This is a genomic window from Wolbachia endosymbiont (group A) of Udea olivalis, from assembly GCF_964028365.1.
Taxonomy (GTDB): Bacteria; Pseudomonadota; Alphaproteobacteria; order Rickettsiales; family Anaplasmataceae; genus Wolbachia; species Wolbachia pipientis.
Genome location: NZ_OZ034773.1, coordinates 865,069 through 980,411, shown reverse-complemented (window position 1 = coordinate 980,411; position 115,343 = coordinate 865,069). Strand labels below are relative to the sequence as shown.

Here is a 115,343-nt window from a genome sequence, read left to right as displayed (position 1 = left end):
TAGAACAGGGCTTGGCTTAAGTGACTGTAAAAAAGCATTAGAAGAATGTGATGGTGACATTAAGAAAGCCGTTGATAAGTTACGTACAATAGGTCTTGCTAAAGCTGACAAAAAATCTGATAGAGTAGCTTCAGATGGACTCGTTGTTATGTGTTTGACTGAAAATTATGGTGCATTGGTTGAACTCAATTGCGAAACAGATTTTGTTGCAAGGAATGAGAAATTTATAGAGTTAGTTTCAAATTTAGCATCAATTGCTCATCAAGAACGCTGTACTAGCGTTGATGAGTTAAAAAATGCCAAGTATGAAAGCATTGGCACAGTGCAGGAAGCTATTATGAATGGTACGTCAGTTCTTGGTGAGAAGCTAGAGTTAAGCAAGCTTTGTTACTTAGAAGCTAAGGATGGAGTTATTGCTGGCTACGTACATGGTGATGTGTGTGGCTTAGGTAAGATTGGTGCTTTAATTGCATTGCAATCATCTGGTGATAAGGCGAAGCTACAAGAGATTGGGAAACAAATAGCTATGCATGTAGTTGCTATGAAGCCTGAAGCTTTGTCTATAGATGATTTAGATCAAATGAAGTTGAAAAATGAACGTTCTATAATTGAAGAGCAAGTGAGGGGCTTAAATAAACCTGAAGAAGTAGCAAAAAAAATAGTAGATGGACGAATGGCTAAGTACTATGAAGAAGTTGTTTTACTAGAACAAAAGTTCATAAAGGATGATAAAATGAAAGTTTCTGATTTTATAAAGTCAAGCGAGGTGAGTGCTATTAAATTATCTAATTACAAGTTACTTGTTTTGGGTGGTGCAAACTAAATGGTAAAAAATGTTTCCCTCAACAAATGAAAAAAGCGAAATAAAATATTCCAGAGTGTTATTTAAAATCTCTGGTGAAGCTTTAATGGGGTCACAGTCTTTTGGCTATGATATGGGAATAATAAGCCAATTATGCAAAGATATAGCTGATATTAACAGGCTTGGAGTTCAGGTATGTATTGTTGTTGGTGGTGGTAATATCTTTCGTGGCACATCTGCGTCTTTAAGTGGCTGTGAAAGAGCAAGTAGTGATTATATTGGAATGCTTGCAACTATAATCAATGCTTTAATTTTACAAAACTTTTTAGAAAAAAATTTAATAGCTTCTAGGGTATTATCTGCAATACCCATGGCCACTGTATGTGAACCTTACATAAGAAGGAAAGCTATTCGTCATTTAGAAAAAGGTAGAGTGGTAATTTTTGCAGCAGGCACAGGCAACCCATTTTTTACTACAGATACAGCTGCAGCCTTACGTGCTGTTGAAATGAATTGTGATGTTATTCTAAAGGGTACGCAAGTAAATGGTGTATACTCCGCTGATCCGAAAAAAAATGAGGATGCTGTAATGTATGATAGGCTTTCTTACACGGATTTATTGACTCGTGATTTAAAAGTTATGGATGCATCAGCAATTTCACTTGCTCGTGAGAATTCTATTCCAATTATAGTTTTTTCTTTGAAGGGAGAAAAAATAGTCAATATTATTAAGGGTCAAGGTACTTATACTATAGTTTCAGATTGTAAACATTAGGTAATTTATGTTAAATGAAATAAAAGCTAAAACAAAAGAAAGAATGCTAAAAACTATTCAGTCCTTTCATGATGATATTAAAGGCGTACGCACTGGTAGAGCTAGCGCATCGTTGCTTGATGGTATAGTTGTAAATATCTATGGTGGACATCAAAAGTTAAATCAGGTTGCAGGTGTTTCGGTTATAGATAACAAAACTCTATCAATTAAAATTTGGGATATTAATGTTGTCGGTGAAGTGAAAAATGCTATATTAAATGCCAACTTGAATTTAAATCCTGTTGTTGAGGGCAATACCATACGTATAGCTCTTCCGGACTTAACACAAGAAACCCGTGAAAAATTAGTGAAATTATTGCATCAGTTTGCTGAAAATGCACGGATTGCCATTAGAAATATACGTAGAGATATTATGGAAGAAACAGAAAAAATGAAGGAAAATAAAGAAATCTCAGAAGATGATTTTCATGGTGCTAAAAAGGAAATACAAAATATTACTGATAATAATATAAAAAAAATTGATGGTGAATTGTCCATCAAAGAAAAGGATATACTGAATCACTAAATGATATGGAGAAAGCTTACATAGCAAATGATGTCATTCCAGTGCTTGACACTGGAATCCAGTCTTTACTATACAACTATCTGATGCACTTGTTTGAAATCAAATTTCCTGGATCCCAGTGTCGGAGCACTGGGATGACACCAATTTTGCATTCAAGTATCAACTATTGGTGTCACTACAGTAACTCTCTTCCTGTCATGCAAGTAGCTGACACCTTCCAGGTGTCCATTGAAATCCAAAAAATTTCACTCAAGTCAAAATTAGGTTAAATTTAAATGTTGAATCAAGAATCTTTACCGAAACATTTAGCAATTATTATGGATGGTAATGGTAGATGGGCGAACAATCAAGGAAAGGTAAAAATTGATGGTTATAAAAAGGGCAGTGAAGTTGCATACGATATTGCCAAGTATTGTACGGACCTAACCATACCCTACTTAACTTTGTATGCATTCTCTATGGAGAATTGGCTTAGACCCAAAAACGAAACTGACTGTCTATTTGATTTATTTTACTCCGTTTTAACTAATGAAGATAAAGTCAATTTCATTTGCAACTGTAACATTAAGTTGAATTTTATTGGCAATTTAAGTCTGTTATCCAGTAAAATATTGGATCAAATTAAAAAAGCAGAAGAAATGACACATAAGAACGATGGTTTATTACTCACTGTGGCAGTCAGTTACGGAGCAAAGCAAGAAATTACACAAGCTATAAGCAATATTATAAAAGAAAATATTGCTTATGTATCAGAAGAGGAATTTGAAAAATTTCTGTATACTAAAGATTTGCCAAAATTGGATTTATTAATTCGCACTGGCGGCGAAAAAAGGTTAAGCAACTTTTTATTATGGCAAGCAGCTTATGCTGAATTGTATTTTTGTGATACTTTATGGCCTGATTTTTCTTGTCAAGATTTGAGTAAAGCATTAGAAGATTATACAAAAAGAGAGAAAAAATATGGTAGATAATAATTTTATAATTAGAATGTTGTCCTCAATAGTAATATTATTCATATTTTCCTTTGCTACATATTTCAGTGATTTATCGTTTTACCTATTGATTTTTTCAATAGCAGTTTTATCTTCTTTTGAATGGTATAATCTAACCCAAGGAAATAAAATTTTATACGTTTTTGCATTATTATTGATTGCACTACCAAGCGCCTCATTAATATATTTATATAATCTACCACAGGGAAAATACGCATTAGTATGGTTCGTCTTAACCATTTGGGGAATTGACGTTACTGCCTACCTATTTGGTAAGAATTTTGGTGGAGCTAAAATTTGCCCAATTCTTAGCCCTGGAAAAACTTGGACAGGACTTCTTGGTGCGATTTTAGCTGGAGTAGTGTGCACAATTTTTGGATCAATATTTTTTGGTCTATTTTCAATTTTTTATTCTCCAATCATTGGCCTTGCAATTGCTATTCTAGCGCAACTTGGCGATTTCACTGAGTCGCTTGTTAAAAGAGCTTACGGTGTTAAAGATAGTGGAAATATGATACCTGGCCATGGGGGAGTGCTCGACCGTATGGACAGTTTCATTTTTACTGCCCCTCTTATTGCTATTTACATAAGCTAAGTCTGCAGAAGTGCCATTAGAGTTCATCCCTAGTCAGCTCCCCAACCGCTTCTACAGTGCAGTCATGGACAAACGTCTTTTCACAATAAGGGCAGGCTATTTCCTCTTCTTCTCCCATATCTAAATATATTAATGGATGGCCAGAACCCTCATCATTCTCATCACCATGACAACAAACTTTTCTATTATTAACCCTCACTTTTGACATGCTGCTCCTTTAGCTTATAACATTTTATATATTGAATATACCCATTCAGAAATAAAAAACAACAAGCACTATTCTCCATTTTTTATCCTATTCAGGTTAATCAATTCGTTTTGAACGCCTTTTGATACAAATTTGCTAACATCTTCTCCTAATCTTGCTATTTCCTTTACAAAACTTGATGAGATAAATTGAGTATCTTCAGAAGCAGGAAGAAATATGGTTTCGATTTCAGGAAGAAGTTTATAATTTACCCAGCTCATTTGAAACTCGTAATCAAAATCCGATACTGCTCTTAATCCCCTAATAATAACAGAAGCATTCTGCTCTTTGGCAAACTTCACTAGCAACCCATTAAAAGATATAACATCTGCATCAATTCCTAGTCCTTTGATTTCATTTTCAGCCATGCTTGTGCGTAGCTTTGTGTCAAAGGCAGTATGCTTATTAACGTTTTCTGCAACTCCTATTATTAATTTATCGACTAGTTTACACGCTCTTTTGATTATGTCAATATGCCCAAAAGTTATAGGGTCAAATGTGCCAGGGTAGATTCCTATTTTGTCATTAATGTTCATCCTTTATTTTTATAAACTACTTTAAAAACTTTTGATAGACATAATAACATTTTTTATCTAAAAATAAAAGTATACAGTTGGCCTGATAGCTCAGTTGGTAGAGCAAAGGACTGAAAATCCTTGTGTCGCTGGTTCGATTCCTGCTCAGGCCACCTTCTCTTTCTTGGCAAACTTGCCTTTTTGTTATAAAATACTCTATATCGTAATATAAATATTAGGGAGGCAAGTCATAGTATATAAATATTATAATAAACTATTTAATATCTTATTAATTATAGTTCTATTATTAAGCAATATTACTTATGCTGGCGTTAGTGAAAAACCGGCATCTCAACATGTAACCAGAAAAGAAGAACCAGTGTCAACTGTCTTGACGGCAGAAAATACAGTAAATAATGACGTAGTTGTTGGTTTGTTGAAAACGGAAGAAGCACATGAACTTGGGCTATCTCAAAATATCTATGAGATGTTTAATAACTTTGGGGTTAAGACTGTACTGATTGATTATAATAAGATAATTAGCCTTAAAAAAATTCAGACAGAGTCACTTAATCTCGCAAAACAAGATGAAACATTGGCAAAGAAGCTAACATTAGACCGAATAAAAGTTGAAGTTGCAAAGTTTGTTAAAGAGCACAAAATAAATAGAATATTTATTCCGGATAATTTACACTCAGCACCCACTCCTTGTCGCCAGCTTGTTACTGAAGCAATTGTAAAAATAGTGGATGATAACCCTGTAATTCATTTGCTTGGCATATGTGAAGGCATAATGAATGCAAAGGGAATTGAAGTAGTGAGTGTTGTGAGTGATGAAGAGAAACGAAGATCTCATTTAAAATCAGCACCTAATCCACAGAAAGAGGATGTACCTCTCCAGCAGATAAAGATCGTTCCAAATAGTCGTTTAGCAGAAGTAGTAGCCAAATTCCTAATACCTAATGAAAATGGCTGGTTTTCAACATATTTTCCAGATGCTCATTCAGGAGCAGTAAGTAATACACCAGAAAATAGAAGAAAATTGGAGTCACTTGGATATAAAGTTGCAGCATTTTCCAGTGAGGGGGTAATAGAGGCTATTGAAGATAAGCATGGTAATGTTCACTTTCAAAGTCATCCAGAAGCCCTTGTTGTGAAGTCAGATAAAAACCTCTATTTATCAAATCACAAGGAACGTCAAGTGTCTACACTAGTTGCTATAGCGATTATGAATGATTTTCTTTATCGTGCTTAATGGCTATAGCTTTAGGCTTACCGACGATTTGATAAACGATAGATTTGTCATGTATCCGTTCAGGCAATGGCGTCAACTTAAGGAAAAATATCAGCGATAGTGTATAAAATTTCTCTCCAAATTTTTTATCATTAAATTATCCAAAGAGTGCAAGGGACAGCACTTTTGTTTCTGTTTTATTTCAACAAAGAAGTCTAAAATGTGTCCTTTTTAGGTGAAATATGCAAAAAGGAAAAAACCTTATTCTACAAATTAAAAATATAATATACTCGAAAACTTTTCAGAAAATCCATTGTGTTGAGTTTTACACGAACAAGAAAACTTCCTTTTTCGACAGTATTTTCTATGATTTTAAAGTTAGTTAAAAAAAGTTTGGGAATAGAATGTGAACTTATGGAGCCATTGACATGTGACCTTACCCAGAAAAAGTGGAGAGAAAGTTTGGAATGTTTTTCACAAAGAGAATGATGAATCAAAATGCTCAGGAATGCAATAGTTAATAGTGACGTTGTTTGTTATAAAAAATTTCTATGTATTCAAATATTGCAGTTCTAGTTTGTTGAGCAGAGTGTTGTGAAGTATCAATAAGTATTTCTCTTTTCAATGAGCTAAAGAAGCTTTCCACAACAGAATTGTTGTAACAACAACCTTTATGACTCATCTATGTTTTTTATGGATAAGAGATATTGATAACCTTGCGAAGTATATTGTGAACCTTGATCACTATGTAATAGTAGATTTTTGGCAGGTTTACGCTTGTTAACGTCCATTAATAAAGAGTCCATAACCAATTGTTTATTTATTGAACTGCTCATTAACTACCATGCGTGAATATAGATCGATTATTGTTGCCAAATATAGTCATCCTTCTTTGGTTTTTATATAAGTAATCCCATACTTTATTTGGTTGATCGACAATAAAGTTTTGGTCTAATATATTGGGAGCTACTGTCCGTTTGTTGTTTCTTAATTTTAAATTTTCTTCTCAATATAGCCTGAATACCATTTTTCTGCATAATACTTTGCACTGTTTTTAAGTTGCAACTTTTACCCAAAGCCTTTAATTCAGCATGAATTTTAGGAGCTCCATATCTACATTTAGAAGCTTGATATATTTTTTGAATATCTGCTAATAACTCTTTATTTGCTGATTCTCTACTGCTTATTTTCCTTGTAGTCCACTTATAGTAGCCACTAGCAGAAAACCCTACATAATTCCTGCACTTTATAGTGTTTACTATGCTCTTTTATGAAAAAATATTTTACTCTTTTTGACTGGCCAGGGCTTTTTTTAAAATGTCTCTTTCTCTTGTTACTTTTGCTAACTCTTTCTGTAAATCAAATCTCTCTTTGTCATAAGGTGCTACATCTGGAAATGCATTTGCCGCTGACTTTTTTTCGTTATATTTCTTCATCCATTTTCCTAATACACTATCCCTTATTCCTAGATCTCTTGCTACTTTTGCAACTGGTTGACCTACCTTTCTTTGTTCATTTGCCAGCTTAACAGCTTCCAATTTGAATTCTGCCGTATATTCTCTTGCCATTTCTAATCCTCCAAAATTTTATTTTACCCAAAAAAACTCTTTTCTTTCTCTCCACTTTTTCTGGGTAAGGTCAGTATGGGAAAAGGTGAAAGATGTACTAAAAAACCCAGAGATGATAAAAAAGGAATACCAACGTAGAGTATTAGAAAATAAAAATGATGAATCATCAGAGAAAAAGTTTGCAAGAAGAGAAAATCAAATAAAAGAAGGTATCGAAAAATTAATGGAAGATTATTATAGTCAAGAAAATGCAGGAGAGAAAGGATATATAAGCGAGGAAGAATTTAAACAGACAATGAGAAAAATGAAAGAACGCTTACAAGGGATAGAAGAAGAGAAAAAAAAGGTAGTTGATCAGAAGGCAGTAGAAAAAGGAATAAGTCTTATTATAAATAGCATAAAGAATTTTTATTCTAGTGTAAAATCGAACCTGGAACAGCTAGATTGGCAAACTAAGCGCGGCATTATTAAAGCATTAATAGGACAAATTAACATTGGTTGTGATCAGGTAGAAGTAGGATTTCAGATCGAAGAACCAGCACAGGATGGGGGAATTCTTAATTTGTATCATTGTACTACACATCATAATAAGGGGGTTGGCGAAGGGTGTCAAGCAAGTTTTTTCGTTTCTATAAATCTGGATTTCAGCGTTATGCGCTGGAATGACAACGTGAGGTAAATTTTTCAACATCCCAAAATTACAGAATTCAGTCTGTTTAATTAAGTGTGAACTGTTACACGAAAATTTTGTAAACAGATTAATATACCCTGTTTTTGCTATTCATCTAAAAATGGAACCATAGAGTACGTTGAGGAGCGTAAGCAAATTTTAATGCAAAAATTACTATCAAAAAATAGATTATGCAAGAGGTCTAATTATTCTGCCGCAATTTTGCTCTATCACACTTGCCACATTTAATATTCCAGCTTCATCATAATAATTTCCAATCACTTGCAAGGCAAGTGGTAAACCCTCATTGGAGAGCCCAACAGGAACAGAAATAGCAGGCAATCCTGCCAGACTTGCCGGCACAGTAAACACATCATTGATGCACATAATTAGCGGATCTGGCTTTTCATTTAAGCCAAAAGCTTCTGTTGGAGCAGATGGCACAAGTATGTAATCTATTTTTTCAAACGCTTTTATAAAATCATTTCTGATTAATGCCCTAATGCACTGCGCTTTTTCGTAATATTCATTATGATGACCTGAAGAAAGCGCATAAGCGCCAATTAAAATTCTTCTTTTCACCTCTTTACCGAAACCTTCTGCTCTTGTTAGTGAATACATTTCTTCAAGGGTATCAGCATCAACCCTGAACCCATAACGCACACCGTCATAACGAGCAAGATTGGATGAAGTTTCAGCAGAACAAATTAAATAATAGACTGGTATTGCATATTTAGTATGTGGCAGAGTAACGTCAACAACTTCAGCGCCATTTTCTTTTAAATAGGAAGCAACTTTCTCCCAATTATGGACTATTTCCTCTGAAATTCCATCCATCCTATATTCTTTTGGTATACCAATACGCTTACCCTTAACATCACCATTTATAAAGCTGGAAAATTTAGGTGCTGGCTTTCTACTTGATATTGAATCTTTTGTATCATAGCCACAGATTGCTTCCAGCATTAATGCTGAATCAGAGACAGAACGAGTAATGACTCCTGCTTGATCTAGAGAACTCGCAAATGCAATCATACCAAAACGCGAGCATCTTCCATAAGTTGGCTTTATTCCAACTACTCCACAGTAAGCTGCTGGTTGGCGTACAGATCCACCGGTGTCACTCCCTAGTGCTCCAGCGCATAAAAATCCAGCCACCGATGCTGCAGATCCACCAGATGATCCACCAGGAACAACTTTTTCCCCATCACTTTTTCTAATCCACACATTTTCGACAGGGCCAAAATAGCTGTTTGTGTTCGCAGAACCCATAGCAAATTCATCCATATTAAGCTTACCGAGCATGGCTGCTCCACTTTTTAAAAGCAAGTCAGACACCGTAGATTCGTAAGTCGGAACGAAATTTTCCAGCATTTTTGAGCATGCTGTTGTTTTTATTCCTTTTGTACAGAATAGATCTTTGATGCCAACTGGTACACCCATGAGCGGCGAGATTAAATCATCCTTTTGCCTAGAGAAATATTCATCTGCAGCTTTAGCAGCTTTCATTGCTATCTCTGGGGTTTTTGTTATAAATGCATTTAATTTCTCATTTTCAACCGCACTGATGTGCGCCTCTACGAGTTCAACGGCAGAAAAACTCTTTTTTTTGAGCCCGTCATGCATTTGTGTAATACTTAACTTTCTTAGTTCATTCATCAATATTTAATTTTTAGCAAGACGTTAATTATAACATGGCACGATAAAAAATCCATACATTTATAGTTACAGCTAGAAATGTAGCTAAGGTAACTTAGATTCACCGACAATCGTCATCCCGCTACTTGTTAGCGGCTAAGAGATACCGCAGCGGTATGACGTAGAAGCTATACTTTTATACTCACCAACTCAGTATCCAATCCGGATTGTATCTTAAAAAGGTCAAAAGACTATAATAAGCAAAGGAGTGATACTGTGTCTGAGTGAAAATCGTTGAGATCCCAGTGTCTGCTGCTTGCATAGCATTTATTTACAAAAAAATAGTCATGCAAGAGACTTTGCTTGGATATTTGATATAATTTAGGTCTATTAAAGCAAAAAATACTAACATGAATGAAGTGATAACATTTGGTTGTCGTCTAAATTTTTACGAGAGCGAGTTAATCAAAGAAGCATTAAAAAAAGCAAAGAGAGAAAATGTTGTTGTGGTGCATAGCTGTGCAGTGACAAACGAAGCAGAACGTCAGGTAAAGCAAAAGATACGTAAGATTTACAAAAATGATCCAAATAAAGAAATTATCGTAGTTGGTTGTGCTGTTCAGTTGGATCCAGAAGTTTACAGTAGCATTCCTGGTGTAAGTAAAGTGCTCGGTAATCAAGATAAGCTAAAAGCTGAAAATTACTTACTAAATGACGATAAAATCTTGGTCAGTGATAACCAAGTAGAACCTGTTCTAATTAATGGATTTGAAGATAAGTCAAGGGCATTTATTGAAATTCAAAATGGTTGTAATCATAGCTGCACATTTTGTTCAATTACTGAGGCAAGAGGGAATAATCGATCTGTGCCAATAAACAGTATTATAGAGCAAATCAGGATCTTTGTAGAAAATGGATATCAAGAAGTAGTGTTTACAGGGGTTGATATTACTGACTTTGGTACAGATTTGTTGGGTAAGCCATCACTTGGTTCAATGATTAGGAGAGTTTTAAAGGATATACCAGAGTTGAAGAGGCTAAGACTTTCCTCTATCGATGTTGCTGAAGTTGACGACGAATTAATGGATTTAATAGCTAATGAGTCAAGACTTATGCCTCATTTACATTTGAGTCTACAATCTGGTAATAATTTAATACTAAAGAGAATGAAGCGTCGTCACAACAGAGAGCAAGTGATAGAATTTTATCATAAAATGAAGAGCTTGAGACCTAATATAGCATTTGGCGCTGATATTATTGCTGGATTTCCAACAGAAACTGATGAAATGTTTCAGGATACGGTTGATCTACTAAAAAAAATAAATGTAGTTTACCTACATGCTTTTCCATATTCAGAGCGGAAAAATACACCTGCTGCACGGATGCCGCAAATACCAGAAAATGTACGTAAAGAACGGGTAAAGCACCTAAGAGAGGTGAATAAGGAAATGATGAGCAGTTTTTATCAATCTTTGCTCAGCACCGAGCAAAGCGTTCTGGTTGAGCAAAATCATATCGGTAGAACAGAAAATTTTGCATTAGTAAAGCTTGAACCAAAAGCTCAAGCCAAGAGTATTGTGAAAGTTAATGTTAAAGGAGTGGAAAATAATTATCTAATCGGAAGTATCTTACCTTAATTTTTTGTACATTAAAGAAATATATGATATAGTAGTTATACTATAAATGATAATTATGGGTTCATTTGTGATAACTAAAATATCTATTGCTTTATTTTTAATTTTCATTCCATGTGTCTATTTTTTTATTACTTATATTAGTAATAGTACACACATTGAGCAAGTACAACCCTTAAAATTAGAAACAGACAATGATGAAAGTGTGATACGTTCTGAGGAGGTTACTGCAAAAGAAATACCAATAAAATATCAAGAACTTGAAAGTAGTCCACCTTCTGTTTTCCAAGTAGCTGATCAGAAAAATATGTGGTCACGTATTGCAGATCAAGCTGAGCCTACAAAAGAAAAATCAAAAAAACTTGATTTTTATGTTAGCGCTAACGGTGGTAAGGTATACCATGATAATTCAGAAATATTTGTAAAGGGTATAAAGGCAATAGGGGAGAGAGTCCTAACTTTAGTTGAAAGTCATTATGGTTTTATAATAAAAAATATAGTGGCAGATGAAATTAAAAGTATACAGCAATTTGATGGTAAAATTGATTTCCAGTGGTTTAGCAGCATGTCTTTAGGTTACTATGCTGGAGAAAATGGTAAAATTGATTTTGAAGCCGCGTATTCTATAGCCAATATTGAAGATAGTAATTCTCCTCCGGTATTTGATAAATCAGCAAGTATATTTGCGTTTTTGTTAAACTTCTATTATAATCCCAGCGTTCAGGATACACAATTTGCTCCGTACATCGGTCTTGGTATAGGACCAACAGTTTTTAGATTAAAAAGGATTAATGGGTCACCCCAAAATTCAATGCCACTGAATGTTCCTTGGTTTGCTTATCAAATAAAACTTGGTGTTGATTATTCAATAATCCCAGAAATCAAAACCTTTCTCGGCTATCGTTACTTTAGCGTTCCGATACCTGTTGCAGATGACATATCTACTCACAATATTGAAGTTGGTTTGATATTTAATTTTTAGTGATAATTTAATATATATATAAATTCTTATCTTTTCTATCTAACAAACCAAATGTTGGTACGATTGTTGCTTTTAAAAAAATGACAGTTTCTACTGTTCTAATATTATTCGCTAGCCTTTTTGATTTCTGATGCAATAAGCTTTGCTTATCTTCTCTATGTTCTATAAGCCCGCCGATTACCATAATTTCACCGCTCTTAATTTTTAACATAGAGTTCATTTCTCTGATTTCAACAATTGGAATGTCGCTATTTAATTTCATTTTACTCTGCTGTGCGACGTACTCTATATCTGGATCTTTAGTGTAGCCGTTAATTCTTGATAAAGTTGGATGTATATCCATGAATATTTCACTAGTATCAATGTTAATGCTTGGGTGGATTATTAGCACAACACCTATTGGGACGCTATTCATCTTGGTAATTAAGGTCTGATTAGAGTTTCTAGTATCTTTTTGTATATCGGAGGTAAAATAAATATGGTTTTTAGTAAATGAAATCATCGCTTGCTGATTATTTATAGCATGTACTCTGGGGCTTGAAATTACAGTTGAAGTGCCAAATTTGTCTAAATTTTTTACTAAATCTCCTAGATCATTTGCACCAAAGTTCATTGCTAGGTTAATAATGGAGTTATCTTGATTTATTATAGACTTAGTTCCATCTTGTAAGTCATTTAAGTTCATACCAGAAAGGTATTTGTCATCTAGCACAACTTCAACTATTTTTGCCTCTATCATTACTTGAGAAGACGCTAACTTCTTAACCTTATTAATATATTCTTCAACAGCTTTGTGGATATCTTTTCTAGCATTCAAAATAATAACACCAGCTTCTCTGTTGGATGAAAGGAATTCGCCATCATCCACCCCGTTAACATCCATTATTGCATTCAAGCCTTTTTCTAATGAATTCCATAAGTCACTACTGTATTGAGACTTCATAACATTGTTATAGTCCCTATCAACGTTACTTCCATCACTGTTAGTAATATTGTTATTAATGACGAAACTGCTTTGAGCAGAATGTTGAATATTGATGAAGTCTACGTAATAATTTTGTGCGTATGGCAAGTCCTGCTCAATTCTAATTACACCATTACTTGTTGAGTAACGCAGTTTGGCGCTATTTGCTATACTCTGAATTACTTCGTTTATATCCTTATCTTTTAGCTTTAAAATAATATTACCTGATATTTTTGGGTCCATATCCAAGTTAACGTCAGAAAGTTTTCCTATCTCAATCAGCAAATCCTTTACTGATACTTCTTCACTAACATTAATAGAAATAAGCTGATTACTGATTGTGAGATCGGGAAACTCTATTGGTAAAGGCATAATTTCTGGTATTGCCGGTTCATTAATCTCCAAAGAGGTGTTATATTGTTGCAACGGATAATCGTGCTTATAATTGTCTATGTTAATAGGATATTGCTTGGTAGGTAGATGTGTGCAAGAAATAATGAAGAGGAGTATTAAGCATTTAAAAATAGCCATTAGAACAGCATATAGATCTATACTAATAGATTTCTATAAAAATATTAAAAATGTATTTAATTTCGTTTTCATCGAGCAGATAATTGTCATATATTAGCTTTGGCTATGTATTTTTTGTATACTCTTCTTGTACTTAAATGTAGACCAGCATAGCCTTAGTTTTTTTATATATTTTACTTCTTTCTCTATATTTAATAATAGGCTTGAAAATAAATGGTAAGCCTATAATTGTTAGGCTTAGAGCTAGGGTTGAAAGTATACAACAGGCTTTGTGTTTACTATGTAGCTCTTTCAGGTAAAGCATCAAAAATCTGCAAAATTTTTTGTAATTTTCTTCGATGTTTTTTTTGCTATGAGCCTTGCTAATGAACATATCTATTGCGGTATGACCGTTATTACACTTAATGTTAAGGTCTGCACCTTTTTCTATTAATAGCTGAGCTATATCAAAATAATCCTTTTGAACAGCAAGATGTAGAGGTGCAAAACCTTGTTGCTCACAAATGTTCATATTGGCTCTAACTTCCAATAACATTTTCACAATTTTTGTATGGCCTTTTTTAACTGCCAGTAGCAAGGGAGTTCTGTTACATTTAGTAACAGCATTAATGTTTACCTTAAGCCTCAATAAGAGCTTAACTGTTTTAGTGTTACCATTATGGCTAGCTTTATGCAGCCTGGCGTTGCCATTAAAATCTTGATCATTTGCATCTATTCCTTTTGATACAAGAAATGTTACCATTTTTCTATTATTATGCTCAATAGCGCAATCTAATGCATCAAAACCATGATTGTTTTTTGTGCAAAAAAACTCTTTAAGTTTAATTTTATCGTTACTTGCTTGCTGTTTTTTTGCAATAAGCTTTACTATTTGCATTTTGTTGTTATACGCTGCTAGGAAAAGCGTAGTGTTATTTTCTGCATCTTTGGCTTCTATATTTGCACCTTTCTTTATCAGATATTCTATAATTTCTGCTCTGCTGTCATAATGTGCGGTGCATTGATAAATGGTTAAAAACAAAGGAGTACGAAAATTGTTATCTTCACATTCGAGATTTGCTCCGCTATCAATTAAAATTTGGACGCTTTTTTTAGAACCGTATAGTGAAGCTATATGAAGAGGAGTATAGCCCTCTTTGACATCTTTTTCATTAATTTTTGCGCCTTTTGTTATCAAAAAATCTATTAATTCCGTGTCATCTTGTAGTGCAGCAAGGTGCAGTGGAGTAAATCCATTTTTATCCTTGGAATTAATTGTCAGTTGATTAACAAAAAGTTTAGCAACTTTCTTGTGTCCATGCATAATGGCATAATGCAGTGGATTTCTATTTTCGTTGTCTACGACATTGAAATCAGCTTCGTGCTCTAGTAATGACTTTACTCCAACTAAATCACCTTCTTTTGTGAACTTGTGCAAGAGAGTGATTCCACTTGCATCTTTTGAGTTAATATCAAATCCATTTTCTACTAATTGGTTTATATCTTCCTCACGCGCCATATCACTTAAATCTCTAATTAAACTCTTTTCGCGTTAATAATACTCCTACTTGATTAAGTTTAAATGAATCTGTGAGAAATGGCTAGTGCATTCTTGCATAACAAACTTTTGGCAGCGCATTGGATGAAACGAAAAACTTACTTGACAAACTCCGCCAGCCCTCTTATCATGAAACTGAAGCTATTTATTTATCTTCGCAATCTCTGCAGTGGATTAATGACAAAAAACTTAATGTATTTGGCGTAAATCATGCTTAATTTTTTGCACTATGTGCACCTCATGTCTTTATAAAACTTTTAGGTTTCTACCTATACAAGCCGAAACGCGCTTATAAAGTGTTTAAGACAGTAAAAGACGTCAAATAGACAAGGGAGAATTTGAATACTAGCTACCCTAGGGTTTCTTTGCCTTTTTTTTTATTTGGTAAATTTCTTAATATTTATAGCTAAACGACAACTGTCATTCCTGTAAAGGTCAAGTATCCCGCTACTTGTTAGCGGCTGAGATACCGCGAATGAATCGCGGTATGACGGTTAGCGGCGGCATGACGTAGGATTGCTGTCATTTCGCTACTTGTTAGCGGCTGAGATACCGCGAATAAATCGCGGTATGACGGTTAGCGGTGGCGTGACGATAAGCTCGTCATTCCGCTACGTGTTAGCGGCTAAGAGATATCGCGGTGGTATAGCTATAAATTGTTGATATCTTTTTTATATCACATTTTTAACTTACAATAGTTAGCCAGCGTTTCTGACATTAACCAAATTTTTCAAATTCTGCACTCACCACTACCTATAACTCACTTTCACGCAATATTGATCGTTCTTAAAAAGCAATCTAACATTTTTTATTCCTTGATTGCGAAGCTTTGATGCAGCTGATTTAGCAGCCTGAGCACTTTTAAAAAATGCAACATATCCCTTACTTTCTGCACTGTCTTGTTTTGGGTGACGTTTCTGTATTTCTTTTTCATACTGCTTTCTGTAATGAGGAGTATTTTGTATCAATTGTTCTGACATCTTTCTTAGGTATTGGACTTTTACTTTTGCAAGCCCAGATTTATGAAATCCTAAGACTTGAGCTGCTTTTTCTGATAAGTCTATTATTCTACCTTCAATAAATGGTCCTCTATCGTTAACCCTTGTAACAAGCTTTCTTCCATTTTCTAAATTAGTGACAAGAACAAAGCAGGGTAGGGGCAAAGTCTTATGCGCTGCAGAGATCAAGTGACGGTTAAACACTTCACCATTTGCTGTAAGCGTGCCATGATCTTCTATTCCATACCACGACGCTGTCCCTATCTCTTCATAGTGTTTACAGTTTTTTGGATAATAAGTTATACCATTTATTGTGTAGCTGCTGCCAATTTTGTAATGACCTGCAGTGCAATTAAACCTGTTGCTAAAACTGCAACTACTCATCAAAACGAATATTAGACATAGGAAGGCTAGGTTTTTTATCATTGTATTCGGTAAGAGGGTTCGATACTATGAGGATTTTAAATTATACTATAATAAATTTAGTAATGAGTAAACATCTACTGCTAAATATTAACAAAACTCAAGAAGGAATAATACATATTATTGGTATAGGTGGAATCGGAATGAGTGCCATTGCTGAAATTCTTCACAATTCCAATTACAAAGTTCAAGGCAGTGATGCGCAGTCAAACAACAATGTAGATAGATTACAAAAGCTGGGTATAGAAGTTTACATTGGTCACAATGCTGATAATATAAGCCAAGCTCAAATAGTTGTATATTCTTCTGCGATAGAATCTGATAATGTGGAGTTAATTGCGGCAAAAAATAACAATAAAATCGTTTTGCATAGATCAAACATGCTTGCTGAACTTTTAAGAGATAAATATGTGATAGCGGTTTCAGGTTCAAGCGGAAAGACAACAACAACCGCTATGATTGCTTCCATTTTTGATCATTCTAGCATTGATGCGACTGTAACTGTAGGAGGGATATTAAATTCCTATAAGAGCAACTTCAAACTTGGAGGGAGTGACACTTTTCTGATCGAGGCTGATGAGTCTGATGGAACTATGCTAAAAATCCCTGCAAAGATTGCTGTCATAACAAGTATCAACAATGACCACATAGATTATTACGGCACATTTGATAATATCAAAAATGCATTTTCCCAATTCGTGAATAATGCAGGTTCTGCAGTTTTACCTGATTCTGTAGACATCGATTATGATGCGGGTAATTCTATAACGTTTGGGTTTGAGAATGGTAGCATAAGAGCCAGCAACATTAAACAGCATGCTAACAGCATAGAATTTGATGTGTTGAACAACTGGATTCCAGCATTACGTGCTGGAATGACAAAAGGAAAGTGTACAGAGATGTCATCCCAGTGCGTGACACTGGGATCCAGCCCTTTAAAAAACATAGTACTATCAAATGCAATTGGAATTCACAAAGTAAGCAACGCCCTAGCTGCAATATCAGTTGCGATAAAGCTCGGAATTAGCGATGCAGAGATTAAAAAAGGCCTTTTGGAATTTCAAGGAGTAGCAAGAAGATTCTCTTTGATTGCCGATATTAAAGGTGTTAAGTTAATTGAGGATTATGCCCATCATCCAAATGAAATATATGCAACTTTAACGGCTGCACGTTCGATTACTAAAGGAAAAGTAATAGGAATTATCGAACCACTTCGTTTTGCCCGCATTCGTAATTTTTTTGATGAATTCATACGAATTTTCATGATGTTTGATTATGTCATCCTCACTCCTGTTCATCCCCCAGAAGACAATCCTATTCCTGGTTGTGGGATTGATGATATACAAAAAGCTTTAATCAGTAATGGATTTAATAACACAAAAATTATGAATGATGCTTTGCTCATTTCACATTTTATTAGTGATTCGACAAGTCCAAGTGATATAGTATTATTTATTGGTGCTGGTAGTAATATAGCTAAGCTAGCAAAAGAAACTGCAGCACTTATTGCGGAAGTTAAGGTTTAATGTAATGAATAAGATAATCAATAACGTATTTGCAAGAGAAATTTTAGATAGCAGGGGTTACCCCACTATTGAGGTAGAAATTGAGCTCTGTGATGGCGCAATAGGCAGGGCATCTGTACCTTCTGGAGCTTCAACTGGTAAATTAGAAGCCTTGGAACTCAGGGACCAAGATGAGAAAAGGTATTGTGGTAAGGGAGTGCTGAAAGCTGTTCAAGCTGTAAATGGGATAATAGCAGATGAAATCATTGGAATGAATGCAGCGGACCAAAATGCAATTGATAAAGCATTAATTGAACTGGATGGAACAAAAAACAAATCAAAACTTGGAGCAAATGCAACTTTGGGTGTGTCTCTTGCAGTTGCAAAAGCAGCAGCAAACAGTTTCAAAATGCCGCTATATAGATATTTGGGAGGAAAGCAGACGAGTGTTATGCCGGTTCCACTCATTAACATAATTAATGGTGGAGTACATGCAGACAATAAGCTCGATTTCCAAGAATTCATGATTCTTCCGGTCGGTGCTGAGACTTTCAGCGAAGCGATTAGAATATCTGCGGAGGTATTCCACAACTTACGTAGCATTCTTAAGAAAAAAGGTTATAGCATAAATGTAGGGGATGAAGGTGGTTTTGCACCAAATATTGAAAGTACTGAAGAAGCACTTGATTTGATCATATACGCTATAGAATCAGCAGGTTATTCAGCGCAAAGTGATTTTGCACTAGGCCTTGATGTTGCTTCATCTACTTTTTATGAAGATGGAATTTACGAATTTGAAAGTAAGGGGCTTACTTCAGAAGAGTTAACCGAATATTATTGTAACCTTGTGGAAAGATATCCAATAATTTCTATAGAAGATGCAATGAGTGAAGACGACTATGAAGGCTGGAAATTGCTTACTGCAAAACTAGGGAATAAAATTCAATTGGTCGGGGATGATTTATTTGTTACAAATTGTGAACTAATACGTAAAGGAATAGAGGAAAAAATGGCAAATGCTGTACTGATCAAGCCAAATCAAATAGGGACGTTAACAGAAACGTTTAATGCAATTGAAATGGCAAAATCAAATGGCTATAAAGCTGTTGTTTCTCATCGCTCAGGTGAAACAGAAGACACAACAATATCTCATATAGCAGTTGCGTCAAATTGCGGGCAAATAAAAACCGGGTCGCTATCGCGTTCTGATAGACTCGCGAAGTATAATGAGCTAATGAGAATAGAAAGCACGTTAGGAAAGGATGCTAAATATTGTCGTGGGTTAGCATGGGTTTTATAGACGAAGTAAAATTGTGTTTAAAAGCCGGTGACGGTGGTGATGGCTGTGCAAGTTTTCGTCGAGAAAAGTTCGTTGAATTTGGTGGTCCAAATGGTGGTAATGGAGGAAAGGGTGGAAACATAGTTTTCATCAGCGACGCTAATCTCAACACTTTGCTTCATTTTCGTTATAGAAGACACATTAAAGCAGATAGTGGAAAAAATGGTGCAGGCAGGGATAGATCTGGCACAGCAGGGAAAGACGTTATACTTAAAGTTCCAGTCGGTGCACAAATAATTGATGAAGAAAGTGAAGAGATAATAGTAGACCTTGACAAGCCTGGTATGGAATTTCAAGTAGCACAGGGTGGAAAAGGTGGACTTGGAAATACTAATTTTAAATCTTCTACTAATAAGGCACCAAGACATTTTACTTACGGTCAGCCTGGCGAAGAAAAACATGTATTATTAAAACTAAAAGTTTTATCAGATGTTGGAATTATTGGCATGCCAAACGCAGGTAAATCAAAATTTTTGACTCGCTGCTCAAATTCCGATACAAAAGTAGGCGATTATCCATTTACCACCGTAAGACCTCATTTAGGCATGGTAAAAGTGGATGATAGCGAAGTTGTAATAGCAGATATTCCTGGAATAATTACTGATGCTCACCTTGGAGTTGGGCTCGGGCATAAATTTTTAAAGCACATAGAAAGGTGTCAAATTTTACTTCATTTAATCGATGTAACTCACGATGACGTTGTTTCGGCTTATAGTTGTATCCATAATGAATTGGAACTTTACAATAGTGATCTTGTTGAAAAAGAAGAGATTGTAGTATTAAACAAATGCGACTTATTGAGGGAAGCAGAAATTCTGGAAAAGAAGAATCACCTAGCTAATTATCTCAATAAAGAAGTGCTGTGCTTATCAATTAATGGTGATTTACAGCCTATTTTAAGATTATTAAGTGAAAAATTGAAAAAGAGTAATTCTAAGGAAATCGATGTATATGATCCTTTTAAGATGTGAATTTCATTTATTTTATCATATAACTAGAATATATTTGTACGAACATTTGTTTTTGTTAAACACAACAAATCCCAGTGTCAGCTACTTGCATCTACCACACAACTGTACGAACATTGCAATTTGCAGGCAATTTGCGTGGCAGATGGTGTCATCCCAGTGCCCAGACACTGGGATCCAGCCTTTTCATAATCATCAAAACGTTGTATTTTAACATAAAACGGCTACTTTTATGCTTACCAACTTAATAAAATTTCTGGATCCAAGTGTCAAGCACTGTGATGACATCATAGGGGCGCTGGGATGACACCCTCCTGCTAGACAATGTTCGTACAGTTGTACATCTACCATGCAAGTTACCTGAAAATTGCAATGTTCGTACACTTGACTACTTGGATCTAGTATGATTTAATTAACCAAGAAGTAGGCATGAAAAAATTATGTAGTGAACCAGTTTGCATAACACCAGGAGGAAAATATGGATAGAAAGACGAGAATAGAATCAGACAGCTTAGGGGAAGTAAAAGTACCAAGTGAACATTACTGGGGAGCGCAGACTCAGCGTTCTTTAGAAAATTTTAAGATTGGCACAGAAAAAATGCCAGAGCCTCTGATTAAAGCATTAGCAATAGTAAAACTTGCAGCAGCACATGTTAACATGAAGCAGGGTAGCATAGATAATAAGGTAGGGGACGCAATCTGCGCAGCCGCAAAGGAAGTAATAGATGGCAAATTTAATAATGAATTTCCGCTTGTTGTTTGGCAAACCGGATCCGGAACGCAGACTAATATGAATATGAATGAAGTGATCAGCAATCGCGCAATAGAGATTTTAGGTGGTAATTTGGGTAGTAAATCTCCGATACATCCAAATGATCATGTGAATTATGGTCAGTCGTCAAATGACACCTTTCCAACAGCAATGCATATAGCAGCAGCAGACCAGATAAACCGCTTGCTTATTCCAAATCTTGAAAAATTGCATAAGGTGCTGGATAATAAGGTTCAGGAATTTAAAGATATAATAAAAGTAGGACGTACTCATCTGCAAGATGCAACGCCCCTAACACTAGGACAGGAGTTTTCTGGCTATGCAGCCCAGATTAAAAAGGGGATAGAGAGAGTAAAATCAACTTTAAGTGATATATATGAGCTTGCACAAGGTGGCACTGCGGTTGGCACGGGACTCAATACTAAAAAGGGTTTTGCTGAAGATTTTGCAAAGCAAGTTGCAGGAATTACTAACCTTCCATTTACTTCAGCAGGCAATAAATTTGAAGCGCTAGCAGCAAATGATGCTTTAGTTGAGCTCAGTGGAACACTCAATACAGTAGCAGTCAGTTTAATGAAAATTGCAAATGATATAAGGCTGCTTGGTTCTGGTCCAAGATGCGGAATTGGGGAAATAATGTTACCGGAAAATGAGCCTGGTTCTTCAATTATGCCAGGTAAAGTGAATCCAACTCAGTGTGAAGCGGTGACTATGGTATGCACTCAAGTTATGGGAAATCATGTTGCTGTAACCATTAGTGGTTCAAACGGTCATTTTGAATTGAATGTGTTTAAGCCAGTGATAATTTACAATGTTTTGCAGTCTATAAGACTTTTAGCTGACGCAAGTTTAAATTTTACAGAAAAATGTGTAGTTGGTATTAAAGCAAATGAAGAGAGGATAAAAGATTTACTGAATCAGTCGTTGATGTTGGTCACTATATTAAATACGCATATAGGGTATGACAATGCAGCAAAAATAGCGAAGCTTGCTTATAAAGAAAATATCACTCTAAAAGAAGCAGCAGCAAAACTTCAACTGCTCACTGAGGAAGAGTTTGAAAGGATAGTGAAACCAGAAGAAATGGTAAATTATTTGTAATCGCTCACACTTAATTCTTCAATCTCACTAATAGAAAGGCCAGTAAACTTGACAATAGTGTTAACATCAACATTATTATCTTGCTTTGTCTACCTTATTTTGCCGCTCCCCTGAACGGATACGGTTTAAGACATAAGATCCTTTTTCATAGCTATACTACGTTATCCAGCGTCTGGGCACTGGTTTCTTGGTACTTATTCCGCAATAATTTTTTTTTCCTTCAATAAACTTTGCAGTTCGCCTTTTTCGTACATCTCGCGAGTGATGTCGCAACCACCAATAAACTCTTCCTTTATATATAATTGTGGAATTGTTGGCCAATCAGAAAACTTTTTTATAGATTCACGTATTTCATCATTCTCCAACACGTTAATATACTTAAACTTCACGTTCAATTTTTTTAGGATTGACACGACGAGTCCAGAGAATCCGCATTGAGGAAAATCAGAAGTGCCTTTCATATACAATACCACATCATTTTCTGTTATATCTTTTTTTATTTGTTCAAAATTGCTCATAAATTCACCTTATTTTAAAGTATTAGTTTCCAGTTGCAAGGCGTGTATAGACTGACCTTCCAGAGCTTTATATACCATTTTATGCTGTTCTATTTTTGTCTTTCCAAGAAAACACTTGGAGTTTATTTTTAAATGATAATGGTCATCATCTCCAGCAAGATCATGAATTTTTATATCAGCGTCGGGGAACGATTGTTTGATGATCCTCTCTAATTCGTGAATTGCAATAGTCATTGATTTGCTTTAAATTACAATACTTTCATTATAAATCTAAAACGATTGAGCGCAATAAAAAGTTGCTATCATAAAAAATAGAAGCATACTATAATAATGGAATGACAAGTTATGCAGGGAGGCTTTGTGGTGGGCGAAAGATTTAAATTCACATATCTTTGGTTTTGCTAACTTTTTCATTTAGGTGCTTATCTTACGATGATAAAATAAATAACTTAGAGAATGTTTACATCAAAGCTAACTATTTTGGAGCATTCTTCAATGCAATAGGTTCTCTAGAAGGAAAAGAAGATGCAGGTGACAATATAACAGAGGGGGTTTTTAGTTTTAATAAGAAGGAGCGAATTGAAGCTGGATACAGTCCTAAATATGTTCCAGGGTTTGCCGGTAGTGCTGCAATAGGGTATTTATTCAAAAATATGAGAGTTGAGTTTGAAGGCTTATATTCTCAGACTAACTTATATGATGAAGATTATTCAGATAAGAAAAAAGCAAGATATATTGAACTTCGTCGTCACAATGATGCGTCTACTGGAGCGGAATGCAATTCACCTTGGAGAAGTGGAAAGGTTGATATTCACATTCAAGAAAATTGTAGTGTTGAAGCAGAGTTCAGAGCTGCATTTAAGATGAAAAATGAAGGTTTTAATAACTTAGCTGGAATGGTCAATGTATATCGTGATTTTAATATAGCAAAAATGCCATTCACCCCATATGTTGGTATTGGTGCAGGTGTAACTAGGGTTAAATTTCTAGGAAAAACCAGATATGCCTTGGCTTACCAAGCAAAACTTGGTATCAATCACCAACTTACAGCACAAACTCAAGCATTTGCTGGTTTACGCTATTTTGGTATCCTTGATAACCAATTTAAAGATATTGTACCAGGAATAAAGATACTAGCTGGTGAAGGATATATTCCTGCCGGTGGAGGAAGTAAAGTTGATGAAACTGCACGTGTTGAATCAACAACTGCAACCATTACCAATAGGTTTGGCATATATGGCTTAGAGTTTGGGTTGGTTTATCACTTTTAACTTTATCCAATAAATTACATATGTGAAGATAGTAAATTCAGCGTGCTGAGAACATTAGAAAGACGAGATTTTAATTGATTTTCATATTTACTCCAATCTTGTATTGCCTTTCTTGCAACACCTGAATCAACTGCGGCTTTTGCAACAGCAGGAGCTACTATAGAAATTAATCTTGGGTCAAATGGAGTAGGTATTATATATTCACGTCCATAGCCCATTTTACGACCGCCATAGACTGCAGATATCTCACCTGGTACTGGCTCACGGGCAAGCTTTGCTATTGCATCTGCAGCTGCAATTTTCATTTCATCATTTATTGTTGTTGCATGTACATCAAGTGCCCCTCTAAATATATAAGGAAAACCCATTACGTTGTTGACTTGGTTGTTGTAATCTGACCTACCAGTTGCAATTATTGCATCTGGCCTCACAGATTTTGCAAACTCAGGCCTTACTTCTGGATCGGGATTGGCAAGAGCAAAAATAATCGGGTCTTTGCCCATACTCTTTAACATCTCTTCATTTAACACATCTTTTGCAGATAGTCCGATGAATACATCAGCGCCTTTTACTGTATCAAGTAGAGAACGTTCGGAAGTATCAATTGCATATTTTTCCTTCCACTCATTCATGTCCTCGTTTCTACCTTTGTATATTACTCCTTGCTTATCACACAGCACTATATTTTTAGCGCCCATGGACTTTAGTATTTCTAAACATGCAATACCGGCTGCTCCAGCACCATTCATAATGATCTTAACGTCCTCTAATTTCTTTTCGACAATATCAAGAGCATTTTCTATACCAGCTGCAACAACCACTGCAGTTCCATGCTGGTCATCATGGAACACTGGAATATCCATCAGTTCATTCAGACGTTTCTCTATTATAAAACAATCGGGAGATCTTATATCCTCTAAATTTATCCCCCCCCAACTTGGCCCAAGGTACCTTACTGCATTGATAAAATCTTCTATATTTTCTGTACCAACTTCTATATCAACTGCATCAATATCAGCAAAACGCTTAAATAAAACAGCTTTGCCTTCCATGACAGGTTTTGCAGCAAGAGGACCGATATTACCAAGTCCAAGCACTGCAGTGCCATTTGAAATGACAGCAACACAGTTGCTTTTTGCCGTATAATCATAAATAACCTCAGGATTTTTAGCTATTTCAAGGCACGGAGCTGCAACGCCAGGGGAATAAGCAAGTGACAAATCATACTGGGTAGATAAAGGTTTTGTTGGCATGATTGAAATTTTACCAGGCTTACCACCTCTACTGTGATAATTAAGTGCCTCTTGTTTTGTGGTACTATCTAAATCATCGTTCATCATTACATCCTTATATTTTAAGCTTATATTTTTTAAGTATATGGAGTTTTTATAAATGTTCAATTGTAAACTATTAGCTTGTGAACTCTGGTGTACTTCTGTATAAGTTTACCTACTACGTAGAATGGTATTACATGCTTAAGAAAAACGTGCCTAATTTGCTTACAATTTCTCGTGCGCTTGCAGTACCAGCAATAATATTAAGTTTTTATATAGAAAATAAATATGCAGGCCTGATAACAATATCAATCTTTGTGTTTGCGTGCATTACGGATTTTTTTGATGGTTACTTGGCGCGTGCGTGGAAAGTCCAATCAAAATTTGGCAAGCTATTTGATCCAATTGCTGATAAATTAATAGTGGTTTCAACGATAATTATGCTAGTTTATAAGCAGAAGATAAATGATTTTACAATAGTACCATCGATTATCATCATCTGTAGGGAGATATTAGTCTCGGGTTTGCGGGAGTTTTTGATAGCTACAAATGTTAGTCTACCTGTAAGCAAAGCTGGCAAAATTAAAACATTTTTGCAGATGGTTGCTGTAGTAGCGCTAATAATGAACGATTATTATATGATTCAATATACAGGTGCGATTTGTTTATGGGTTGCAGCTATTATAACTATGTGGTCAGGCTATAATTATATCCTAGCCGGCATCAAACAGATTGGTTAAATCTCCTAGGAAATAGTTAATAGACAAGAGTAGTTAATATCTTAGTGATATTGACTCAGAAAGCAAAAAGGTGTATAATTGTATTAACTTACAACTAATTAGGTTAATATTATGAAAATACCTAGTGGCAAATTTTCTTCTACCAAAAAGGTTCCAGGAAAGAATAAGAAAAAAAGAGATTTTGAACCATTAGAAGAGTTTTTTTGGGATTTTTGGCCAACAGTTGATAAAGAAGTCAAAAGAGAAAGGCTAGAACAAGAACTATTAGCACTAAAAAAAAGAGAGCTATATAGACAATGTGTATCATTGGTAACAATGGTTCCATTTGCATTATTTATGGCTATTGAACTGGAAAAAATATGTAGCGATCAGGTATTACTTGGCGTGATAAGTGGCGCGCTAAGCCACACTATATTACCTTTTACAGTCTTATCTCTTATTTGTACGCTATATTTAATTTACAATAATAGGAAGATAGCACAAAAAGAACGAGAGTTGGAGATTATTGAAAATGGAGAGGAAGTAAAGGAAAAAGAGCACAATATTTCTGATATAGGTCAGTGTTTGATCTATATTGAGGCTATAACAACTGCACTGGTTATTGTAGGTATGATAATGGGTGAAACATCTTCACTTGAAGCAGCAGAGGATGTAATTTTATTTCTTGCCAATGCAATTGCTTTTCTTGCAACTCTTGTTTCTTATATTGATAAGCATGAAAAAAATAAGAAAAAGGAAACAGAAAAGTCTGATCTTGATGAGAAATCTAGCAAGAAAACTAGCAATATATCTGTAGCCGGATTGGCGCTTGCTGGTTCTTCTATATTTTTAATAAGAAGGATAATGTTAATGGCATTAGCATCGTCCTTAAATCCTGCTGTTGGACCTACTTTAGGCTTGATAGGTATTGCAATTTTTATGGCTGTACAGATCTTAACTATACATTCCTACAGCAAGACGCTGAAAGATCCAAAAGTGGAAGGACGAGGTGAATCAAGAAATGCAGGTAGTTCTGACCGTAGTTATAAAGAAGAAGGGCCGGCTATTGCCTAAGAAATTTATTTATTTAAGTAATATTTAGGTCTATACTTTATTTTGATCGAAAAAAATCTTATGTATAAGACTTTAATCACGTGCTTTATTTTCCTAATTTGCTCCTTTACACAATCGTATGCGGATGATCTTGAAAAAACTGAAACTGAACTATATGAAGAAGCAGTTGAACTTTTTGACCAGAAAAAATATAAACAAGCTATTAGGGCATTTCACAAGATAGAGGATTTGTATCCTTTGTCTTATTGGGCAATGAAAGCGAAATTATTATCTGGAGTTTCTCACTATAATATGGGTAACTATAGCAGTGCTGCAAGTGATATGGCTGATTATATATATGTTTATTCAAATGGTGAAGATTTACCATATGTATACTACTTAAGAGTATTATCTTATTACATGCAAATTAATAAAGTGCAACTTGGACAGCAAACTGCATATAAAACTTTAGAGCTGGCTACAGAATACATTAATCTCTTTCCAGGCAGCGAATATGTAGACGAGATAAAGGAAAAAACAAAGCTAATCACAGAGCATATATCAACAAAAGAGTATTCTATCGGTAAATTTTACCTGAGGCGTGGTGAATATTTAGCAGCAATTAAGCGTTTCCAGAATATGGCAAGCTATAAGGATTCTAAATATTTTTCTAAATCTATTAACTATTTAATAGCAGTCCATTCAGCTATTGGCCTTGACTTAGAAGCTGAGCAGTATGAAAGTATGTTATTAGCAGAAAACCTACAAGATGCCAAGCCGGAGGCTTGAAAATTTGCTTTAGCTTTTTCTATGCTTTGATATATAATTTAGATTTTTAACTATTTGAATATGGCTGGTCATTCACAATTTTCAAATATAAAACATCGGAAAGGCGCTCAGGATGCAAAGCGCTCTCAAAAATTTACGAAGCTGATTAGAGAAATAACAGTTGCTGCAAAGCAAGGGCTACCCGATCACGAACTCAACCCACGCCTTCGTTCTGCTATATTTGCTGCGCGCAAGGAAAATTTGCCAAAAGATAAAATAGAAACAGCAATAAAAAATGCAACTGGTAACGTTGCTGGAGAAAATTATGAGGAAATCCAATATGAAGGTCATGGGCCTTCTGGCACTGCACTCATTGTCCATGCCTTGACTAATAACCGCAACCGTACTGCTTCTGAGGTACGTTATATCTTTTCTCGTAAAGGTGGAAATTTAGGAGAAACAGGAAGTGTTAGTTACCTTTTCGATCATGTAGGCTTAATCGTCTATAAAGCAGAGGGTGTGAATTTTGACGATTTATTCAGTCATGGAATCGAATTAGAAGTATTGAATATTGAGGAAAATGACAAAGAAGGATTACACGTTATAACTTGTGAAATAAAAGATTTTGGTAAAGTACGCGATGCCTTTTATGCAAAATTCGGAGAACCAGAACTTGCTCGTCTTTCATGGCAGCCAAAAGATCTGATTGAAATTAGCGATAAAGAGTTGATTGATAAATTATCTGCATTGGTTGAAGAGCTGGAAGATAATGATGATGTACAGTATGTGGAAGGTAATTTTACTTTTGTTGATAAGCTATGAGGCTGGTAATATTTGTATTGCTTTGTATTTTACCAGCATATGCTACTGAAACATCAACAGATCTTGCACAGCCATTCCAGCATGGAATCAGAAAAAAAAAAGCTACTTTGACGACAGAAAGTGATAGAAAGTTGTTATTCATATCCAGTACCATAAAATCTTCCTTTTTTGCCACGGAAGGGTTGGCGCCAAATACAGTGGTGAAATTGATCAACATATATAAAGATTTTGGTGTTGATTTTAAAAAAGACATTGTGCCAGAGAGTAAATTGGAGGTTCTTTTTGAGAGATTGCCTAATAATCAGAAGACTGAAGAAAAAATTTTATATGCTTCACTGACAATAAACAAAAAAGCTATTAGTTTATATCATTATAAATCACAAGACGGCAAAGAAAGGTATTTTAATAAAGAAGGAATAAGCTTAAAAAATGGCGAAATTTTTGCAAATCCTTTAAATGGAGATTATCGCATATCCTCAAAATTTGGCAATAGAAAGCATCCTGTTCGCGGTAAAATTGCTTTTCACAAAGGAGTGGATTATGCAGCTAAACTTGGCACTCCCATATACGCTGCTGCAGAGGGTGTGATAGAATATATAGGAAAGAATGGTGGCTATGGAAATTACATCAAAATAAAACACAAAAATGAGTATTCAACCTGTTACGCGCATATAAGTAGATTTAGTGGCGATATAAAGTTAGGCTCTAAAGTAAAGCAGGGGCAGGTCATCGCCTATGTTGGTAGCACTGGTGTTGCAACAGGACCTCATTTACATTACGAAGTTATATATAACGGCAAACACATCGATCCGCTTACGATAGCGCATAAAACTGAAGTAAAATTGCCTGATCATGAATTAAGAGAGTTTAAACTATTTGTAAATAAGATAAATAAAACGATCAACAGAGAGGGTTCAAGTGAAAAAGAAGTTTAAAGACAATATGGATAAGAATACGATAAACGATAGAAATTTAAGTCAACTCCGGTTTTTTCCTGTACTAATAGCGCTAGGATTAATTTTATCGCTGCTTTTTTTGGCATATGACAGCACAATTGCACTTGGAGTTGCTGCCGTTTCAATTTTGACTTTTCTTCAAGGATTTTTTATTAATGACCCTAATGAAGCAAGAGTGATAGAGTTTTTTGGTCATTATATTGGAACTTATTTTAAGTCTGGAATATGTGTAACGCTTCCCTTTTCAAGCAAATATATAGTTTCCCTAAAATTTCAAAATATCAACACAGAAAAAATAAAAGTGAATGATGCCAATGGAAGTCCAATAGAGATTTCAGCAGTGATTGTTTGGAGAGTGAACAGCCCGGCGAAGGCGTATTATAATGTTAACAACTATCACGAATTTGTTTTTGTACAAAGTGACTCACTAATAAGAGAATTAGCAAGCAATTATCCGTATGATAGCGAAAGCGATGAGGAGTCTTTACGTAAAAATTCTGATAAAATTTCAGATGAATTGCGGTCAATGTTACAACAAAGATTAGATATTGCAGGAATTGAGATTACAGAAGCAAGAATATCGCATTTGGCGTATTCGTCCGAGATTGCACAAGCAATGTTAAGGCGTCAACAAGCACATGCTATCACTTCGGCAAGAAGGCATATAGTGCAAAATGCAATAGGAATTGTCGAGGAAGTAATAGCTCATTTTGAAAAAAACAAAAGCTTACAATTAGATGGCAAGCAAAAGGTTCAATTGATAAATAATTTGTTGGTTGCCCTAATCTCTGAGCAAGATGCACAACCGAAGATTAGTTTAGATAATAATTAGCATAGGAGCCGATTGGGTTTCATAAATGCAAGTCACTATTAATTTCTTGATTAATAGACTAAATGATGTTATAAATTACACGCATTAGGGGTGCTCTAGAAAAGCTGAGAGTACATAAAGTACAACCCTTTGAACCTGATATTGTTAAAGCAAGCGTAGGAAAATGTATGTATATAAATATTGAAGAATGCTTCGGCTTCATTGCGTTAATTGCATCTCTAATTGGATTATCACCTCAAGTATATAAAGCATATATCACTAAAGTTACTCGTGATGTATCGATGTTAATGTTAGTAAACTATCTTATTTGTTCATTGTCTTGGATTGGCTATGGTCTTTACCAGAGCTCAATTTTTGTGGTGCTTAGCAATATTGCTGGATTAGTGATTAGCATAATATCAATTATTCAAAAATGTTACTACGATGCAAAACCTGCACCATGATCATGTGCTGCACTGCAGTACACAACAACAATATCGTTCTATTGTAGTGCTAAATGGAAAAATACCGAGCTCATCGTTTTTTAAACGAGATATACCTATTATTGCTGTAGATGGAGGAGCAAACAAGCTTCTATCAATTGGCGTAAAACCTGATCTTGTAGTAGGAGATTTGGATAGCGTAAATCTGGATTTACGTGCTAATTTGAATACGATATATCTACCTGATCAAGATTATTGCGACTTTTCTAAAGCAATGGCTCACTTAAAAACAGTAAAGTTATTGCCATCAATAGTAACGGGTATTACTGGAGGAGCAATTGATCACATACTACAGAATATTAACATTTTTCTAAGTACGGGCAGTATCTTTTACACACCTTCACCTCCCATGGTAGGTTACACTTTACAAAAAGGTATTACCCATTTTTTTTCTTTGCCAAAAAATACTAAAATATCTTTACTTGGTATACCGAGAGCTCAAATATCAACTAAAGGATTAAAATGGGAACTGCACCTTAGTAATCTTGCTTTTCCGGGAAAAAATTCTTGCTTTAATCGAAGTTTAGGCAATAAGGTATCCGTAGAAGTACACAGTGGTATATGTCTAGCAATGATTTATTTAGAGACATTAGATGATGCTGCAAGACATCATGTGCGTCAAGTTAAGAAGTAAATAGACTTCTTGCATAACCCAAACTAAGTAGAAAAAAGGTATCATCCAAGTAGCTGACACTGGTTCCTTTATGACGTGTCATTCCAGTTTCAGCTACTTGAATGACAGCAGTCCTACGTCATACCGCCGCGGTATCTCTTAGCCGCTAACAAGCAGCGGGATGACGAATTGCTTAACCGTCATACCGCCGCGGTATCTCATCCGCTAACACGTAGTGGGATACTTGATCTTTACAGGGATGACGGTTGTCAGGCTAGCCTGTCATCCCAGTGCCCAGACACTGGGATGGCTTTGTTGCATCGCTCAAGTGAAAAGAACTGGCAGTTACTGACAAAATTCATTATAAATAGCCATTTAACTGTTGAAGAAAAAATATGCCACAAAAAATGAGAGTCAGTAACTGCCATGAATATAACAAATTTCTCCAAGAAAGAGGAAGCATTTTTTGTTATATCAATGACGCCATAGAAAATTGGTACGAGAATTGTCCAAAAATGCAGGGCGGCAACTATATTTATAGTGATAAAGTTGTGATTTTGGTGCATATAATCGTCAGTTTCTTTAGAATTGGTTTAAGACAAACAGTCGGGTTTATAAAAGGGTATTTGCAACAAATAGGAAGAGATTTGGCAGTTATCAGCTATTCACAAGCATCAAGAAGGTTTAAGAAACTTAATATTAAGATAAATGATTGCAGAAAATAATATGGAAGATATCGAAATTGCTATAGACAGTACAGGAATTAGTATATACAACAACACTCCTGGTCACAGCAAGGAAAATAGCACTGACAGAAAATATCGTGGCTATGAGCAAACGAGAAAATTGCACGTAATGTTGAATATAAACAACAAAAAAGCCATAGCTGTAAAATACAGTAACGGTGTCTACTCTGATCACTATGGAGCTTGTGATTTGCTAAAAGAAGTTGATTTTCAGCATGCCATAAAAGCACTATATGCAGATAGAGCATGTGATAGGCACAAGTTTTATAAGTTGTGTAACGAATATGATATAAAGACAAAAATTCCACCAATAAACAATGCGGCAGAACATCCAGAAATAGATTATATGTCTGACAGGAATGCTGCTATTAGGTTAATAAAATTATACGGTGAAGATGGCATGAAAGAATGGAAAAAAGAAGTAAATTATGGGAAAAGATCTTATATTGAAGGGTTTTTCTCAAGATTAAAGCAAATATTCGGATTTAGTTTGAGGAATAAATCTGAGATAAATCGAGAAAAAGAACTGCTAATCAAATGCTATTTGCTTAATAAATTCACTGATATTGGTATGGCTAAATTTGAGATAGTTACATGAATTTACCATAAATCACCATCTCATAAAGTGTGATGCAACAAAGCCCACTGGGATCCAGGAATTTTATTAAGTTGGTAAGCATAAAAGTGTTATGTAAAATACAACGTTCTTGATGGGATTGCGTGAAAGGCTGGATCCCAGTGTCAAGCACTGGAATGACATCATAGGAGCACTGGGATGACACCCTACTTAACCGTCATACCGCGATTTATTCGCGGTATCTCAAAGCATAGATCCCGCTAACACGTAGCGGGATGACGATTGTCGTTTAGCTATAAACATTAAGAAATTTACCAAACGAAAAAAAAGGCAAAAGAAGCCCTGAGGTTATTATCCGCTTTAAAATATTGGCGTTTTTTATGTTTTAAACGCTTGACAAGCGAGATTCAGCCGCTTTTAATTGCAACTAACCTACGCTGCAAATGTTTAAGAAATTTACTAAGCAGAAAAAAAGACAAAGAATCCCCGAGTTAGCTAGTCTTTTACTATCTCTGTCGAGTATTGGCATTTTTTGATGTCTTGTAACGCTTTATAAGCGCGTTCAGCTTATTTAGATAAAAATCTAGATGTAGATGAAGTTTTGTAAAGACATACAGTATCTATATACTGCAAAAAATTGAACATAAGACGCCGATACATTAAGTAATCCTTACCTTTTAATCTGCAGATTGGCGAAAGCAAATACAATAGCTTCAGTTTCATGATAGGGGGGCTGGCGGAGTTTGTCAAGGAAGTTTTTGTTTCTACTGAATGACAGTTGTGGCTTGGGAGGTAGTGCAAGAAGTCTATTGTATTACTGAATCATTAATAATTCAGTAATAGTGCCTGCTATGTAGCTAAAATTTTCCTTTAACTTAAGCTATATGTAGCTAAAATAACTTGGGTTTACCGACGATTTGACAAACGACAAATTCGTCATCCCGCTACTTGTTAGCGGGATCTAGAGATGCCGCGGCGGTATGACCCTGACTTGCATTAGCTATGTATAATAAAGGGAATCTATGACAAAAGAATCATTGGTAAAAACTGATATAGTGAAAGTTGAAGACAAAAAGGCGGTAAGAAGCTTTTTTAAAATACTAGGTGGAGTGGCAGATGCTGTAAGATCGTGGATTGGTAACATCAGTCCTGATTTAAGCAACAGTCGCGATATCGATAGTTTAGTCTTGAAGATGAACGAGTGCTTAAATCCAAAGGGAGGGGAGGTTTCAGCACGTAAAAACGCTGTATCTCTTGGTAACTTGTACTTAAGCTTATCAGAGAAAGGTAAAATAAAATTTCTACAAACCCTGGCAGAAAAATTTAATCCGAATAAAGCGGAAATAGATGAGAAAATTAGAGAGTATAAGAAAAACCAAGATCCCGAGTTAAACTATAAATTTGAACAGGATTTAATAAAAATTCTTGAATCACCGCGTTCTAAAATATTAAAGCAATTTATTTCTTTACCAGAAGGCCTTAAGTTTATTGTTGATATGCGTTCTGATGTGCTTAAGCTAAAGAACCAATATAGAAGCTTGAATCCACTAGAGAGCGAATTAAAAAATATACTCTATACTTGGGTTGATGTTGATCTACTCGATCTTCGTCAAATCACCTGGGATTCACCTGCATCATTGCTAGAAAAACTTATAAAATATGAAGCTGTGCATAAAATTTCCTCTTGGGGCGACCTAAAAAACAGACTAGACTCTGATCGTCTCTGTTTTGCTTTTTTTCATTACAAGATACCAAACGAACCTCTAATTTTTGTAGAGGTTGCATTGGTGGATAAGATTGCAGATAGCATTCAACACCTTTTAGATGAGTCAGTACCTTCAAATGATCCGAGTAATGCGAGCACTGCTATATTCTATTCAATATCAAATACTCAAGCAGGGTTATCTGGAATCAGCCTTGGTAATTTTTTGATCAAAAGGGTTGTAGAAAAGCTATCACAGGAGTTTAAAAGTATAAAAACATATGCAACTCTTTCTCCAATACCTGGCTTTACGAAATGGCTAAAAAACAATCTAAACCAAGATGTCACTTTATTGGGCAAACTAAATATAAAACAATCTAGTGCAGAAATTTTAGAAAGTGCAGAGCAATTAAAAACTAATGTTGAATGTACAAATGAAACTAAACAATACATGCTTAAACTATGTGCATATTATTTACTAAAAGTGAATAATAGTAATGGAAATACTTATGACCCGGTGGCGCATTTTCATTTAAGCAATGGCGCATCAATAAAACAATTAAACTGGATGGCGGATACTTCTGAAAAGGGTATTAGTCAGTCAGCCGGGATGATGGTAAATTATCTATATGAGTTGCCTAAAATAGATAATAATCATGAAAACTATATGGTTAATAAAGTGATTTCCTGCTCGAAAAAAGTGTCGTCTATGTTGAAGGAGTAAATAGTCTCTTAATAAAGGATTGCCCTCACAACACTTAAAATGTAAAATAGTTTCACTAATTAAGTATAGTGGGCCATAAATGAACAACATAAGGAATTTCGCAATAATAGCGCATATAGACCATGGTAAGTCAACGCTTGCTGACCGTTTAATAGAGGAATGTAACGGCCTTGAAGCAAGAGAAATGACCAATCAAATACTCGATTCAATGGATATAGAACGCGAACGTGGGATTACAATTAAGGCACAGACGGTAAAACTCAATTATACGGCAAACGACGGTAATCAATATTGCCTAAATCTCATGGACACCCCAGGTCACGTTGACTTTTCTTACGAGGTAAGTCGAAGCTTAGCCGCATGTGAAGGTTCACTTTTAGTGGTAGATAGTAGCCAGGGCGTTGAAGCACAAACCCTTGCAAATGTATATAAAGCTATTGACAACAACCATGAAATAATAGTTGTGCTCAATAAAGTTGATCTTCCTGCTGCAGATCCAGAAAAGGTAAAACTCCAGGTTGAGGAAGTAATTGGCATTGACGCAAGTGAGTCAGTTTTAATATCAGCAAAAACTGGACTTGGAATAAAAGATGTACTGGAAGCAATAGTAGCAAAACTTCCAGCTCCTCAAGGTGATGTCAATGCTCCATTGCAAGCAATTTTAGTTGATAGTTGGTATGACACTTACTTAGGAGTAGTAATTTTAGTGCGAGTTAAAAATGGAGTGCTAAAAAAAGGCATGAAAATTGTTATGATGTCTAATAATGCTACATATCAGATAGATAATATCGGTATTTTCACCCCTAAAAAAGTGATGACGGGTGAACTTTCAGCGGGTGAAGTTGGTTTTATAACTGCTTCAATGAAGGAAGTAGCAGACTGCAAGGTAGGGGACACTATCACTGAGGAAAAGAGACCTTGTAGTAAAGCACTTCCTGGATTTAAAGAAGTGCATCCTGTGGTATTTTGTAGCATTTTTCCTCATAAAACGGATGATTTTAAATATCTAAGAGAAGCTCTAGAAAAGTTACATTTAAATGATGCAAGTTTTACCTTCGAAGCTGAAACTTCAAATGCACTAGGCTATGGATTTCGTTGTGGTTTTTTGGGAATGTTGCATCTTGAAGTTATTCAAGAAAGGCTCGAGAGAGAATTTGATTTAGACCTAACAGCAACTGCACCGAGTGTTATATATAGGGTTACAACACGAAGTGGTGAAGTTTTGAATATTCATAACCCAAGTGATATGCCAGATCCAACGAAAATTGAAATTGTGGAAGAGCCGTGGATTACTGCAACAATAATGGTCCCTGACCAATACTTGGGAGAGATTCTATCTCTATGTGAAGAAAGGAGGGGAGAACAGGAGGATTTATCTTACATTGGTAACACAACAACAGCATTGTTAAGATATAAATTACCACTATCTGAAGTTGTTTTTGACTTTTATGATCGATTAAAATCAATTTCCAAAGGATATGCAAGTTTGGATTGGGAAATTTCCAGCTATCTGGTAAGCAAAATAGATAAATTAAGCTTTTTAATTAATGGAGAGCCCGTAGATGCACTGGCTTGTATCGTTCACAAAAGTAGGGCAGAAAAAAGGGGGCGTGAAATATGTGCACGCTTGAAGGATCTAATACCACGTCAGCAATATAAAATCGCGATTCAAGCGGCAGTGGGCGGAAAAATTATTGCCAGAGAAACGATTAACCCATACAGAAAAGATGTAACAGCTAAACTCTATGGTGGAGATGTAACGCGAAGAATGAAACTACTTGAAAAGCAAAAGAAGGGTAAAAAAAGGTTACATTCTATAGGGAACGTAAATATTCCACAGAATGCTTTTATTCAAGCCTTGAAGATAAGTGATTGATCTTAAAAGACTTCTTGTATAGTTTTTGGCAACAACCGTTAGAAACGAAAAAACTTACTTGACAAACTCCGCCAGCCCCCTTATCATGAAACTGAAGCTATTTATTTATCTTCTCTGTACAGATTAAATGACAAAAAAACTCACGTATCTGGCGTCTCATGTTTAATTTTTTGCACTATGTGCACCTTATGTCTTTATCAAACTTCTACCTACATAAGCTGAAACGCGCTTATAAAGCGTTTAAAACATAAAAAAACGCCAACTTAAAAAATGGATAGTGAATAACTAGCTACCCTAGGGTTTCTTTTGCCTTTTTTTCTGTTTAGTAAATTTCTTAATGTTTCTAATTTAGATTAGTTGCGGTTTAAAAGCAACTAAATCGCGGTTATTAAGCATTTAGAATAAAAAAACGCCATACTTGAAAGTATAATGTAAGTAATTAGCCAACCACGGGGCTTCTTTTGCCTTTTTTTTTATTTGGTAAATTTCTTAATGTTTATGGCTAAACGACAACCGTCATCCCGCTGCTTGTTAGCGGCTAAGAGATACCGCGAATGAATCGCGGTATGACGTGGGAAACCTTTCTTGGGTTAGCTATAGAGTTGACTTTTTTATTATGGTATGTGATAATTGCAGTGTTATTAAGTTTAGTGGTAAAATGATAATGGATATAGCCTATTTAGCAGCACTTATATCAGCAGCTATAATAAAAATAGCAGCAGTAATACTTTGTGCTATAATGTGTATAAGCGTTTTCTTTATATTATTTAAGGGAATTAAAGAACACTTAGATTCAAAAGGATTTCTATCTCTTCTGAAAACAGTAGGTGTAATTTCTATAATACTATCAATTATATCTCTCCCACTTATTATATTAAGCCTTACTACTCCGTCACCTCTGGTAGTAGGTATAGTAGGTGGTATCGTTGGTGCTATTTCCATAATACCATTAATAGTAGCTTACATTTTGCTTTCAATAACATCGAAAGGATTGTCTCAACAGCCTGAAAATTATCAGCACTTGTTCTTAACTTCTCTTTTACTGTTTATTGGAAACATCATAGCTGGAGCTTTTATCGCTGTAAGTGGTGTTTTTCCAATATGTAAAGTAGATTCCTTATCATCTTTATCAGCAGCACTAGAGTCCTTACCTGCAGTAGGAATACATGCACTAGCACTTACGATTGCAACTGCAATTGGAGTAGTTATTGTAATCGATCTCGCTAAGCAAGCTAAGGAGTACATATCAGGTAAAATAATGCAAGCAGAAAAAGAATCTGTGACTGATACACATAAAGAACCAGACTCTAAAGTGGATGAAGCAAAAGAAGGAAATGTTAAAAATGAGCGGAAAGTACCTCTTTTGCCCTAAATATAAAGATGTCATCCCAGTGCTCCTTTTTTTGTCATCCAAGTAGCTGACACTGGGATCCAGGTTGCTCACAAGCAAACTAGCATAGAAAGTGGTTACAACGTTTTCGATGAGATTGCAGAAAGGCTGGATCCCAGTGGGCTTTGTTGCATCGCTACTTATGAAAGGCTAACTATAATTAGGATTATAAGCAACTTATTGAAAATCTTGTTTTTTTGCAATCAATCTGATCAAATTTAAGAATAGTAATTTGTTATTTATATTAATAAATTTAATTCTATTGAAAATAGCTAAAGCATTGAAATTCTTGAATTTTAGCCGGATTAGTGAGTGGTAGTGAAATTTCTTTTACTCAAATTTAGGTATTCACTGACCGTTCTTGTTATAAATACCAGAATAATAAGCTACTGATATTCTCCACCTTTTTTATCTTTAATCCATCATAGCTAGCGATGCAACAAAGCCATCCCAGTGTCAAGCACTGGGATGACAGGGGAGTTGGATGACACCGTCTTGGATGGAAATCAGTGTCAGCTACTTTCATGACAAAAAGAGGGCACTTGGATGACAGGAGAAGGAAGCATTGCCCTCCTGGTAGCACAATGTTCGTGCAGTTGTGTGTCAACTACTTTTGTGGCACCGTTTGTTATTCAATCTTTATGCTAGTTTTACTAAAAATTATACTATTTTAGATATAATTACAATATCTAAGTTTAAGGTATAGAGATGAATCCTACAATCAAGAGAATTTTCAATATTTTTCTTATAGTATTATTTATTTCTTTTTCTCATGTTGGGAGTGCTGCCGCTGACACTAATACTGATACAACTGCTCAAGTAATATGTAACATTATTGGCTACGTTTGGGGAATAGGCGGACCGCTTATGACCGTAGTGATAATAGGTGCAGCTTTGCTTGCGATATTTGGTAGAATGCCATGGCCAGCTCTTTTTGCACTCGGTATATTTTGTGCTGTATTTTTCGGTGCTAAAACTATCGTCATAAAAGTAATGGGTGGTATAGGCGGCACTGGAAATACTTCTTTGATGGACCAATGCGGAACAGGAGACACAAAAAAGAACTATTTTTTTCTAAAACAGACCTGATGCACGGCTTCAACTATATCTTCCACTTGCGGTAATGCTTTTTTTTCTAGATTTGCAGCGTAAGGTAAGGGGATGTCCTTGCCAGTTACACGTACAACTGGAGCATCAAGGTAGTCAAATCCTTGTTCCATAATAACGGCTGACAGCTCTGCTCCTATTCCTGCAAATGGCCATCCTTCTTCTACACTAACTAACCTATTAGTCTTCTGAATAGAGTTAATAACAGTTTGAGTGTCAAGTGGTCTTAAGGTTCTGAGGTCAATAACTTCAGCTTCTATACCTTCACTCGAAAGTAAATCTGCTGCATTTAAGGCATCCATTAATTTTAATGAAAAAGCAGTGATAGTTACATCCTTTCCTTCCCGTATAACAGCAGCTTTGCCTATCTCAAGTAGATAATCTTTGTTTGATAGCTCAGAGTCAGAAACTTCATGCTCATGTCCATAAGCTATTTCGTTTTCTAGAAATATTACCGGATTAGGGTCACGAATTGCAGCTTTAAGCAGACCTCTGCAATCTGAGGCAAAATAGGGTGCTATTACTTTTAACCCCGGTATATGCGAATACCAAGCTGCAAAGCATTGAGAATGTTGTGCAGCAACTCTTGCTGCAGCGCCATTTGGTCCACGAAATACTATAGGGCATCCAAGTTGTCCGCCTGACATATAATTTGTTTTTGCTGCGGAATTCACAATTTGGTCAATAGCTTGCATAGAAAAATTAAAAGTCATAAACTCGACTATTGGCTTTAATCCAGCAAATGCCGCTCCAACAGCAAGGCCAGCAAATCCATGTTCGGTAATAGGCGTATCAACTACTCTGTTTTCTCCAAACTCTTTCAGTAATCCTTTCGTTACTTTATAAGCACCATCATACTCTGCAACTTCTTCACCCATGATAAGCACATCAGAGTCGTTTTGCATTTCTTCTCTAATTGCTGTGCATAAAGCTTCTCTTACACTTAAGGTTGCCATTTATAAACTTTTATAGACTTTAACTAAAGTAACTATATCAGAATTACTGGGGGTAAGTAAAGTGTACAAATTAAGTTTTACAAACATCATGACCAACTCATTCCAAAAAAAAATCTTCTCACGCTTGCTGGTTTTGGTTGCTAAAAATGATTGTATTGCTTGTGTTTTTAATAATATATACTGCTAAGTTAATAATAATTCACTTGGGAATAACAGAAAAATACATGATAATTTTATATTTCAAATAGAATAAAATCCTTTTTATTGATACTGTCTTTTTTTGTAAAAAACATTCCTAACTTTTCCACCACTTTTTCTGGCTAAGGTCAGTATAACTTTTGCTTGAAATAACTGTTTATATGGTGCAATTTACAGCTTTTAGTTGCTAAAATTATAACTCTTAATTTAATAATTTTAATCCAATAAGCTTTCAGGTTAATAAAATTAAATTATTTGAGTAAATGCAATACCATGTCTTTATTTGTGGGTAATAATAAGAATAACGAAGGTTGGCTCAGCTACACTTCTATAATTTCAATTTTTATGTTTACCGTATAAAAGAAGTTTCTTCTATCTGTGTCTTCGCGTTTGAAACTAACTTTATTCTATCTCTTTCTTGTTCTGGACTTAACCTGTGAAGCGCGTAACTGAAATCTTCCTCACTCACTATAAGCCGTCTTTGCGCACCAGCGCTAATTTTTGCTTCATTCACTAATTGCTCTAACTCAGCCCCAGAATAGCCTTCAGTCTTGTCTGCAATGTCTTGGAGGCTTAGCTTTTCATCAGTTTTTGTACCTCGCATATAAAGTGCCAATATCTTTTGTCTCACCTCTATGTTTGGATTAGGGACATAAACCTTCTGACCTAAACGTCCAGGTCTAATAAGTGCTGGATCTATACCACCGATAAGGTTAGTTGCACCAATTACTATTATATCTTTTCTGCTCTTAAATCCATCTATTTCAGTTAACAACTGTGTTAAACTCTCTCGACAATGGTAAGCTGAGTTATTAGCGGTACTTCTTTTTTGAGCAACTGCATCTATTTCATCTATAAAGACTATACAAGGAGAATATTTTTTTGCTATTTTAAAAAGCTCGCGTACAGCATGTGCACCATGACCAATATATACTCCAATAAGTTCAGGACCTGAGATGCTTATGAAATTCATATTTGATTCACCTGCAATTGCACGAGCGATAAGTGTTTTACCATTTCCAGGAGGGCCATATAATATGTAACCTCTTAGTGAATTAATACTTTTATTTCCAAACAGCTTGCGCATTTCTTCTGTCATTTGGTCACAGCAAATCATCTGCAACCGTTGTTTTAAGGAGTCATCAATTATAGCATCAGCAAATGTTATTCTTTTATCATCTGAATTAGCTAATTCTATCGATATAGGCAGCTCTACTTCCTTTAGTTTGCTGAATACTTGATCATATACAAACCAAACAATAAAAAGGGGAACGACAAGTAACACACAAGGCATAGCTTCACTAACATAATGTGCAGCTAACTCATACCCTTTACTAAGCAACATTGTATGCATATAGGCAAACAAAAAAGCGATAGAGACAATAGTTGCCACGCATAGTAAACAGATTGAAATTCTTTTTAGTAATTCTGAAATTTCAATTTTTTTCATCTTAATACCTTATACCAATTTTAAACTAAGAATAATTTTATCTAGCTTACCTATTTTAGCTTGATTAGAGCGTTCAGAAAAATTATCAAGTACGTACTTTAATTTATTAAATACTAAAAACAATATATCACCATATTGTCACATACATCTTTAAAGTTTACCAAATTCATTTTCAAAAAACAAGATTTTATTATTAACCAGAATTCTGGATTAGATTTTAGGTAAATTATTGAAAGTCTTGAATTTTACTAAATTAGTAACTAGTCTTAAAATGCTTACTGCTTTATCGTAAATGCTAAAACAATAAGCTATTGATATTCTTGTTTTTTTTAATCTCCAATCCAGAATTCGGGTTAAAAACGCTAACTTGTATCTTCAAGAAGTAAGACATAATAGCTCTAAAATGTCTTGCAAGGAAAGGTAAAGCTGAACGCTAACTTATGCCAGAAAAATACCGTATTGTTTGCCTTTTTGAGTAGTATCATCTTATTTTTCCTGTAAATTTTGTTTATAACGCCTAAGATTTACGATATTTTAATCCCGGTAGAATATCTTATAAAATCAGATTATATGTTATACCTATGGAAATAGATAACTTTCAGCAATATTACAACCAAGAAGAAATGAAGACAGTAACATTAGCTCAAATTTATAAAGACTTGGTAATAAAGATATTCGATATAGCCACAAGCAAAATGTAAGCTACTATTAATGGTATTATGGAAATAGCACCAACGATACCACCTACTATACCTACTACCAGAGGTGACGGAGTAGTAAGGCTTAATATAATAAGTGGGAGAGATATAATTGATAGTATTATATAAATTACACCTACTGTTTTCAGAAGAGATAGAAATCCTTTTGAATCTAAGTGTTCTTTTTCCCTTAAATAATATAAAGAAAATGCTTATACACATTATAGCACAAAGTATTACTGCTGCTATTTTTATTATAGCTGCTGCTATAAGTGCTGCTAAATAAGCTATATTCATTGCAATTATCACACACCATAATAAAAAAGTCAACTCCATATGTTTAGGTTGTAAAATCCCAAAAAGCAGCCAGAATAGAATAAGCAAACATTTACGAATTGAATTTAGTGCAAACAAGGGTGTTGATATCAACCATACTCTGCAGAATCGCAATATGGTATGACTACATGCTTTTTATTGATTTGATTAACATAATCAGCAGAGAGTTTTGTTTTGCAAAAGATGTCTACAGTAACATACTGCAATTATTTGGAATTGTAGGGCTAGGTGCAATTGTAAGGCCACTTGGTGCATTCATATTTGGTCACGTTGGTGACAGGTATGGAAGGAGGATAGCATTAATAATTACTATCTTGCTAATATCGATACCATCAAGTCTCATTGCATTTATTCCAAGTCACAATCAAGTAGGTATAATTTCTACTATATTGCTTCTTGCAATCCATATAACACAAGGAATTGCACTTGGTGGTGAACAAGGAAGTTCTGTTTATCTTATAGAGCATTTATCCAGTAGGAAAGAGAACTTAGGGATGTATTTTGGAATGATGGGTTTTGGTCGCTCCATTGGCGTCTTGCTTTCTGCGGTGATAGTGATTATCTGCAAAAAAACTACTGATTTTTGTACCTTGGGTTGGAGATTGCCATTTATTTTCTCAGCTATTTTAGGATTAATTAGCGCGTATAGCATATACACATTGGGAGAAACTCCAGCATATGAAAAAAATCGAAAACAAAGAAATTTACCTGATTTGCCAATAATAGAGCTTATAAAACGCCACAAGAGAGCTCTTATACTTGCTATTTTAATATCTGTACCTGTTAATGTTGCTGTTGGATTTACCATATTTCTTCGAACTCTCGCAAAGGAAATAGCATCAGTGGATGTTTATGTAACAACATATATCAACGAAATTGTATTGATTATAACCAGTGTATTAATGCCGATATCTTCAATAGCGTTTGGAATGTTGGCTGATAAAGTTGGAAAAGAGCGCACTGCAATCTTATTTATAGCAATTACAATGGCACTGTGTTGTCCTGCGTTATCTATTGCATATTACTATAAAAATTATCTTGTGATTGCGTTGAGCGTAATGGTTCTCTCTATAATAGAAAGGGGTATAGTTCCCATAGGAATAGTTGCATCTGAACTCTTTCCTACCAATGTTAGATTTAGTGGTGTGAGCTTATCACGCAATATCTCTTATGCGTTACATGGAGGATTTACTCCTATGGTTTGTATTTGGTTGACTGTAACATTTCCTCAAACAAACCTTGCTGCTGGGCTTTATATAGTCTTCTGCTTGTTGATCAGTGTGGTAGCAATATTGCAAATAAAACCGCAAGATAAGAAATTTGATTGGTCTTAGTTTTCTCCTATGTGATTTGATAGACCGGGAAAGGGTTTCATCTAAGTAGCTGACACCCTGACAACCGTCATCCCGCTGCTTGTTAGCGGGATCTAGAGATACCGTGACGGTATGACGTAGGACTGCTGTCATTCCAGTCTGGAATCCAGAGAAAAGGATGATGTCATCCCAGTGTCCCTGTAATGTCATTCCAGTGCTTGACACTGGAATCCAGCCTTTATTATGCAGCCACTTGGTTAAAATTAAGTCTTCTGGATCCCAGTGTCTGGGAACTGGGATGACAAAGGAGGGCAGTGTCAGCTACTCGGATGACACCCTGCTGGTGGACAATGTTTGTATAGTTGTGCGTCACGCGCTGGAATGACGAATTACTTAACCGCCATACCGTCACGGTATCTCCTAGCATAGATCCCGCTAACACGTAGCGGGATGACGATTTTGTATCGGAAAACAAGTAGCATGACGATTTATCAAATGTTCCTTAGTTTCTCAAAAAAATCCTTTAACAAAAAAGAGCATTCTGTTTCTAATATCCCACCATAAACTTCAGGTATATGGCTGCAAAATTGAAATATCTTAGCACCATTTTCAATTCCTCCACCTTTTGGATTATAAGCTCCAAAGTACAATCGTTTAATTCTGGCAAAGGAAATGGCTTGAGCACACATCGGACATGGTTCTAATGTTACGTACATATCAGCATCACAAAGCGTGGGAGTTGAAAATGCTTGTCTGATCGCTAACATCTCTGCATGTGCAGTTGGATCGCTGGATATATTGTGTGCAGAAGAAATGATATTGTCTCCACTCACTATTACAGCACCTATGGGCACCTCATCATTTTTTTGAGCGAGTTTGGCTTGCTCTATGGCAAGCTCCATATATTGATACTTAAACACTAGGCACTTATTTCTTATCAATTGCTGCTTTAACGAACGACACGAAAAGAGGATGAGGAGAAAACGGCTTTGATTGAAATTCTGGATGAAACTGCACACCAATAAACCACGGATGACTCTCTAACTCCACTGCCTCTATGCACGTTCCATCTTCTGATATGCCACTGCATAACAGCCCATTTTTTTCTAAGTCATCTTTATAATCTGAATTGATTATGTACCTATGCCTGTGTCTTTCTGAAATAGTAGTGTTACTATATGCATCCATCATTTTAGAGTTTGCATTTATATTACATTTGTATGCCCCAAGTCTCATGGTTCCACCAAGATCGTCATCTTGATCGCCAGCTAACTTAACGATTGGATGTTTACAGTTACGAAATTCTTCAGAGTGTGCATCTTCAAGCTTAACAACATTACGAGCAAATTCAATAATTGCAAGCTGCATACCAAGGCAAATTCCGAAAAATGGGATATTATTTGTACGGGCATAATTTATTGCTAATATTTTACCCTCTACTCCGTCATCACCAAACCCCCCTGGAACAAGGATTGCATGAGAATTCTGTAACTTCTCCCCTATAAGCTTTTCATTTATAGGTTTTTCTTCCTTCTCTCTTGAGTTAACCCAATTTATCTTTACTTTGACTTTATTACTAATCGCACCATGATTTAATGCTTCAACCAGTGATTTGTATGCATCAGGGAATTCGGTGTATTTTCCCACTATAGATACAGTAACTTCCTGTGTTGGGTGCCTTATGGAATGCACTATTTGATCCCATTCAGTCAAGCTTGGTTTTGGCTTACTTAAATGAAAGTGCTCCAAAATTTGCGTATCAAGCCCACATTGGCTATACAACACCGGTAACTCATATATATGACTCACATCAGGGGCAGGTATCACATTGGATAAAGAAACATTGCAAAGCTTAGCTATTTTCTCTCTTTGATTATCGAAAATTTCTTTCTCACTGCGGCATAATATAATATCTGGTTGTAACCCCGCGGAATTTAACTCTCGAACTGAATGCTGCGTTGGTTTTGTCTTTAATTCTTGCGCTGCGGTAAGATATGGTATTAAAGTTAAGTGAATCAGGATAACTCTTTGTTTTCCTAATGTGTAGTTAACTTGGCGTATAGCCTCCAAAAATGGTTGGCTTTCAATGTCACCTACAGTTCCGCCTATTTCACATATTACAAAATCTAAACCTTCCGTACCATTAAAAATGAACGATTTGATCAAATCTGTTACATGAGGAATGACTTGCACAGTTTTGCCCAGATAATCACCACGCCTCTCTTTCTTCAATAACTCATGATATATCTTACCAGTTGTTATATTGTCATCTTTTGTTGCTTTAATTCCAGTAAAACGCTCATAATGCCCAAGATCCAAATCAGTTTCAGCACCATCTTCGGTAACAAATACCTCTCCGTGCTGAGTTGGGTTCATTGTCCCAGGATCAATGTTGAGATACGGGTCAAGTTTTCTGATACGGATCTTAAAACCGTGAGCTTGAAGAAGCGCACCAACACTCGAAGCAACTAAGCCTTTACCAAGCGATGACACAACTCCACCTGTGACAAAGATAAATTTAGCTTCCTTCATTAATTTTCAAATGGAACAGAAGTAGATTCACTTTCTTGCTTTTTTTCTAATATAATTTTTTCTGCGATCGATTTTTTATGTACGTCTTTTGAACATAATCCTGACAATAGCAATGTGTTTATAATAAACAATCCAGCAACAATAGCCGTTATTCTGCTGAGCGGGTTTTCAGAAGATTTCACCGGAATCATCGAATTGACCCCCTGTTGTGTATTACTAAAACCACTTAACGAACTACTTCCAGGCGGCTGCAAGAGCACTAAAATTACTAACACAACAACCAATATTATTTGAAATATACTTAATACCGCTACTGACATTATAGATAGGGCTGAAAATAAAAATTTTAGCAGTACAAAGCACGTAAGTCAAGAACATCTGTCACCCAAATAACTTGAAATCTAAGTATGTATTTACTGCTTACCTTATTTTGATTAACATATGCATAAAACTTTGGGCTTAATATGTATCACATTTTAAAATACAAAAATTATGAACCAAAAATAGACGAAAGTGCTTTCATCGCAGGTGGTTCGCATATCATAGGCAAGGTTGAAATAGGAAGAGATGCAAGCATCTGGTTTAATTGTGTAATCAGAGGGGACGTTGGATCAATAAAAATAGGTAATGGAACAAATATTCAAGATGGAACGGTAATTCATGTGGATAGAAACCCAGGTGGTGACACAATTATTGGCAGCATGGTAACAGTGGGACATTTTTGTGTGTTGCACGCATGCACGGTGCATGATAAGGCGTTTATTGGTATGGGCTCTACCGTGATGGACCATGCAGTTGTGGAGCCTGAAGCTATGGTAGCTGCTGGCTCACTGGTAACACACGGAAAAGTGATAAAAAGTGGGGAAATATGGGCTGGCAGGCCAGCAAAATTCTTCAAAAAAATGTCGAATGAAGAAATTAAACATATTACACAATCAGCACAAAATTATATTATGCTAATGAATGAATATAAAAACTGAAGCTCGCGTCAAGTGTTTTACTTGACACGTACATTTCGGCTTAACCCTTGTTACTTCTTTTTCCCATTCTCATTTACTTCTTGTGCTTTTGCCCCATCTACTTGAGTACTAGGTAATACTGCATATGTAATACCACCGGCTACGAGTGCAGATGCTACTGCTATACCAATCATTACTAACATCTCTAACTTAACTGTACGTTCAAGTGCAGTAAATGCTATCAGTCCAGCAGCAAGACCCATACCAACAGTAGCAGTGTACCGTGCTCCATTGCCTTGTTTTAGTTGTTGAATTTTTTTGTTTTCAGCTTCTAATTCTTTATTTTCCTTCTTTAGCTTGTCAACTTCTTTCTCTTTAGCTGTTAAGTCTGCCTTCAGTTTGTCAACTTCAGCATTTGGCTGTTGTTGTTTTAGTTGTGCTATTTCTTTCTCTTTATCTGCTAATTGTTGCTGTAAGTCCGCAACTTCTTGTGTATTTTGTTGAGCTTTTAATGCTGTTATTTCCTCGTCTTTAGCTTGTAACTGTTGCTGTAAGTCCGCAACTTCTTGTGTATTTTGTTGAGCTTTTAATGCTATTATTTCCTCGTCTTTAGCTTGTAACTGTTGCTGTAAGTCCGCAACTTCTTGTGTATTTTGTTGAGCTTTTAATGCTGTTATTTCCTCGTCTTTAGCTTGTAACTGTTGCTGTAAGTCCGCAACTTCTTGTGTATTTTGTTGAGCTTTTAATGCTGTTATTTCCTCGTCTTTCTCTTTTAAATGCTGCTTACTCCGTTGTATTCTTTTACTTTTTGATCTTTTTCCTTTTCCTTTTTTTGACTTAGTAACACCTTCTTGCCCATTAACAGAACCTTCACTTAATGTCGTGCTATCACTAGAAACAACACTTCGATTACCTTTATTGCCCGACGTAACCTCATTATCATCGGCAACCTGCATTGTATCATTAATCCCTTCAGACACAGGCGTGCTACTCGCATCAACATAATCATTTAAAGACTCTTGATTACCAACTAAAGAACCTTGTAACGACTGCTCTGTTCCTGATTCAATAGAGTTTTTATTTATAGTTCCTTCTTGATCAGATGTTATATCAGTTGGTGAAGTTGCTCCAGGTGAAAGATTTTGATTTGAATTATGCATATTTAACCTCAATATATATAATTAACATTACATAATACCCTTAGAACCTAAGGTCAAGTAATATTTTTATCATAGCATAGAAAATTTATGTTCGTAAACAAAAAATTTTGGCGTAAAATTGCCGTATTTACTTAATTGTGCTATAGCTAAAGTAATTTAGGTTTACCGACCATCGTCATTCCGCTGCTTGTTAGCGGGATCTAGAGATACCGCGGCGGTATGACGTTGCTAGCTTAAAGTTTAAAATTGAGAAATATTTATGTTAAAAGAAAAATACGGCTTTAAAGAAGTTGAAGACAAATGCAACATATTATGGGAAGGTAGTAAAGTTTATAAATGGAATGGTGAAAAGGATAACACTTTCACTATAGACACGCCTCCACCGACAATATCAGGAAAACTCCATATCGGCCATATATTTAGCTATTGCCACACGGACTTTATTGCAAGGTTTCAGCGCATGCTGGGAAAAGATGTGTTTTACCCAATTGGGTTTGATGATAATGGGCTTCCCACTGAAAGATTGGTTGAGCAAACCTATAAAACCCGCGCAAAAGAAGTTGGCAGGGAAAAATTTATAGAGATGTGCCATGAGGTTATTGAAAAATCAAAGCAAGAATTCAAGGAACTATTTAAATCGGTCGGCATTAGTTATGACTGGGATTTGGAATACCACACGATCAGCAAGGAAACTGTGACGCTTTCACAGATGTCGTTTATTGATCTATATAATAAGGGATATGCATATAGAAAAATGCAGCCCATCCTTTGGGACCCGGTTGATAAAACAGCAATTGCACAAGCAGAAATAGAAGATAAAGTTTTTGAGTCATCCTTAAACACGATAGTTTTCTCTACTCAAGAAAATGAGCAGATCAATATTGCAACTACGCGGCCTGAGTTACTTCCCGCATGTGTTGCAGTTTTTTGTCATCCAGAGGATGCGCGCTACACCCATCTGATCGGAAAAACAGCCGTGGTGCCGATCACAGAGACAAAAGTTCCAATAATAGCTGATGATAAGGTTAAAATAGATAAAGGCACTGGGCTTGTTATGTGTTGTACATTCGGTGATGAGCTCGACATATATTGGCAGCAAAAGCATAATCTGCCGATGAAAATTATCATCGATCAGGATGGGAGGATGAACCTTCATGATGTCATTCCACCACACCCCGGCGTCATTCCAGCGCGTGACGCTGGAATCTATGAAATAAATGGACTAAAAATTGTAGCAGCAAGAAAGAGGATGATCGAAATCCTAACTGAAAAAGGACTTTTGGTAGAAAGCACTAACATTTCTCATTCTGTTAAGTGCGCAGAAAGATCTGGTGCACCACTTGAGATATTGCCTACTTATCAATGGTTTATCAAGACTTTAGAGCAAAAAGCTCAAGTATTAGATAAAGTAAAAGAATGCAATTGGCATCCAGCTACTATGCGTAAACGTATGGAAGTGTGGATAGAAGGGCTAAATTGGGACTGGTGCATCTCAAGGCAACGTTATTTTGGTGTGCCATTTCCAGCGTGGTATTCCAACCGTAAGGGAGAAGAAGGTAAAATTATTCTAGCTGAGATAAAGGACCTGCCTATAGATCCATTGAAAGATTTGCCAAAAGGGTATAGCAAAGAAGAGGTTATCCCAGATCAAGATGTAATGGATACCTGGGCCACAAGTTCAATTACTCCTCAACTAAGTGCACTAGCAGTAAACAGTGAGTTTAGCTTACCAAATCATCGCTATGATACGATATTTCCTGCAGATCTGCGCAGCCAGAGCCATGAGATAATAAGAACTTGGGCTTTTTATACTATTTTAAAGGCACATTATCATGCAAATTCTTTACCTTGGAAAAACATTATGATCAGCGGTTGGTGTTTAGCAGATGATAAGAAAAAGATGAGTAAATCAAAGGGTAACATCATTACTCCTCATGTAATACTTGAAACTTATGGAGCTGATGTAGTGCGCTATTGGGCAGCGAACTCAAGGCTTGGAGTTGATACAGTCTACTCTGAAAATATATTCAAAATTGGCAAGCGCCTCGTTACAAAACTTTGGAACGCTAGCAAGTTTGTTTCCATGTTCATGGAAAAGCATCAAACAGTAAGCATAAATTCCATCAGTGAGACGATGGATAAATGGATACTGTCTAAGCTGTACAAAGTAATAGGTAAAGCAACGAATAACCTATTACAGTTTGAATACTGCGAAGCTTTGGGCGCAGTAGAAGAATTTTTTTGGAAGGATTTTTGTGATAACTACTTGGAATTAGTAAAAAAACGCGCGTACGGAAGCAGTGAAGCAACCTTAAGTGCAAAGCAAAGTTTGGCATATGTACTGAATATTATTTTGCGGTTATTTGCACCTTTCTTGCCTTACATTACAGAAGAGATATACCACCAGTTGTATAGTTATAATTCTGTACACAATCAAAGTAATTGGCCGAGCAAAGAAGAACTTATCTACGATAAATATTCAGAGGAAATGGGAGATAATGTTATTCAGATATTAAACATTATCAGAAAGATAAAGGCAGATAATAATGTATCAGTTAAGCATCTGATAAAAAAGTTGATGATAAAAGCGAGCGTACAAGAGGATAAGTTAGATCAATCTGCACAGGATGATTTGCAGGCAGTGTGCAATGCAGAAATGATAGAGTGGATGCAGTCTGAGCTTGAAACTGAAGACGGAAAATACATAGTGAATATAGACTTATACTGATTTTTATAGCTTTACTTCCTTTAATATCCATGCTATTGTAATCATTATTAGTATGAGGGAATAATCAGGGATTTGTATAGTAAAACCAATGCACCATATCTTATAGCTGGTGCTCTTGCTACTTTGGTATTGCTTGCGTCTGGGACACTTGCTGTTGCCCCTTATGTTAAGTTCTTGTCTTCAGTTGCAGCCTTTAATGTAGCTCTTCCTGTTGCTTTGAGTTTGTCTATACTTTCTATTTTGGTGCTTGCACTTTCATGTAAAATAATTAGTAATAATAAGAAAATAGAGGTTGAGAAAAATAAATTTGCTGAAAAAGAGCAAGAGTTAGAAAGCGTAAAACAACAATCAGAGAGTAAGGTACAAGAGTTAGAAAGTAAAATAGCTCTGGGAGAAAAAGCTAAAGAAGCTGTAAATAAAGAAGTGAAGGAATTAAAAGATCAATTAACTCGAGAAAAGCAAGATTTGGAAAGCGAAATTGCAGGGTTAAATAAGGAAATAGAGCAGTTAAAGACACAACAAGATGATGCACAGCAAAAATTAGATAATGCTACAAAAGAGTTAAATAATAAAGGTAATCAAATCCGAGAATTAGAGGGTAAGATAGGTGCTCTTAATAATAAGAACAAAGATTTACACGATGAAAATACAGAATTGAGTGCAAAAGTACAAGGTCAGTTAGAACATAAGGAGAAGATGCTTTCTCTTGAATACCAAGAGTTACGTGATGAAAATGTAAGATTGAATGAAAGAGTGGATTCTTTAATGGAGGAATTATCTCAATCTCAAAGAGAAATAGATTCCTTAAAAAGGCAGTTAGATGAATTAAAATATGAAGGAATTTTAGCTCTTTCATTAAAAGAAAGAATAACAGAATTGGAAACATGTTTAGAGGAGAAAAGGAAAAAAGTAGGAAAATTAGCAGTGCAGTTAAGAAAAGAAAAAGGCAAAACTTCTTGTTTACAATCTGATTTAGATGATGTATTAGAAGAAGAAGGACGATTGAAAAAAGAGTTAAATAAAAAAGCGCAAGAAACGATCCAGCTAGCTGCAGATTTAGAACAAAAAGAAAAACTATGCAAGAAATTAGAAGAGGAAAACAAGGAATTAGAAGAGGAAAACAATGAAAATCTTGATAAGATCGGAGAGTTAAAAAAACTTAATGAAAAGTTGCGCGATAATAACAGTGAGTTGAAAAGTAGCGAAAAAGAGTTGGATGACGGATGCGAGGAATTAAGAGAACATAATTCTGATTTGAAAAGACATAATTCTGATTTGAAAAGAAAAGTTGAACATCTGCAAGCAGTAACTGGGCAGGAAGACGAGCAAAGTCATTCCATTTCTTCAGATATAAGCAGTGAACATTTATCAGAACTTGAAGGAATAGGTGAAAATGAGTCTGTTAATAAACAGTTCCCGAAACCAAAACCACCTTATATATCCACTCCAATAAGACCGCCATATAAAAAGCTGAATGATGCTTCATGTGATTCTGGATATACCAGTGGATGTTCTACCCCGACCAACAGCTGCCACACATTTTGAGTACAGTTGTACACTGGATACATAAAACCTTAGCTATTTTTAGCTAGCAGGCTGAAAAAGGAAAGTTTGTTGTAGGTGCAGCACTATAATTCCTCCACAGATAAGAGAATTTTAATAAATATATACAAGACTGCTGAACGTGGGGGGGAGGGGAGTAATGAGCAATTTGCTTAGTGAGGCTAATGCATTTTATTTTGTAGCTAGTTCCTTAGCTACTCTTACGTTACTTACATCTTTAGCGCTTATTGTAACTTCTAATGTGCCTCTTCCTCTAATTCTTGCTTTAGCTACATTATCTGTTTTGGTGCTTGCACTTTCGTATAAAATAATTAGTAATAATAAAAAAATAGAGGTTGAGAGAAATAAATTCGCTCAGAAAGAGCAAGAGTTGGAAAATAAAATAACTCTAGGAAAGGAAGCTGAAAAAGCTGCAAACAAAGAAGTGGAAAAATTAAAACATGAATTAACTCGAGAAAAGCAAAATTTAGACAAGAGAGCAAAAAAATTGAATCAGAAAGTAAATGAGTCAGAAGTTGAGAGAGAATCTCTTCTTGAAGAAAAAAAATCTTTAGAGAAAAAATTAGAAACAGCAAAGAATCGTACGTTTGAAATAGACAATGAATTGGACAAAACAAGAAAGGAAATAGGTAAGCTTAATGAGCAGGAAGAGAAATTAAAACTTGAAATCTCATGTTTAAAGAAACAGTTGGAAGAAAGAAGTAGATTTATTGCAAAGCTGAAGATGGAAGTGGATGATAATAAACATTTAGAGCTAGAGAATAAGGGGTTAAATGATAGAATAGAAACGTCACGTGAAGTACAAAAGGCACTACGTGAGAAAAAACATGAACTTAGTGAAAAAGTAGAGGCATTGAATAAGGAAAAAAATAGATTTTCTAAAGAAGTAGAGGAATTACGTGAAGAACAAGAAAGACTGCATGCAAACTTAGATAAGCTACAATGTAAAATTAAAGAGGTCAACAAAGAAAAGAAAAATTTATCTAAAGAATTAAAAGAGAAATTTGAAGAGTTAGATGAAGCAAATGGTTTAATTAAAAATCAATCTTTTGAGTTAGATGGGATAAGAAAAGATTGTAATAATGAAGTAAAAAGTTTAAGAAATTCACTTTTAGAACGAGACAGTCAAATAGAAGATTTTTTGAAAGAGAAAGAAAAACAAGTGAATTTTGCGCAACTGTTGATAAGATGCGTAACAGACAATATAGAAGAACCAATAAGAAATAATGATGGAAAAGCAATATTAGATACGATTCAAATATTAAAGTCTGCGTTACAAGGAGAAATTGCACGGCTTTTGCCAGACGAAACGCCTTCTTCTTCGCTGGAAGATCTTGGATATGAATCATTATTTGTCAGTCGCTCATCCACCCCGACCAAGTTGCCAAATTCACTATTGACAGAATCTTATGAACGCAGTCAGTTCAATCAGAGTGAAAGTATTTGCAAAACACAACAATGAGTCTTATTATAAGATAAATCATGCAAGATAATGAACCCAATAATATGCGCACTGGATACACAAGACTTAAATAAGGCTATTTCTCTAGCTAATGCTCTGCGTGGTAAAGTTGGCATGGTAAAGCTGGGATTAGAATTTTTTGCTGCTCAAGGTCTTTCTGGAGTGCAAGAAGTTGCAAAATGCAATGTACCAATTTTTTTAGATCTGAAATTGCATGACATTCCAAACACTGTAGCCAAAACAGTTGAAGTAATAAAAGTTCTGAACATTGAAATGTTAACTCTGCACATCAGCGGTGGAACAAAAATGCTTGAAGAAGCGCTAAGTGTAGTGCAAGGCACAAAAATAAAGCTGATTGGGGTGACAGTGCTAACTAGTATGAGCAATGAGGATTTAAACGAGCTTGGAGTAGCAAGAGAGGCAAAATCACAGGTAATTTTGCTTGCAAAGCTTGCAAAAAAGATTGGACTCCATGGAGTAGTCTGTTCTGCACTAGAAGCTCAAGAAGTGCGCCGAGAATGCGGTGAAGACTTTAAAATTATTACTCCAGGAATTCGTATAGATCCAGGTCATGACGACCAAAAAAGAACAGCAACACCAAAAGAAGCAATAAATTCAGGAGCTGATTATGTCGTCATTGGCAGACCCATTACAAAAACTACAAGTAGTGCGGAGCTAATATTGAAATCCATGAAAGAATTTTAATATAATAACTTAATTTATAAAAATACTAACATATTAATTAGGAATAAGCATGAGTAATATCAATAGAATAATACGCGAAGTAATCAAGGAATTCCGCTCAAAATTACCAGATAAGGAAATAGAGGAATATTCTGGCAAATTGAATAAGCTACATATCTACCAGTGCAATAAGCATATAATAGAAAATAAGAAGCTATATCATTATACAATAAATGGGAAAACCCATGCTATGGGTCAGCATGGGCATAATTTTGTCAAGAGTTTAGAAGTTATCTTGAGGAATAAGCCACAAATTTCCTTAGAAGAGGTAATTGATTTTATGGAAAAAATAATTAATTTTGGTATTGATAGTTGTTATGGAGCATTTGAGATGATATTTGAATCTCGCTCTGGTGTTACAATAGATGATGCAGTTAATTTTGTAAAAGATAGCTTATCTAGTAAATTTTATAGATTCCATGGCAGTGGGATTTTCAAAGTAATATTAGAACTTAATCCAGAGAGCTCTCTTGAAGAGATAGAGAAACAATTTAGCAAAGTAGTAGATCCTTACTTTCTTAATGCTTGGAGTCGAGAAAGTGAAAGGGCTTTTGCTAAGATATGTAGGTTATGTAGAGAAGGACATGTGGAGAGTATGCAGAAATTTGATTTTAGCAATTTTAATTTAGATCAAGATAGTGCTGGAGCATTAAGAGCACTGTTACAGTATTGTGTTGACGTTTCTAATCAAAAAGCTTTAGGTGATTCACATGAATTGCATAGAGAAGAGATGGAGGGGATATATAAATTTGATGATAATTACGATTTAAATTTAGATAGTGATCATAATGATAGTATCTGGCATTGAAATTATACTACAATAATAAAATAACTGGATAAAAATTATCACCAAAAAAATTCAAAAAAGTGCTTGACATAAAAGAACGAACATTATATAGTGTCATTATCTTTTATTTTACCTCGCTTAATTTAATTACTGGATTAAACTTACAGTACTAAGCGTGGCACAAAGTGCCACGCTATTTTTCGGTTTACATTTTCAACAGATAAAAAATGATGCCATTTCAGTGCCAAGCACATAACTGTACGGATATTCATTTTTAAAGGTAAATTGCACAACAGATGATGTCATTCCAGTGCTTGACACTGGAATCCAGAAATTTTGCTTATAACTGAGCTGATGAGCTAAAGGTAGTTGTCTTACGCTAAAACAAACGTTTTTAATTAAGTTGCATAGAAGCTGGATCCCAGTGTCAAGCACTGGAATGACATCGTTTACTATGTACCATATTGCAATATTCGTACAACTGTGGGAAACATCTATGGATGCCATTCCTATTACCTTATTTCCATTTTTATTTCATTTTCAAAGGAGGCTATTATGTCACTTACCGATATCGCTCACCGTATCAATGAACTCGCTTCATCATGGGAGCAATTTAAATTAATAAATGATCGCAAACTAAAAGAAATTGAAAGCAAAGGGCGTGCTGATTCTGCAACAATTGAGCAGCTATGCAAGGTAAATAATGCCATTGATAGTTGCAAAGAGCGTTTAGACTTGATCGAAACTGCAGCTCAACGCCCAGAAGTAAATACAGATTTTAGCACAAGCGATAAATATTTTTCTGATTATATCCGCAAGGGAATGGAAAGCGGTTTATCACACAAAACCCTCAGTGGAGATGACAGTGATATCGGAGGGTATCTAGTTACTCCGCATATTGTAAAACGCATAAACAAGCGCGTAACTGATTCGTCCCCAATGCGACAAATATGCTCCAGTCAAAGAATCTCTACTGAAACATTGGATTACATTATAGAAGATTTTGACCGCGCCGGTGCAGGTTGGAGCAGTGAAACAGTAGATGATGAGAACGGTGGCAATAAGTCTAAGTATGATTTTGCAAAAGATACGGACACGCCCAAAATCCAAAAGATTTCCGTCACAACTTACGAGTTATATGCTCAACCACAAATATCACAAAAGTTACTCGATGATGCGTTTGTCGATGTTGAGAGTTGGCTGGTGGAAAAGATTGCCGAGACTTTTAGTAAGGAAGAAAGCGAAGCCTTCATTAAGGGTGAGGGCACTTTTCAACCAAAAGGAATTTTAGCTTATGAAAATGGAAACAGTTATAATAAAATAGAGCAAGTTAAAACTGAAAAATTAGATAGTGATTCAATAATGATGTTGTATTACTCTCTGGACGAATATTATTCCAAAAATGCGTCATTTTTGATAAACAGGAGTACGTTGAAGGATATCAGGCTGCTAAAATCTCAAACAGGTCAGTATCTCTGGCAGCCAAGTCTGTCGCTTGAAGCTCCAGATACTTTAATGGGAATACCAGTATATCAATCTGCCGATATGCCACCAGCGCCAAACAATCAGCTACCAGTAATTGCGATGGCAGATTTCAAACAAGCTTATAAGATTGTAGATAACAGAGGAATGAGAATATTAAGAGACTCTTATACGAATAAACCTTATGTGAGGTTTTTTGTCACTAAGCGTGTCGGCGGAGAGGTTGTAAACACCAGTGCTATTAAATTGTTGAAAGTTGCGAGCAAGTACTAAAAACTTCCGCAGCATCATCTTTATAGCTGATCAAAGCAACACGTCATACCGCGATTCATTCCATAACTGTACGAACATTGTGATTTTGGCCCATCAGGAGGGTGTCATCCCAGTGCTTGACACATATAGCTAAACTGACTTAGATTTACCGACAGTTTGAAAAACAAAAATTCGTCATTCCGCTACTTGTTAGCGGAATCTATGCTGAGATATCGCGGCGGTATGACGTAGGAAAACCTTTCTTGGGTTAGCTATAGTTTGCTATATTATGTGATTTTATTTTTAGCATTGCTTCTTACATTATGTAATTTTGTTTTCCATAATATATATTATGTAATTTTCGATGCTAAAATCTGTTATAGCTCTCAGTATGATATGAGTGATTCTCTTTTAATAATTATTTTTTAAATAGTTTGTTGGTTCATCAATTTCTTTAGGATTGATATCTACAATTATTTTTCCGTTTTTTAACAGAATAATCCGATCTGATATTTTTGTTAAAAAATCCAAATTGTGAGAAGCGATAATCATAGTAATACCCATATCTCTAACTGATTGTAATAGTTCCACAACGTCGACTATTGTTGCTACGTCTAAACCAGACGTTGGCTCATCGCATAATAGAATCCTTGGATTCATCATTAAGCTTCTGGCAAGCGCAACCCGCTGTTTTTGCCCACCGGATAGATTACTAGGGTAATCATTTTTTTTAGAGGCAATACCCAAAGACTCAAGTAGTGAATCACTTTGATCCTGAGTTTTGTTTTTAAGTTTGGGAGCATATGTAAGATTTTCCCAGACAGTCATATGTGAGAAAAGTTGAAAATCCTGAAATACAAAACCAGTACTATCATTGCATTCAATGCTACCAGAATCTAAAACTTCGAGTTTTTGTATACAACGTAACAATGTTGATTTACCACTACCAGAAGGACCAGCAAGACCAACTATAGATTGTTCTATAATCAGGTTAATATTATTAAGTACTGGAACATTATTAAATAATTTACAAACATTATGCATTTTTATCATATATACCTTTCTGTTCAATCTTTTTGCCTATATATTCAATTAGTAATACAAGAGCGTAATAATAAGCCCCAGCAAGACAAAGTGGTATAAAATAAGTAAATTGTTCTGCTGCAAGCATTTGCGCAGAGCGCATAATATCAACACCACCAATAGTAGAGATTAATGCCGTTTCTTTAAGGAGTGCAATGATCTCATTTATCATTGCAGGAAGAATATTTTTAATAACTTGTGGTAATATAATATCTCTCCACATATAGAAACTAGGTATTTGTAAAGTTTTAGCTGCTTCAAACTGGTTTTTTGATATAGTTTCAATACCAGCTCGTAAAATCTCAGCAATATAAGCACAGCTATTTAGACCAAATGCTATAATGCCAGCACTAAATATGTTTAATTTAATTCCTGCAATGGTTGGAGTCATAAAATAAACAACACTTAACTGTAATATAAGGGGGGTGCCACGTATTACAGATATAATTCCATTAATTAATGGAATACAGATCTTATTATATCTGAGTACTGAAAATAACCCTCCTAGACTCATACCTAAAAGCAGTCCTCCAATCAATAATTTTAAAGTAAAGGCAAGGCCTGTTCCAACAAACAAGAAATTAGAAATTAATTCCTGCATCAGTTATCTCCTAGCCATTTTTCTGCTATTTTTTGTATTACACCTTTACTTTCTAAACTTTTTAATGCCTCGTTTATTTTATCCTTTAAAGCAGATCCTTTATTCACAGCAATAACATAACCACCATCTAACTTGGCAGTGGCTGACCATGATAGACCAGGATTTTTTTTGCTAAATACTTTACCTTGGAATTCATCAATTAGGACGCCATCAACATGACCAGACTTTAATGTTTCTACAGCTTGATTATTATTGTCTATAGCAATAATTTGAGCTGTTGTAGGAACATGCTCTTTTAGCCAAATTTCCATGACAGTTCCTAGTTGAACGGCTATCTTCTTGCGAGTTAAGTTGTTTATACCGGCTATGGGTTTATTTTTGTGATATAGAATACCAAATTCCCCTGTATAATAACTATTTGAAAAATCAAAATTTTTTTCACGCTCTTCTGTGCTACCAATAGTAGATATAGCAGCATCTACAGAATTACTTTGCAATGCTGCAAATATAGTACTAAACTGCATATCTTTAAATATCGCTTCTTTACCTAACTCTTTTGCTACTAATTGAGCAAGCTCAATGTCAAAGCCAGTAAATTTACCATTTTCATAATATTCAAAAGGTGGATAATCTGCAGAAATTGCAAATCTAATGATATTATCGTGTTTATTTTCCTTGCATCCTGTTAATAGAATACTTATCACTATAATAGCATTTAAAATATATTTTTTCATATTACTAATTTATATTCATATTTTATTCATCTTATGAATATAGACATTAAAAATTGAATAGTCAAGAAATAATGAATATAATTTCAAATATACTTATTACATATTCAATATGAGGAAAATGCATAATGCATGACAACACACTAGGTGAACATATTTTAAATATTATTCAAAATCACGAAATTTTAGAGCAGAGCGATTTACAGATCTTGCTTAAAGAAAGAGGGCACAACATTCCTCAGGCTACTTTATCAAGAAAATTAAAAAAACTTAAAATTGCCAAAGTTGCTGGTATGTATAAAGTAATTGACATCAACCAATATCGATTACCATTAATACTTAATATGCAAATTTCGGATTTTGGTTTAATAGTACTACACACTCAACCAGGACAAGCTAGCAGCCTAGCTTACTTTCTAGATCAGAAGTATGTTATTTATTCATTAAATAATAGCAAAAACATAGGAATTATAGGAACTATAGCAGGTGATGATACAGTATTATTGATCATCAAAAGTAAGGCTGAACTTAACAAAGTATTACAATCAATTTATGAAACATTTCCATATTTAAGTCCTGAATAAGAATGTTGTAAGTTAAAAATGTGATATAAAGGAGATAAGAGGGATTTCTTTGTTTAAATCTTTGTCTTCTTTTTTTCAATATACCTACATATCAGAATGGACAATTCATATAGAATCAGCATAGGTATTGCAAGCCCTACTTGGCTTAATACATCAGGTGGAGTTAAGATTGCAGCGATAATAAAAATTACCACTATTGCAATTCTACGTTTATTTGACAAACTTTGTGCAGTCAGTAGCCCAACTCTCACCATTAATGTGAGTATTACTGGAATTTGAAATGCAGTGCCAAAAGCAAACATAAATTGGAGAACGAGGTCTAAATATTCGCTAACTGATGGCATAAACTCTATTGGTATACCGAAAGATTTCCCACTATGTTCAAAAGTGATGAAAAACTTCCAGGCTAAAGGAAATATATAGTAATAGACTACAGTAGCTCCCGTTACAAATAAAACCGGTGTTGCAATCAAGTATGGCAACAACACTGCCCTTTCACTTTTATATAACCCAGGTGCTAAGAACATATAAAATTGCCATGCAAACACAGGAAAAGAAAACAAAAGTGCGCTCATTATTGCAACTTGGAGATACACAAAAAATGCCTCTGTTAAGTCTGTGTAAATTAAAGAAAAACCTTCGCTACCTTTTGTTGCTTCTATTAAAGGTGCGAGTAAAAAACGGTATATATTTTCCTTAAAGTAATAACAAAAACCAAAAGCAACGCAAAAAAATAGAAAGCAAAAGATAACTCTTTTTCTGAGTTCCGCAAAGTGCTCATAAAATGAGGCGTATTTGCTTGAGTTCCAGTTCATACTTTACTATAGCTCAATAATGCTATGTCTAACATTCTCAGCGAAAAAGCCCACTCATTGTCATACCACGCTGCAACCCTGCATATATCACCTGTAACATATGTACCAGTTAAATCCACAATTGCACTATAAGGGTTATGCACAAAATCTATTGAGACTAAAGGTTCCTCGCATATAGAAAGTACATTTGACATTGGATAACCCTCTGTCATCCTAGTACCCTCTGATGTCATCCGAGTAGCTGACACTGGGATCCAGAAATTAGATTCCAGCGTCATGCGCTGGAATGACGTAGAGGAGAGAGCTGCATCCTTAAATATTTCATTGATTTCTTCAACGGTCGCTTTCTTATCAGTCGTAAATTTAAAATCAACCATAGAAACATTGCTAACTGGAACTCTGACGGCAGTGCCATCTAGTTTTCCTTTTAATTCAGGGATGACAGAACCAATTGTTTTTGCTGCCCCGGTTGTAGTTGGCACCATAGATAATCCGCAAGCCCTTGCTCTACGCAAATCTTTATGATTACCATCAAGAACATTTTGATCATTCGTGTAGGCATGTATAGTAGTCATAAAACCGCTTTTTATACCTAAACTGGAGTGTAGGACTTTCACAATCGGAGCAAGGCAATTTGTAGTGCAAGAACCTGCTGATATCACTTTATGCTCTTTTTCGAGCATATCGTCATTCACACCATAAACTATAGTGACATCAGCATCCGGAACTGGAGCAGAGACAATTACTTTCTCTGCATTGTGCCTTATTGCTTCTTCACGTTTATTGAATGCACCAGTACATTCAAGTATTACATCAACATTCCAAGGAATATTTTCAGGATTCCGTTCTCTATATAAAGAAAACTTTTTGCCATTTATAGAAATCCAATTTTGAGACTCATTAAAATCAATATCACCACTGAATTTGCCATGAACAGAATCATATTTAATCAAATGTGCATGCTGCTTTGCACTGAGCGATCCATTGACAGCTACAACTTCTATTTGTTTGCTATATTCTTCTATTTCGAAAATAGCACGCAATACGCCTCTGCCTATTCTACCCAGACCATTAATTCCTACGCGAACCGTCATCTCTTCATTCAAAAAATTTAATTATAGAGGATATCACTTGATATTTCATTTTATTCTTTTGACTGCTAATTGGCAGTTTTAACCTTAATATATTAATATTCACCTTGACTAAAGAACTATAATACTGTATCATTTTATCAATAGTATTGAAACTTTAATAGGAGGCTAATTATGTTATTACAGAGGATCATTATAGATCAATTAGAAAAAATTTCAGGCCAATCATTTCTACACAAACTTGCTACCGATAAAGAATATTTTAAGGAAGTGTCAAGGTATTTGGAAGAAAATCATAAGATGAGCTTAGAAGAGTTTATAATTAGCGTTTATAGATCAAGTGGAGGAGATGTCAATTTTCGTGATTATAAGGATGAGACAGCATTATATTCTGCATCAGAAAACGACAATCAAGATATGGTTCGTATTTTAACATCATGTGGTATAAGCATTGATGACTTTAATTGTGAAATTAGTAATAGAATACAGGAAAAATCTGAACAATCTAGGAGAATTTCATTAAGTAATAATGCTAATGTTTCACATATCTACGAAATAATACGCAGAATTACTAATATAAGAGATGCTTTCCAACATTTGGACCCTTAGACACAGTGATAAGAGACCTTTTATTGTTGGGTGTATTACTAGCTTTGTGAGTTTGATGGCTATTAATGCTATTAAAGGTAATTACTATAATGGTCCTGGTAGTCTTACTTGCATTCCTGTTTTCCATGCCAACATGTCAAACTTTTCTGATTTTACTACTGATAGAATTAATACCTTTGCTAGCTTTATTATTGGAACAATAGCATATAAGGCCGCACAAAACATTTCTACGTTAGTAAGAGATGTTTCTAGTTTACTCCATAATAGATTGGAAGTGCAAAAAAATGAATCAGAAATCGCTAGATATAAAAAAATACAAGAGAACGTTATCTCTATTCTGTCAGAAGTAAAAGTAGGATCAAATTTGTCTAGAGATATCAATTGTTGATGTTACCTGAGTACAGATTTTTCTCATATCTCAATACTTTCTAGACTGTTATTGAGTGCTTTCACATCTGAGTTTTCCTACTGTCATCCCAGCGCGTGACGCTGGGATCTTTATTGCTTTCATAGTCTCATTTATTATTTTGTAACTAAAAAAAATACTTTCCCTTTTTAGAGAACTGCATATAATAGATTTGACATTGCAGTGCGTTGTGCAAACAGAATTCCCAATACTATAACCTACAGGAGGCCTTATGAATAAGAAATTTCTCTATTCACCATTGTCAATAAAAAGTATAGGAGAAAACGGTGTATTTTCTGGTTATGCGAGCGTTTTTAACATAGTTGATAAACAAAATGATCTGATATTGCCCGGAGCATTTAAGGAAAATTTAAACAGAAATAAAATAAAACTCCTTTGGCAGCATAATCCTGACGAACCTATAGGTAGCATCATAGATATTTATGAAAATGATGTTGGCCTGTATATAACCGCACATTTACTTTTGGGTATTCAGAAAGCAGAAGAAGTGTATTTGATGCTCAAAACTGGGGCAATTAACGGACTTTCCATCGGCTATATACCTATAGAGTATGATGTTGATCATAAAAGTGGAGCTAGAGTGTTAAAACAAGTGGAATTATGGGAAGTCAGTTTGGTCACTTTTCCTGCAAACTTGGCTGCTCAGGTAATCAATGTGAAAAATCAGAACAATGAACAGGAAGTGTTAGCAAGAGCGATAGAAAAAGCAAATGCTGTACTTGCAGACATGTACATTTCTGCTTAAAGTGTATTAGGCGGGCAAAGACTTTACCATAATTTGACACCTGTGTTAGTATTTGTTTAACATTTATACTAATATATATAACTTTATTACTATTAAAATTTTCTGTAAATTAAAGTTAAAAAATAAGGTAATTTTATGCTAAATATTAATAATAAGGTTAATTATGAAATTAATATTAAGCGAAAGGAAAAAAAATACAGCTGGTCTACTGTATTTGCTTGGTTATATCTAAAAACGATTGGACGAATATTGCCCAAGAGATGGAATAGATGGGCAGAAAATATTTTGTACTACGATAAAACTACTGCAAACAATGAAGTTCAAACTGATGCTTTTAAGACAATAGATGGAAGTGTTCAAGTTGACTTAAAACCTGAAGTTGTAGAGAAAGAGAGCCAAAGTGTAGTGATAAACAAAGATGGAGGGGTTCAGACTGATGGAGTAGCATTGATAACAGAGGAAGATGATGAAGCATTAGAAGAACAGCTGGAGGGCATAAATCAGGAATTAGAACTTGAACGTTTACAAAATGCTTCCTTAAAAGAAGAAAATAGAGAATTACGATCTGCAATTGAAGGACTTGAAAAGAGTTATAAGGGACTTACAGAAGATGCAGGCGAACGAGAAGAGGAACTAACCAAATACAAACAAGATAAAAAAGCAATGCAGGATAAAGTTGATGAACAACAGAAAACTATATTTGATCAATACATGATAATAAGAGAGCAAGGAGAAGAAATTGAAGCTACTAGGAAAGATAATGAAAGTCTGCAAGCACAAATAATAGAACTTAAGAGTAGGTTAAAGGACAAGGAGGATAAATTAATTGAATTGAATCAACAATGGCAAGCTAGCAAATTAGTGGCTTTACTTAAATCACAGACTGATAAATTGTGTCAGGCTAAAGACAAAAATACTGAATTAGAAAATAAAGTCAGTGACTTAGGTCATGAAAACAAAGCTCTACGATTAAGTGTGAATACATTGACTGCTCAATTGGGTGAAATGGAGAACTTGGGGAAGCAATTACAAAGTGTTCAAGAATCTAAACAACAATTGGAGATTGATTTAGAAGGTCAATTGAAAGCTGACACTAAGAAACTACAGGAAGCAAAAGAAGGTCAATTGGCTAAAAAGGCAGGTGCAGTGAGTACAGTATCTACTGCAAAATCAACTCTTTCAAAATTACGAAACTTGCCCAATAAGCTTTCTAGGGACAAGGGTCTCAATAACTTTTTATCTGGGAAAAACGAGGAGTTAAAAAAAGGTTTTCCTGAATTTAAAGAGAAACACTTTTGCCATAACGTGCTTAATGAAACTATAAAGTCTCTATCAAATCAAGATGATGGCAAATTTGAAAGCAGTAAGCTGCTTGAATTATTAGAAAGTAATTTGAAACAATCCGCAAGGGAGATCATAGAAGCTAAGGTTAAAGAAGTTGTCAACGAACATTGTAACATTGGAAAAAATATGGGTAAAGAACTACGAGATGACACGTTAAAAGCCAAGTTGTCACCTTCTGTTAGAAAATGCGTAAAAAAATTAGAATTTAACAAACAAGAAGGGGTAAATAAGATTGTAGACTCTATCTTGCACAGCTTTAATAGCAAGAATAATAATAATAACGACTCAGGAGAATTGCTTAAAGAAATTGTTACAGGAAAATTAACAGAGGCTAAAATGAAATGTTTTTCAAATAAGATTCAAGAGTTACAACTGGCATTAAGCATAAGAGATAAATTTTTATCTCCAGATCAGGGAATGTGTAATCAAACTCAAGGAGGAGTAAACGAATATCAATTAACAGAAAAAGCTAAAAAAGAACATATACCTAATTCCTCTATGAGTTCCCCTAATATTGCAAGCATACATTCATTGAACAGTCAGAAAGCAGTTAGAATAGGCTCTTAGCATAAAGCACCAGCTCCTCTTTTGTTAAAGTGTAGGAGCTATCTTCCCAATGTTGTTTTAGCAATTCCAAGTTTCTACCTAAACTTTTTCCTGGCTGGTGACCTATACCTATCAAGTCATCACCAGATAAAGGAAATTTTGGAATATTGAATGTATTAGCAAATGAAATATATTCATCAACATTTTCTCCAGACTCAACACCACAAATTCTTACTAAATCACAATATAATTCTCTACCAAATAAAGATATGTATTTTTTTTGCTCTTTTTCTGAAAGTTCTGTTTTGATATCGTTGGATAGTAAAAATAGCAGCTTTTTCTTTTGCTTGTTCGAAAGACGTAGAAACATGATTATGTATTCTCCAAGACTTAGCCTGTCATTTTTTTTAGTAGTCCTAAGGAGTAACGCTAATTTTACTAGCACATCAGTGCCGAAAAGAAGTGACGAAGACAGAATTTCGCATTTTACTTCTTTTGGGATAATCTTTTGCAAAACATCAGATTCTTGCATGCTCTTAAGTGTTGGAAAAGGATCATTGCACTCCAGCAATTTAAGTATTTCATCTCTTATTCTCTCTCCAGAGAGGTTTTGGATCATATGCGAATGCTTTTTGCATACGCTTAGTATTTCATCACTCAAATCTCCGGCACATATTTTTGCATGAAAACGAAATGCTCTTAAAATACGTAGATAGTCTTCTTTAATTCTATCTTCAGCGTTGCCTATAAAGTTTAACCTTCGCGCCTTTAAATCCTCAATGCCACCAAAGTAGTCATATATATGGCCATGCTTATCTGCATATAGAGCGTTAAATGTAAAGTCACGCCTTGAAGCATCAGCTTGCCAATTATTGGTAAATTCTACTTTTGCATGCCTACCATCACATTTCACATCATGCCTTAGTGTCGTAATTTCAAAAGACCTCTGATTTAAGATTGCAGTAATAGTTCCATGGTTTAAGCCAGTTGGAATAGTTTTTATATTACGGAGTTTTAGCGCTTTCATCACCTGATCAGGAAGCAAATTAGTAGCTAAATCGATGTCGTGGACATCACGTTGCAAAATTGAGTCTCTCACACATCCGCCGACAAGCCTAGCCTCACCACCAAATTCCTCTATGGCATCAATAATTAAACTAGTCTCCTGGTCAACTTGCATTTAGGTTAGTACATACTGCAAGTTCATATTATATGAAATGCTTGCACAAACCCCTATATAAAAATATACAGGGCTATGAAGATTTATTTTACACTTCCAATTGTGATATTTGTTGTTGATGAAATATTTTTTCTGTTCTTGATTCCTCCATACTACATCTTGGTAAGCTTGAAGGGTTTTGCTTTTCAGAGCGCTCTATGCGCTGCTTTATATCACTAACGCACTGCCCTACAACATCACCAATTTTTCCATCAGCATTTTCTGCCAATAACTCATCAAATCTCTTCTCAACCTCTGCTCTCTCAGAGATATCCTTTGAAAGGTTACAATACTCTAAGATCTCATCTAACTGAAGCTTTTTTGCTAATAGGAAATCTTCTTGTTCTTGTTTTGCTAAACTTTTATTTCTATCAAGCAATGGTTCAAAATGAGCATGTCCTTTGTTTATTACATGCAAAACACTACTGTCGTCATAATTAACTTTATTGTATTCACCTGCACTTTTTGAACCTGAATTGTCTATTAATTCATGCAAAAACAAATCTTGGTTATCAACAGTCTGGTTCTCTATAACATGCAATTTTACATCATACTTCTGACAAAGTATTCTGCCTTCAACGTCAGGATCACCCCACCTATCGTTACGCATAATGTTTGCTGTATAATCATCTACAGTTTCACTACGGTGCTGGCCATTGTTATCATGACTATTGACAATTGCATTTGTAAACCACTTTGGTGGATTCTTTTGTGCAAATTCTTTACAGTCTTCTCGTAACTGCTCAACAGTAACTTCTATCCCCTTCTGCTGTTCTAGACCTTGTCTGAATGAGTCAAAAAAGCAGCTTCCATTACCAATTGCTTGTCCTACATGGAAATTGTCAGGGTAAGGATTACTATTTAAAAGAGTTATTTCTTGTCCAGAGCTCTTGAACCTTTTCGGACTTCCAGTATCGTAAAAATCATTTGATAGTTTCCGTTTCCTAGGTACATTCATTTGCCCTGAGATCTTGGGCCTTTTTATTCCAACCTCAACATCATGAAAATCACTTGGTAGCTTCCGTTTCCCAGGTTCAGCCATAGTTTTTACCTTAATTTAAGCTATATGTTACTATACCAACAAAATTATTAATAAGAAACTAATTAAGTATAGCAGAAATTTTTAAATTATGCAATAGTTATAACTTTAAATAGCAAATATGAGCTTTAACTGCGGTATAGTTGGGTTACCAAACATAGGAAAATCAACCTTATTTAATGCGCTTACAGAGTCAAGTGCAGCCGAAGCTGCAAATTATCCTTTCTGCACAATTGAGCCAAATATAGGCAAGATTTCGATAAAAGATCAGCGTTTGAAACAAATCGCAGCAATTGCAGGCTCAGAGAAGATAATTTATAATCAATTAGAAGTTGTAGATATTGCAGGTCTGGTAAAGGGTGCGAGCAAAGGTGAAGGGCTCGGCAATAAATTTTTAAGCCATATCAGAGAAGTTGATGCTATCGTTCATCTGCTCAGGTGCTTTACGGATGACGATATCAGCCATGTACACAGTAAAATAGATCCAATATCAGATGCTGAAGTGGTAGAAATGGAATTAATCCTAGCTGATATTGATAGCATAGAAAAAAGGCTTCCTCAATTGGAAAAGAAAGCAAAGCAAGGTGATAAAGAGCTAAAGAGACAACTTGAATTAATGCAAGAGGTATTAGCTACTTTAAAATTAGGTAAACCTGCAAGAAGTTTGGAGAATATCAATGAAGATGAGATGAAGTTGCTTCAATTGCTGACAACAAAGCCCGTTATGTACGTTTGCAATGTTGAAGATACAAATGTTATAACTGGCAATGAATTATCTAAAAAGGTAGAGAGAATGGCAGAGGAAAATAAAAGCAAATTTTATTGCATTTCAGCAAAACTCGAAGCAGATATTGCAAATCTTGATAGTGAAGAGGAAAAACAGAGTTTTTTATCAGAATTTGGCTTACAAGAATCAGGCCTTGATGGAGTAGCGCGTATTATGTATGAAGTGCTGAGTATGATAACTTTCTTTACTGTGGGCCCCAAAGAAGCACGGGCATGGCCAGTAAAAATAGGGTCAACAGCCGATAAAGCAGCAGGTGTAATCCACACTGATTTTGAGAAAGGCTTTATAAAAGCAGAGACAATAAGCTTTGCAGACTACATAAAGTATGGAAGTGAATCAGCTTGCAAAGACGCAGGAAAAATTCGCTTTGAAGGCAGAGATTACATCGTGCAAGATGGTGATATAATGCACTTTAGGTTTAATGTGTAGTTTATTATGCAGCCACTTATTTAAAGTTAAGTTTTCTGGATCCCAGTGTCTGGGCACTGGGATGACAAGAAAGGGAGCACTGGAATTTTTGTTTCAATATTTGTACATTAGCCATGCATCTGAACAGATACCTCCCCTAAACGGATACACTGTAGAAGGATAGTTTCTTCTCCCCAGTAAAGACTAAATTCCAGACTGGAATGACAGCAGTCCTATGTCATACCGCGATTCATTCCATAGCTGTACGAACATTCATTTTTGAAGGTAAATTGCACAGCAAATGGTCAGTGCTTGGCACTGGAATAACGTCCTCCTTTGTCATCCCAGTGCCCAGACACTGGGATCCAGTTTTCCATATAATCTCATCGAAAATGTTGTAACCACTTTCTATGCTAGTTTGCTTGCTTACAAGCAAACTTTTCTGGATCCAAGTAGTCTGGGCACTGGGATGACAGGAGAAGGAGGCTACTTGCATGACACCATTCTTTTTTCTGGATCTCAGTGTCTGGGCACTGGGATGACGAGAAAGGAGCACTGGGATGACATCCTCCCTAGCGGAGATTGCTCTCAAATCACAATGTTCGTACAGTAAGCACTGACCACTTTGCTTCAATATTTGCGATGCCCCTGAACAGATACAAAAAATCTATTATTTTTTTATAAATTAAATCCTAAGGCATTTTTTACTGTAGATTAATCATTTGATTATAGTATCATTTTAATTAAGCTTATGTTTTGAACATTTATGAAAAATATTTTATATTTCATACTATTAGTTGTTGTATTTGGATCACTGAGCCTGTTTGCCATAGAGCAGCGTGAAGAAAAGAAAATTGGGTCAGTTCATAAAAACGAAAATGTAGGTGCAAGAAAGCAAGATTTACTGAGCAGTACAAATCAAAAAGATGAGTTGAAAAGCAACGTCGATGCTAAACAAACACAAGAGGCTGAGAGCAAAAGATTAGACGGCACTACCGATAAAGAGAAGCTGCAACACAACGAGAACAAAGCTTCCGTGGTTGAAAAAACTATAAGTGAGGGTGAAAAGATTGATAAAGATTTGCCAAATGACCAGCTAGAAGGAAGCACAGACAAATTTGCTCAAAATTTACCAAATATGGCCAATAAAGAAGTGAATAAAGATTTGAAACCAGAGCCTTTGCCTTTAAGTGCTGATTTAAATGAGAATACAACTGACCCGCAAAAAAATCTACAAGCTGATCAGAAGATTGATATAAAAGATAATGAACTTTCAAAAAGTGATGCGAGTCAATTATTAGAGGGAAAAAAAGAAAAAGTAGAGAATCAGTCTGAAGAAAAAAAAGTGAAAGAAACAAACAGTAATTCCAAGGACCGCAATAGAGTAAAACCTATAACTAAAAAAGATGAAAGTGAAAAGAAAAATTTACAAAAATGGACAAAGCTAAACAGAGAACCAATAAAAGAATGGGGTCATAAAGACATACAAAGCAAGTCAATATATAAACGACAATATGATAGCCTTAATGAGCATCTTCCTACAACTGTGTTTATTGATGATTACAGTAAGCAATTTTTTTACTGCATTAAGAAGAACAACTTAACTTGCTTAAGAGGAGTAATAAGTAAGCTAGAAAAAATTGGATTAACAATTCAAGAGATACTAAGGTTTAGAAATAAATTGGGTGATACTCCTCTCATTTATTCAGTTAAACAAGGTGAGGTAGACATAGTGCGCTTTCTCTTATTACAAGGTGCTGATCTTAGAGTAGTTAACAATAATTTTCAATCCCCAATTGATATAGCAATCGAAAAAAAGCAGATCAATATAATAAATGCGATTGCCGAAATGATGCCACATCTTTTGGAGGATAGAAAAATAGACAATAAAGAAAGCTCAGCAATGTACGATTGGGCTGTGAAAACGAAAGAAAACAATGAGTCGCAGTGTGATAAGCAAGATGATTAGATTTTTGATATTAATTTTAGTTGGTCATTTATGTTATGGAAACGAAACAAATGATGAAAAAAATCAGATTAGTGATTTTTTAAACGCTCTGCATGATGTAAAATACGTATCTTACAGTAAAAAAGACTTTGCTGAATTTTTGGTGCAGTGCCACAAAGAGGGCGTGCCAGAAGATTTTAAGAAAGGTTTTGGTTCTAACTTAAATGGAGCTAATTTTAACCAACTGTACCTAAGTAAATCTGTTTTTGATGGAGTAAGTCTGATTGGTGCCGATTTTTCTAACACCGATTTATCCGATGTGTCTTTCATTGATGTTGATTTACGTGGTGCTAATTTTTCCAATGCTAATTTACATGGCATTAAAATAAAAGGTACAAATTTGAGTTTTACAAAATTTGTTTCTGCAAACTTAACAGATATCGTATTTGATCAGTCTAATGTTAGTTATGCTGATTTTATCAGTTCCGATCTCAAAAAAGTAAGTATGCACAACGTAATTGGTTTGCATACTAATTTCTCGAATGTGAAAATGAATTTCTCCAACTTATCAAACTCGAATGTTAGCCACGTAAATTTTAGTGATAGTGAAATAAACGATACCGTTATGCAGAAAAACAACCTTGATAATGCAAGTTTCTTTGGAGTGGATGCATATAAATTAAAGATACAATTTTCTTCATTAAAAAATGCTAACATATATGGTGCAGAGTTAAAAGAATCAGACTTTACAGGTAGCAATCTTTCCGATGCTTGCCTTAATTCTTCTATCATAATTAACAGTAACTTCGACGAAACTAATTTAAGCAACACACAAATTTCCTATGTGAATGACGATAATTCAAGTTTTGTTCAATCTATACTAAATGGTTCCAAGATAAAACATGCATATGTTTCTGAAACAAATCTTCAGGATGCTGATTTATCCAATATTGATTTTAGTTTTAGTGAACTGCATCAAGTTAATGTCTCTAATGCTGACATTCGTCATGGAAAGTTTCATAATACTAAAGTTGCGAATTCTAACATGAATGGCTCATTTTTTGACCATTCACTATTTACCTCTGCAAAGATAGAAGATTCAGACCTTTCTACAACTTCAATGTATAAGATAAAAATCCAAGACTCTCAAGTTTATAACAGTACGCTTTCTCGCCATAATATTGATTCCAGTGAAATAGAAAATTCAACATTCTTTAATTTATTAGCTGATAATTCGAGCTGGTCTAATTTAAAAGTAACTAATTCAAATTTTATTGAAAGCGATTTCAGATCTTCTTTGCTTCACGCTAATGCCTTTAGGAAAACTAGTTTTTTTCTTAGCAATTTGAGTAATTCAACAATTAGTGATATGTCTTTTCTCTCTTCAAGCATATATAAAAGTTCAGTTGCTAATTCTCATTTAACAGGTTGCAAGTTTGATAATTCAATTTTGATTGACAATCAAGGGCAGAAAAAACTTGCAGGCTTAGAAAATGCTATAACTTCAATTGAAGATTTGCAAGAGAAAATATCACAGGGTGAAAAATTTAATGTAAATTATTCTTACTTTGAATTTAAGGATATGAATTTAGAAAATGCCGATTTTTCTAATTCAACATTGAGTAGAGCAAAGTTTGTAAACGTTAATTTGAATAAGGCAAATTTTGAAAAGACCGATTTGCGCTATACTGTCTTTGATAACTCTTCTCTCATTGGCACCAACTTATCAAATTCTAATTTAGAAGGTTCTAGCTTTTTAAACTCTGATCCAAAAAGCACCATGTTAAAAAATGCAAAGAAAAATGACCGTAAAAAGTGAGGGCGTATTATTGGTTCTATCCTCCCCTTCTGGAGCTGGAAAAACTACTATATCAGCAAAATTACTTGAGCAATCAACTAATTTAGTTAGGTCTGTTTCTATGACTACACGCAAGCCTCGCCCCGGCGAAATAAATGGAAAAGACTATTTTTTCGTTACCGAAGAAAAATTTCACGAGTTATGCAAAGCTGGCCAAATGCTTGAATACGCCAAAGTTTTTGAGAATTTTTATGGTATACCAAGAAATTTTATAGAGCAAAACTTAAGCAATGGAATAAGCGTTTTACTCAGCATAGACTGGCAAGGAGCATTTCGCTTATTCAAGCTCATGAGAAAAAAAGTTGTAAGTGTTTTTATACTTCCCCCTTCAATGGAAGAGCTTAGGTTGCGTTTGCAAAAGCGTAATAGTGATGATGCAAGCGAAATAGAGCGCAGATTAGCCGAAGCTCAAAAAGAGATAAGCAAACGTGATAAATATGATTATGTAATAATCAATGATGATATTGATAAAAGTGTAGAAGAGATAAGCTCCATACTAAATAAAGAAAGACTTAAAAAACTAAAAGAAAAACCAAGTCTGGAAGACTGATAAAAACATCAATTTGGATATTTGCAGCTATAGTTTCTTATCCTATTTTAGCCAGTAGCACGTTTCGCAGTTTAGCTATATTTATTATTTTTTAAGATTAAATGGTTAAAATAGTAGCAACTGTTCAAGTGAGGATTTGACTATGATAACAGATTTTCTAATAGAAACTAGTTTTCTGCCTTTCCACCTATACATATACAACGTTTAGCTCAATTTAAAAGTCAAACTTCTTGGTTGTTAGTTTAGTGCTGACAACTTAAATAGCTTTTAATATTGAGGTTTTAGTATGGGTATAGATATAACTGCACTAACTACTAATGCAGATAAATTAGGTGAATGCATAGATAAAAATAAAAAGCAAGAGCAGGATAGAAAAGACGAGCAATTGTATGGCATTATAAAGAGAAAGGTAAAAAAAGAAGAACACAAGCGTGAAAAACCAAGAGGTCAAGATGGAACCCTCAAGAAGTGTAAAAGGTTATTTGAGAAAGATGCTAGTCCTGAAGTATTAACTAAATTAGAAGAATCACTTAGAGAACAAGAAAAATATTATAGGTATTATGTCCAATGCTTCCTTCCAGTGCTAGATAAAGCAATAGAACGATCGAAAAAAATATCAAATGAAACAAAAGAGCGAGTAAAGCAAGCAATTTCAGAAATTACTTATAATAGCAAATATTGTAACCAAAATGATCGTAGGGACAGTGGAATTGAAAGTGACTACAGTAGCGATGCTGGTGATGATTATGAGAAACATTCAATCAGTAACCCTAATACAGCAAATGAAGATCAAGAAGTAGAGAAAAGCAACGGAACAACGCATAATAATGTTCAATTACTAAAAGCGATCAAAAATGGAAATAACAGGAAATTAAAAAAATATCTAAAAGATTGTACGGATATTAGCAGCATAAAAGCTGAAGAAGGGAAAAATATTTTACACCTCATTGCGTCGTTGGAAAAGAAACAGAAATGCAAGTTTCTGGGTACCCTAATAAAAACGGTCACCAAGGAAGATCTAGCACAACTCATTAATAGTGAAAATCAGACCCCTTTTCAGGTAGCACTAATTAACAAGGTAACAAAAGAAAAACATGAGTCTAATACAATTCGAAGTAACGATAACACACTTAAGTTTCTTACAAAATTGTTAGAGCATGGAGCCAGCTCTGATAATTTAGAATTATCTACAGAAGAATTACAAAACTTAAAAGAGGAGCAAAAGACATACTACCGTAATTTCTTAGAAAAATTAGCAGAGCAAGGAAAGAAATCTAAATTAAAGCCAGAAATAAGAATCAATACAGAAGCAAAAATTAAAGAAATTATACCACATACCATAAATACTCCAGATAGTAATGATAATTATCTATTACATCCAGTAATTAAAAATAGTGATAAAAAACTTTTTAAAGAACTATTGGAAAAAGGTGCGGATATTAGCCTTAAAGACACAGATGGTAACAATGCTTTACACTTGATTGTTAAACCTGAAACAAAACAAAAACTTAAACTTCTCAATATATTGCTAGAAACAGGCCAAAAAGAACAATTTATAAAAGCTGTAAATGATAAAAAAGAAGGGCAAACACCGCTCCATCAGATACTCCAGCGCATACAAGAAAAGAGTAAAGAGCCTTCATTGAAAAATAAAATAAAAAATGTAGTAAAAAATGTAGTAAAAAAAGAATTTAAGGATACTGGCAGGTATAAAACCTTAGAGTTATTTCTACAAAATGGTGCAGATATTACTGTGCAAGATAAAGATGGAAAAAATGCTCTGCACTATATTGCTTCATTCAAAGGAGAACAAAAAGTTACATGTTTAGAGTTGATTTCAAATAAAGATGATGCTGTAAATACTACTAACAAGGAAGGGCAAACACCGCTCCATCAGATACTCCAGCGCATACAAGAAAAGAGTAAAGAGCCTTCATTGAAAAATAAAATAAAAAATGTAGTAAAAAATGTAGTAAAAAAAGAATTTAAGGATACTGGCAGGTATAAAACCTTAGAGTTATTTCTACAAAATGGTGCAGATATTACTGTGCAAGATAAAGATGGAAAAAATGCTCTGCACTATATTGCTTCATTCAAAGGAGAACAAAAAGTTACATGTTTAGAGTTGATTTTAAATTCGGTGGAAAAAGAGAAATTTAGTAAAGCTGCAAACGCCGCTAACGAAAAAGAACGCACACCACTACAAGTAGCGCTAATTACTAAGACGACAAAAGATAAACATAATTTGGTCAATCCTAAGAGCCGTGATAACACGATCAAGTTCTGTGTAAAATTATTGCAAAATGGTGTTGACCCAAAGCAGTTAATACTACCCGAAAGATTATGGAGCAAAGAGTATTATAAAACTATAAAAGGAATAGAGAAATCAATGGGTAGAGCGCTTATTCCAGATGATATGAGAACTGAACTGAAGTGCAACTTTGGCAGGAAGTTAAAAGCACGCGATATTGTGAAGTACATCAATAATGTTGCTTGTAAAGCAGTGACAACGCTTGTATTTGCTGCTTTAGCCTGTGCAGCAATATTCAGTGCTTCTCAAGGAATTATTACAATTGCAACTGCCTCATCTATTATAGCAGTTATTGGAGTTTGTTATCTTATTTACTTGAATTTAGAAAATATTTATGAAGGATTTGGAAAAATTAAAGGAAAGTTTACTGAAGAAAAGCAACTTACACTTCAAGATAACGCACCAAAAAATGATACACAATGCAATAACTCTGTTAAAGATATAGAAAATAAGTCCAACGATTTAGAAGAGCAAGAGGTGCAAAAATCATCAAATCAATCAGAGCATACTGAGAGTCCTCCAGACACTAAAATGAGTGCCATATCAATAAACTCGTTGAAAAATTGTGTAGGGATAGTGTAACTAGTAAACCCTCTTCTCTGGCGCTATGAAATCAATCTCACCGCTCAGAGTTTTTTCAGCCACTTTTTTATAATCAATTTTTACGTTAATTTGCCCTTTCTTTTCTTCAAGCCACGCTATAGTGTGCTTCATCCAGTTTTTGTCATCACGTTCAGGAAAGTCTTCACGAGCATGGGCACCTCTGCTTTCCTCGCGATTAGCTGCGCATTCCATGGTAATAACCGCTTGTGGGATCATGTTAGCAAGCTCCAGTGCTTCAACTAAATCACTATTCCACATCATACTGCGATCCTCAAGTGAAATATCAGGCATCATTTTTGCTACCTTTTTTATAGCTTTTTTGCCTTCTTCTAAAACTTCAGCAACACGGAACACTGATGCATACTTTTGCATAGTGTTCTGCATTTCGCTGCGTATTTTTGCTACTTTTAGCCCACCGGAGGCAAATCGCATTTTATTAAATCTATCTACTATCCAGTCTGTGCAGTCTGAATGCAATTTTTTATGTGGTGTACCGGATTTTAGTTTCTCTCTTGCTCTGAGCGCTGCAGCTCTGCCAAAAACCACAAGATCAAGAAGCGAGTTAGAACCAAGTCGATTTGCACCGTGCACAGAGACACACGCAGCTTCTCCAATTGCAAATAGTCCATCTACCACTTCTTCCTTACCTTGCTTCAGCGTGATCACTTCTCCATAATAATTAGTTGGAATGCCACCCATGTTATAGTGAACAGTCGGAATGACCGGTATTGGATCTTTAGTGACATCAACTCCAGCAAAAGTTCTTGCGGTTTCGCTAATGCCCGGCAATCTGAGTTTTATTACTTCCGGATCAAGATGTGCTATAGTTAAATACATGTAATCTTTTTTCGGTCCAACTCCCCTTCCCTCTCTAATTTCAATTGTTATTGCGCGACTTACCACATCACGAGAAGCTAAATCTTTTGCTTTTGGTGCGTAACGTTCCATAAACTTTTCGCCCTGAGAATTAACGAGGTACCCCCCTTCACCACGGCATCCTTCTGTCATCAGGCACCCTGAGCCATATATTCCTGTTGGATGAAATTGTACAAATTCCATATCTTCAAGTGGTAATCCAGCCCTTACTACCATGCCATTACCATCACCTGTGCAGGTATGCGCACTTGTTGCAGAGAAATAAACACGTCCATATCCACCTGTTGCTAACACCACTCTATGCGCACGAAATCTATGTAATGTGCCGTCGCATAGCGACCAAGCAAGAACTCCGCAGCATGTTTCGCTATCCATAATTAAATCAATCACAAAGTATTCAACAAAAAATTCAGCGTTGAATTTAAGACACTGCTGATATAGAGTGTGAAGGATTGCGTGCCCAGTCTTATCTGCTGCCGCACAAGTGCGCTGCGCTGATTTTCCTTTACCAAAGTGAGTTGTCATTCCACCAAAGGAACGCTGGTATATTTTGCCATCTTCTGTACGAGAAAAAGGTACGCCAAAATTTTCAAGTTCAATAACAGCTTTAGCAGCGTTTTTACACATATATTCTATTGCATCTTGATCACCAAGCCAGTCTGAACCTTTTATTGTGTCATATGCATGCCAGCGCCAATCGTCTTCACCGATATTACCTAAAGCTGCACTAATTCCGCCTTGTGCTGCAACTGTATGACTTCGTGTAGGGAAAATTTTAGAAATGCAGGCAACTGAAAAATTAGTTGCAGCCATCCCAAGCGTTGCTCTGAGCCCTGCTCCACCTGCACCTACTACTACCACGTCATACTCATGTTCTATGATCTCATACGCTGACTTATCCATATTTACTTATTTTATCATTACAGGCTTATGATATCACAGAAGTAGAAAAAATCTATACAAGTTTTCTATAGCTATACCACCGCGAACCGTCATACCGCCACGAACCGTCATACCGCCGCGGTATCTCTTAACATAGATCCCTTACTTAACCGTCATACCTTAACATAGATCCCGCTAACAAGCAGCGGGATGACGGTTATCAGGCTAGCTGTCATCCCAGTTTGGAATCCAGGAAAAAGAATGGTGTCATCCCATTGCCCAGACACTGGGATCCAGGAAAGTTTGCTTGTAAACAAGCAAACTAGCATAGAAAGTGGTTACAACGTTTTCGATGAGATTATATGGAAAACTGGATTCCAGTGTCAAGCACTGGAATGACATCACAGGGGCACTGGAATGACACCTCTCTTGGGCTCTTTTAGCTATAAACATTAAGAAATTTACCAAACGAAAAAAAAGGCAAAAGAAGCCCCGTGGTTATTATCCGCTTTAAAATATTGGCGTTTTTTATGTTTTAAACGCTTGACAAGCGAAATTCAGCTGCTTTTAATTGCAACTAACCTACGCTGCAAATGTTTAAGAAATTTACCAAGCAGAAAAAAAGACAAAGAATCCCCGAGTTAGCTAGTCTTTTACTATCTTTGTCGAGTATTGGCATTTTTTGATGTCTTGTAACGCTTTGTAAGCGCGTTCAGCTTATTTAGATAAAAATCTAGATGTAGATGAAGTTTTGTAAAGACATACAGTATCTATATACTGCAAAAAATTAAACATAAGACGCCGATACATTAAGTAATCCTTACCTTTTAATCTGCAGATTGGCGAAAGCAAATACAATAGCTTCACTGTCATGATAAAGGGGCTGGCGAAGGATGTCAAGTAATTTTCTTATTTCATTTAAATTGCTTGTAACCTTCTTATACACTCATCTTTACCAAGAATCACCATGATATCAATGATTCCAGGTGCATCCATTACTCCAGTTATAGGGGCGCGTAATGAGTGGTATACATCGCTTATTTTCATATCGTGCAATTTTGCACATTCCTTGATCTGAGAAGATAAAAAACCCTTATTCCAATTTTCATCACCGATCTTTGACAGAAATGACGCGAGTAACTTAATTATATTGAGGTTAGATTTGACAATTTGCTCAGCCTCTTCACTTAAATCAAGTGGCGGATCTTGAATATAAAATTTTGCTAAATCCAATAATTCGGTCAGGTAGTTTGCTCTTTTTTTTAGCTCTGTCAGTCCCTGCAGTAAATAGCCCTTTTTTTTGTCAGTTAGAGTATTTTCTCTAAGCATTAGAGTCAGAATATCTTCATTGCTCATATTACTAATATAGTGGTTATTCAAATGCTCCAGTTTTTTGAAATCGAGCCGTGCAGGTGAACGACCAATACTTTCTAAATTAAACCACTCTATTGCTTGCTCATCGCTAATAATCTCATCGTTGCCGTGACTCCAGCCAAGTCTCAGCAAGTAATTACGCATCGCTTTTGGCAATATTCCCATCTTTTCATAATCGCAAACGCTTGTGGCACCATGCCTTTTGGATAGCTTATTCCCATCTTCCCCATGGATAAGCGGCACATGTGCAAAGCGTGGAATGTCAAAATCAAGAGCCTGGTATATTAGCAGATGTTTAAAGGTATTAGTGAGATGGTCAGAACCGCGTATTATATCAGTTATTCCAGCATCATGATCGTCAATTACGACAGCAAAAATATATGTTGGAGTGTTGTCAGAGCGTAAGATCACTATATCATCAAGCTGGTTGCTATTTACTTTGATTTGGCCGTATATTTTATCATCAATAACGATCTCTTGCGAATCTGGCACTTTAAAGCGGACAACTGACCTCACACCCGATGTCATTCCAGCGCGTGACCACATATTTTTCCAGTGTCGGCTACTTGGATGACAAGAAGGAGGTTTTGTAGTACATTTATGCTTGTATATCTTGCTCTCTTCTCTTGCTTTTATTTTCTTTTCTGCAACTTCATCCTCAGGGCAATAACAGTGATACGCCCTACCCTTCTCAACTAAAAGGTTTGCTACTTCTTTATGCCGCTCTATTCTTTTTGACTGATATACTATTTCCCCATCATAGCTCACACCGAGCCATCTTAGCCCTTCTATAATTACATCAATTGCTTCTTTCGTTGAACGTTTTCTGTCGGTGTCTTCAATTCTCAGCAAAAACCTGCCACCATGATGCTTTGCATAGAGCCAATTGAATAAAGCAGTACGAGCTCCTCCAATGTGCAAAAATCCTGTTGGTGATGGAGCAAATCTAGTGACTACGTCTGGCATATTTGTCTATTACAGTAATATAAATGATGATAGCTAAAATTTATGTTTGTAACAATTTAGAATTTATTTGTTCTGAGAGATAAAATTTACTTGTTTTTCATAAATTGTGTTGTATAATTTAGTACTGGTTGAATATAGTGAGGTGAGTTATGGATGGACTTGTAGATATAGCAAAATTGCTTTCAGATAATGAAGCTAATATCAATTGGCGTTACACCGGCCCTTTTGATAAAACAAAACAAAGAGTACAGGCAGATAATCTCCTGCATTTAGCTGCAAGAATACAAAACAAAGGTAAATTTGTAGACATTTGTAAGAAGAACATTGCTTCTGTAACTGCGCATAATGAATATGGAGATAATCCATTTCATGAAGCAGCAAGAAGTGGAATTTTGCTGCCTGCAGTACAAGAGATTGTGAATGACTTAGAGACGGAAGCTGATAACAAAATTACGAAAGCAGAAGAAGCTGGAGATCGGAAAGAAGTAAGCAGATTGAAAGAGGAACTCAAATGTAATAAAAAATATATTAAAGATGCGCTCTGCAGTAAAGACTATGCTTTTAATAAGAAGAGGGAAACTCCTTTTTATTACTTAAATGCTGCACAACAGAAAGAAATTAAGCAAATCGCAGGCATAAAAGACAGCTTTATATGTAACCAGAAGTTTCACCTGTGCTTATATATAATAGGAGCGATAGCATGTATCGCTGCTTTATGTTTGTCTTTATACTTTTTATTTTTAGTTTCTCAATCTTTTGCACTAAGCTCGATGGTTGCAATAGCTTCTGGCGGAGTCACATACCTGTCAGTTAAAGCATGTAGCGAGATACATGCCTTGCATAACGAAAGCACTTTAGTGGAAAATGCTAATGTACAACTTGCAGGAGAAAGTTTGGGTGTTTGATGAAGCTAGAAATTACTTGCAGGCAATGATATAGAAATTTACTTTCTTAACTTCAGAAAGTATACTCATACGATGATAGAAAAGAAGTACAGTAAGATTTTAATAGCAAATAGAGGAGAGATTGCCTGCAGGATTATCAGAACTGCCCATAAGATGGGTATATCTTGTGTGTGCATATACTCGGATGCAGATGTAAATTCTGTGCATGTAAGACAAGCAGATGAGTCAAGATATATCGGCCCTTCGCCATCTTGCCTCAGTTATTTAAACATTGAAAAAATATGTGAAGTAGCAGTTGAAACAGGTGCGCAGGCAGTTCATCCTGGCTATGGTTTTTTAGCAGAAAATCCAGATTTTCCACGTGCTTTGCAAAAACACAATATAGACTTCATCGGCCCCAGTGCAGAAACAATAGAAGTTACAGCCAACAAAATAACAGCAAAAGAAGCGGCAAAAAAAGCTGGAGTGAATGTAGTGCCAGGATATATGGGTAAGATTAGCGACGCTGCCCACGCAGCTCAAGTTGCTGAAGAAATTGGCTTTCCGGTTATGCTTAAAGCTGCATCAGGCGGTGGTGGCAAAGGAATGCGAATTGTAAACTCCAAAAAAGAAATTGAACTAGCATTTACATCAGCCACAAATGAAGCAGAGAAAAGTTTTAAGGATGGCAGTATCTTTATAGAGAAATATATAGAGTTGCCAAGACATATTGAAATACAAATCATAGCAGATAAATATGGCAATATAGTTTGTCTTGGAGAAAGAGAATGCTCGATACAAAGGAATAATCAGAAAATAATAGAAGAAACGCCAAGTCCATTCATTAGTGAAGAAGTAAGACAAAAAATGTATGTTCAATGTGTTTCTCTGGCAAAGCAAGTTGGCTATTTTTCAGCAGGCACTGTTGAGTTTGTTGTAGATAAAGACCAAAACTTCTATTTTCTTGAGGTAAATACGAGATTGCAAGTTGAGCATCCAGTAACAGAATTTATAACTGGAATAGACATAGTAGAAGAAATGATTAGAACTTCCTGTGGAGAGAAATTGAGATTCAATCAGGATGATATTAAACTTACTGGTTCTGCAATAGAAAGTAGAATTTGCGCTGAAGACCCATCGAAGAAATTTTTCCCTTCCAGCGGAAGAATAAAATATTACGATAAACCGGGTGAAAATGATTATGTAAGAATAGATGATGGAGTTGCTGCAGGTTCAGAAATTAGCATGTTCTATGATTCGATGATTGCCAAAGTGATAACATATGGAAAAGATAGAGTAGAAGCGATCAGCAGAATGCAAAAAGCATTGTCTGAATGCTATATAGAAGGAGTAACAAATAATATAGAATTTCTAGAATCCATCTTCCATCACCCAAATTTTATCGCAGCAAAGCTCCATACGAGATTCATTCCAGATCATTACCCTAGTGGGTTTCACGGCGATTTTGTTACAGAGGAGTATATTAAAATATTTATTTTCACTGCGTTATATGTTCATTTGGAAAATGAAGAAAGGTACCATCATAAAGCAGTGAATGAAACATCTCAGGTGTCATTCCAGTGCGTGACACTGGAATCTAGTAAAAAAGAAGGGGCACCAGTATCAGCTACTCGGATGGCAGGTGACCGTGCAAGAGATTTATTCACAGTGAATATAAATGACAATGAGTACTCCGTAAATGCAAAATACCAAGATAATATATTAATAACGGTATATAATCACAATAAATACTCCGTTATAGGCAAGTGGAAATCAAGTTATAGATTGCTATATATCACAATTAATGACGATACCAATATAGCACTTAAAATAGAAAGACAAGGCAGCAAGTACTTCATAAGACATGCAGGCATGAAAGCTGAGTGTTGTATATTTAAGCCTCATGTAGCTGAATTAAGTAGGTTAATGCTAAATAATGAAACAGAAGGGATTTCAGCAGATGCTGTAAAATCCCCAATATCTGGCTTATTAGTTAAGTTGCACGTAAATGTAGGAGATCAGGTGGAAATAGGACAACCTTTATTTGTGGTGGAGGCAATGAAAATGGAAAATATCATATGTGCTGAAGCAGCAATGGTGATAAAAAATATTCCCGTTCAAGAAGGAAAAAATGTGCAGATTGGTGATGTAGTCTGCTTTCTTAAATAACACAAGAAGTACAAACTTGACCCAAACAAGATAAATGAAAACACTTGATGAGCTATGGCAATGGCTATTGGTATGTGTAACAAAAGAGTAACCACTCCTAAAATTATCTGAATGATGATGGAGAGCAGCATAATATATACCGGTTTTACGCTAGCATTTTTTACTGTGAGTATTACTACCAAAGTTAGTATTAGCAATGCCAGTGCTCGATGTATAAATTGCACTGTCGCTCTGTTCTCAAAGATATTCAGCCATATAGGCTGTAAGAAAAATAAATCTTCTGGAACGACTTGTCCGTCCATTAGTGGAAAGGTATTGTAAATCAAACCAGCATTTAATCCCGCAACAAATGCGCCGAAAATTATTTGTATTACAATTAGGACCAAAATCATCCTTGCGTAGTATATAGTGTTACCACTAACCTTAAGTTTTGTTTGTTGTGGCCTTATCTGATAATCAAAAAATTGATATGACAATAATGCAAAGATAATTAATGCTAATAATAAGTGAAGTGCAAGCCTATAGTGGCTAACATGAGGTTCAGTTACTAAACCACTTTTAACCATATACCAACCAGCAAAAGCTTGTAAAGCTCCAAATAATAATGCCACAAATAGCTTTATTACTACCTTTTTAGATATTTTTCTTCTTAATGTAAAATATATAAATGGCAGGACAAAAACTAAACCTGTTAGTCTTGCCACCAATCTGTGTACATATTCTATTAAGTATATAGCGCGAAACTCCTCCATACTAATACCATAGTTAAGTGCTTTATATTCAGGTGTAGCTTCGTATTTTAATTTTTCTTGTAGCCAGTCTTGTTTACTCAGTGGTGGTAATGTTCCAGTAATAGGTTTCCACTCCGTGATTGACAATCCCGCTCTTGTAAGTCTGGTAAATCCACCAATTCCTACCATAAGAATTACCATAATACAGCAGAGAAAAAGCCAAATGGCTACAGGTTTTGCTTCCATAAACCATGTTTAGTTTTGTTCCATCGCTCAGGGTAAAGAATAAACTCCCACAAGGCAAGAAAAGCTGCAACACTATGTAGCAGACTATAGACCGGAAAAAATATCGATACTATATAAAAATAAAAAGGCATCTTTTGCTGTTTGACAGCTATTACCAAAAGAATCAGGTTAGTAACGTATACCACTACAAAGTAGTACAAAAATAATTCATTTAAAACTTTAGTTAATATCAATGAAAGCAGTAAAAATGGAGTAGTAAAAAATATAAAAGCTGCAGAGCCAACAAAAAGATTCAATAGCAAAATTCCCTTAAATCCAGTGTGTTTATAAAGTGACTTTATATTTTTTAAATGAACAATATAAGTTTGCATATAGCCTTTGATCCAGCGCGCTCTTTGCTTAATCCAAGCAAATACAGCAATTGGTGACTCTTCCAATGTTTCTGAGTCAATCATCCTGGTTTTATATCCCATTTGCGCAAGTCTCAAACCGAGGTCAGCATCTTCGGTAACACTATAAGCATCCCAGAAAAACACTTTTTTTAGAATTTTTACTGAAAAATGATTACTGCTACCACCCAAAGGCATCGGCATGTTCATTTTTTGGAATCCAGGCAATAAGTATTGAAACCAGTTCATATACTCCAGAGAAAAGGATTTTGTGAGAAAATTATAATCACAATTATAGTAATTTAATTTCGCCTGTACACAGGCAAGCTTATCGTCGCCCTTATTAAATTCAATCAGTGCTTTTTTTAACTGCAATGGGTCTGGTTTATCGTCCGCATCATATATTACTGCATACTTTCCTCTAGCAAAGCTCATAGCATAATTGCATGACTTGGCTTTTGTTCTAGGCAAAGAATGAGGCACTTTTATTACTTCAAAATACTGTGGTAAAGTGTACTTTTCTATAGCTGCTAGCGTTTCCTGGTCATCACTTTCTACCAGAAGCTTTACATCTAATTTCGACTTTGGATAATCCAAACTTTTAACGCTTTCAATTAATTGCCCTATTACTGCACTTTCTTCAAATACAGGCAGTAAAATAGTATATATAGGTTCATTCAACTTACTATAATCCACTTTTTGATTAGAGATTTCACATAAGCTAAAAACTGTAGCTATAAACTTGAATAAATAACTAGAACATCCGATTATAAATATCAACATCAAAGCAAAATATGTACATTTCTCTGTGAGTGTTAAAATTGAAGTTACAATAAAGAAAGAAGCAAAAAATATTGAGCTTAGTTTAATGCTTTTGGCTGAAAAATTAGGATTCTTGTAATATAAGTAGTTGCTTGCAAATTCTGAAATACCAAAGTGCGAGTTAAGAAGATTTAAAATCTGTTCGCTATCCACTTTTATTAATACATAGTCAATACCGTAATGAGTTTCGACCCAACGGGTGATATCTAGACTTGTGTCTTCAACCATAAAAAAAGTAGTATCATTTAATTTTTGCCAAGGAATTATATTAAATTTATAGTAAAAAAGTTTCTCTTGCTCTTTGCATAAACTAGAATCAAACTTAATTTTTTCTACATTATCAGCTTGAAGTATAGGCATTAAACCTAATGCAATTTTTTATTTAAGTCACGTGAAAATGAAGATATGACCTCGCTACTACGCTTATCATCTTTACGTTCATGCATTATTTTTTTTACAGCATCAGCAGCTATACTCGCTGTGTTAGCCTGTAAATCTCCAAGAGCTTTTTCAACTTGGTCAGTGACTTTCTTCAAGTTAGAATGGGCATTGTCATCTAATGTCTGATCTAGCTGCTGTCTATTGTGCTTAATGATACTATTAGCTTTATCAAGTGCTTCATTCATCATTTCATTAACTTCTGCATCTAATTTTTTGTATTTTTCAGAAGATTTTTTGTAATACTCCAACATATCTTTCCTGAATTTTTCAGTTTCTTCACTTGAAAATTTGCTTTTGTTACGCTTATTGTTAAGCGCATTTTTTATCACTTTCTTCAGCAATTTATACGAAAGGACAAAAATTACCAAAAAGGCAAGACCGATAATCAGTGATGTAGACATAAAAACCCCTAAAATTCTTTGGACACCAAATCAGCAACAAACTCCTCTTCAATTTCAGAATTGGTCAATTTAGTATAATAAATTAAAGCAATACTAGTAGCCATTTGTTTTAACTGATCAGTATATTCAGATTTAAATTCTGCCACTTTTTCTTCAATAAGCTTGCTCTTTTTTTTGTCTTCCTCTTCTAATATATTCTTTACATTAGCTCTCATTTCTTCTACCTGAGCAAGTGCATCATCTATGATTTTTTTTGCCTGTATTCTAGCTTGGGTTAAAGCTGCGTTATACTTGGCAACCTGATCTTCCGTGAGTCTTAAAAGATGAACAGAACTATTAAAAGAATCCAATACTTCTTTACTTCTAGTGCTTATTATTTCATCTAACTTTGGCAAAAATAAACAACTTACTACGAAAAAAAGTGAAGAGAAAAAAATTAAAAACCAAAAAACTTGAGAAAAGAAGGTTGAAACATCAAGCTGTGGCATCTGTTAAGCAGCAAATATTAATAACATTGCAAGTACAAACGCAAGCAATCCCATGATTTCAACCATGGCAGCACCAATATAAACGTAACTTTTCATTTTACCTTCTGATTCAGGGTTCCTCGCAATCCCATTTAACATAGCAGAGAAGATATTAGCTATACCTAAACCAGCGCCGAGCATTCCAAACACAGCTAAACCAATTGCTATAAATTTTAAAGCTACTAAATCCATATATTACCTTTAATTATTTCTTTATAATATAATTGTAAAATATTCTACAAGGAAGTCAATTACTTTACTGCATCTGACAAATATACACATGTTAATATAGTAAATATATAAGCTTGTAAAATTGCAACAAATACTTCAAATCCTATCAATGCAATTATGAACAAAAACGGCGCAGGAGTGAAAAATATGTTCATATTTACAATAAACCCTGCTATCACTTTGATGATTGTATGACCAGCAATCATATTTGCTGCAAGCCTTATTGATAGGCTAATCGGTCTTACTAAATAAGCAAACAACTTAATAATAATTATTATAGGTGCAAGCCACGAAGGAGTTCCTTTTGGTAGCAATATGCGTAAAAATTCTACTCCCCTTTCTTTAAATCCAACAATCGTTATATAAATAAAAACCACCATCGATAAAGCGAAGGTGACTATCACATGACTTGTGACCGTGAAACTATGAGGAAGAACACCAACTAAATTACACGATAAAATGAAAATAAATACTGTGAATATCAATGGAATGTGCTGCAAGCCTTTGCTTCCAGTGTTATTTTCTATTATTGAAATAACAAAATCATATACATACTCAACTGCAGCTTGCAAATATCCTGGTATTACTGACCCCTTCTTTATTCCAAAAAGCAAAAAGAGTATCATCAATATCACCGAAATCATCGTGAAAAAAGATGAATTGGTAAAGCTTACGTCATACCCAAATAACCTAGGTAACTCTATTATTGTATATACCTTAAACTGTTCCAGTGGATTTAGTGCCATTTTAATCTGAATTATAAACAGTAAATAAAGTATGAATTTTATAGGACAAAGTCAAGAATTAAGATAAGGCTCTGTATTATTATAACATTAACATATTAACAAAATATGTAATTAGAATGTTAATTACAGTCAGCTCTGTATTTTAAAATTTACTAATCTTGTTAAATTATTCAATATCTTGACTTAATATCTTATTTTGATTATAATTTAATTTTTAGTGAGGTATATAATGAACGAAATAGATTTTATTAACATTAATCATCTTTTAAATTTGGAGCAGGAATTTGGTAACGGATACATCGAATTTGTAGATTGTTTCCTTGACGAAGATACTCGCGATTATTACATAGGACTCAACGTACTAGATGAAAGCCATAATGCAATAAAACACTTCGTTTTTGATGGTAACATTGATGAGGATGCCTGGGATTATGGAAGTCTTAAATTCTTTCCGGAGATAGATTTAAAAGGTGACATAGAAAAAATTCTTTCTCTTCGCAAGAAGATATAAAGTTACAAAAGCTTCTACATCATTGTTTATGATGTAGAAGTATTCCACTACAACAAGCTTTAAAAGCACTACATTTTATATTACAATAACTTTTTTATTTCTTGTTAGATCGATGAAATTCACGTTATCTTGGTTACTGGAGTATTTAGAAACCAATGCTAGTTTAGAAGAAATTACCGATAAATTAACTCACATAGGGTTAGAAGTAGAAGATGTGATCGATAATTCCAGATTGACTGGGTTTATCGTTGCAGAGGTATTAGAAGTCGTACCTCATCCAAATGCTGATAAATTAAAATTATGTAAAGTAAATGATGGAAGTAAAATTCTACAAATAGTCTGTGGAGCAAACAATGTTAGAGAAGGTATGAAAACTGTACTTGCATCTCTTGGTAGCACGTTGCCAGAAAGTGATCTCACAATTAAGTCCACAAAAATACGAGGAATGCTAAGTGAAGGGATGCTCTGCTCTGCTTCTGAACTTGCGCTGGTTCAAGAGAAAAGTGAAGGAATAATCGAGCTTTCCGATGATTATAAAGTAGGGGATAAATTTTTCAATTGTGACCCTGTAATTGATATAAATGTTACTCCAAATCGTGGAGATTGCTTAGGCATTTATGGAATAGCTCGCGACCTTGCTGCAACTGGAATTGGGACATTAAAGACTTTAAGCATTCCACAACTTACCAGCTCCATAAATTCACCAATCGATGTTGAAGTTACTGACGGGGAAAGTTTTATTAGTGGAATATACATCGCCAATGTAAAAAATCAAGAAAGCCCAAAATGGTTAAAAGATAGGCTGGAATCGATAGGAATGCGCTCCATTTCTGCAATAGTTGATATCACGAACTATATTATGATATCTTTCAGCCGCCCAATGCACGCGTATGATGCAAAAAAAATAGAAGGAGAGCTCACAGTACGCAAAGCAAACGACGGAGAAAAATTTGCTGGTTTGAACGGTAAAGAATACTTATTAAACAAAGACATAAGCGTTATTGCAGGTGATAAAAATATTCATGGAATTGCTGGAATTATAGGTGGTAAGTGCAGTGAATGTACTCTTGAAACTACTGATATCTTTTTAGAGTCTGCTTGGTTCGATCCCATCTCTATTACTAAATCTTCAAGGCAGCTCGGCATCTCCACAGACGCTAGTTACAGATTTGCACGTTCAGTTGATCCTGGATTTACTTTTGATGGACTCAACCTTGCAGCTAAAATGATTCTGGACTTATGTGGTGGAGAAACCTCAAGCGTAGTGTCTGCTGGCAGTTTAGATAGTGCTGACACCAAGGTGAGCTTTGATTATCAGGATGTGAACAAGTTTGGAAGTGTGTCTGTATCGCCTGATGAGGTGCTTGATATCTTAACGAAACTAGGGTTTAGTATTGATAAAAAAACCGAAGGCAATTGGAATGTACAAGTACCAAGCTGGAGACCGGACGTGACAATACCGGCTGACCTAATCGAAGAAGTAACAAGGATATACGGCTATGACAAAATAAAAGAAGAACCACTACCAAATAATGTTGAAGAAGTAGATAGTACATACGACAATTTGCGTATTTTGATGACAAACAGAGGGTTTCATGAAGTGCTAACCTGGTCGTTTATGAGTGAATCAACAGCTGAAAAATTTGGTTACTCGAATAAGTTATTTATCATCGATAATCCGTTTAACAATAGCTTTAATATAATGAGACCAAGTATTATGCCAAATTTATTGCAAGTTACTGCTGATAATATTGCCCATGGAATATCTGATCTTGCAATCTTCGAAATCGGGCCGATTTACGATGGTGAAGCTCAGTCTAAGTATGTTTTAAGTGGAATTAGGTCAGGAAATAATTTACCGCGAAACCATTATAATACTGATAGGAAAGTAGATGTTTTTGACGCAAAGGCTGATTGCATAGCAGCTTTGGAGTTTTTTAACGTTAATTGTGATAATTTAACGATAGAGAAAGCAGAAAAAGAACATTACCACCCAGGAAAGTCAGGCACTCTCTCTTTTAAGAATAAAGTAGCAGGTTATTTTGGAGAGTTGCATCCTAATATATTAGATCTTTTTGATATCAAGCAAAAAGTTGTAGGTTTTGAGGTAATACTAGAAAATATTGAAAATTTACCTGTAAGTAGAAAGAAATTTATCGATTATAAATACCAAAGTGTAAAACGTGATTTTGCATTTATAGTAAATAAGGATGTGGAAGTAGGTAACATAATCAATGTGATAAAAAAAAGCTCAGAGCTCATCACAGAAGTTTTGATATTCGATGTATACCATGGAAATAATATAGAACCGAATAAGATGTCTATAGCGTTGTCAGTTACTTTTTGCTCTCCAATCCACACTTTAACTGAAAAAGAGATCCAAAAAGAATCAAGTGCTATAGTTAATTTAGTATGTGAAAATACCGGAGGAACTTTGAGAACTTATCGTTGAGTCACAATCATAGTTTCCTGCCGTTGCTGTGTCACACTTACTTCATCCAATTTATTTCCAATATTGAATTCAATATCCTTGAAAAATCTATCCCACATTCCATGCAAATGCTCTTCTATTTTAGGCCACACATCATTTTTAAATGTTACCCCATCATCAGAAAATAAATTACCTAAAAAGGCTCCAATACCTTCATAATTTGACTGAAAACATTGAAGAAATGTCTCTCCTTCTTTATAAGTATTATGTGCCACATTTAACGCTTTTCTCTCTGTAGTCTCTTTATAAGCATTTGATGCTCCAATCTTTATTGCACCAAACATAACTTTACTCCAGTTCTTAACTTTCTGTATACAACCTTCACTATTTCCTGGTATATTATTTATTATATTTTTTGTCAAATTGTCTATCAAAGGAGACAATAAATTTTGACTAAAATGTTTGATATTATCTTTTGTTTTAATTACAGGATATTTGATGCGTTTTTCTGCTAAACAGTACTCCAGTTCTGCTCTTTCTAATAACTTCTTGATTTCTTTTTCATCAAAAGTTTCAAGCTTGAATACCTTCAGTAAATCATCTTCTATTACTGCAAATTTTATTTTTTCACGAGACGTTAGTTCTTCTTTATAATCATTTTTTGTTTCTTCATTTATCAATAATTCTTTTTTGCCTAATTCTAACTGTTTTAATGCTTTCAGAATTTCTTCATTCCTTTTTAAGAGCACTTCTATTGATCTTGTACCCGGATGCCCTTTTTCCCTGTTATTTTGTTCAGCTTGTAAACGCTTATTTTGATCTTTGAGTGTTTGTTCTAATGTAGATTTTTCTAAATGTCCTTCATCTTGCACGCGAAAAGCTTCAATTATTTCTGCTAGACCTGATTCACCATATTTTCTTAATTTCTTGCATAAACGTAAAACACCCTTTTTTTGTTCTCGAAGTAACCTTTGCACTTTATATTTTTTTATTTCTAAATACATCTTTTCTATAAAGTCATTTATTTTAGCTGAAGCTTCCTTATCCGATGGAACCTTTACTTTTTTTTCTAAATCTTCAAGCTGCTTCCTTAGGCTTTGCTTCTCCTTATCCGGTATATCTGATTGACTTAACTTACCTTGAACTTTTTTCATTACTGATTTTATCAGCCTGCGCTCAATCTCTTGATCATGATATTCGAATTTAAAAAGGTCTTCTAACCCCCTTTTTAAGGTGTCATTTGTTAAGCTACTGTTTTCATGTATTTCTTTTAATTTCTTATATATATTGTTACACCTTGTTTGACCTATTCCTCTTAAACGTTCAATTTCTTCTTTCGCATTACCTAAGGCTTTCTCTGTTGCTTGGAGATGCTTATTTTTATAAATATCAATTACTGTCCTTTTAACTATTTCGCCTTCCTTTATAAGCTTTTTCCATTCCGCCTCATGTACAGAAAATTCATCATCTTTTGAGTCTTCTACTTCCATTCCTGCGTTTTTCAAATCTTCTATTATAATCTCTTTTCTACTTGGTAATTCCTTACCTTGGCTCTCTAATTCCTGTCTCACTAAAGAATTTTTTATCTCATCTTCCAGCGAAAAATCTTCTCCCCGTCTATCTCGCTGAAACTTAATTGCTTGTATAAAGGCAACTTGATAGGCGTTGTATATTAAGTGAGTTGTCAACTTAAAATCTATGCTACTTACCACTTTTAACCTGAATTCGTCCAACAATTCCTTCAATTTATCATATGTAATCTCTTTCTTTTCTAGTTTTATCAGTTCTTCCATAGTCTTCGCAAATTCTTGAATAGAAGTTGCAAGCACATTCTTGATCTCATTACGTAAAGGCTTAAGACCATTTTTTAAGTGGATATTAGCTGATAATTTCAGTATGGTATTATGTTCTGAATCACGTGCAACATTAAACCAACTACCATCTTTATCTTCGTATAAATCTCTAACTAGTTGTTTAAATTGCGGTGGAAACTTAACTTCCATATTCCACTTAATGTCTGCTTCAATAGCCTCTATCTCATGAAAAGACACCTCAATATTTTGGTGTTCATTTTGACATAACCCATTACTTATTTTAATAGCAGCAATCAAAAAATGAGATAATTTTTTATTTAAAAGATAAAAAGTAGCCAAAGCGAGTGTTGCAGGAATAAGTAATGCTACAAGCACAGCGATATTAACAAGAATCACTATTGCAGCAAGAACACCATATGCCAATCTTTTTGCTGTACTTTCACTTACTTCACTTTTTTTTGTTTTATTCTCCTCTGAACTGATTTGTGTCTTATCATTTGTTTTTAATTTATTATATACGGCTAATCCTAACGCAGTGAAAACTATATAAGGAAACATTAAAACTGATAGAGCTAAATTTAATACTTTCTTCTCCGGGCAAGCTCGATTTACCTCTTTAAATATTCTACTTGATATATTATACCAAGAAGTAAAAAAATCAGAGTTATAATCTTTATAATGAAATATACTGAGTGGAACGTTAAAATTAGCTAACGGCTCTTGTTCTTCCACAGCATCAAAAAATTCTTCTTCCTCCTCCAAAGTAGCAACAGATTCTACTTTACCTAAATCATCACTATTGTTATTCAAATCAACAACTTTTTCATAATCATCTGCAACAGCCTTATTCATATTATAACCTTACCTCAAGTAACCTAAGTATAGCATAAACAATGACAACTTTCAACTACTAATAATTTAACCTAATACCAACACTTAAATCCTGATATTCCTTAGAATAGAAGTTAGTTCCAATTTCTGTATTAATGTCCAAAGATAAGGCAAGGGTCTGCTCTTTTATATATTCAAACCACGTATTTATTGCTTCCTTAATTTTCTCTTCTTCTGTTTTGATTATTACTCTGATTCTATCTGATATATGAAAATCAGCTTGTTTTCTGGTTTCTTGAATGAGCCTCACGACATCTCTCGCTAACCCTTCTAGAATTAATTCATCATTTAGTTCAGTATTTAGAATGACAACTCCTTTGTTGTTATCAAACACAGCAGAATATCCACTATTTGCTTTTAACAATAGTTCATATTCGCCTTTTTCTATGATGTAATTTTCTGACTCATTACCTAAAAAAACTTGCTCATTTTCAACTTGCTTCCATTTTCCCTCTTTGACATATTGAACTAGTTTCTTAATTTTATCTGGTATTCTCTTTCCAAGCAGCGGAAAACTTAGCTTTAACTCTAGTGATGCAATATCTTCAAGTCTGTTTACTAACTCCAGTTTTTTTACATTTACCTCATCTTTTATCATCTCTTGATATTCATTCATGCTTGGTGTCATTCCAGCACTTTTTTCTTTCTGGATCCCAGTGTCAGCTACTCGGATGACAGGAGAGAACTCTGGGATGACAGAAAACGGCTCACCTTCAAGAAAACTACAGGAAGACTGATGATAAATGATCATACTGCCAAGTGGCTGTCTGATACGTATGTTAAAAGTGTTTCTAATAGAGAGTGCAGAGTTGCATATCTCTCTCACCAAATCCATCTTGGCAATGAGCTGACTATCAAACTTCTCTAATTGTGGAAAATTAGCCAAATGAACAGATGTTTCTTCATACTTAAGCCCTTGCCATATATTCTCTGTTATAAGTGGCAACAAAGGAGCTGCAGCTCTTAGTATGTAATAAAAAACCGTATATAGAACATTATAAGCATCAGTTTTATCCTGATCCAAATCACTTTTCCAAAAACGCTCGCGACTGCGACGAATATACCAATTATTTAGCACTTCAAAAAAGTTCATTAAAATTTTGCAAGCCTCTTGGGAGTTATAGTTGTTCATAGAAGCTTGGATACCTTCTACAGCTTCAAAACACTTGGAAATCATGTAACGATCAATAGTGCTTTGATAATCCTTACAAACTTCAGCTTTAATCCCATCTGCATTTGCATACATGGTAAAAAAGTGATAGCTATTCCAAATAGGTTTTATTACGTTTTTCAGAACATCTCGTATTGAGTTTCCTTCTTTATCGAGTAGCAAATTACCACCACAAACAATAGATCCAGAAAGCATAAGAAAACGCAGTGCATCAGAACCGTATCTATCAAAAACCTCCATTGGATCTGCATAGTTATTCAAACGTTTGGACAATTTTTGCCCTTTTACATCCAAAACAACACCGTGGCATATGCAGTTCTTAAATGGTTCCCTATCAAACAAAGCAGTGGACAATACAAAGAGCGTATAAAACCACCCCCTGGTTTGCGCTATGTATTCAGTGATAAAATCCGCAGATTCAAACCACTCCTTATTTTCAAACGGATAGTGGATTTGCGCAAATGGCATCGAGCCAGATTCAAACCAGCAGTCAAACACGTCAGGTACACGGCGCATAACTGATTTTCCTGTTGGATCATCAGGATTTGGTCTTGTTAAAGTATCGATAAATGGTCTGTGCAAGTCGTCTATTTTAACATTAAAATCTCTCTCCAGTTCTTCTATTGAACCATATACATCTACTCTTGGATATCTCGCATCATCTGATTTCCATACAGGGATTGGCGTACCCCAGAATCGATTGCGTGAAATTGACCAGTCGTGTGCCCCTTCAAGCCATTTTCCAAATTGACCATCTCTAATGTGGTTTGGTATCCAATTAACTCTCTTATTTAGCTCTACCATTCTGCTTTTGAATTTTGTAACTGCAACATACCAAGAAGGCATAGTGCGATAGATCAAAGGAGTGTCAGTTCTCCAGCAGTGTGGATAATTGTGAATATATTGCTCAGTTTTAAACCAATTCCCTTGCTCTTTTAATTTTTTTATTACTGTATCATTGGTATCAAAAACATGAACCCCTGCCAAATCTGAAACTTCAGCAGTAAATTTTCCACTGTTATCAATTGGACAAATAACTGGAATATCATGGCTTTGGCAAAGGTAAAAATCTTCCTCACCAAATCCAGGAGCAGTATGCACAACGCCAGTACCATCTTCTTCTGTCACATAATCAGCGATGAAAACGCGGAATGCATTTTTCGTATCTTTAAAGTAATCAAATAGTGGTTTATAAGGAAGACCTGCAAGATCATTCGCTTTAAGTTTTATATTGCAGTTTTCATATGGAATATTGTTTTGTTCAGAGTGGCTGATAAATTTCTCTAGGTAGCTTTCAGCAAAAATATAAATTTCACTGTTCACTGAACTCCTTTCATTAACTTCTGTCATCCCAGTGCTTCGACACTGGGATCCAGAAATAGATTCCAGCGTCACGCGCTGGAATGACATCAAGGAGTGAACTGAAACTGCACAATACTCAATATCTTTCCCTATCGCCAAAGCCAAGTTGCTCGGCAACGTCCAAGGAGTTGTAGTCCAAGCAAGTAATTTACACTTTCGTTTAACACTTTTAAATTGCTGTGGGTTTTCTAAAAGCTCAAATGCAACAGTTACAGCTTTGCTAACTTTTTCTCTATACGCGTTATCAAGCCTTGTTTCGAAATTAGATAATGGAGTTTCGCATGCCCAGCTATATGGTACAACGCGCATTGATTCATACACCAGACCCTTATCATAAAGCTGCTTGAATGCCCACATGACCGACTCCATGAATGATTTATCCATAGTCTTATAGTCATTGTGAAAGTCTACCCACCTTGCTTGCCTATTTACATACTTCTCCCACTCTGATGAAAATTTCATCACAGAAGTACGGCAATGATCGTTAAATTTATCAATACCAAACTTCTCTACCTCAGTTCTGCCAGATATTCCAAGTTCCTTTTCTGCTCCCATCTCAGCCGGTAATCCATGGCAATCCCAGCCAAATCTACGTTCAACCCTTTTTTGAAGCATAGTTTGATATCTTGCAAATGCGTCTTTGATGAAACCAGTGAGTAAATGTCCATAATGCGGAAGTCCATTTGCAAACGGAGGCCCATCGTAAAAGACAAAACAATTATCCTTGGAACGTTCTTCAACTGACCGCTCAAAAACTTTGTTTTCCTGCCAAAATTTTATGATTTCCTTTTCTAACGATGAAAAATCAGGACTACTTACTGTATCAGGATAATGCTTTGACTTCATGTTCGCTATGTAAAACTAAAGAATATAGGGCTTTCTGAAAAATTACAAATTCAAAAATATTTCCGTAGCTCACACCCCAACAAACTATTCTGCCGAGCTTCCAATACCTTTTTTTAAGTTTTACTTGCAGTTTTTATTGTTTTACTTAACATTAACCCAGGCTTTAGGGGTATTTTATGGATCAGAAGACAGATAAGTTTCCACAATTTTTAAAAATGTTGTGCTTTGTTGAAATGTGGGAACGTTTCTCTTACTATGGAATGAGGGCACTTTTGGTCCTATTTTTGACTTCTCACTTAGGTTTCACTGATGAGAGGGCCTTTACTATTTACTCATTATTTGCTGCAACAGGTTATGCTATACCAATACTTGGAGGTTTTTTAGCTGATAAGTTGATGGGATTCCGCAACATGGTGTTGCTTGGAGGGATAGTGATGATAGCAGGTCATGCTTGCATGTCATTGGTTAAGTTTGAACCAGGTTTATTATATTTAGGTTTATCTCTAATAGCCATAGGTACTGGTATGTTTAAAGGGAACGTAACTAACTTACTTAGTTCATGCTATGGCAAAGACGATCCTGAACGTAGCAGAGGCTTTACTTTATTTTACGTAGGTGTGAATATTGGAGCAATATTGGCTTCTATTTCATGTGGTTATGTAGCCCACTTGTTTGGCTGGCACTACGGCTTTGGTTTAGCTGGTATTGGGATGTCTATAGGGCTAATCTTTTTTCTCAAATTTCAGAATCTTTTAGGAGATAGCGGCCTTTCTCCTTATCCAGAGCTTATGAATAAGCGCATATTAGGGATTAAAATTTTTGGTATAGTATTGATAGGAAGCTTTTTGTCATCATCAATAATTGCTAAAATGCTTATACATAGTGAATTTTTTACTAATATGCTCATATTTATTGGAATAACAGCTCTGGGCATATTTATTTATATAATATCTAAATTATCAGCAGAACAAAGACGAAAATTAGTGGCATTATCTATTCTTGTGGTATTTTTCTTGTGTTTTTTTGCTTTAGAAATGCAGCTTGGCTCTTTGGTTAACTTATTCACCGAAAGAAACGTTATTAACAATGTATTAGGTATAACAATCCCAGCTTCAGTTTCTCAAGCCATAAATCCTTTGTCAATTATAATATTTGGCTTTCTTTTTGGAACATACATGAAGTTTAAGCAAAAATATGCAACTTCCATGTTTACCCTTGGCCTTCTGACAATGGCTATGTGTTTTTTCACACTGTACATAGGATGTTTAAACTCTAACATTGAAGGTAAAGTAGAATACTTATATTTAATAATTGCTATCTCCTTTATGGGACTGGGAGAATTATGTATTGCTCCATTAGTCCAAGAACAAGCAACTACACTAGCCCCCAAAAACCTTAGAGGAGTAGTGATGGGTATAGTAATGCTGTCATTAGCGTTTTCTAACCTAGCCGGAGTTGCAATATCAAAATTTATGTCAGTTCCTTCAGTAAATGGTAAAATAAATTATTTAGAATCTTTAGAAATATATAAAGAGGGTTTTTTAAAGGTGGGAATATTTAATTTAATGCTCGTTATTGTATTTTTATTCTTCTTCAATTTTATACATAAAGTTGTTACTAACTCATCTTGTACAAAAAATTGATATAGGTAAGCTCAAATTTGTAGGTTTAAGGTACCCGTTCAGCAGAGGTAGCAATTAAACTTTGTAACTTTTGAAAAAGATTATGATTGCATTTTTTCAATACTCTTTGCTTAAGATTTATATTTAACGCTGCTTAAAATCAGTGAAATGCACACCCCAGCAAACTACTCTGCCGAGCTTCCAACACTTTCACATTTACTATTTTGTCCCTGTATTTATCTTCAGAATCATCAATGCACACTGATTGCATATATGGGCTTTTACCAATAATTTGGTTTTGGTGTTTACCTTTTTTATCGCTAAATAGAACAGGTATAGTTTTACCTACCATACTCTGGTTAAACTCAAGTTGTTGCTTACTAATTAATTTCTGTAAACGAAGAAGGCGCTCTGTTTTAACCTCTTCTGGTACTTGATCTTTTCTTTCCGCTCCCGGTGTGCCTGGTCTTGGGCTGTATTTAAAACTATAAGCCTGAGCATATCTAACTTTTTCTACTAATTTCATAGTTTCTTCAAAATCTTTTTCGGTTTCTCCAGGAAAACCAACAATAAAATCAGAAGAAAATTCGATTTCAGGTTTCAATTTGCGAAATCTGTCTATTATTTCCAAATACTCCTCTGCAGTGTGTTTCCTGTTCATCGCGTGCAATATTTTATTCGAACCAGACTGCACAGGCAGGTGAACAAACGGCATGAGCTTTGGCTCTTCCGCATGTGCCAAGTAGAGAGATTCATGCATATCTCTTGGATGAGAAGTTGTATAACGAATCCTCTCTAGCTTTTCAATTTTAGCAATATGACTAATTAATTTTCCTAAATCCCACACTTCCCCTTCGCACTCCCCATGGTAAGCATTGACGTTCTGACCAAGCAAATTGATCTCATTTGCCCCATTTGCAACTAATTTCAATGCTTCACGAAATATTTCATTCACTGGCCGTGAATACTCAGCTCCACGAGTATAGGGCACTACACAAAACGTACAAAATTTATCACAACCCTCTTGTATGGCAAGAAACGCAGAAGACCCCTGGCTATTGCCATAGCATTCATCTGGCAATTTATCAAACTTTGCAACTTCAGGAAAATCAGTGTTTATTACATGACCTTTACTTCTGCTTGCTTTGACTATCAGCTCCGGTAAGGTAGCGATACTCTGCGGACCAACAACAATATCAACAAAAGGAGCCCTTCTGAACACTTCTTCTCCCTCTGCTTGCGCTACACACCCAGCCACCACTATAGTCATTTCTTTTCGTAACGAATGAATCTTCCCAAGCTCTGAGTAAAGTTTTTCTGCTGCCTTCTCTCTAATGTGACAAGTATTCAGTATCACTAAATCGGCTTTCCCTGCATCACTAACAACGTTGAACCCCAAAGGTTTAATTACATTTTCCATTAAAACGGAGTCATAAACGTTCATCTGACAGCCGTAAGTTTTAATATATAGGCCTTTCATATTTGGTATGTCTTTTTCAAAATTTCTTCACCCTACACGTAAATGTCTAACAGACCAGCGCGTGACGCTAGTGAACTTGCTAGCACAATAGATTTTGACAAAATTATACGAAAAACTGGATCTCAGTGTCAAGCACTTGGATGACAAGTTCTCGGCAACCCCTACGTCATACCATCACGGTATCTCTAGATCCCGCTAACAAGTAGCGGGATGACGGTTGTCAGGGTGTCATGAAAGTAGCTAACACTGGCTTCCATCCAAGAGGGCAGTGCCCTCTTCTTGTCATCCCAGTGCTTGACACTGGGATCCAGGAAAAAGAATGGTGTCATCCGAGTAGCTTGACACTGGCATCCAGGAAACTTAATTGCAAGTAATGCATTGAGTTTGGTGAGTATGGGTTTTGCGTTATAGAATGAAGCACTTTTGGTGAATTTGTAAAGAAAGCTGGATCCCAGTGTCAAGCACTGGAATGACAAGAAAGGGAGCACTGGAATTTTTATTTCAGTATTGTACATTAGCCATGCATCTGAACAGATACGAGCTTTCTGCTTTTTTTGGGTAAGGTCAGTCAAAAAGGTTTTACAACAACCATAATAACTATAACTATTATCAATACTGTAACTGCTTCATTTAAAACGCGAAAATAAATATGTGACTTCTTATTCGAACCCATTGCAAAATTTTTCCTATATTTTGCAAGTAGCATATGAATAATTAACATCAAAAGTATTGCAAATGCTTTTACATGAAACCATCCTTCACGATATGCTTCCCTAATAACCATTAGTGTAATTCCAAGACCAAGTGAGAAAAGCATTGCAGGGTTTATGATATATCTAAGTAGCCTCTTTTCCATTGTTTGAAGCAAGCTATCATTTTCCGATCCCGGTTTTACAGTTGCATGGTAGACATAAAGCCTGGGTAAATAAAGCATACCTGCCATCCACATGATAACAGAGATAACGTGAAAAGCCTCAAGCCAGTGGTAATAGTTCATTAGCAAAAATTTAAAATTCCTGGTATTGTGTTAGTTTAATGAAAAAGAAATCGATATGAAAGCAGAAAATTTCACTAAAGAACAGATAATTGGATTCTACAGGAAAATGCTACTCATACGCAGATTTGAGGAAAAAGCAGGACAATTATATGGGATGGGATTAATAGGCGGGTTCTGTCACCTATCAATAGGACAAGAAGCAGTTGCAGTTGGAACTCAAGCTGCATCAAAATTAGGTGACGCTTTTATCACAAGTTATAGAGACCATGGCTTAATGCTCGCATGTGATTCTGATCCAAATGTTGTAATGGCAGAGCTTACCGGCAAAGAAACAGGATGCTCGAAAGGTAAAGGTGGTTCGATGCACGTATTTGACGTTGAAAAAAAATTCTTCGGCGGGCATGGAATAGTGGGAGCACAAGTTCCAATTGGCACAGGAATAGCATTTGCTAATAAATATAAGAAAAAAGATAATGTGGTATTTACATATTTTGGCGACGGTGCTGCAAATCAAGGACAAGTATATGAATCGTTTAATATGGCATCTTTGTGGGAGTTGCCTGTGGTTTACATCATAGAAAATAATGAATACGCAATGGGAACCTCCGTGCAAAGGTCAACTTTAGTAACAGAGTTATATAAAAGAGGAGAAAGTTTTGGTATTCCTGGAAAACAAGTTGATGGAATGGATTTTTTCTCTGTTTATGAGGCTACAAGCGAAGCAGCGGAACACACACGCAGCGGAAAAGGGCCTATCCTGCTTGAAATGAAGACATATCGATATCGCGGTCACTCAATGTCAGATCCTGCTACTTATCGCTTAAAAGAAGAAGTTGAAGATATGAAGCAAAATCATGACCCTATAAGCACTTTAAAGAAATACATGACAGATAATAAAATGGCTTCAGAAGAAGAGTGCAAAGTAATTGATAAGGAAATACGTGATTTAGTAAAAAAGTCGGAAGATTTTGCCAAAAATAGTAAAGAACCAAGCGTTGATGAGCTGTATACTGATGTTTATAAATTTGTTAGCTAATTTTTTTATCCAGAACTGTACAAACATTGTATAGTAAACGATGTCATCCAAATAGCTCCTTCTCCCGTCATCCAAGTGCCCTCCTTTTTTTGTCATCCCAGTGCTCTGACTACTTGGATCCAGCTGAGTTGGTGAGTATAAAAGTATAGCTAACGCAAGCTCTACGTCATGCCGCCGCGAACCGTCATACCGCGATTCATTCGCGGTATCTCTAGATCCCGCTAACAAGCAGCGGGATGACGGTTGTCAGGCTAGCTGTCATCTCAGTAGTCTCCTTCTCCTGTCATCCGAGTAGCTGACACTGGTTCCTTTATGACGGCAGTAACCCCTTCGGTGTCATTCCAGTGCTTGACACTGGAATGACACCAATAATTGACATTTCACTAGATATTCATTATAAATAATGGAATGCTACAAAGTATAAAAACCATATTAATAGAAGACGATAACGTTAGGCTGGATAGGTACATCAGAAGAATCTTTCCTGATCTAAAGCAATCTGTAATTGAAAAATCTTTAAGGAAAGGATTAATCAAAGTTGATGATTGCAAAGCAAAGTCCAGTGATAGAGTAAATTCTGGGCAAACTATAACGCTGAAGCACTTGAATTATATTGAAAACGCTAATTCTGATCGCAAATATAATGAAAAGTTAGTGAATCTACTAAGAGAGAACATATTATATGAAGACGAATATATACTAGCTATAAACAAACCCGCAGGGGTCATCGTTCAAGGTGGCGTAAAAGTAAAGATTAGCATGAGTGATTTGCTTGACCAAATAAGAGAGGGAGAAACATTTAAAATTGTCCATAGGCTAGATAGAGATACGAGTGGAGTGATAATATTCGCACGCAACGCTAATGTTGCCAGATACCTTATGGAAGAATTTAAAGGACGAAGAGTAAAAAAAACTTATTTAGCATTAACTTCTGGCATACCGAGCAAGGATAGTGGAACAATAGACTATCCATTGGTGAAAAAATATGTTTCAGGTCAAGAAAAAGTGGTCGTTGATGAAAATTCACCTCAGAATGCCACTACGCATTTTTCAATTATAGCAAAATCCAAACACAATGTTGCTTATTTAAAATTACAACCAATTACCGGCAGAACCCATCAGTTACGTGCACATTTAGCTCATATAAATTGCCCTATTCTTGGTGACGGTAAATATGGTGGTAAAAAAGCTTTTATTGATGGGATAGCAAATAAAATTCACCTTCATTCGCATTCTTTATCTTTAAAACTGCCAAACAATAAAGAAATCACTATCACCGCTCCTATCACTAAACACATCGAAAAATCCATTGAAGCGCTATTTTTCGACTGAAACGATTTCACCAATCAACTTTTCTGTCTTTGGCTTTAATTTGAAGCACAGATATTAGGCTAATTAATGTGCAGGCAGTAAGATAAATGCCTGCTGCAAGTTTTGTTTCGGTTTTTTCTATAAGCCACATGCATATGTATGGAGAAAGGCCACCAAAAATTCCTGCAGATATATTATTTGCTAAGCTTACGCCAGTGCATCTTACTTTTGTTGGAAACAGTTCACAAATAACAGAACCATATATTCCAAAAGATGCACCTACTGGTATAGTAATCAATAAGTAAGTTATTATTACGACATAGTGGTTAACGGAAGATAATAATGGTAATACACATGTACCAATCAGAGATAGCATAATCAGTACAGGAATCATTACGCGTTTTCTTCCAACTTTATCAGATAAAATTGCAAAAAGTACCGCAGATGCTGCAAATACAACCTGTATTACTATCCTCATTAAATCTTTAACACTAATAGATAAAATAACTAGCTCTTTTATTGATATATTATAAAACATTATTGCTGCGTAGACAATTGCATTCTGAGCAATTCCCAGATTGATTGAAATAATAAGCGGTCTTTTATAGTTTCTTACTAGTTCTAACAATGGTGAATGTGCTAAATTATTAGCGTACTTATTAGTTTTATATCCTAAGCTTTCTTTTAATATGTACCTAGTTAAAAAACCTATTGTCCCCAAAAAAAAGCAAAAATAAAAAAGCAACTTCCATCCCCATATTTCATAGTTCTCACCTGTAACTCTTTTGCAGATAAATATCATTGTTATGCATAAGAGCGTTCCAAGGGCTCCGCTAAAGGGCTTCATACTTCCTAAGAAACCTAGATTTTTTTTATCTTTTGAATGCTCTATCGTAAATGCTGTATTAATGCTTGTTTCACCTCCTGCAGTTATTCCTTGCACTATTCTACAAAACACAAGCAATACAGGTGAAAGCAACCCTATTTCTTTATACCCAGGTATAATTCCCATAATTGTGGATGATATTGAAATTAATATTACTGAAGTAAGTAAAGTCTTTCTTCTGCCATACTTATCTCCCATATAACCAAAAATTACTGCACCAATTGGTCTAAACGCAAAACCAATTGCAAAAACACCAAGGAATTTGAGTGTACTCAAATAATGATCTTCTGATGGGAAAAAAACGTTGATGATTGTATCTGTTAATACTCCAAAAAGAGTGAGTTCATACCACACAATCATGTTACAGATCATGCCCGATAGTATTGCTTTTCGGATATTATTCATGGTCTTTCAATTTAACATAACCTAATATATCATTAACCGGTGCTCCTTGCTATAAAATTTTTCATTCAATAACCTTCAAGGATAATTCACGTAAATGCTTATCCTCCAACTTGGAAGGAGCACCCATTAGAACATCTTCACCTTGCTGGTTCATAGGAAAACAGATTACTTCACGAATATTTGGCTCATCAGCAAGCAGCATAACTATTCTATCAACTCCTGGTGCTATTCCACCATGAGGAGGAACACCAAATCTGAATGCACGTACAAGTGCACCGAATCTTGTATCAACTTCTCCCCGGCTATAACCTGCAATGGCAAAAGCTTTATACATGATATCCAGTTTGTTATTACGAATCGCCCCACTTGACAGTTCTATTCCATTGCAAACAAGATCATATTGGTAAGCAAGGATATCCAGTGGATTTTTGTCCTCTAAATCTTTCAGACCACCGTGTGGCATGGAGAATGGGTTATGAAAGAAATCTATTTTTTTACTTTTATCGTCATATACAAAATATGGAAAATCAATGATCCAACAAAACTTGAAGATATTATCATCTATAAGACTGAGTTCTGACCCTAAAAGAGTGCGTACTTTTCCTGCAATGTTTGCCGCCTCATTCTCTTTGTCAGAAGCAAAAAATACACTATCTCCTGGCTCTATGTTTGTTGCTTCTCTTATGTGGTTTAGCCTATTTTCATCAAGAAATTTAGCAATTGGGCCTTTCGCAGTTCCATCTTTATCAAACGTTATATATCCAAGACCCTTAGCACCGAATTCTTTTTGCGCATGTTCTATCTTTTTATCAAAGAAGCTGCGTGGTTCCTCTGCTGTTTTAGGTGCAGGGATGGCTCTCACTACCATACCACGCTCAATATTGCTTTTGAAAATATTGAACCCTGAATCACGAAAAATTTCTGTAACATCGCTGATTAATAGTGGATTACGCAAATCTGGCTTGTCAGAACCATACTTAAGCATTGCCTCTTTGTATGTAATGCGTGGAAAATCTTTATCGACAGACTTGCGAGAAAATTTGGCGAACACTTTATATAAAGCAGATTCAATAACGTCAAATATGTCCTCTTGAGTCACAAAAGACATTTCAAGATCTAGCTGATAAAACTCTCCCGGAGAACGGTCAGCCCTTGCGTCTTCATCACGAAAACATGGTGCAATTTGGAAATATTTATCAAACCCTGAAACCATGAGCAACTGTTTGAAAATCTGCGGAGCTTGTGGCAATGCATAGAACTTGCCAGGATTTAGCCTGCTTGGCACTAGGTAGTCGCGTGCTCCTTCAGGAGAGGAAGCAGTGAGTATTGGAGTTTGAATCTCTAAAAATCCTCGCTCTATCATGAGCTTGCGGAGCTCTGCAATAATTTGTGAGCGCAAAATAATATTGTTGCGGACTTTTTCACGTCTTAAGTCAAGAAATCGATATTTAAATCTCATGTTTTCTGGGTATTCTTGCTCGCCGGTAATGCTTGCCAATATACTTCTTTCTTCTTTTGCTATTTCTTCATCAAAGTGGAACTCAACTTCCGACTCAACGCGCAAATTGTTGACTATCACCTCGATTTCTCCGGTAGAAATAGAGCTGTTTACCGTATCTTCAGTTCTAGCTTCAACTATTCCTGTAACAGTAATTACACTCTCCAATTTTAAATTTGATATCTCATCAAAAAAGTCTTTGTCATTATTAAATACTAGCTGAGTGATTCCGTAGAAGTCCCTTAAATCAACAAAAATTAGGTTACCATGGTCGCGCTTACGATATAACCATCCAGAAAGGGTAACTTCCTTTTCTACGTCGTTCTTCCTCAGTTCATTGCACGTATGAGTTTTATAGCAGTTCATATTTGTTTTACTTCTAAATTCTTTAAGAAGTATAGAAATAAACCTTATTACATACAAGCCCGTTCGTCAGATATTTGCGCAATTTTCGAAATAGAGCAGTACTGCTTTTATATTGTCTTTACCCGCAAAAAAATTGCACAATTTCTATAATTATGGTATAATAGCAAGGGTATTTTTAATGAATTAGATACAGGAAATGCCACTTACACAGATCATATTATATAGCGTAACATTACTTGCTGTAGCTGCAGTATTTCTCTTTTTGAGAAAAATATACAAAAATCGCATTAGAAAAATCATATTTCCTAGAAAAGTTTTTAAAGAAGAGTGGGAAGAAGACAGAAAATTCAATGAATTATATCAAAAAAATAAGCAAAAAGAGTTGCTGAAACAACAAGAAACGCTACGCGAGAAACAAAAAGATGTGCAAGTTTATAAAGAAGATCCAGAAATAGTTGACATAGCAAAACCGGTAGGTAAATGGACAAAGATGGTTATGATGGGTAATGGTTTAATGCAGCGTTTTGCACAATTGATACATAGAGAAGGCGGACAGAAAGGATTTTGGGAGCTGTTTGTAAAAGCTCAGGCTTCAACTCAAGGTAAACATAAGGGAAAGGGCAGATAATCCATGCTTGAATGTGAAAATTTATCCTGCACTCGTAATAATAAGGTACTATTTAAGAATCTCAGTTTTAAAGCTGAGCTAAAATCAAAGATTCTAATCACTGGTCCAAATGGTAGTGGTAAAACCAGCTTAATTAGAAGTTTATCTGGACTTTTACCGCCGGTATCAGGCAATATAAGGCACTGCGGAAAAGATATATATGATGATCCAAAATCCTATATATCTTCTATGGTCTATATAGGCCATAAGAATGCCTGTAAAGATAGCTTAACTGTTGCTCAAAACGTAGAATTCTGGGCAGGAATACGAAATACTAGAGAATTGATTGTGGCAGCTATTTGTTGCTTGCAGTTGCAACCTGTACTTAATATTAGATATGGCGAACTTTCTGCAGGCTGGAAAAGGAGAGTTGCGCTTGCTCGCCTCTTGATTTCTAATGCAAACGTTTGGCTGATAGATGAACCATTTTGTAATCTTGATAGTGCAACGTGTGAATTAGTGCTGAACTTAATCTCAATACGCTCTGAGCAAAATGGTATAGTAATTATTACAGGGCATAGCTCTACAGAGCAATTGTGTGATTTTACAACGATTGATATACGCGATTTCAATAGACTTCTTGCATAGTTTTTGGCAGCACGTTAACAACCATTAGAAACGAAAAAACTTCCTTGACAAACTCCGCCAGCCTCCTTATCATGAAACTGAAGCTATTTATTTATCTTCTCTGTACAGATTAAATGACAAAAAAACTCACGTATCTGGCGTCTCATGTTTAATTTTTTGCACTATGTGCACTCTATGTCTTTATCAAATTTCTAGGTTTTTACCTATACAAGCTGAAATACGCTTATAAAGCATTTAAAACATCAAAAAACGCCAACTTAAAAAATGGATAGTGAATAATTAGCTACCCTAGGGTTTCTTTTGCCTTTTTTTCTGTTTAGTAAATTTCTTAAACATTTATGACTAAAGGTTAGTTGCATTAAAAAGCAGCTAAATCGCGGTTATTAAGCGTTTAGAATAAAAAAACGCCATACTTGAAAGTATAATGTAAGTAATTAGCCAACCACGGGGCTTCTTTTGCCTTTTTTTTTATTTGGTAAATTCCTTAATGTTTATGGCTAAACGACAACCGTCATCCCGCTGCTTGTTAGCGGCTAAGGGATACCGCGAAGGGATACTGCGAATGAATCGCGGTATGACGGTTAATTATTCTGCGGCGGTATGACGTAGAGCTCGCGTTAGCTATACTTTTATACTCACCAACTCAGTATCCAATCTGGATCCAAGTAGTCAGCTACTTGGATGACACCCTGTTGAGGCTGCGCTTACACATTCCACTTTCTATGCTCACCAAACAAATTTGCTTATTCGCAGCAAAATTTTCTGGATCCAAGTATTCAGCTACTCGGATGATATCTTTGTGTTTGAAGCAAAACCAGCTATAACATTTCTTCGCAAACAAATGTTCGTACAGTTGTGCGCGTGATGCTGGAATCTAGACAACAATTAGATCCTATTGTCAAGCAATAAGCTACATGTGCTATTTATTTAGTAGATTAAATATGAAGTTTAAAACTCTGCTATTGACTTCCTGTAGAACTAGTGAAAACCAAACTTGCTTAAAACCACTTAATTAGTTATAGTTATAAGTTTAGGTACAGCAAAATGACAGCTTTTGTCCCCTTGATTATTTTTTTAATCTTGTATCTTGGAAGTGGTGCTTATTTTTCTTTTATCGGAACTGATAATCCACTTCATCAGGTTTCACCAGTAATCTGCTTATTACCAGCACTATTTTTTGCTGTCTCACGTGGTACAAATAAAATTCAGCATAACATCGATACTGTTATCAAGGGCATGGGTGACAAAAACACCCTTACTATGTGTTTAATTTTTTTATTTTCTGGAGCATTTTCTGCGGTGACTCAATCAATCGGTAGCGCAGACACTGTTGCTAATTTAATTCTTAATTTCCTTCCAGCAAGATTACTGCTGCCTGGAGTATTTTTGGCTTCTGCTTTTATTTCAACTGCAATTGGCACATCTATGGGAGTTGTTGCGCTGATGGTACCTATAGCTGTTAATCTGGCAAAAAGTGGAGCTTTTGGTCTCGAAATAGGAACTGCAACTGTAGTAGGTGGTGCCGTGTTTGGCGATAACCTTTCGATGATATCTGATACCACCATTGCATCTGTTTCTTCACAGGAAGCTTCAGCAAAAGATAAACTTAAAATGAACTCTAAAGTTGCACTTATTGCCAGCATTATAACACTCATCTACCTAGCAGTTGCCTCAAATAGTACAAAAATTATTTCTATATCAAATTTAGATTATTATTCTATAATAAAAATTATTCCTTACATTTCTTTAATAATCATGGGGCTGCTTGAAGTCGCCACTTTAGTAACAATAACTATAAACATAATTATTGCTGGTGTGCTAGGAATAACTTTTTTTGACTATGCTATCATTCAATTTCCTCATGACGTGTATGACGGTTTCAAAAAAGTAAACGAAATAGTGATATTTGCTCTATTTATCGGTGGATTGAGCCATATAATGTACAAGCAAGGTCAAAAAGCGTTGCATAAACTCATCGATGAAAGCAATATCACAAAAACTAAAGCTGAATTTGTGATAGCAGGAATTGCGTCTATGTTTACTACCTTAGTTGCCAATAATACCATTGCTATTTTACTAAGTGGTGGCATTGCAAAAAGGCTTGCACAAAAACACAGTATTGCGCCACATCGCAGCGCATACTTATTAGATGTTTTTGCTTGTGCTACAAAAGGTATCTTACCTTATGGTTCCCAACTATTGCTAGCAGGTAGCATCGCCTCTGTATCACCTATTTCTTTATTAACACAGGTATATTATTGCTTTATTCTAGCGGCAGTTACAATAGGCGAAATAATCATCAACAGCAGAAAAGAGAAACATTGTGCGGCTGCAACTTAGAGTTTCTCTTTTTTTACCCATAAGGAACGGAATTACTTGACACCCTTCGCCAACCCCCTTATTATGATGTGTAGTACAATGATACAAATTAAGAATTCCCCCATCCTGTGCTGGTTCTTCGATCTGAAATCCTACTTCTACCTGATCACAACCAATGTTAATTTGTCCTATTAATGCTTTAATAATGCCGCGCTTAGTTTGCCAATCTAGCTGTTCCAGGTTCGATTTTACACTAGAATAAAAATTCTTTATGCTATTTATAATAAGACTTATTCCTTTTTCTACTGCCTTCTGATCAACTACCTTTTTTTTCTCTTCTTCTATCCCTTGTAAGCGTTCTTTCATTTTTCTCATTGTCTGTTTAAATTCTTCCTCGCTTATATATCCTTTCTCTCCTGCATTTTCTTGACTATAATAATCTTCCATTAATTTTTCGATACCTTCTTTTATTTGATTTTCTCTTCTTGCAAACTTTTTCTCTGATGATTCATCATTTTTATTTTCTAATACTCTACGTTGGTATTCCTTTTTTATCATCTCTGGGTTTTTTAGTACATCTTTCACCTTTTCCCATACTGACCTTACCCAGAAAAAGTGGAGAGAAAGAAAAGAGTTTTTTTGGGTAAAATAAAATTTTGGAGGATTAGAAATGGCAAGAGAATATACGGCAGAATTCAAATTGGAAGCTGTTAAGCTGGCAAATGAACAAAGAAAGGTAGGTCAACCAGTTGCAAAAGTAGCAAGAGATCTAGGAATAAGGGATAGTGTATTAGGAAAATGGATGAAGAAATATAACGAAAAAAAGTCAGCGGCAAATGCATTTCCAGATGTAGCACCTTATGACAAAGAGAGATTTGATTTACAGAAAGAGTTAGCAAAAGTAACAAGAGAAAGAGACATTTTAAAAAAAGCCCTGGCCAGTCAAAAAGAGTAAAATATTTTTTCATAAAAGAGCATAGTAAACACTATAAAGTGCAGGAATTATGTAGGGTTTTCTGCTAGTGGCTACTATAAGTGGACTACAAGGAAAATAAGCAGTAGAGAATCAGCAAATAAAGAGTTATTAGCAGATATTCAAAAAATATATCAAGCTTCTAAATGTAGATATGGAGCTCCTAAAATTCATGCTGAATTAAAGGCTTTGGGTAAAAGTTGCAACTTAAAAACAGTGCAAAGTATTATGCAGAAAAATGGTATTCAGGCTATATTGAGAAGAAAATTTAAAATTAAGAAACAACAAACGGACAGTAGCTCCCAATATATTAGACCAAAACTTTATTGTCGATCAACCAAATAAAGTATGGGATTACTTATATAAAAACCAAAGAAGGATGACTATATTTGGCAGCAATAATTCTCACGCATGGTAGTTAATGAGCAGTTCAATAAATAAACAATTGGTTATGGACTCTTTATTAATGGACGTTAACAAGCGTAAACCTGCCAAAAATCTACTATTACATAGTGATCAAGGTTCACAATATACTTCGCAAGGTTATCAATATCTCTTATCCATAAAAAACATAGATGAGTCATAAAGGTTGTTGTTACAACAATTCTGTTGTGGAAAGCTTCTTCAGTTCTCTAAAAAGGGAGTTACCAATAGACACCTCTCGGCACTCTAAACAGCATATCAAAACTGCTATATTTGAATATATAGAAATTTTTTGGGAGTGTTAAATAAACCATACGCGTCAAGTTAAGGAAAAGTGTAAGTAAAGTTGATAGAGTGAAGGAAAATAATAAGGTATAAATTCTCTTGGATATATGAATGAGAGAACTTACAATGGACAGAATAGCTTGCTTATCAAAAGACCTCAATGAATTCTTTAATGAAAAAGCAGACGAAATATCAATTGCAGTAGGTTTTATAAAAAGAAAGAGAAAACTTAATGGCTCATCATTCATAAAAGCTATGGTTTTTGGTAACATAGGAGTTGATGATTGCAGCATAGAAACAATGTGCCAATTGCTAAATGAAGACTCGATAGAAATTACAAAACAGGGTTTAGATTTTAGGTTTAGTGAAGAAGCAGTTGAGTTCATGAAAAAAATGTATAACGAAGCTTTGTGTTTATTTAAAAAAAGTCTACAGATTGATTGCAAAATTTTACAGCAATTTGGAAGCGTTAAATTATTGGATAGCAGCTACATTAGCCTGCCCAGTAGCATGGAAGATATGTACAAAGGATATGGCAGTAGCTATAGAGATTGTGAGAATAATACCAAATCAGGAATAAAGCTACAGTTAGTCTTTGATTACCTGAATCAAGCGCTAGATAAGTTAAATTTTATGGAAGGAATAAGGTCGGATCAAGGTTATAGGGATTATCTGAACGGTTTATCAGCCAATGATTTGCTAATATTTGACTTGGGCTACTTTGTGCCTAGTTCTTTTAAACAGATTGATGAAGCAGGTGCATATTTTGTTAGTCGTTATAAGTCTGATACCAATATATATGATATAGAAACAAATCAAAAAATAGAGCTATTGGAGTATTTGGAAGGTCAATTATCTTCAGAAAAAGAAGTATTATTAGGAAAGGAAGTAAAAATTAAGGTAAGAATTATATGTCAAAAGCTAACTGAAGAACAGTCTATGGCTAGAAGAAGAAAGGCTAATAAATTAGCAAAGTCACATGGATATACATCTTCTCAAAAGAATCAAAAGTTATTAGATTGGTCAATATTTATAACTAATGTTCCAGAGAGTAAAATTAATGCTGAACAAATATTGACGGTTTATAGAGTAAGATGGCAAATCGAATTACTATTTAAACTATATAAAAGTCATATCAATCTTGATAAACTAAAAGGAAAGACAAATCCATTTAGAGTATTGTGCGAGCTATACGCAAAATTATGTGCTATTCTCGTATTTCACGGAATGATTGGCTGTGTAAAACTAAAAAAGAACACGGAGCTCAGTTTAACAAAGGCATTTATTGAATTGAAAAGGCGGGTTAGAGAGCTCTTTTTGATATTAAACAATATTGTCAATAATTTAAAAATTTTTCTAAAAAAGCTTACTATAATCTGGTCAAAGTTTTCTTTGAAAGACAGATATAGGAAGACCAGGGTATCTACTTTAAGCTCTCTACATTCCTTAACTTGACGCGTATGGTTAATATAACTGGCTCATTTTTTGTCTTTAGATGATTTACTATTTCTTCATTGAGATATTCTCGTTCAATGAAATTTCCACTAGCTATTTTAGGTGGAATGTTCCACCGTTCAAATAGATCTTCTCTAGGTTTGAGACTATAAAGATGTTCTATAACTTCCCTAAAATAATCGTCTTTTCTTGTTAGATAAGAAACTTTGCTACCCTGTTGTGCCCACCATTTCCCTACCTTATCATATACACGGACAAAAACTGTATCAATATCTTCTTCCCCTGATATTTTGTATATATTCCCTATTTCTTTCTTAATAATATCATCTAATTTTGAATGATTAGGTTGATCAACTACAAACCTTATTCTAAGTAAAAAATCTTCTATTTCATCGTCACTACCACAACTGAAGTATTTTTTCAGTTCAGTATGATTTTTTATTTTGTAGCACGTTCCTTTTTGACCTTCATAAATATTTAAAGTGTTATCATTTGTTAACTTTGACTCTTCCAGATACTTCTCTAATGTTTCTACGCTTCCTTGCTTCTCTGTACCTTTTTTTAGGTTCACATTGACATTAGTATGAATGACAAGCGTAATATCACTGTTCTTACAC

Annotated in this window: 103 protein-coding genes, 1 tRNA gene, 1 pseudogene and 1 riboswitch (2 of these 106 only partly in view); of the genes and pseudogenes, 62 read left to right on the top strand and 43 right to left on the bottom strand. The window is 35.1% G+C overall.

Annotated features, from left to right (window positions below; all coding sequences use genetic code 11):
* The 5 genes from tsf to ABWU32_RS04515 all read left to right on the top strand — a co-directional run.
* Window positions 1–823: the 3' portion of a translation elongation factor Ts gene (gene tsf / locus ABWU32_RS04540; protein ID WP_015589053.1), read on the top strand. Its footprint begins 38 nt before the window's first position; the window shows 823 of its 861 coding nt (coding positions 39–861); the start codon falls outside the window, past its left edge; its stop codon occupies window positions 821–823.
* Between the two features lie 10 nt (window positions 824–833).
* Window positions 834–1,577 carry a UMP kinase gene (pyrH, locus tag ABWU32_RS04535; protein WP_015589052.1) on the top strand — a complete coding sequence of 248 codons (744 nt, stop codon included), beginning with the start codon at window positions 834–836 and terminating at the stop codon, window positions 1,575–1,577.
* 7 nt (window positions 1,578–1,584) lie between these two features.
* On the top strand, window positions 1,585–2,142 hold the full coding sequence (gene frr, locus ABWU32_RS04530) for a ribosome recycling factor (protein WP_007549203.1): 558 nt from the start codon (window positions 1,585–1,587) through the stop codon (window positions 2,140–2,142).
* Window positions 2,143–2,417: 275 nt separating this feature from the next.
* Window positions 2,418–3,113, top strand: coding sequence for a polyprenyl diphosphate synthase (uppS, locus tag ABWU32_RS04520; RefSeq protein ID WP_015589050.1), 696 nt, complete (start codon window positions 2,418–2,420; stop codon window positions 3,111–3,113).
* Window positions 3,103–3,729, top strand: a complete 627-nt coding sequence (locus ABWU32_RS04515; RefSeq protein ID WP_015589049.1) for a phosphatidate cytidylyltransferase — start codon at window positions 3,103–3,105, stop codon at window positions 3,727–3,729. The genes uppS and ABWU32_RS04515 overlap by 11 nt, the downstream gene beginning before the upstream one ends.
* 16 nt (window positions 3,730–3,745) lie before the next feature.
* On the opposite strand, the gene ABWU32_RS04510 is transcribed toward ABWU32_RS04515, so the two are convergent.
* A complete protein-coding gene (locus ABWU32_RS04510; protein ID WP_006279326.1) occupies window positions 3,746–3,937 on the bottom strand; it encodes a zinc-finger domain-containing protein in 192 nt (63 codons plus the stop codon).
* A gap of 68 nt (window positions 3,938–4,005) precedes the next feature.
* A complete protein-coding gene (coaD, locus tag ABWU32_RS04505; protein WP_015589048.1) occupies window positions 4,006–4,512 on the bottom strand; it encodes a pantetheine-phosphate adenylyltransferase in 507 nt (168 codons plus the stop codon).
* A gap of 79 nt (window positions 4,513–4,591) precedes the next feature.
* Between coaD and ABWU32_RS04500 the strand changes: the two genes are divergently transcribed.
* The 3 genes and pseudogenes from ABWU32_RS04500 to ABWU32_RS04490 form a co-directional block, all read left to right on the top strand.
* Window positions 4,592–4,664: transfer RNA gene (locus ABWU32_RS04500), tRNA-Phe, on the top strand.
* A 218-nt stretch (window positions 4,665–4,882) separates the two neighbouring features.
* The gene (locus ABWU32_RS04495) at window positions 4,883–5,746 is read left to right on the top strand and encodes a gamma-glutamyl-gamma-aminobutyrate hydrolase family protein (RefSeq protein ID WP_015589047.1); all 864 of its coding nucleotides are present in this window, start codon (window positions 4,883–4,885) and stop codon (window positions 5,744–5,746) included.
* Between the two features lie 221 nt (window positions 5,747–5,967).
* A pseudogene (locus ABWU32_RS04490) lies at window positions 5,968–6,175 on the top strand (IS4 family transposase); the annotation flags it as partial.
* Window positions 6,176–6,242: 67 nt separating this feature from the next.
* On the opposite strand, the gene ABWU32_RS04485 reads toward ABWU32_RS04490, so the two are convergent.
* The 3 genes from ABWU32_RS04485 to ABWU32_RS04475 all read right to left on the bottom strand — a co-directional run bounded on the left by ABWU32_RS04485 (window position 6,243) and on the right by ABWU32_RS04475 (window position 7,293).
* A complete protein-coding gene (locus ABWU32_RS04485; RefSeq protein ID WP_081600771.1) occupies window positions 6,243–6,407 on the bottom strand; it encodes an IS3 family transposase in 165 nt (54 codons plus the stop codon).
* Between the two features lie 238 nt (window positions 6,408–6,645).
* Window positions 6,646–6,861 (bottom strand): IS3 family transposase, encoded by a 216-nt coding sequence (locus tag ABWU32_RS04480; RefSeq protein WP_245836010.1) that lies wholly within the window; start codon window positions 6,859–6,861, stop codon window positions 6,646–6,648.
* 147 nt (window positions 6,862–7,008) lie between these two features.
* On the bottom strand, window positions 7,009–7,293 hold the full coding sequence (locus tag ABWU32_RS04475; RefSeq protein ID WP_038198869.1) for a transposase: 285 nt from the start codon (window positions 7,291–7,293) through the stop codon (window positions 7,009–7,011).
* Window positions 7,294–7,378: 85 nt separating this feature from the next.
* On the opposite strand from ABWU32_RS04475, the gene ABWU32_RS04470 reads away from it, so the two are divergent.
* Window positions 7,379–7,972: a hypothetical protein gene (locus ABWU32_RS04470; protein ID WP_227738582.1), complete on the top strand. Its 594-nt coding sequence runs from the start codon at window positions 7,379–7,381 to the stop codon at window positions 7,970–7,972.
* Between the two features lie 180 nt (window positions 7,973–8,152).
* Here the strand turns inward: ABWU32_RS04470 and gatA are convergent, their stop codons facing one another.
* Window positions 8,153–9,622: an Asp-tRNA(Asn)/Glu-tRNA(Gln) amidotransferase subunit GatA gene (gatA, locus tag ABWU32_RS04465; protein ID WP_015588939.1), complete on the bottom strand. Its 1,470-nt coding sequence runs from the start codon at window positions 9,620–9,622 to the stop codon at window positions 8,153–8,155.
* Window positions 9,623–10,011: 389 nt separating this feature from the next.
* Between gatA and mtaB the strand changes: the two genes are divergently transcribed.
* Together mtaB and ABWU32_RS04455 are read left to right on the top strand one after the other, a co-directional pair.
* Complete coding sequence (gene mtaB / locus ABWU32_RS04460) at window positions 10,012–11,238, top strand: tRNA (N(6)-L-threonylcarbamoyladenosine(37)-C(2))-methylthiotransferase MtaB (protein ID WP_015588940.1); 1,227 nt, start codon at window positions 10,012–10,014, stop codon at window positions 11,236–11,238.
* Window positions 11,239–11,305: 67 nt separating this feature from the next.
* Window positions 11,306–12,217, top strand: coding sequence for an outer membrane protein (locus ABWU32_RS04455; protein ID WP_141457201.1), 912 nt, complete (start codon window positions 11,306–11,308; stop codon window positions 12,215–12,217).
* Window positions 12,218–12,224: 7 nt separating this feature from the next.
* Here ABWU32_RS04455 and ABWU32_RS04450 read toward each other — a convergent pair whose 3' ends face one another.
* The 3 genes from ABWU32_RS04450 to ABWU32_RS04440 all read right to left on the bottom strand — a co-directional run bounded on the left by ABWU32_RS04450 (window position 12,225) and on the right by ABWU32_RS04440 (window position 16,673).
* Entirely contained in the window at window positions 12,225–13,712 is a 1,488-nt protein-coding gene (locus ABWU32_RS04450; protein ID WP_015588942.1) for a type II secretion system protein GspD, read from the bottom strand.
* 133 nt (window positions 13,713–13,845) lie between these two features.
* Window positions 13,846–15,210, bottom strand: coding sequence for an ankyrin repeat domain-containing protein (locus ABWU32_RS04445; RefSeq protein WP_141457199.1), 1,365 nt, complete (start codon window positions 15,208–15,210; stop codon window positions 13,846–13,848).
* Window positions 15,211–15,998: 788 nt separating this feature from the next.
* Complete coding sequence (locus ABWU32_RS04440) at window positions 15,999–16,673, bottom strand: septal ring lytic transglycosylase RlpA family protein (RefSeq protein ID WP_015588944.1); 675 nt, start codon at window positions 16,671–16,673, stop codon at window positions 15,999–16,001.
* A 26-nt stretch (window positions 16,674–16,699) separates the two neighbouring features.
* Between ABWU32_RS04440 and murC the strand changes: the two genes are divergently transcribed.
* The 4 genes from murC (at window position 16,700) to fumC (ending at window position 22,355) form a co-directional block, all read left to right on the top strand.
* Window positions 16,700–18,196: a UDP-N-acetylmuramate--L-alanine ligase gene (gene murC / locus ABWU32_RS04435; protein WP_353278402.1), complete on the top strand. Its 1,497-nt coding sequence runs from the start codon at window positions 16,700–16,702 to the stop codon at window positions 18,194–18,196.
* Window positions 18,197–18,200: 4 nt separating this feature from the next.
* Entirely contained in the window at window positions 18,201–19,475 is a 1,275-nt protein-coding gene (gene eno / locus ABWU32_RS04430) for a phosphopyruvate hydratase (RefSeq protein WP_353278400.1), read from the top strand.
* Window positions 19,463–20,485 (top strand): Obg family GTPase CgtA, encoded by a 1,023-nt coding sequence (gene cgtA / locus ABWU32_RS04425; RefSeq protein WP_174515741.1) that lies wholly within the window; start codon window positions 19,463–19,465, stop codon window positions 20,483–20,485. The genes eno and cgtA overlap by 13 nt, the downstream gene beginning before the upstream one ends.
* A 475-nt stretch (window positions 20,486–20,960) precedes the next feature.
* Window positions 20,961–22,355 carry a class II fumarate hydratase gene (fumC, locus tag ABWU32_RS04415; protein WP_015588948.1) on the top strand — a complete coding sequence of 465 codons (1,395 nt, stop codon included), beginning with the start codon at window positions 20,961–20,963 and terminating at the stop codon, window positions 22,353–22,355.
* Window positions 22,356–22,549: 194 nt separating this feature from the next.
* On the opposite strand, the gene grxD is transcribed toward fumC, so the two are convergent.
* Together grxD and ABWU32_RS04405 are read right to left on the bottom strand one after the other, a co-directional pair.
* A complete protein-coding gene (gene grxD / locus ABWU32_RS04410) occupies window positions 22,550–22,873 on the bottom strand; it encodes a Grx4 family monothiol glutaredoxin (RefSeq protein WP_006280013.1) in 324 nt (107 codons plus the stop codon).
* A 9-nt stretch (window positions 22,874–22,882) separates the two neighbouring features.
* Window positions 22,883–23,107 carry a BolA/IbaG family iron-sulfur metabolism protein gene (locus tag ABWU32_RS04405; RefSeq protein WP_015588949.1) on the bottom strand — a complete coding sequence of 75 codons (225 nt, stop codon included), beginning with the start codon at window positions 23,105–23,107 and terminating at the stop codon, window positions 22,883–22,885.
* A gap of 164 nt (window positions 23,108–23,271) precedes the next feature.
* On the opposite strand from ABWU32_RS04405, the gene ABWU32_RS04400 reads away from it, so the two are divergent.
* A complete protein-coding gene (locus tag ABWU32_RS04400) occupies window positions 23,272–24,144 on the top strand; it encodes a P44/Msp2 family outer membrane protein (protein ID WP_080717615.1) in 873 nt (290 codons plus the stop codon).
* A gap of 14 nt (window positions 24,145–24,158) precedes the next feature.
* Here the strand turns inward: ABWU32_RS04400 and ABWU32_RS04395 are convergent, their stop codons facing one another.
* Window positions 24,159–25,481, bottom strand: coding sequence for a malic enzyme-like NAD(P)-binding protein (locus tag ABWU32_RS04395; protein ID WP_353278398.1), 1,323 nt, complete (start codon window positions 25,479–25,481; stop codon window positions 24,159–24,161).
* A 134-nt stretch (window positions 25,482–25,615) separates the two neighbouring features.
* Between ABWU32_RS04395 and pgsA the strand changes: the two genes are divergently transcribed.
* From pgsA to ABWU32_RS04325, 14 genes are all read left to right on the top strand, one after another.
* Window positions 25,616–26,158: a CDP-diacylglycerol--glycerol-3-phosphate 3-phosphatidyltransferase gene (gene pgsA, locus ABWU32_RS04390; protein WP_015588952.1), complete on the top strand. Its 543-nt coding sequence runs from the start codon at window positions 25,616–25,618 to the stop codon at window positions 26,156–26,158.
* Between the two features lie 111 nt (window positions 26,159–26,269).
* The gene (locus ABWU32_RS04385; RefSeq protein WP_353278396.1) at window positions 26,270–27,211 is read left to right on the top strand and encodes a hypothetical protein; all 942 of its coding nucleotides are present in this window, start codon (window positions 26,270–26,272) and stop codon (window positions 27,209–27,211) included.
* 60 nt (window positions 27,212–27,271) lie between these two features.
* Window positions 27,272–27,979: an outer membrane protein assembly factor BamD gene (locus ABWU32_RS04380; RefSeq protein WP_015588954.1), complete on the top strand. Its 708-nt coding sequence runs from the start codon at window positions 27,272–27,274 to the stop codon at window positions 27,977–27,979.
* Window positions 27,980–28,039: 60 nt separating this feature from the next.
* Window positions 28,040–28,780 (top strand): YebC/PmpR family DNA-binding transcriptional regulator, encoded by a 741-nt coding sequence (locus tag ABWU32_RS04375; RefSeq protein ID WP_015588955.1) that lies wholly within the window; start codon window positions 28,040–28,042, stop codon window positions 28,778–28,780.
* Window positions 28,777–29,715 carry a M23 family metallopeptidase gene (locus ABWU32_RS04370; RefSeq protein ID WP_015588956.1) on the top strand — a complete coding sequence of 313 codons (939 nt, stop codon included), beginning with the start codon at window positions 28,777–28,779 and terminating at the stop codon, window positions 29,713–29,715. Before ABWU32_RS04375 ends, ABWU32_RS04370 begins: the two co-directional genes overlap by 4 nt.
* 7 nt (window positions 29,716–29,722) lie before the next feature.
* A complete protein-coding gene (locus ABWU32_RS04365) occupies window positions 29,723–30,568 on the top strand; it encodes an SPFH domain-containing protein (protein WP_353278955.1) in 846 nt (281 codons plus the stop codon).
* A 76-nt stretch (window positions 30,569–30,644) separates the two neighbouring features.
* Window positions 30,645–30,747: riboswitch (TPP riboswitch) on the top strand.
* A complete protein-coding gene (locus tag ABWU32_RS04360; protein ID WP_006280002.1) occupies window positions 30,736–31,011 on the top strand; it encodes a SemiSWEET family sugar transporter in 276 nt (91 codons plus the stop codon). Its footprint overlaps the riboswitch before it by 12 nt.
* Window positions 30,992–31,684, top strand: a complete 693-nt coding sequence (locus ABWU32_RS04355) for a thiamine diphosphokinase (protein ID WP_265027791.1) — start codon at window positions 30,992–30,994, stop codon at window positions 31,682–31,684. The genes ABWU32_RS04360 and ABWU32_RS04355 overlap by 20 nt, the downstream gene beginning before the upstream one ends.
* 374 nt (window positions 31,685–32,058) lie before the next feature.
* Window positions 32,059–32,388 (top strand): transposase, encoded by a 330-nt coding sequence (locus ABWU32_RS04350; RefSeq protein ID WP_141456678.1) that lies wholly within the window; start codon window positions 32,059–32,061, stop codon window positions 32,386–32,388.
* On the top strand, window positions 32,372–33,007 hold the full coding sequence (locus tag ABWU32_RS04345) for a transposase (protein WP_265027790.1): 636 nt from the start codon (window positions 32,372–32,374) through the stop codon (window positions 33,005–33,007). The genes ABWU32_RS04350 and ABWU32_RS04345 overlap by 17 nt, the downstream gene beginning before the upstream one ends.
* A gap of 1,001 nt (window positions 33,008–34,008) precedes the next feature.
* The gene (locus ABWU32_RS04340; RefSeq protein ID WP_015588958.1) at window positions 34,009–35,412 is read left to right on the top strand and encodes a malonyl-CoA decarboxylase; all 1,404 of its coding nucleotides are present in this window, start codon (window positions 34,009–34,011) and stop codon (window positions 35,410–35,412) included.
* A 79-nt stretch (window positions 35,413–35,491) separates the two neighbouring features.
* A complete protein-coding gene (gene lepA / locus ABWU32_RS04335; RefSeq protein WP_353278393.1) occupies window positions 35,492–37,288 on the top strand; it encodes a translation elongation factor 4 in 1,797 nt (598 codons plus the stop codon).
* 616 nt (window positions 37,289–37,904) lie between these two features.
* The gene (locus tag ABWU32_RS04330; protein WP_015588960.1) at window positions 37,905–38,660 is read left to right on the top strand and encodes a hypothetical protein; all 756 of its coding nucleotides are present in this window, start codon (window positions 37,905–37,907) and stop codon (window positions 38,658–38,660) included.
* 726 nt (window positions 38,661–39,386) lie between these two features.
* Window positions 39,387–39,767 carry a TrbC/VirB2 family protein gene (locus ABWU32_RS04325; protein WP_015588961.1) on the top strand — a complete coding sequence of 127 codons (381 nt, stop codon included), beginning with the start codon at window positions 39,387–39,389 and terminating at the stop codon, window positions 39,765–39,767.
* Here ABWU32_RS04325 and ABWU32_RS04320 read toward each other — a convergent pair.
* Both ABWU32_RS04320 and ABWU32_RS04315 read right to left on the bottom strand, forming a co-directional pair.
* Window positions 39,743–40,741, bottom strand: a complete 999-nt coding sequence (locus tag ABWU32_RS04320) for a pyruvate dehydrogenase complex E1 component subunit beta (protein WP_015588962.1) — start codon at window positions 40,739–40,741, stop codon at window positions 39,743–39,745. The genes ABWU32_RS04325 and ABWU32_RS04320 overlap by 25 nt on opposite strands.
* Window positions 40,742–41,288: 547 nt before the next feature.
* On the bottom strand, window positions 41,289–42,389 hold the full coding sequence (locus tag ABWU32_RS04315) for an ATP-binding protein (protein ID WP_015588963.1): 1,101 nt from the start codon (window positions 42,387–42,389) through the stop codon (window positions 41,289–41,291).
* A gap of 1,102 nt (window positions 42,390–43,491) precedes the next feature.
* Between ABWU32_RS04315 and ABWU32_RS04310 the strand changes: the two genes are divergently transcribed.
* Window positions 43,492–44,757, top strand: coding sequence for an MFS transporter (locus ABWU32_RS04310; protein WP_256359313.1), 1,266 nt, complete (start codon window positions 43,492–43,494; stop codon window positions 44,755–44,757).
* A gap of 470 nt (window positions 44,758–45,227) precedes the next feature.
* On the opposite strand, the gene ABWU32_RS04305 is transcribed toward ABWU32_RS04310, so the two are convergent.
* From ABWU32_RS04305 to secG, 3 genes are read right to left on the bottom strand one after another with little or no spacing between them, the layout of a single operon-like run.
* Complete coding sequence (locus ABWU32_RS04305; protein ID WP_015588966.1) at window positions 45,228–45,638, bottom strand: nucleoside deaminase; 411 nt, start codon at window positions 45,636–45,638, stop codon at window positions 45,228–45,230.
* A gap of 25 nt (window positions 45,639–45,663) precedes the next feature.
* A complete protein-coding gene (locus ABWU32_RS04300) occupies window positions 45,664–47,268 on the bottom strand; it encodes a CTP synthase (RefSeq protein WP_015588967.1) in 1,605 nt (534 codons plus the stop codon).
* Entirely contained in the window at window positions 47,268–47,588 is a 321-nt protein-coding gene (gene secG / locus ABWU32_RS04295) for a preprotein translocase subunit SecG (protein ID WP_007548880.1), read from the bottom strand. Before secG ends, ABWU32_RS04300 begins: the two co-directional genes overlap by 1 nt.
* A gap of 144 nt (window positions 47,589–47,732) precedes the next feature.
* On the opposite strand from secG, the gene ABWU32_RS04290 reads away from it, so the two are divergent.
* Entirely contained in the window at window positions 47,733–48,248 is a 516-nt protein-coding gene (locus tag ABWU32_RS04290) for a gamma carbonic anhydrase family protein (RefSeq protein WP_141457186.1), read from the top strand.
* A gap of 50 nt (window positions 48,249–48,298) precedes the next feature.
* On the opposite strand, the gene ABWU32_RS04285 is transcribed toward ABWU32_RS04290, so the two are convergent.
* On the bottom strand, window positions 48,299–49,387 hold the full coding sequence (locus ABWU32_RS04285; RefSeq protein ID WP_265027760.1) for a hypothetical protein: 1,089 nt from the start codon (window positions 49,385–49,387) through the stop codon (window positions 48,299–48,301).
* A gap of 259 nt (window positions 49,388–49,646) precedes the next feature.
* Here ABWU32_RS04285 and ABWU32_RS04280 point away from each other — a divergent pair, with 259 nt between their 5' ends.
* The 5 genes from ABWU32_RS04280 (at window position 49,647) to ABWU32_RS04260 (ending at window position 56,692) form a co-directional block, all read left to right on the top strand.
* Window positions 49,647–52,115 (top strand): valine--tRNA ligase, encoded by a 2,469-nt coding sequence (locus ABWU32_RS04280; RefSeq protein ID WP_174516760.1) that lies wholly within the window; start codon window positions 49,647–49,649, stop codon window positions 52,113–52,115.
* Between the two features lie 72 nt (window positions 52,116–52,187).
* Window positions 52,188–53,660, top strand: a complete 1,473-nt coding sequence (locus tag ABWU32_RS04275; RefSeq protein ID WP_353278390.1) for a hypothetical protein — start codon at window positions 52,188–52,190, stop codon at window positions 53,658–53,660.
* 157 nt (window positions 53,661–53,817) lie between these two features.
* Window positions 53,818–55,140 carry a hypothetical protein gene (locus ABWU32_RS04270; protein ID WP_015588973.1) on the top strand — a complete coding sequence of 441 codons (1,323 nt, stop codon included), beginning with the start codon at window positions 53,818–53,820 and terminating at the stop codon, window positions 55,138–55,140.
* A gap of 30 nt (window positions 55,141–55,170) precedes the next feature.
* Entirely contained in the window at window positions 55,171–55,845 is a 675-nt protein-coding gene (gene pyrF, locus ABWU32_RS04265) for an orotidine-5'-phosphate decarboxylase (RefSeq protein ID WP_353278388.1), read from the top strand.
* Window positions 55,846–55,894: 49 nt separating this feature from the next.
* Complete coding sequence (locus tag ABWU32_RS04260; protein ID WP_015588974.1) at window positions 55,895–56,692, top strand: hypothetical protein; 798 nt, start codon at window positions 55,895–55,897, stop codon at window positions 56,690–56,692.
* Window positions 56,693–56,884: 192 nt separating this feature from the next.
* Here ABWU32_RS04260 and ABWU32_RS04255 read toward each other — a convergent pair whose 3' ends face one another.
* The gene (locus ABWU32_RS04255; protein ID WP_010962608.1) at window positions 56,885–57,178 is read right to left on the bottom strand and encodes a hypothetical protein; all 294 of its coding nucleotides are present in this window, start codon (window positions 57,176–57,178) and stop codon (window positions 56,885–56,887) included.
* Between the two features lie 48 nt (window positions 57,179–57,226).
* Here ABWU32_RS04255 and ABWU32_RS04250 point away from each other — a divergent pair, with 48 nt between their 5' ends.
* Window positions 57,227–58,426 carry a phage major capsid protein gene (locus ABWU32_RS04250; RefSeq protein ID WP_015588975.1) on the top strand — a complete coding sequence of 400 codons (1,200 nt, stop codon included), beginning with the start codon at window positions 57,227–57,229 and terminating at the stop codon, window positions 58,424–58,426.
* 390 nt (window positions 58,427–58,816) lie between these two features.
* Here the strand turns inward: ABWU32_RS04250 and ABWU32_RS04245 are convergent, their stop codons facing one another.
* Genes ABWU32_RS04245 through ABWU32_RS04235 form a run of 3 tightly spaced genes read right to left on the bottom strand, consistent with a single transcriptional unit; the run spans window position 58,817 to window position 60,823 of the window.
* On the bottom strand, window positions 58,817–59,458 hold the full coding sequence (locus tag ABWU32_RS04245) for an amino acid ABC transporter ATP-binding protein (protein WP_010962606.1): 642 nt from the start codon (window positions 59,456–59,458) through the stop codon (window positions 58,817–58,819).
* Complete coding sequence (locus ABWU32_RS04240) at window positions 59,442–60,089, bottom strand: amino acid ABC transporter permease (protein ID WP_007548901.1); 648 nt, start codon at window positions 60,087–60,089, stop codon at window positions 59,442–59,444. Before ABWU32_RS04240 ends, ABWU32_RS04245 begins: the two co-directional genes overlap by 17 nt.
* A complete protein-coding gene (locus ABWU32_RS04235; RefSeq protein WP_015588976.1) occupies window positions 60,089–60,823 on the bottom strand; it encodes an ABC transporter substrate-binding protein in 735 nt (244 codons plus the stop codon). Before ABWU32_RS04235 ends, ABWU32_RS04240 begins: the two co-directional genes overlap by 1 nt.
* A gap of 125 nt (window positions 60,824–60,948) precedes the next feature.
* Here ABWU32_RS04235 and ABWU32_RS04230 point away from each other — a divergent pair, with 125 nt between their 5' ends.
* The gene (locus ABWU32_RS04230) at window positions 60,949–61,404 is read left to right on the top strand and encodes an arginine repressor (RefSeq protein ID WP_015588977.1); all 456 of its coding nucleotides are present in this window, start codon (window positions 60,949–60,951) and stop codon (window positions 61,402–61,404) included.
* A gap of 53 nt (window positions 61,405–61,457) precedes the next feature.
* Here the strand turns inward: ABWU32_RS04230 and tatC are convergent, their stop codons facing one another.
* Both tatC and ABWU32_RS04220 read right to left on the bottom strand, forming a co-directional pair.
* Window positions 61,458–62,219 (bottom strand): twin-arginine translocase subunit TatC, encoded by a 762-nt coding sequence (gene tatC / locus ABWU32_RS04225; RefSeq protein WP_015588978.1) that lies wholly within the window; start codon window positions 62,217–62,219, stop codon window positions 61,458–61,460.
* Window positions 62,216–63,313, bottom strand: coding sequence for a type I glyceraldehyde-3-phosphate dehydrogenase (locus ABWU32_RS04220; protein ID WP_174516762.1), 1,098 nt, complete (start codon window positions 63,311–63,313; stop codon window positions 62,216–62,218). Before ABWU32_RS04220 ends, tatC begins: the two co-directional genes overlap by 4 nt.
* A 171-nt stretch (window positions 63,314–63,484) precedes the next feature.
* Here ABWU32_RS04220 and ABWU32_RS04215 point away from each other — a divergent pair, with 171 nt between their 5' ends.
* From ABWU32_RS04215 to ABWU32_RS04200, 4 genes are all read left to right on the top strand, one after another.
* Window positions 63,485–63,919 carry an ankyrin repeat domain-containing protein gene (locus tag ABWU32_RS04215; protein WP_015588980.1) on the top strand — a complete coding sequence of 145 codons (435 nt, stop codon included), beginning with the start codon at window positions 63,485–63,487 and terminating at the stop codon, window positions 63,917–63,919.
* A 55-nt stretch (window positions 63,920–63,974) separates the two neighbouring features.
* Window positions 63,975–64,307 carry a hypothetical protein gene (locus ABWU32_RS04210; protein ID WP_044471216.1) on the top strand — a complete coding sequence of 111 codons (333 nt, stop codon included), beginning with the start codon at window positions 63,975–63,977 and terminating at the stop codon, window positions 64,305–64,307.
* Window positions 64,308–64,557: 250 nt separating this feature from the next.
* Window positions 64,558–65,091 (top strand): HK97 family phage prohead protease, encoded by a 534-nt coding sequence (locus ABWU32_RS04205; RefSeq protein ID WP_006280514.1) that lies wholly within the window; start codon window positions 64,558–64,560, stop codon window positions 65,089–65,091.
* 135 nt (window positions 65,092–65,226) lie between these two features.
* Window positions 65,227–67,002, top strand: a complete 1,776-nt coding sequence (locus ABWU32_RS04200) for a hypothetical protein (RefSeq protein ID WP_174516763.1) — start codon at window positions 65,227–65,229, stop codon at window positions 67,000–67,002.
* Here ABWU32_RS04200 and ABWU32_RS04195 read toward each other — a convergent pair.
* Both ABWU32_RS04195 and ABWU32_RS04190 read right to left on the bottom strand, forming a co-directional pair.
* The gene (locus ABWU32_RS04195; RefSeq protein WP_015588983.1) at window positions 66,986–68,161 is read right to left on the bottom strand and encodes a CCA tRNA nucleotidyltransferase; all 1,176 of its coding nucleotides are present in this window, start codon (window positions 68,159–68,161) and stop codon (window positions 66,986–66,988) included. The two genes, ABWU32_RS04200 and ABWU32_RS04195, sit on opposite strands and share 17 nt — an antisense overlap.
* An 88-nt stretch (window positions 68,162–68,249) precedes the next feature.
* Entirely contained in the window at window positions 68,250–69,242 is a 993-nt protein-coding gene (locus tag ABWU32_RS04190; protein ID WP_353278384.1) for a hypothetical protein, read from the bottom strand.
* Window positions 69,243–69,360: 118 nt separating this feature from the next.
* Between ABWU32_RS04190 and ychF the strand changes: the two genes are divergently transcribed.
* Window positions 69,361–70,455 carry a redox-regulated ATPase YchF gene (ychF, locus tag ABWU32_RS04185; RefSeq protein WP_015588985.1) on the top strand — a complete coding sequence of 365 codons (1,095 nt, stop codon included), beginning with the start codon at window positions 69,361–69,363 and terminating at the stop codon, window positions 70,453–70,455.
* Between the two features lie 229 nt (window positions 70,456–70,684).
* Here ychF and ABWU32_RS04175 read toward each other — a convergent pair whose 3' ends face one another.
* Window positions 70,685–70,930: a hypothetical protein gene (locus ABWU32_RS04175; protein WP_141457173.1), complete on the bottom strand. Its 246-nt coding sequence runs from the start codon at window positions 70,928–70,930 to the stop codon at window positions 70,685–70,687.
* Between the two features lie 270 nt (window positions 70,931–71,200).
* On the opposite strand from ABWU32_RS04175, the gene ABWU32_RS04170 reads away from it, so the two are divergent.
* The 4 genes from ABWU32_RS04170 to ABWU32_RS04155 all read left to right on the top strand — a co-directional run bounded on the left by ABWU32_RS04170 (window position 71,201) and on the right by ABWU32_RS04155 (window position 77,683).
* Window positions 71,201–72,403: an ankyrin repeat domain-containing protein gene (locus ABWU32_RS04170; protein WP_015588986.1), complete on the top strand. Its 1,203-nt coding sequence runs from the start codon at window positions 71,201–71,203 to the stop codon at window positions 72,401–72,403.
* Window positions 72,396–74,201 (top strand): pentapeptide repeat-containing protein, encoded by a 1,806-nt coding sequence (locus tag ABWU32_RS04165; RefSeq protein ID WP_015588987.1) that lies wholly within the window; start codon window positions 72,396–72,398, stop codon window positions 74,199–74,201. Before ABWU32_RS04170 ends, ABWU32_RS04165 begins: the two co-directional genes overlap by 8 nt.
* Window positions 74,185–74,790, top strand: a complete 606-nt coding sequence (gene gmk, locus ABWU32_RS04160; protein WP_353278953.1) for a guanylate kinase — start codon at window positions 74,185–74,187, stop codon at window positions 74,788–74,790. Before ABWU32_RS04165 ends, gmk begins: the two co-directional genes overlap by 17 nt.
* A gap of 286 nt (window positions 74,791–75,076) precedes the next feature.
* Complete coding sequence (locus ABWU32_RS04155; protein ID WP_353278381.1) at window positions 75,077–77,683, top strand: ankyrin repeat domain-containing protein; 2,607 nt, start codon at window positions 75,077–75,079, stop codon at window positions 77,681–77,683.
* Here the strand turns inward: ABWU32_RS04155 and sdhA are convergent, their stop codons facing one another.
* Both sdhA and gltX read right to left on the bottom strand, forming a co-directional pair.
* Window positions 77,684–79,483 carry a succinate dehydrogenase flavoprotein subunit gene (sdhA, locus tag ABWU32_RS04150; protein WP_015588990.1) on the bottom strand — a complete coding sequence of 600 codons (1,800 nt, stop codon included), beginning with the start codon at window positions 79,481–79,483 and terminating at the stop codon, window positions 77,684–77,686. It lies immediately after the preceding gene.
* A gap of 897 nt (window positions 79,484–80,380) precedes the next feature.
* Complete coding sequence (gene gltX, locus ABWU32_RS04145; protein WP_141457167.1) at window positions 80,381–81,802, bottom strand: glutamate--tRNA ligase; 1,422 nt, start codon at window positions 81,800–81,802, stop codon at window positions 80,381–80,383.
* Between the two features lie 149 nt (window positions 81,803–81,951).
* Between gltX and ABWU32_RS04140 the strand changes: the two genes are divergently transcribed.
* Together ABWU32_RS04140 and ABWU32_RS04135 are read left to right on the top strand one after the other, a co-directional pair.
* Window positions 81,952–82,707, top strand: a complete 756-nt coding sequence (locus ABWU32_RS04140; protein WP_265027757.1) for an ankyrin repeat domain-containing protein — start codon at window positions 81,952–81,954, stop codon at window positions 82,705–82,707.
* A 72-nt stretch (window positions 82,708–82,779) separates the two neighbouring features.
* Window positions 82,780–84,855, top strand: a complete 2,076-nt coding sequence (locus tag ABWU32_RS04135) for an acetyl-CoA carboxylase biotin carboxylase subunit (RefSeq protein ID WP_353278379.1) — start codon at window positions 82,780–82,782, stop codon at window positions 84,853–84,855.
* Here ABWU32_RS04135 and ABWU32_RS04130 read toward each other — a convergent pair.
* Genes ABWU32_RS04130 through ABWU32_RS04105 form a run of 6 tightly spaced genes read right to left on the bottom strand, consistent with a single transcriptional unit; the run spans window position 84,804 to window position 89,389 of the window.
* Window positions 84,804–85,832, bottom strand: coding sequence for a COX15/CtaA family protein (locus ABWU32_RS04130; protein WP_174516784.1), 1,029 nt, complete (start codon window positions 85,830–85,832; stop codon window positions 84,804–84,806). The two genes, ABWU32_RS04135 and ABWU32_RS04130, sit on opposite strands and share 52 nt — an antisense overlap.
* The gene (locus ABWU32_RS04125; protein WP_141457162.1) at window positions 85,814–87,403 is read right to left on the bottom strand and encodes a glycosyltransferase family 2 protein; all 1,590 of its coding nucleotides are present in this window, start codon (window positions 87,401–87,403) and stop codon (window positions 85,814–85,816) included. The genes ABWU32_RS04130 and ABWU32_RS04125 overlap by 19 nt, the downstream gene beginning before the upstream one ends.
* A gap of 5 nt (window positions 87,404–87,408) precedes the next feature.
* Window positions 87,409–87,885: a hypothetical protein gene (locus ABWU32_RS04120; RefSeq protein ID WP_141457161.1), complete on the bottom strand. Its 477-nt coding sequence runs from the start codon at window positions 87,883–87,885 to the stop codon at window positions 87,409–87,411.
* A gap of 8 nt (window positions 87,886–87,893) precedes the next feature.
* Window positions 87,894–88,373, bottom strand: a complete 480-nt coding sequence (locus tag ABWU32_RS04115; protein ID WP_015589036.1) for an ATP synthase subunit B — start codon at window positions 88,371–88,373, stop codon at window positions 87,894–87,896.
* Between the two features lie 3 nt (window positions 88,374–88,376).
* Window positions 88,377–88,604, bottom strand: a complete 228-nt coding sequence (locus ABWU32_RS04110) for a F0F1 ATP synthase subunit C (RefSeq protein WP_006014985.1) — start codon at window positions 88,602–88,604, stop codon at window positions 88,377–88,379.
* Between the two features lie 59 nt (window positions 88,605–88,663).
* On the bottom strand, window positions 88,664–89,389 hold the full coding sequence (locus tag ABWU32_RS04105; RefSeq protein ID WP_265027756.1) for a F0F1 ATP synthase subunit A: 726 nt from the start codon (window positions 89,387–89,389) through the stop codon (window positions 88,664–88,666).
* Window positions 89,390–89,618: 229 nt separating this feature from the next.
* On the opposite strand from ABWU32_RS04105, the gene ABWU32_RS04100 reads away from it, so the two are divergent.
* Window positions 89,619–89,900, top strand: a complete 282-nt coding sequence (locus ABWU32_RS04100) for a hypothetical protein (protein WP_015589038.1) — start codon at window positions 89,619–89,621, stop codon at window positions 89,898–89,900.
* 112 nt (window positions 89,901–90,012) lie between these two features.
* On the top strand, window positions 90,013–92,352 hold the full coding sequence (gene pheT / locus ABWU32_RS04095; RefSeq protein ID WP_141457159.1) for a phenylalanine--tRNA ligase subunit beta: 2,340 nt from the start codon (window positions 90,013–90,015) through the stop codon (window positions 92,350–92,352).
* Here pheT and ABWU32_RS04090 read toward each other — a convergent pair.
* The gene (locus ABWU32_RS04090; RefSeq protein WP_265027755.1) at window positions 92,343–94,997 is read right to left on the bottom strand and encodes a hypothetical protein; all 2,655 of its coding nucleotides are present in this window, start codon (window positions 94,995–94,997) and stop codon (window positions 92,343–92,345) included. The two genes, pheT and ABWU32_RS04090, sit on opposite strands and share 10 nt — an antisense overlap.
* Window positions 94,998–95,055: 58 nt before the next feature.
* Entirely contained in the window at window positions 95,056–98,415 is a 3,360-nt protein-coding gene (gene ileS, locus ABWU32_RS04085) for an isoleucine--tRNA ligase (RefSeq protein WP_141457155.1), read from the bottom strand.
* 176 nt (window positions 98,416–98,591) lie between these two features.
* On the opposite strand from ileS, the gene ABWU32_RS04080 reads away from it, so the two are divergent.
* Window positions 98,592–100,058 (top strand): peptide MFS transporter, encoded by a 1,467-nt coding sequence (locus tag ABWU32_RS04080; RefSeq protein ID WP_007548626.1) that lies wholly within the window; start codon window positions 98,592–98,594, stop codon window positions 100,056–100,058.
* 139 nt (window positions 100,059–100,197) lie between these two features.
* Here ABWU32_RS04080 and miaB read toward each other — a convergent pair whose 3' ends face one another.
* Both miaB and hemJ read right to left on the bottom strand, forming a co-directional pair.
* The gene (miaB, locus tag ABWU32_RS04075) at window positions 100,198–101,517 is read right to left on the bottom strand and encodes a tRNA (N6-isopentenyl adenosine(37)-C2)-methylthiotransferase MiaB (protein WP_010962578.1); all 1,320 of its coding nucleotides are present in this window, start codon (window positions 101,515–101,517) and stop codon (window positions 100,198–100,200) included.
* Between the two features lie 568 nt (window positions 101,518–102,085).
* Window positions 102,086–102,514 (bottom strand): protoporphyrinogen oxidase HemJ, encoded by a 429-nt coding sequence (gene hemJ / locus ABWU32_RS04070; RefSeq protein ID WP_010082641.1) that lies wholly within the window; start codon window positions 102,512–102,514, stop codon window positions 102,086–102,088.
* 55 nt (window positions 102,515–102,569) lie between these two features.
* Between hemJ and pdhA the strand changes: the two genes are divergently transcribed.
* On the top strand, window positions 102,570–103,550 hold the full coding sequence (gene pdhA, locus ABWU32_RS04065) for a pyruvate dehydrogenase (acetyl-transferring) E1 component subunit alpha (protein ID WP_006279887.1): 981 nt from the start codon (window positions 102,570–102,572) through the stop codon (window positions 103,548–103,550).
* Window positions 103,551–103,958: 408 nt separating this feature from the next.
* A complete protein-coding gene (locus tag ABWU32_RS04060) occupies window positions 103,959–104,882 on the top strand; it encodes an RluA family pseudouridine synthase (RefSeq protein WP_006279888.1) in 924 nt (307 codons plus the stop codon).
* Window positions 104,883–104,889: 7 nt separating this feature from the next.
* Here the strand turns inward: ABWU32_RS04060 and ABWU32_RS04055 are convergent, their stop codons facing one another.
* Both ABWU32_RS04055 and aspS read right to left on the bottom strand, forming a co-directional pair.
* Window positions 104,890–106,152, bottom strand: coding sequence for an MFS transporter (locus ABWU32_RS04055; RefSeq protein ID WP_353278375.1), 1,263 nt, complete (start codon window positions 106,150–106,152; stop codon window positions 104,890–104,892).
* Between the two features lie 61 nt (window positions 106,153–106,213).
* A complete protein-coding gene (gene aspS / locus ABWU32_RS04050; RefSeq protein WP_353278373.1) occupies window positions 106,214–108,016 on the bottom strand; it encodes an aspartate--tRNA ligase in 1,803 nt (600 codons plus the stop codon).
* Between the two features lie 196 nt (window positions 108,017–108,212).
* On the opposite strand from aspS, the gene ABWU32_RS04045 reads away from it, so the two are divergent.
* From ABWU32_RS04045 to ABWU32_RS04035, 3 genes are all read left to right on the top strand, one after another.
* A complete protein-coding gene (locus tag ABWU32_RS04045) occupies window positions 108,213–108,644 on the top strand; it encodes a hypothetical protein (protein ID WP_006279891.1) in 432 nt (143 codons plus the stop codon).
* A 3-nt stretch (window positions 108,645–108,647) separates the two neighbouring features.
* Window positions 108,648–109,271, top strand: a complete 624-nt coding sequence (ccmA, locus tag ABWU32_RS04040; protein ID WP_015589045.1) for a heme ABC exporter ATP-binding protein CcmA — start codon at window positions 108,648–108,650, stop codon at window positions 109,269–109,271.
* A gap of 1,044 nt (window positions 109,272–110,315) precedes the next feature.
* Window positions 110,316–111,611 (top strand): Na+/H+ antiporter NhaC family protein, encoded by a 1,296-nt coding sequence (locus tag ABWU32_RS04035; RefSeq protein ID WP_006280467.1) that lies wholly within the window; start codon window positions 110,316–110,318, stop codon window positions 111,609–111,611.
* Here ABWU32_RS04035 and ABWU32_RS04030 read toward each other — a convergent pair.
* On the bottom strand, window positions 111,540–112,175 hold the full coding sequence (locus tag ABWU32_RS04030) for a hypothetical protein (protein WP_041573515.1): 636 nt from the start codon (window positions 112,173–112,175) through the stop codon (window positions 111,540–111,542). The two genes, ABWU32_RS04035 and ABWU32_RS04030, sit on opposite strands and share 72 nt — an antisense overlap.
* A gap of 85 nt (window positions 112,176–112,260) precedes the next feature.
* Here ABWU32_RS04030 and ABWU32_RS04025 point away from each other — a divergent pair, with 85 nt between their 5' ends.
* From ABWU32_RS04025 to ABWU32_RS04010, 4 genes are all read left to right on the top strand, one after another.
* The gene (locus ABWU32_RS04025; RefSeq protein ID WP_038198869.1) at window positions 112,261–112,545 is read left to right on the top strand and encodes a transposase; all 285 of its coding nucleotides are present in this window, start codon (window positions 112,261–112,263) and stop codon (window positions 112,543–112,545) included.
* A 21-nt stretch (window positions 112,546–112,566) separates the two neighbouring features.
* Window positions 112,567–112,908 (top strand): IS3 family transposase, encoded by a 342-nt coding sequence (locus ABWU32_RS04020; protein ID WP_095866567.1) that lies wholly within the window; start codon window positions 112,567–112,569, stop codon window positions 112,906–112,908.
* Window positions 112,909–113,138: 230 nt separating this feature from the next.
* Entirely contained in the window at window positions 113,139–113,291 is a 153-nt protein-coding gene (locus ABWU32_RS04015; RefSeq protein WP_141457203.1) for an IS3 family transposase, read from the top strand.
* 106 nt (window positions 113,292–113,397) lie between these two features.
* Window positions 113,398–114,726: an IS4-like element ISWosp9 family transposase gene (locus tag ABWU32_RS04010; protein ID WP_041573564.1), complete on the top strand. Its 1,329-nt coding sequence runs from the start codon at window positions 113,398–113,400 to the stop codon at window positions 114,724–114,726.
* On the opposite strand, the gene ABWU32_RS04005 is transcribed toward ABWU32_RS04010, so the two are convergent.
* Window positions 114,695–115,343, bottom strand: partial view of a hypothetical protein gene (locus tag ABWU32_RS04005; protein WP_353278371.1) — the 3' portion only. 392 nt of this gene lie beyond the right edge of the window; only the last 649 of its 1,041 coding nucleotides appear in the window; its start codon lies off the right edge, out of view — the gene reads right to left on this strand; its stop codon occupies window positions 114,695–114,697. The genes ABWU32_RS04010 and ABWU32_RS04005 overlap by 32 nt on opposite strands.

What these genes read in the sequence shown, in the direction of transcription:
- ABWU32_RS04105 (WP_265027756.1), bottom strand. Translation starts at nt 89,389, where the DNA reads ATGGCACTAAATCCACTGGAACAGTTTAAGGTATATACAATAATAGAG.
- ychF (WP_015588985.1), top strand. Translation starts at nt 69,361, where the DNA reads ATGAGCTTTAACTGCGGTATAGTTGGGTTACCAAACATAGGAAAATCA.
- gatA (WP_015588939.1), bottom strand. Translation starts at nt 9,622, where the DNA reads ATGAATGAACTAAGAAAGTTAAGTATTACACAAATGCATGACGGGCTC.
- cgtA (WP_174515741.1), top strand. Translation starts at nt 19,463, where the DNA reads ATGGGTTTTATAGACGAAGTAAAATTGTGTTTAAAAGCCGGTGACGGT.
- ccmA (WP_015589045.1), top strand. Translation starts at nt 108,648, where the DNA reads ATGCTTGAATGTGAAAATTTATCCTGCACTCGTAATAATAAGGTACTA.
- ABWU32_RS04035 (WP_006280467.1), top strand. Translation starts at nt 110,316, where the DNA reads ATGACAGCTTTTGTCCCCTTGATTATTTTTTTAATCTTGTATCTTGGA.
- ABWU32_RS04340 (WP_015588958.1), top strand. Translation starts at nt 34,009, where the DNA reads ATGACAAAAGAATCATTGGTAAAAACTGATATAGTGAAAGTTGAAGAC.
- ABWU32_RS04260 (WP_015588974.1), top strand. Translation starts at nt 55,895, where the DNA reads ATGAGTAATATCAATAGAATAATACGCGAAGTAATCAAGGAATTCCGC.
- pyrF (WP_353278388.1), top strand. Translation starts at nt 55,171, where the DNA reads ATGAACCCAATAATATGCGCACTGGATACACAAGACTTAAATAAGGCT.
- ABWU32_RS04100 (WP_015589038.1), top strand. Translation starts at nt 89,619, where the DNA reads ATGAACGAAATAGATTTTATTAACATTAATCATCTTTTAAATTTGGAG.
- ABWU32_RS04355 (WP_265027791.1), top strand. Translation starts at nt 30,992, where the DNA reads ATGCAAAACCTGCACCATGATCATGTGCTGCACTGCAGTACACAACAA.
- ABWU32_RS04485 (WP_081600771.1), bottom strand. Translation starts at nt 6,407, where the DNA reads ATGAGTCATAAAGGTTGTTGTTACAACAATTCTGTTGTGGAAAGCTTC.
- ABWU32_RS04025 (WP_038198869.1), top strand. Translation starts at nt 112,261, where the DNA reads ATGGCAAGAGAATATACGGCAGAATTCAAATTGGAAGCTGTTAAGCTG.
- ABWU32_RS04315 (WP_015588963.1), bottom strand. Translation starts at nt 42,389, where the DNA reads ATGAAAAAAATTGAAATTTCAGAATTACTAAAAAGAATTTCAATCTGT.
- ABWU32_RS04350 (WP_141456678.1), top strand. Translation starts at nt 32,059, where the DNA reads ATGCCACAAAAAATGAGAGTCAGTAACTGCCATGAATATAACAAATTT.
- ABWU32_RS04450 (WP_015588942.1), bottom strand. Translation starts at nt 13,712, where the DNA reads ATGGCTATTTTTAAATGCTTAATACTCCTCTTCATTATTTCTTGCACA.
- ABWU32_RS04200 (WP_174516763.1), top strand. Translation starts at nt 65,227, where the DNA reads ATGCTAAATATTAATAATAAGGTTAATTATGAAATTAATATTAAGCGA.
- gmk (WP_353278953.1), top strand. Translation starts at nt 74,185, where the DNA reads ATGACCGTAAAAAGTGAGGGCGTATTATTGGTTCTATCCTCCCCTTCT.
- ABWU32_RS04240 (WP_007548901.1), bottom strand. Translation starts at nt 60,089, where the DNA reads ATGCAGGAATTAATTTCTAATTTCTTGTTTGTTGGAACAGGCCTTGCC.
- ABWU32_RS04205 (WP_006280514.1), top strand. Translation starts at nt 64,558, where the DNA reads ATGAATAAGAAATTTCTCTATTCACCATTGTCAATAAAAAGTATAGGA.
- pyrH (WP_015589052.1), top strand. Translation starts at nt 834, where the DNA reads ATGTTTCCCTCAACAAATGAAAAAAGCGAAATAAAATATTCCAGAGTG.
- ABWU32_RS04080 (WP_007548626.1), top strand. Translation starts at nt 98,592, where the DNA reads ATGGATCAGAAGACAGATAAGTTTCCACAATTTTTAAAAATGTTGTGC.
- sdhA (WP_015588990.1), bottom strand. Translation starts at nt 79,483, where the DNA reads ATGGATAAGTCAGCGTATGAGATCATAGAACATGAGTATGACGTGGTA.
- ABWU32_RS04155 (WP_353278381.1), top strand. Translation starts at nt 75,077, where the DNA reads ATGGGTATAGATATAACTGCACTAACTACTAATGCAGATAAATTAGGT.
- ABWU32_RS04175 (WP_141457173.1), bottom strand. Translation starts at nt 70,930, where the DNA reads ATGCAAGTAGCCTCCTTCTCCTGTCATCCCAGTGCCCAGACTACTTGG.
- ABWU32_RS04395 (WP_353278398.1), bottom strand. Translation starts at nt 25,481, where the DNA reads ATGAACGATGATTTAGATAGTACCACAAAACAAGAGGCACTTAATTAT.
- ABWU32_RS04290 (WP_141457186.1), top strand. Translation starts at nt 47,733, where the DNA reads ATGTATCACATTTTAAAATACAAAAATTATGAACCAAAAATAGACGAA.
- secG (WP_007548880.1), bottom strand. Translation starts at nt 47,588, where the DNA reads ATGTCAGTAGCGGTATTAAGTATATTTCAAATAATATTGGTTGTTGTG.
- frr (WP_007549203.1), top strand. Translation starts at nt 1,585, where the DNA reads ATGTTAAATGAAATAAAAGCTAAAACAAAAGAAAGAATGCTAAAAACT.
- ABWU32_RS04380 (WP_015588954.1), top strand. Translation starts at nt 27,272, where the DNA reads ATGTATAAGACTTTAATCACGTGCTTTATTTTCCTAATTTGCTCCTTT.
- ABWU32_RS04515 (WP_015589049.1), top strand. Translation starts at nt 3,103, where the DNA reads ATGGTAGATAATAATTTTATAATTAGAATGTTGTCCTCAATAGTAATA.
- ABWU32_RS04165 (WP_015588987.1), top strand. Translation starts at nt 72,396, where the DNA reads ATGATTAGATTTTTGATATTAATTTTAGTTGGTCATTTATGTTATGGA.
- ileS (WP_141457155.1), bottom strand. Translation starts at nt 98,415, where the DNA reads ATGAAGTCAAAGCATTATCCTGATACAGTAAGTAGTCCTGATTTTTCA.
- ABWU32_RS04045 (WP_006279891.1), top strand. Translation starts at nt 108,213, where the DNA reads ATGCCACTTACACAGATCATATTATATAGCGTAACATTACTTGCTGTA.
- uppS (WP_015589050.1), top strand. Translation starts at nt 2,418, where the DNA reads ATGTTGAATCAAGAATCTTTACCGAAACATTTAGCAATTATTATGGAT.
- ABWU32_RS04230 (WP_015588977.1), top strand. Translation starts at nt 60,949, where the DNA reads ATGCATGACAACACACTAGGTGAACATATTTTAAATATTATTCAAAAT.
- miaB (WP_010962578.1), bottom strand. Translation starts at nt 101,517, where the DNA reads ATGAAAGGCCTATATATTAAAACTTACGGCTGTCAGATGAACGTTTAT.
- ABWU32_RS04370 (WP_015588956.1), top strand. Translation starts at nt 28,777, where the DNA reads ATGAGGCTGGTAATATTTGTATTGCTTTGTATTTTACCAGCATATGCT.
- ABWU32_RS04140 (WP_265027757.1), top strand. Translation starts at nt 81,952, where the DNA reads ATGGATGGACTTGTAGATATAGCAAAATTGCTTTCAGATAATGAAGCT.
- ABWU32_RS04475 (WP_038198869.1), bottom strand. Translation starts at nt 7,293, where the DNA reads ATGGCAAGAGAATATACGGCAGAATTCAAATTGGAAGCTGTTAAGCTG.
- ABWU32_RS04250 (WP_015588975.1), top strand. Translation starts at nt 57,227, where the DNA reads ATGTCACTTACCGATATCGCTCACCGTATCAATGAACTCGCTTCATCA.
- ABWU32_RS04215 (WP_015588980.1), top strand. Translation starts at nt 63,485, where the DNA reads ATGTTATTACAGAGGATCATTATAGATCAATTAGAAAAAATTTCAGGC.
- ABWU32_RS04190 (WP_353278384.1), bottom strand. Translation starts at nt 69,242, where the DNA reads ATGGCTGAACCTGGGAAACGGAAGCTACCAAGTGATTTTCATGATGTT.
- ABWU32_RS04385 (WP_353278396.1), top strand. Translation starts at nt 26,270, where the DNA reads ATGAAAATACCTAGTGGCAAATTTTCTTCTACCAAAAAGGTTCCAGGA.
- ABWU32_RS04015 (WP_141457203.1), top strand. Translation starts at nt 113,139, where the DNA reads ATGAGTCATAAAGGTTGTTGTTACAACAATTCTGTTGTGGAAAGCTTC.
- pheT (WP_141457159.1), top strand. Translation starts at nt 90,013, where the DNA reads ATGAAATTCACGTTATCTTGGTTACTGGAGTATTTAGAAACCAATGCT.
- ABWU32_RS04405 (WP_015588949.1), bottom strand. Translation starts at nt 23,107, where the DNA reads ATGACTATTGCAATTCACGAATTAGAGAGGATCATCAAACAATCGTTC.
- gltX (WP_141457167.1), bottom strand. Translation starts at nt 81,802, where the DNA reads ATGCCAGACGTAGTCACTAGATTTGCTCCATCACCAACAGGATTTTTG.
- ABWU32_RS04300 (WP_015588967.1), bottom strand. Translation starts at nt 47,268, where the DNA reads ATGAAGGAAGCTAAATTTATCTTTGTCACAGGTGGAGTTGTGTCATCG.
- ABWU32_RS04010 (WP_041573564.1), top strand. Translation starts at nt 113,398, where the DNA reads ATGGACAGAATAGCTTGCTTATCAAAAGACCTCAATGAATTCTTTAAT.
- ABWU32_RS04130 (WP_174516784.1), bottom strand. Translation starts at nt 85,832, where the DNA reads ATGGAAGCAAAACCTGTAGCCATTTGGCTTTTTCTCTGCTGTATTATG.
- ABWU32_RS04245 (WP_010962606.1), bottom strand. Translation starts at nt 59,458, where the DNA reads ATGATAAAAATGCATAATGTTTGTAAATTATTTAATAATGTTCCAGTA.
- ABWU32_RS04345 (WP_265027790.1), top strand. Translation starts at nt 32,372, where the DNA reads ATGATTGCAGAAAATAATATGGAAGATATCGAAATTGCTATAGACAGT.
- ABWU32_RS04115 (WP_015589036.1), bottom strand. Translation starts at nt 88,373, where the DNA reads ATGCCACAGCTTGATGTTTCAACCTTCTTTTCTCAAGTTTTTTGGTTT.
- fumC (WP_015588948.1), top strand. Translation starts at nt 20,961, where the DNA reads ATGGATAGAAAGACGAGAATAGAATCAGACAGCTTAGGGGAAGTAAAA.
- ABWU32_RS04510 (WP_006279326.1), bottom strand. Translation starts at nt 3,937, where the DNA reads ATGTCAAAAGTGAGGGTTAATAATAGAAAAGTTTGTTGTCATGGTGAT.
- ABWU32_RS04270 (WP_015588973.1), top strand. Translation starts at nt 53,818, where the DNA reads ATGAGCAATTTGCTTAGTGAGGCTAATGCATTTTATTTTGTAGCTAGT.
- pgsA (WP_015588952.1), top strand. Translation starts at nt 25,616, where the DNA reads ATGCTTAAGAAAAACGTGCCTAATTTGCTTACAATTTCTCGTGCGCTT.
- ABWU32_RS04305 (WP_015588966.1), bottom strand. Translation starts at nt 45,638, where the DNA reads ATGGAGCTTGCCATAGAGCAAGCCAAACTCGCTCAAAAAAATGATGAG.
- murC (WP_353278402.1), top strand. Translation starts at nt 16,700, where the DNA reads ATGAGGATTTTAAATTATACTATAATAAATTTAGTAATGAGTAAACAT.
- lepA (WP_353278393.1), top strand. Translation starts at nt 35,492, where the DNA reads ATGAACAACATAAGGAATTTCGCAATAATAGCGCATATAGACCATGGT.
- ABWU32_RS04125 (WP_141457162.1), bottom strand. Translation starts at nt 87,403, where the DNA reads ATGCCTATACTTCAAGCTGATAATGTAGAAAAAATTAAGTTTGATTCT.
- ABWU32_RS04220 (WP_174516762.1), bottom strand. Translation starts at nt 63,313, where the DNA reads ATGACGGTTCGCGTAGGAATTAATGGTCTGGGTAGAATAGGCAGAGGC.
- ABWU32_RS04375 (WP_015588955.1), top strand. Translation starts at nt 28,040, where the DNA reads ATGGCTGGTCATTCACAATTTTCAAATATAAAACATCGGAAAGGCGCT.
- tatC (WP_015588978.1), bottom strand. Translation starts at nt 62,219, where the DNA reads ATGAACTGGAACTCAAGCAAATACGCCTCATTTTATGAGCACTTTGCG.
- ABWU32_RS04110 (WP_006014985.1), bottom strand. Translation starts at nt 88,604, where the DNA reads ATGGATTTAGTAGCTTTAAAATTTATAGCAATTGGTTTAGCTGTGTTT.
- mtaB (WP_015588940.1), top strand. Translation starts at nt 10,012, where the DNA reads ATGAATGAAGTGATAACATTTGGTTGTCGTCTAAATTTTTACGAGAGC.
- ABWU32_RS04235 (WP_015588976.1), bottom strand. Translation starts at nt 60,823, where the DNA reads ATGAAAAAATATATTTTAAATGCTATTATAGTGATAAGTATTCTATTA.
- ABWU32_RS04440 (WP_015588944.1), bottom strand. Translation starts at nt 16,673, where the DNA reads ATGATAAAAAACCTAGCCTTCCTATGTCTAATATTCGTTTTGATGAGT.
- ABWU32_RS04325 (WP_015588961.1), top strand. Translation starts at nt 39,387, where the DNA reads ATGAATCCTACAATCAAGAGAATTTTCAATATTTTTCTTATAGTATTA.
- pdhA (WP_006279887.1), top strand. Translation starts at nt 102,570, where the DNA reads ATGAAAGCAGAAAATTTCACTAAAGAACAGATAATTGGATTCTACAGG.
- aspS (WP_353278373.1), bottom strand. Translation starts at nt 108,016, where the DNA reads ATGAACTGCTATAAAACTCATACGTGCAATGAACTGAGGAAGAACGAC.
- eno (WP_353278400.1), top strand. Translation starts at nt 18,201, where the DNA reads ATGAATAAGATAATCAATAACGTATTTGCAAGAGAAATTTTAGATAGC.
- ABWU32_RS04285 (WP_265027760.1), bottom strand. Translation starts at nt 49,387, where the DNA reads ATGCATAATTCAAATCAAAATCTTTCACCTGGAGCAACTTCACCAACT.
- ABWU32_RS04330 (WP_015588960.1), top strand. Translation starts at nt 37,905, where the DNA reads ATGGTATGTGATAATTGCAGTGTTATTAAGTTTAGTGGTAAAATGATA.
- ABWU32_RS04280 (WP_174516760.1), top strand. Translation starts at nt 49,647, where the DNA reads ATGTTAAAAGAAAAATACGGCTTTAAAGAAGTTGAAGACAAATGCAAC.
- grxD (WP_006280013.1), bottom strand. Translation starts at nt 22,873, where the DNA reads ATGAGCAATTTTGAACAAATAAAAAAAGATATAACAGAAAATGATGTG.
- ABWU32_RS04360 (WP_006280002.1), top strand. Translation starts at nt 30,736, where the DNA reads ATGTATATAAATATTGAAGAATGCTTCGGCTTCATTGCGTTAATTGCA.
- hemJ (WP_010082641.1), bottom strand. Translation starts at nt 102,514, where the DNA reads ATGAACTATTACCACTGGCTTGAGGCTTTTCACGTTATCTCTGTTATC.
- coaD (WP_015589048.1), bottom strand. Translation starts at nt 4,512, where the DNA reads ATGAACATTAATGACAAAATAGGAATCTACCCTGGCACATTTGACCCT.
- ABWU32_RS04255 (WP_010962608.1), bottom strand. Translation starts at nt 57,178, where the DNA reads ATGGCATCCATAGATGTTTCCCACAGTTGTACGAATATTGCAATATGG.
- ABWU32_RS04210 (WP_044471216.1), top strand. Translation starts at nt 63,975, where the DNA reads ATGGCTATTAATGCTATTAAAGGTAATTACTATAATGGTCCTGGTAGT.
- ABWU32_RS04120 (WP_141457161.1), bottom strand. Translation starts at nt 87,885, where the DNA reads ATGTCTACATCACTGATTATCGGTCTTGCCTTTTTGGTAATTTTTGTC.
- ABWU32_RS04320 (WP_015588962.1), bottom strand. Translation starts at nt 40,741, where the DNA reads ATGGCAACCTTAAGTGTAAGAGAAGCTTTATGCACAGCAATTAGAGAA.
- ABWU32_RS04055 (WP_353278375.1), bottom strand. Translation starts at nt 106,152, where the DNA reads ATGAATAATATCCGAAAAGCAATACTATCGGGCATGATCTGTAACATG.
- ABWU32_RS04365 (WP_353278955.1), top strand. Translation starts at nt 29,723, where the DNA reads ATGGATAAGAATACGATAAACGATAGAAATTTAAGTCAACTCCGGTTT.
- ABWU32_RS04090 (WP_265027755.1), bottom strand. Translation starts at nt 94,997, where the DNA reads ATGAATAAGGCTGTTGCAGATGATTATGAAAAAGTTGTTGATTTGAAT.
- ABWU32_RS04060 (WP_006279888.1), top strand. Translation starts at nt 103,959, where the DNA reads ATGCTACAAAGTATAAAAACCATATTAATAGAAGACGATAACGTTAGG.
- ABWU32_RS04445 (WP_141457199.1), bottom strand. Translation starts at nt 15,210, where the DNA reads ATGGCGCGTGAGGAAGATATAAACCAATTAGTAGAAAATGGATTTGAT.
- ABWU32_RS04170 (WP_015588986.1), top strand. Translation starts at nt 71,201, where the DNA reads ATGAAAAATATTTTATATTTCATACTATTAGTTGTTGTATTTGGATCA.
- ABWU32_RS04195 (WP_015588983.1), bottom strand. Translation starts at nt 68,161, where the DNA reads ATGCAAGTTGACCAGGAGACTAGTTTAATTATTGATGCCATAGAGGAA.
- ABWU32_RS04135 (WP_353278379.1), top strand. Translation starts at nt 82,780, where the DNA reads ATGATAGAAAAGAAGTACAGTAAGATTTTAATAGCAAATAGAGGAGAG.